This window comes from Psychrobacillus sp. FSL K6-1464, assembly GCF_038003145.1.
In the GTDB taxonomy this organism is placed as follows: Bacteria; Bacillota; Bacilli; order Bacillales_A; family Planococcaceae; genus Psychrobacillus; species Psychrobacillus psychrotolerans.
The window spans coordinates 1,901,750-2,014,668 of record NZ_JBBOOP010000001.1; the positions used below are offsets into that span (position 1 = coordinate 1,901,750).

The 112,919-nt window shown below is 33.7% G+C and carries 147 protein-coding genes, 7 pseudogenes and 1 riboswitch (1 of these 155 cut by a window edge); of the genes and pseudogenes, 25 read left to right on the forward strand and 129 right to left on the reverse strand.

All coding sequences use genetic code 11. From position 1 onward, the window contains the following. Both scpA and MKX39_RS09375 read right to left on the reverse strand, forming a co-directional pair. Positions 1–1,658, reverse strand: partial view of a methylmalonyl-CoA mutase gene (scpA, locus tag MKX39_RS09370; protein ID WP_419958787.1) — the 5' portion only. 496 nt of this gene lie to the left of the window's left edge; 1,658 of the gene's 2,154 nt are visible here — the first part of the coding sequence; it begins with the start codon at positions 1,656–1,658; the stop codon falls past the left edge of the window. Further along, a complete protein-coding gene (locus MKX39_RS09375; protein ID WP_340769314.1) occupies positions 1,651–3,300 on the reverse strand; it encodes a methylmalonyl-CoA mutase family protein in 1,650 nt (549 codons plus the stop codon). Before MKX39_RS09375 ends, scpA begins: the two co-directional genes overlap by 8 nt. Positions 3,301–3,524: 224 nt before the next feature. Between MKX39_RS09375 and MKX39_RS09380 the strand changes: the two genes are divergently transcribed. After that, positions 3,525–5,312: a S9 family peptidase gene (locus MKX39_RS09380; protein ID WP_340769315.1), complete on the forward strand. Its 1,788-nt coding sequence runs from the start codon at positions 3,525–3,527 to the stop codon at positions 5,310–5,312. Between the two features lie 79 nt (positions 5,313–5,391). Here the strand turns inward: MKX39_RS09380 and MKX39_RS09385 are convergent, their stop codons facing one another. Next, positions 5,392–5,871: a DinB family protein gene (locus tag MKX39_RS09385; RefSeq protein ID WP_093534037.1), complete on the reverse strand. Its 480-nt coding sequence runs from the start codon at positions 5,869–5,871 to the stop codon at positions 5,392–5,394. Positions 5,872–6,032: 161 nt separating this feature from the next. Here MKX39_RS09385 and MKX39_RS09390 point away from each other — a divergent pair, with 161 nt between their 5' ends. Further along, positions 6,033–6,629 (forward strand): hypothetical protein, encoded by a 597-nt coding sequence (locus MKX39_RS09390; RefSeq protein WP_340769316.1) that lies wholly within the window; start codon positions 6,033–6,035, stop codon positions 6,627–6,629. Positions 6,630–6,699: 70 nt separating this feature from the next. Here the strand turns inward: MKX39_RS09390 and MKX39_RS09395 are convergent, their stop codons facing one another. After that, positions 6,700–8,700: an ABC1 kinase family protein gene (locus tag MKX39_RS09395; protein WP_340769317.1), complete on the reverse strand. Its 2,001-nt coding sequence runs from the start codon at positions 8,698–8,700 to the stop codon at positions 6,700–6,702. Positions 8,701–8,856: 156 nt separating this feature from the next. Between MKX39_RS09395 and MKX39_RS09400 the strand changes: the two genes are divergently transcribed. Beyond that, positions 8,857–9,714 carry a manganese catalase family protein gene (locus MKX39_RS09400; protein ID WP_340769318.1) on the forward strand — a complete coding sequence of 286 codons (858 nt, stop codon included), beginning with the start codon at positions 8,857–8,859 and terminating at the stop codon, positions 9,712–9,714. Positions 9,715–9,771: 57 nt separating this feature from the next. Here the strand turns inward: MKX39_RS09400 and MKX39_RS09405 are convergent, their stop codons facing one another. The 3 genes from MKX39_RS09405 to MKX39_RS09415 all read right to left on the reverse strand — a co-directional run bounded on the left by MKX39_RS09405 (position 9,772) and on the right by MKX39_RS09415 (position 10,971). Continuing rightward, positions 9,772–10,017, reverse strand: a complete 246-nt coding sequence (locus MKX39_RS09405; RefSeq protein ID WP_340769320.1) for a hypothetical protein — start codon at positions 10,015–10,017, stop codon at positions 9,772–9,774. A 106-nt stretch (positions 10,018–10,123) separates the two neighbouring features. Further along, positions 10,124–10,423 carry a hypothetical protein gene (locus tag MKX39_RS09410; RefSeq protein ID WP_340769321.1) on the reverse strand — a complete coding sequence of 100 codons (300 nt, stop codon included), beginning with the start codon at positions 10,421–10,423 and terminating at the stop codon, positions 10,124–10,126. A gap of 38 nt (positions 10,424–10,461) precedes the next feature. Beyond that, positions 10,462–10,971: a TetR family transcriptional regulator gene (locus MKX39_RS09415; protein WP_340762361.1), complete on the reverse strand. Its 510-nt coding sequence runs from the start codon at positions 10,969–10,971 to the stop codon at positions 10,462–10,464. Between the two features lie 99 nt (positions 10,972–11,070). Here MKX39_RS09415 and MKX39_RS09420 point away from each other — a divergent pair, with 99 nt between their 5' ends. Continuing rightward, positions 11,071–11,898, forward strand: coding sequence for an SDR family oxidoreductase (locus MKX39_RS09420; protein ID WP_340769323.1), 828 nt, complete (start codon positions 11,071–11,073; stop codon positions 11,896–11,898). Positions 11,899–12,046: 148 nt separating this feature from the next. Then, the gene (locus MKX39_RS09425; protein WP_340769324.1) at positions 12,047–12,307 is read left to right on the forward strand and encodes a hypothetical protein; all 261 of its coding nucleotides are present in this window, start codon (positions 12,047–12,049) and stop codon (positions 12,305–12,307) included. Between the two features lie 238 nt (positions 12,308–12,545). Here MKX39_RS09425 and MKX39_RS09430 read toward each other — a convergent pair whose 3' ends face one another. The 6 genes from MKX39_RS09430 to MKX39_RS09455 form a co-directional block, all read right to left on the reverse strand. Beyond that, entirely contained in the window at positions 12,546–12,947 is a 402-nt protein-coding gene (locus MKX39_RS09430; protein WP_340769325.1) for a GNAT family N-acetyltransferase, read from the reverse strand. Continuing rightward, positions 12,926–13,099 carry a hypothetical protein gene (locus MKX39_RS09435; RefSeq protein ID WP_340769326.1) on the reverse strand — a complete coding sequence of 58 codons (174 nt, stop codon included), beginning with the start codon at positions 13,097–13,099 and terminating at the stop codon, positions 12,926–12,928. The genes MKX39_RS09430 and MKX39_RS09435 overlap by 22 nt, the downstream gene beginning before the upstream one ends. 165 nt (positions 13,100–13,264) lie before the next feature. Continuing rightward, positions 13,265–13,549 (reverse strand): 3-isopropylmalate dehydrogenase, encoded by a 285-nt coding sequence (locus MKX39_RS09440; protein ID WP_340769327.1) that lies wholly within the window; start codon positions 13,547–13,549, stop codon positions 13,265–13,267. 150 nt (positions 13,550–13,699) lie between these two features. Further along, entirely contained in the window at positions 13,700–14,440 is a 741-nt protein-coding gene (locus MKX39_RS09445) for a polyphosphate kinase (protein ID WP_340769328.1), read from the reverse strand. Next, positions 14,433–15,023, reverse strand: coding sequence for a sigma-70 family RNA polymerase sigma factor (locus MKX39_RS09450; RefSeq protein ID WP_340769329.1), 591 nt, complete (start codon positions 15,021–15,023; stop codon positions 14,433–14,435). Before MKX39_RS09450 ends, MKX39_RS09445 begins: the two co-directional genes overlap by 8 nt. Positions 15,024–15,306: 283 nt before the next feature. Continuing rightward, positions 15,307–15,561, reverse strand: a complete 255-nt coding sequence (locus tag MKX39_RS09455; RefSeq protein ID WP_340769330.1) for a hypothetical protein — start codon at positions 15,559–15,561, stop codon at positions 15,307–15,309. Positions 15,562–16,186: 625 nt separating this feature from the next. Between MKX39_RS09455 and MKX39_RS09460 the strand changes: the two genes are divergently transcribed. After that, the gene (locus MKX39_RS09460; RefSeq protein ID WP_340769332.1) at positions 16,187–17,410 is read left to right on the forward strand and encodes an IS110 family transposase; all 1,224 of its coding nucleotides are present in this window, start codon (positions 16,187–16,189) and stop codon (positions 17,408–17,410) included. A 117-nt stretch (positions 17,411–17,527) separates the two neighbouring features. Here the strand turns inward: MKX39_RS09460 and MKX39_RS09465 are convergent, their stop codons facing one another. The 5 genes from MKX39_RS09465 to MKX39_RS09485 form a co-directional block, all read right to left on the reverse strand. Beyond that, the gene (locus MKX39_RS09465) at positions 17,528–18,244 is read right to left on the reverse strand and encodes a nucleotidyltransferase domain-containing protein (protein ID WP_340762368.1); all 717 of its coding nucleotides are present in this window, start codon (positions 18,242–18,244) and stop codon (positions 17,528–17,530) included. A 274-nt stretch (positions 18,245–18,518) separates the two neighbouring features. Further along, positions 18,519–19,016, reverse strand: a complete 498-nt coding sequence (locus MKX39_RS09470; protein WP_340769333.1) for a DinB family protein — start codon at positions 19,014–19,016, stop codon at positions 18,519–18,521. A 232-nt stretch (positions 19,017–19,248) separates the two neighbouring features. Continuing rightward, the gene (locus MKX39_RS09475) at positions 19,249–19,725 is read right to left on the reverse strand and encodes a GNAT family N-acetyltransferase (protein WP_340769334.1); all 477 of its coding nucleotides are present in this window, start codon (positions 19,723–19,725) and stop codon (positions 19,249–19,251) included. 69 nt (positions 19,726–19,794) lie between these two features. Next, complete coding sequence (locus MKX39_RS09480) at positions 19,795–20,244, reverse strand: GNAT family N-acetyltransferase (protein WP_340769335.1); 450 nt, start codon at positions 20,242–20,244, stop codon at positions 19,795–19,797. 44 nt (positions 20,245–20,288) lie between these two features. Next, positions 20,289–20,753, reverse strand: a complete 465-nt coding sequence (locus MKX39_RS09485; RefSeq protein ID WP_340771394.1) for an SAM-dependent methyltransferase — start codon at positions 20,751–20,753, stop codon at positions 20,289–20,291. 458 nt (positions 20,754–21,211) lie between these two features. On the opposite strand from MKX39_RS09485, the gene MKX39_RS09490 reads away from it, so the two are divergent. Next, positions 21,212–21,430, forward strand: coding sequence for a hypothetical protein (locus MKX39_RS09490; RefSeq protein ID WP_340769336.1), 219 nt, complete (start codon positions 21,212–21,214; stop codon positions 21,428–21,430). 192 nt (positions 21,431–21,622) lie between these two features. On the opposite strand, the gene MKX39_RS09495 is transcribed toward MKX39_RS09490, so the two are convergent. The 3 genes from MKX39_RS09495 to MKX39_RS09505 form a co-directional block, all read right to left on the reverse strand. After that, positions 21,623–22,198: a hypothetical protein gene (locus MKX39_RS09495; protein ID WP_340769338.1), complete on the reverse strand. Its 576-nt coding sequence runs from the start codon at positions 22,196–22,198 to the stop codon at positions 21,623–21,625. 127 nt (positions 22,199–22,325) lie between these two features. Further along, positions 22,326–22,580 carry a hypothetical protein gene (locus MKX39_RS09500; protein WP_340769339.1) on the reverse strand — a complete coding sequence of 85 codons (255 nt, stop codon included), beginning with the start codon at positions 22,578–22,580 and terminating at the stop codon, positions 22,326–22,328. A gap of 170 nt (positions 22,581–22,750) precedes the next feature. Further along, positions 22,751–23,062 carry a hypothetical protein gene (locus MKX39_RS09505; RefSeq protein ID WP_340769340.1) on the reverse strand — a complete coding sequence of 104 codons (312 nt, stop codon included), beginning with the start codon at positions 23,060–23,062 and terminating at the stop codon, positions 22,751–22,753. 548 nt (positions 23,063–23,610) lie between these two features. Between MKX39_RS09505 and MKX39_RS09510 the strand changes: the two genes are divergently transcribed. After that, positions 23,611–23,868, forward strand: a complete 258-nt coding sequence (locus tag MKX39_RS09510) for a tyrosine-type recombinase/integrase (protein WP_445678044.1) — start codon at positions 23,611–23,613, stop codon at positions 23,866–23,868. 733 nt (positions 23,869–24,601) lie between these two features. Here the strand turns inward: MKX39_RS09510 and MKX39_RS09515 are convergent. The 38 genes from MKX39_RS09515 to MKX39_RS09700 form a co-directional block, all read right to left on the reverse strand. Beyond that, positions 24,602–25,117 (reverse strand): hypothetical protein, encoded by a 516-nt coding sequence (locus MKX39_RS09515; RefSeq protein ID WP_340769343.1) that lies wholly within the window; start codon positions 25,115–25,117, stop codon positions 24,602–24,604. A 237-nt stretch (positions 25,118–25,354) separates the two neighbouring features. Further along, the gene (locus MKX39_RS09520) at positions 25,355–25,549 is read right to left on the reverse strand and encodes a hypothetical protein (RefSeq protein ID WP_340769344.1); all 195 of its coding nucleotides are present in this window, start codon (positions 25,547–25,549) and stop codon (positions 25,355–25,357) included. 157 nt (positions 25,550–25,706) lie between these two features. Beyond that, the gene (locus tag MKX39_RS09525) at positions 25,707–26,063 is read right to left on the reverse strand and encodes a hypothetical protein (RefSeq protein WP_340769345.1); all 357 of its coding nucleotides are present in this window, start codon (positions 26,061–26,063) and stop codon (positions 25,707–25,709) included. 443 nt (positions 26,064–26,506) lie between these two features. Next, complete coding sequence (locus tag MKX39_RS09530) at positions 26,507–26,947, reverse strand: terpene synthase (RefSeq protein WP_340769346.1); 441 nt, start codon at positions 26,945–26,947, stop codon at positions 26,507–26,509. 178 nt (positions 26,948–27,125) lie between these two features. After that, entirely contained in the window at positions 27,126–27,491 is a 366-nt protein-coding gene (locus MKX39_RS09535) for a hypothetical protein (RefSeq protein WP_340769348.1), read from the reverse strand. A gap of 171 nt (positions 27,492–27,662) precedes the next feature. After that, entirely contained in the window at positions 27,663–27,893 is a 231-nt protein-coding gene (locus MKX39_RS09540; protein WP_340769349.1) for an ATP-dependent Lon protease, read from the reverse strand. Between the two features lie 95 nt (positions 27,894–27,988). After that, a complete protein-coding gene (locus MKX39_RS09545) occupies positions 27,989–28,120 on the reverse strand; it encodes a hypothetical protein (protein WP_340769350.1) in 132 nt (43 codons plus the stop codon). 902 nt (positions 28,121–29,022) lie between these two features. Beyond that, positions 29,023–29,430 (reverse strand): DUF4181 domain-containing protein, encoded by a 408-nt coding sequence (locus MKX39_RS09550; protein WP_340769351.1) that lies wholly within the window; start codon positions 29,428–29,430, stop codon positions 29,023–29,025. Positions 29,431–29,550: 120 nt separating this feature from the next. Then, on the reverse strand, positions 29,551–30,120 hold the full coding sequence (locus tag MKX39_RS09555) for a histidine phosphatase family protein (protein ID WP_340769352.1): 570 nt from the start codon (positions 30,118–30,120) through the stop codon (positions 29,551–29,553). Positions 30,121–30,241: 121 nt separating this feature from the next. Further along, positions 30,242–30,796 (reverse strand): hypothetical protein, encoded by a 555-nt coding sequence (locus MKX39_RS09560; protein WP_340769353.1) that lies wholly within the window; start codon positions 30,794–30,796, stop codon positions 30,242–30,244. Between the two features lie 194 nt (positions 30,797–30,990). Continuing rightward, a complete protein-coding gene (locus MKX39_RS09565) occupies positions 30,991–31,185 on the reverse strand; it encodes a hypothetical protein (RefSeq protein ID WP_340769354.1) in 195 nt (64 codons plus the stop codon). 63 nt (positions 31,186–31,248) lie between these two features. After that, entirely contained in the window at positions 31,249–31,416 is a 168-nt protein-coding gene (locus tag MKX39_RS09570; RefSeq protein ID WP_340769355.1) for a hypothetical protein, read from the reverse strand. A gap of 205 nt (positions 31,417–31,621) precedes the next feature. Next, positions 31,622–32,071, reverse strand: coding sequence for a site-2 protease family protein (locus MKX39_RS09575; RefSeq protein WP_340769356.1), 450 nt, complete (start codon positions 32,069–32,071; stop codon positions 31,622–31,624). 294 nt (positions 32,072–32,365) lie between these two features. Continuing rightward, positions 32,366–32,605: a hypothetical protein gene (locus MKX39_RS09580; protein WP_340769357.1), complete on the reverse strand. Its 240-nt coding sequence runs from the start codon at positions 32,603–32,605 to the stop codon at positions 32,366–32,368. A gap of 129 nt (positions 32,606–32,734) precedes the next feature. Then, the gene (locus MKX39_RS09585) at positions 32,735–33,595 is read right to left on the reverse strand and encodes a GNAT family N-acetyltransferase (RefSeq protein WP_340769359.1); all 861 of its coding nucleotides are present in this window, start codon (positions 33,593–33,595) and stop codon (positions 32,735–32,737) included. Between the two features lie 410 nt (positions 33,596–34,005). Continuing rightward, the gene (locus MKX39_RS09590) at positions 34,006–34,785 is read right to left on the reverse strand and encodes a sulfite exporter TauE/SafE family protein (protein WP_340769361.1); all 780 of its coding nucleotides are present in this window, start codon (positions 34,783–34,785) and stop codon (positions 34,006–34,008) included. Between the two features lie 61 nt (positions 34,786–34,846). Further along, positions 34,847–35,074: a sulfurtransferase TusA family protein gene (locus tag MKX39_RS09595; protein WP_340762388.1), complete on the reverse strand. Its 228-nt coding sequence runs from the start codon at positions 35,072–35,074 to the stop codon at positions 34,847–34,849. Between the two features lie 48 nt (positions 35,075–35,122). Further along, positions 35,123–36,250, reverse strand: coding sequence for an MBL fold metallo-hydrolase (locus MKX39_RS09600; protein ID WP_340769362.1), 1,128 nt, complete (start codon positions 36,248–36,250; stop codon positions 35,123–35,125). Positions 36,251–36,358: 108 nt separating this feature from the next. Further along, positions 36,359–36,754 (reverse strand): DsrE/DsrF/DrsH-like family protein, encoded by a 396-nt coding sequence (locus MKX39_RS09605; RefSeq protein WP_093533944.1) that lies wholly within the window; start codon positions 36,752–36,754, stop codon positions 36,359–36,361. 1 nt (position 36,755) lies between these two features. Further along, complete coding sequence (locus tag MKX39_RS09610) at positions 36,756–37,316, reverse strand: sulfurtransferase TusA family protein (RefSeq protein WP_340762391.1); 561 nt, start codon at positions 37,314–37,316, stop codon at positions 36,756–36,758. Positions 37,317–37,372: 56 nt separating this feature from the next. After that, entirely contained in the window at positions 37,373–37,669 is a 297-nt protein-coding gene (locus MKX39_RS09615; RefSeq protein WP_340769363.1) for a rhodanese-like domain-containing protein, read from the reverse strand. 12 nt (positions 37,670–37,681) lie between these two features. Then, complete coding sequence (locus MKX39_RS09620; RefSeq protein WP_340769364.1) at positions 37,682–38,023, reverse strand: rhodanese-like domain-containing protein; 342 nt, start codon at positions 38,021–38,023, stop codon at positions 37,682–37,684. 12 nt (positions 38,024–38,035) lie between these two features. Then, positions 38,036–38,512 (reverse strand): DsrE/DsrF/DrsH-like family protein, encoded by a 477-nt coding sequence (locus tag MKX39_RS09625; protein ID WP_340769366.1) that lies wholly within the window; start codon positions 38,510–38,512, stop codon positions 38,036–38,038. Between the two features lie 49 nt (positions 38,513–38,561). Continuing rightward, a complete protein-coding gene (locus MKX39_RS09630; protein ID WP_093533934.1) occupies positions 38,562–38,822 on the reverse strand; it encodes a metal-sensitive transcriptional regulator in 261 nt (86 codons plus the stop codon). Positions 38,823–39,220: 398 nt separating this feature from the next. Beyond that, positions 39,221–39,646, reverse strand: coding sequence for a GNAT family N-acetyltransferase (locus MKX39_RS09635; RefSeq protein ID WP_340769367.1), 426 nt, complete (start codon positions 39,644–39,646; stop codon positions 39,221–39,223). 612 nt (positions 39,647–40,258) lie between these two features. Next, a complete protein-coding gene (locus MKX39_RS09640; RefSeq protein ID WP_340769369.1) occupies positions 40,259–40,915 on the reverse strand; it encodes a Type 1 glutamine amidotransferase-like domain-containing protein in 657 nt (218 codons plus the stop codon). Positions 40,916–41,044: 129 nt separating this feature from the next. Next, positions 41,045–41,818 (reverse strand): hypothetical protein, encoded by a 774-nt coding sequence (locus MKX39_RS09645; protein WP_340769370.1) that lies wholly within the window; start codon positions 41,816–41,818, stop codon positions 41,045–41,047. A 184-nt stretch (positions 41,819–42,002) separates the two neighbouring features. After that, positions 42,003–42,326, reverse strand: a complete 324-nt coding sequence (locus tag MKX39_RS09650; protein ID WP_340769372.1) for an ABC transporter permease — start codon at positions 42,324–42,326, stop codon at positions 42,003–42,005. A gap of 68 nt (positions 42,327–42,394) precedes the next feature. After that, positions 42,395–43,036: a hypothetical protein gene (locus MKX39_RS09655; protein ID WP_340769373.1), complete on the reverse strand. Its 642-nt coding sequence runs from the start codon at positions 43,034–43,036 to the stop codon at positions 42,395–42,397. A 373-nt stretch (positions 43,037–43,409) separates the two neighbouring features. Continuing rightward, on the reverse strand, positions 43,410–44,039 hold the full coding sequence (locus MKX39_RS09660; RefSeq protein WP_340769374.1) for a LysE family transporter: 630 nt from the start codon (positions 44,037–44,039) through the stop codon (positions 43,410–43,412). A gap of 131 nt (positions 44,040–44,170) precedes the next feature. Continuing rightward, the gene (locus MKX39_RS09665) at positions 44,171–44,398 is read right to left on the reverse strand and encodes a hypothetical protein (protein WP_340769375.1); all 228 of its coding nucleotides are present in this window, start codon (positions 44,396–44,398) and stop codon (positions 44,171–44,173) included. An 845-nt stretch (positions 44,399–45,243) separates the two neighbouring features. Continuing rightward, positions 45,244–45,459 (reverse strand): hypothetical protein, encoded by a 216-nt coding sequence (locus MKX39_RS09670; protein ID WP_340769377.1) that lies wholly within the window; start codon positions 45,457–45,459, stop codon positions 45,244–45,246. Between the two features lie 119 nt (positions 45,460–45,578). Beyond that, on the reverse strand, positions 45,579–45,914 hold the full coding sequence (locus MKX39_RS09675) for a DUF3221 domain-containing protein (RefSeq protein ID WP_340769378.1): 336 nt from the start codon (positions 45,912–45,914) through the stop codon (positions 45,579–45,581). Positions 45,915–46,040: 126 nt separating this feature from the next. Then, positions 46,041–46,325: a hypothetical protein gene (locus tag MKX39_RS09680; RefSeq protein WP_340769381.1), complete on the reverse strand. Its 285-nt coding sequence runs from the start codon at positions 46,323–46,325 to the stop codon at positions 46,041–46,043. A gap of 659 nt (positions 46,326–46,984) precedes the next feature. Next, complete coding sequence (locus tag MKX39_RS09685; RefSeq protein WP_340769383.1) at positions 46,985–48,364, reverse strand: NAD(P)-binding domain-containing protein; 1,380 nt, start codon at positions 48,362–48,364, stop codon at positions 46,985–46,987. Between the two features lie 88 nt (positions 48,365–48,452). After that, entirely contained in the window at positions 48,453–48,899 is a 447-nt protein-coding gene (locus MKX39_RS09690; RefSeq protein ID WP_340769384.1) for a MarR family winged helix-turn-helix transcriptional regulator, read from the reverse strand. Between the two features lie 10 nt (positions 48,900–48,909). Then, positions 48,910–49,200, reverse strand: a complete 291-nt coding sequence (locus MKX39_RS09695; RefSeq protein WP_340769385.1) for a hypothetical protein — start codon at positions 49,198–49,200, stop codon at positions 48,910–48,912. Further along, positions 49,197–49,637 carry an Lrp/AsnC family transcriptional regulator gene (locus tag MKX39_RS09700; RefSeq protein ID WP_340769387.1) on the reverse strand — a complete coding sequence of 147 codons (441 nt, stop codon included), beginning with the start codon at positions 49,635–49,637 and terminating at the stop codon, positions 49,197–49,199. Before MKX39_RS09700 ends, MKX39_RS09695 begins: the two co-directional genes overlap by 4 nt. 121 nt (positions 49,638–49,758) lie before the next feature. Here MKX39_RS09700 and MKX39_RS09705 point away from each other — a divergent pair, with 121 nt between their 5' ends. Both MKX39_RS09705 and MKX39_RS09710 read left to right on the forward strand, forming a co-directional pair. Continuing rightward, complete coding sequence (locus MKX39_RS09705; RefSeq protein WP_340769388.1) at positions 49,759–50,310, forward strand: cysteine hydrolase family protein; 552 nt, start codon at positions 49,759–49,761, stop codon at positions 50,308–50,310. A 647-nt stretch (positions 50,311–50,957) separates the two neighbouring features. Continuing rightward, positions 50,958–51,401, forward strand: coding sequence for a hypothetical protein (locus MKX39_RS09710; RefSeq protein WP_340769389.1), 444 nt, complete (start codon positions 50,958–50,960; stop codon positions 51,399–51,401). Positions 51,402–51,849: 448 nt separating this feature from the next. On the opposite strand, the gene MKX39_RS09715 is transcribed toward MKX39_RS09710, so the two are convergent. Next, a complete protein-coding gene (locus tag MKX39_RS09715) occupies positions 51,850–52,371 on the reverse strand; it encodes a SecY-interacting protein Syd (RefSeq protein ID WP_340771399.1) in 522 nt (173 codons plus the stop codon). A 30-nt stretch (positions 52,372–52,401) separates the two neighbouring features. Beyond that, entirely contained in the window at positions 52,402–52,539 is a 138-nt protein-coding gene (locus MKX39_RS09720; RefSeq protein ID WP_340769390.1) for a hypothetical protein, read from the reverse strand. 72 nt (positions 52,540–52,611) lie between these two features. On the opposite strand from MKX39_RS09720, the pseudogene MKX39_RS09725 reads away from it, so the two are divergent. Then, positions 52,612–52,806, forward strand: a pseudogene (locus MKX39_RS09725) (hypothetical protein); the annotation flags it as partial. Between the two features lie 208 nt (positions 52,807–53,014). On the opposite strand, the gene MKX39_RS09730 reads toward MKX39_RS09725, so the two are convergent. Continuing rightward, entirely contained in the window at positions 53,015–53,593 is a 579-nt protein-coding gene (locus MKX39_RS09730) for a hypothetical protein (RefSeq protein ID WP_340769392.1), read from the reverse strand. Positions 53,594–53,770: 177 nt separating this feature from the next. Next, positions 53,771–53,899 carry a sigma factor-like helix-turn-helix DNA-binding protein gene (locus MKX39_RS09735; RefSeq protein ID WP_445678021.1) on the reverse strand — a complete coding sequence of 43 codons (129 nt, stop codon included), beginning with the start codon at positions 53,897–53,899 and terminating at the stop codon, positions 53,771–53,773. A 123-nt stretch (positions 53,900–54,022) separates the two neighbouring features. Between MKX39_RS09735 and MKX39_RS09740 the strand changes: the two genes are divergently transcribed. The 3 genes from MKX39_RS09740 to MKX39_RS09750 all read left to right on the forward strand — a co-directional run bounded on the left by MKX39_RS09740 (position 54,023) and on the right by MKX39_RS09750 (position 55,672). Beyond that, the gene (locus tag MKX39_RS09740; RefSeq protein ID WP_340769393.1) at positions 54,023–54,385 is read left to right on the forward strand and encodes a VOC family protein; all 363 of its coding nucleotides are present in this window, start codon (positions 54,023–54,025) and stop codon (positions 54,383–54,385) included. Positions 54,386–54,566: 181 nt separating this feature from the next. Continuing rightward, the gene (locus MKX39_RS09745; protein WP_340769394.1) at positions 54,567–55,058 is read left to right on the forward strand and encodes a DinB family protein; all 492 of its coding nucleotides are present in this window, start codon (positions 54,567–54,569) and stop codon (positions 55,056–55,058) included. Positions 55,059–55,522: 464 nt separating this feature from the next. Continuing rightward, positions 55,523–55,672, forward strand: coding sequence for a hypothetical protein (locus MKX39_RS09750; RefSeq protein WP_340769395.1), 150 nt, complete (start codon positions 55,523–55,525; stop codon positions 55,670–55,672). A 461-nt stretch (positions 55,673–56,133) separates the two neighbouring features. Here MKX39_RS09750 and MKX39_RS09755 read toward each other — a convergent pair whose 3' ends face one another. Together MKX39_RS09755 and MKX39_RS09760 are read right to left on the reverse strand one after the other, a co-directional pair. Next, a complete protein-coding gene (locus MKX39_RS09755; RefSeq protein ID WP_340771402.1) occupies positions 56,134–56,643 on the reverse strand; it encodes a GNAT family N-acetyltransferase in 510 nt (169 codons plus the stop codon). Between the two features lie 25 nt (positions 56,644–56,668). Beyond that, the gene (locus MKX39_RS09760; protein ID WP_340769396.1) at positions 56,669–57,121 is read right to left on the reverse strand and encodes a MarR family winged helix-turn-helix transcriptional regulator; all 453 of its coding nucleotides are present in this window, start codon (positions 57,119–57,121) and stop codon (positions 56,669–56,671) included. A 263-nt stretch (positions 57,122–57,384) separates the two neighbouring features. Next, positions 57,385–57,483, forward strand: a riboswitch (guanidine-I (ykkC/yxkD leader). 69 nt (positions 57,484–57,552) lie between these two features. Between MKX39_RS09760 and MKX39_RS09765 the strand changes: the two genes are divergently transcribed. Together MKX39_RS09765 and MKX39_RS09770 are read left to right on the forward strand one after the other, a co-directional pair. After that, positions 57,553–57,894: a DMT family transporter gene (locus tag MKX39_RS09765; RefSeq protein ID WP_340769398.1), complete on the forward strand. Its 342-nt coding sequence runs from the start codon at positions 57,553–57,555 to the stop codon at positions 57,892–57,894. Beyond that, positions 57,894–58,208, forward strand: a complete 315-nt coding sequence (locus MKX39_RS09770; protein WP_340769399.1) for a DMT family transporter — start codon at positions 57,894–57,896, stop codon at positions 58,206–58,208. The genes MKX39_RS09765 and MKX39_RS09770 overlap by 1 nt, the downstream gene beginning before the upstream one ends. A gap of 206 nt (positions 58,209–58,414) precedes the next feature. Here the strand turns inward: MKX39_RS09770 and MKX39_RS09775 are convergent, their stop codons facing one another. The 7 genes from MKX39_RS09775 to MKX39_RS09805 all read right to left on the reverse strand — a co-directional run bounded on the left by MKX39_RS09775 (position 58,415) and on the right by MKX39_RS09805 (position 62,845). Beyond that, positions 58,415–58,870 carry a GNAT family N-acetyltransferase gene (locus MKX39_RS09775; RefSeq protein WP_340769401.1) on the reverse strand — a complete coding sequence of 152 codons (456 nt, stop codon included), beginning with the start codon at positions 58,868–58,870 and terminating at the stop codon, positions 58,415–58,417. Positions 58,871–59,173: 303 nt separating this feature from the next. Continuing rightward, positions 59,174–59,845 (reverse strand): hypothetical protein, encoded by a 672-nt coding sequence (locus MKX39_RS09780; RefSeq protein ID WP_340769402.1) that lies wholly within the window; start codon positions 59,843–59,845, stop codon positions 59,174–59,176. Positions 59,846–60,006: 161 nt separating this feature from the next. After that, complete coding sequence (locus MKX39_RS09785) at positions 60,007–60,309, reverse strand: TIGR04104 family putative zinc finger protein (RefSeq protein ID WP_340769404.1); 303 nt, start codon at positions 60,307–60,309, stop codon at positions 60,007–60,009. A gap of 416 nt (positions 60,310–60,725) precedes the next feature. Beyond that, positions 60,726–61,118: a hypothetical protein gene (locus MKX39_RS09790; RefSeq protein ID WP_340769405.1), complete on the reverse strand. Its 393-nt coding sequence runs from the start codon at positions 61,116–61,118 to the stop codon at positions 60,726–60,728. Positions 61,119–61,177: 59 nt separating this feature from the next. Next, positions 61,178–61,363: a DUF4083 domain-containing protein gene (locus tag MKX39_RS09795; RefSeq protein WP_340769406.1), complete on the reverse strand. Its 186-nt coding sequence runs from the start codon at positions 61,361–61,363 to the stop codon at positions 61,178–61,180. 620 nt (positions 61,364–61,983) lie between these two features. Continuing rightward, complete coding sequence (locus MKX39_RS09800) at positions 61,984–62,169, reverse strand: hypothetical protein (RefSeq protein ID WP_340769407.1); 186 nt, start codon at positions 62,167–62,169, stop codon at positions 61,984–61,986. Positions 62,170–62,407: 238 nt separating this feature from the next. Further along, complete coding sequence (locus MKX39_RS09805) at positions 62,408–62,845, reverse strand: hypothetical protein (protein WP_340769409.1); 438 nt, start codon at positions 62,843–62,845, stop codon at positions 62,408–62,410. Between the two features lie 411 nt (positions 62,846–63,256). Here MKX39_RS09805 and MKX39_RS09810 point away from each other — a divergent pair, with 411 nt between their 5' ends. Beyond that, on the forward strand, positions 63,257–64,480 hold the full coding sequence (locus MKX39_RS09810) for an IS110 family transposase (protein WP_340769332.1): 1,224 nt from the start codon (positions 63,257–63,259) through the stop codon (positions 64,478–64,480). A 168-nt stretch (positions 64,481–64,648) separates the two neighbouring features. Here MKX39_RS09810 and MKX39_RS09815 read toward each other — a convergent pair whose 3' ends face one another. From MKX39_RS09815 to MKX39_RS09835, 5 genes and pseudogenes are all read right to left on the reverse strand, one after another. Then, positions 64,649–64,840: a helix-turn-helix transcriptional regulator gene (locus MKX39_RS09815; protein ID WP_340769410.1), complete on the reverse strand. Its 192-nt coding sequence runs from the start codon at positions 64,838–64,840 to the stop codon at positions 64,649–64,651. After that, the gene (locus MKX39_RS09820; RefSeq protein WP_340769412.1) at positions 64,841–65,131 is read right to left on the reverse strand and encodes a hypothetical protein; all 291 of its coding nucleotides are present in this window, start codon (positions 65,129–65,131) and stop codon (positions 64,841–64,843) included. It abuts the gene before it with no gap. Between the two features lie 199 nt (positions 65,132–65,330). After that, positions 65,331–65,537 (reverse strand): annotated as a pseudogene (locus tag MKX39_RS09825) (cold-shock protein); the annotation flags it as partial. Between the two features lie 162 nt (positions 65,538–65,699). Continuing rightward, entirely contained in the window at positions 65,700–66,122 is a 423-nt protein-coding gene (locus MKX39_RS09830) for a hypothetical protein (protein ID WP_340769414.1), read from the reverse strand. Between the two features lie 109 nt (positions 66,123–66,231). Beyond that, complete coding sequence (locus tag MKX39_RS09835) at positions 66,232–66,387, reverse strand: hypothetical protein (RefSeq protein WP_269925099.1); 156 nt, start codon at positions 66,385–66,387, stop codon at positions 66,232–66,234. Between the two features lie 88 nt (positions 66,388–66,475). Here MKX39_RS09835 and MKX39_RS09840 point away from each other — a divergent pair, with 88 nt between their 5' ends. Further along, positions 66,476–66,616 (forward strand): hypothetical protein, encoded by a 141-nt coding sequence (locus MKX39_RS09840; RefSeq protein ID WP_340769418.1) that lies wholly within the window; start codon positions 66,476–66,478, stop codon positions 66,614–66,616. Between the two features lie 878 nt (positions 66,617–67,494). Here the strand turns inward: MKX39_RS09840 and MKX39_RS09845 are convergent. The 6 genes from MKX39_RS09845 to MKX39_RS09870 all read right to left on the reverse strand — a co-directional run bounded on the left by MKX39_RS09845 (position 67,495) and on the right by MKX39_RS09870 (position 72,097). Continuing rightward, entirely contained in the window at positions 67,495–67,869 is a 375-nt protein-coding gene (locus MKX39_RS09845; protein ID WP_340769419.1) for a topoisomerase, read from the reverse strand. A gap of 275 nt (positions 67,870–68,144) precedes the next feature. Next, positions 68,145–69,116 (reverse strand): anti sigma factor C-terminal domain-containing protein, encoded by a 972-nt coding sequence (locus MKX39_RS09850; protein WP_340769420.1) that lies wholly within the window; start codon positions 69,114–69,116, stop codon positions 68,145–68,147. Then, a complete protein-coding gene (locus MKX39_RS09855) occupies positions 69,100–69,612 on the reverse strand; it encodes an RNA polymerase sigma factor (protein ID WP_340769421.1) in 513 nt (170 codons plus the stop codon). The genes MKX39_RS09850 and MKX39_RS09855 overlap by 17 nt, the downstream gene beginning before the upstream one ends. A 510-nt stretch (positions 69,613–70,122) precedes the next feature. Further along, on the reverse strand, positions 70,123–70,254 hold the full coding sequence (locus tag MKX39_RS09860; RefSeq protein WP_340769422.1) for a hypothetical protein: 132 nt from the start codon (positions 70,252–70,254) through the stop codon (positions 70,123–70,125). A 282-nt stretch (positions 70,255–70,536) separates the two neighbouring features. Beyond that, entirely contained in the window at positions 70,537–71,595 is a 1,059-nt protein-coding gene (locus MKX39_RS09865; protein ID WP_340769424.1) for a DUF4030 domain-containing protein, read from the reverse strand. Continuing rightward, entirely contained in the window at positions 71,576–72,097 is a 522-nt protein-coding gene (locus MKX39_RS09870) for an RNA polymerase sigma factor (RefSeq protein WP_340769425.1), read from the reverse strand. Before MKX39_RS09870 ends, MKX39_RS09865 begins: the two co-directional genes overlap by 20 nt. Positions 72,098–72,399: 302 nt before the next feature. Here MKX39_RS09870 and MKX39_RS09875 point away from each other — a divergent pair. Further along, positions 72,400–73,763, forward strand: a pseudogene (locus tag MKX39_RS09875) (IS3 family transposase). Between the two features lie 122 nt (positions 73,764–73,885). Here MKX39_RS09875 and MKX39_RS09880 read toward each other — a convergent pair. The 11 genes from MKX39_RS09880 to MKX39_RS09930 form a co-directional block, all read right to left on the reverse strand. After that, positions 73,886–74,209, reverse strand: a complete 324-nt coding sequence (locus MKX39_RS09880) for a histidine kinase (protein WP_340769426.1) — start codon at positions 74,207–74,209, stop codon at positions 73,886–73,888. A gap of 113 nt (positions 74,210–74,322) precedes the next feature. Further along, the gene (locus tag MKX39_RS09885; protein WP_340769428.1) at positions 74,323–74,871 is read right to left on the reverse strand and encodes an AAA family ATPase; all 549 of its coding nucleotides are present in this window, start codon (positions 74,869–74,871) and stop codon (positions 74,323–74,325) included. 234 nt (positions 74,872–75,105) lie between these two features. Then, positions 75,106–75,492: a hypothetical protein gene (locus MKX39_RS09890; protein WP_340769429.1), complete on the reverse strand. Its 387-nt coding sequence runs from the start codon at positions 75,490–75,492 to the stop codon at positions 75,106–75,108. A 154-nt stretch (positions 75,493–75,646) separates the two neighbouring features. After that, positions 75,647–75,784, reverse strand: coding sequence for a hypothetical protein (locus MKX39_RS09895; RefSeq protein WP_340769430.1), 138 nt, complete (start codon positions 75,782–75,784; stop codon positions 75,647–75,649). Between the two features lie 193 nt (positions 75,785–75,977). Continuing rightward, positions 75,978–76,379, reverse strand: a complete 402-nt coding sequence (locus tag MKX39_RS09900) for a hypothetical protein (protein WP_340769431.1) — start codon at positions 76,377–76,379, stop codon at positions 75,978–75,980. Positions 76,380–76,556: 177 nt separating this feature from the next. After that, positions 76,557–76,898: a hypothetical protein gene (locus tag MKX39_RS09905; protein ID WP_340769432.1), complete on the reverse strand. Its 342-nt coding sequence runs from the start codon at positions 76,896–76,898 to the stop codon at positions 76,557–76,559. A 664-nt stretch (positions 76,899–77,562) separates the two neighbouring features. Then, entirely contained in the window at positions 77,563–78,462 is a 900-nt protein-coding gene (locus MKX39_RS09910; RefSeq protein ID WP_340769433.1) for a S16 family serine protease, read from the reverse strand. Positions 78,463–78,713: 251 nt separating this feature from the next. Beyond that, positions 78,714–78,923: a hypothetical protein gene (locus tag MKX39_RS09915; RefSeq protein WP_093496779.1), complete on the reverse strand. Its 210-nt coding sequence runs from the start codon at positions 78,921–78,923 to the stop codon at positions 78,714–78,716. A 174-nt stretch (positions 78,924–79,097) separates the two neighbouring features. Next, on the reverse strand, positions 79,098–79,628 hold the full coding sequence (locus tag MKX39_RS09920; RefSeq protein ID WP_340769434.1) for a GNAT family N-acetyltransferase: 531 nt from the start codon (positions 79,626–79,628) through the stop codon (positions 79,098–79,100). A gap of 12 nt (positions 79,629–79,640) precedes the next feature. Continuing rightward, positions 79,641–80,036 (reverse strand): peptidylprolyl isomerase, encoded by a 396-nt coding sequence (locus tag MKX39_RS09925; RefSeq protein WP_340769436.1) that lies wholly within the window; start codon positions 80,034–80,036, stop codon positions 79,641–79,643. 110 nt (positions 80,037–80,146) lie between these two features. Continuing rightward, a complete protein-coding gene (locus MKX39_RS09930) occupies positions 80,147–80,302 on the reverse strand; it encodes a hypothetical protein (RefSeq protein ID WP_269925099.1) in 156 nt (51 codons plus the stop codon). Positions 80,303–80,390: 88 nt separating this feature from the next. On the opposite strand from MKX39_RS09930, the gene MKX39_RS09935 reads away from it, so the two are divergent. After that, on the forward strand, positions 80,391–80,531 hold the full coding sequence (locus MKX39_RS09935) for a hypothetical protein (protein WP_340769437.1): 141 nt from the start codon (positions 80,391–80,393) through the stop codon (positions 80,529–80,531). Positions 80,532–81,026: 495 nt separating this feature from the next. On the opposite strand, the gene MKX39_RS09940 is transcribed toward MKX39_RS09935, so the two are convergent. From MKX39_RS09940 to MKX39_RS10005, 14 genes and pseudogenes are all read right to left on the reverse strand, one after another. Then, positions 81,027–82,049, reverse strand: a complete 1,023-nt coding sequence (locus MKX39_RS09940) for a DUF4179 domain-containing protein (protein ID WP_340769438.1) — start codon at positions 82,047–82,049, stop codon at positions 81,027–81,029. Next, positions 82,046–82,609, reverse strand: a complete 564-nt coding sequence (locus MKX39_RS09945; protein ID WP_340769439.1) for a sigma-70 family RNA polymerase sigma factor — start codon at positions 82,607–82,609, stop codon at positions 82,046–82,048. Before MKX39_RS09945 ends, MKX39_RS09940 begins: the two co-directional genes overlap by 4 nt. Before the next feature lie 373 nt (positions 82,610–82,982). Next, positions 82,983–83,453, reverse strand: coding sequence for a DinB family protein (locus MKX39_RS09950; RefSeq protein ID WP_340769440.1), 471 nt, complete (start codon positions 83,451–83,453; stop codon positions 82,983–82,985). A gap of 123 nt (positions 83,454–83,576) precedes the next feature. Further along, a complete protein-coding gene (locus MKX39_RS09955; RefSeq protein WP_340769442.1) occupies positions 83,577–83,789 on the reverse strand; it encodes a hypothetical protein in 213 nt (70 codons plus the stop codon). Positions 83,790–84,068: 279 nt separating this feature from the next. Then, on the reverse strand, positions 84,069–84,446 hold the full coding sequence (locus tag MKX39_RS09960; RefSeq protein ID WP_340769444.1) for a hypothetical protein: 378 nt from the start codon (positions 84,444–84,446) through the stop codon (positions 84,069–84,071). A gap of 343 nt (positions 84,447–84,789) precedes the next feature. Further along, positions 84,790–85,458 carry a DNA alkylation repair protein gene (locus tag MKX39_RS09965; RefSeq protein WP_340769446.1) on the reverse strand — a complete coding sequence of 223 codons (669 nt, stop codon included), beginning with the start codon at positions 85,456–85,458 and terminating at the stop codon, positions 84,790–84,792. Positions 85,459–85,756: 298 nt separating this feature from the next. Continuing rightward, entirely contained in the window at positions 85,757–85,888 is a 132-nt protein-coding gene (locus MKX39_RS09970) for a hypothetical protein (protein ID WP_281249734.1), read from the reverse strand. A 305-nt stretch (positions 85,889–86,193) separates the two neighbouring features. Continuing rightward, positions 86,194–86,462: pseudogene (locus tag MKX39_RS09975) on the reverse strand (cytidine deaminase); the annotation flags it as partial. Positions 86,463–86,877: 415 nt separating this feature from the next. Then, on the reverse strand, positions 86,878–87,150 hold the full coding sequence (locus MKX39_RS09980; protein WP_340771405.1) for a MepB family protein: 273 nt from the start codon (positions 87,148–87,150) through the stop codon (positions 86,878–86,880). Between the two features lie 517 nt (positions 87,151–87,667). Next, entirely contained in the window at positions 87,668–88,765 is a 1,098-nt protein-coding gene (locus tag MKX39_RS09985) for an L-dopachrome tautomerase-related protein (protein ID WP_340769447.1), read from the reverse strand. A 206-nt stretch (positions 88,766–88,971) separates the two neighbouring features. After that, positions 88,972–90,108 carry a zinc-dependent alcohol dehydrogenase gene (locus MKX39_RS09990; RefSeq protein ID WP_340769448.1) on the reverse strand — a complete coding sequence of 379 codons (1,137 nt, stop codon included), beginning with the start codon at positions 90,106–90,108 and terminating at the stop codon, positions 88,972–88,974. 23 nt (positions 90,109–90,131) lie between these two features. Beyond that, on the reverse strand, positions 90,132–90,494 hold the full coding sequence (locus MKX39_RS09995) for a spore coat protein (protein WP_211894093.1): 363 nt from the start codon (positions 90,492–90,494) through the stop codon (positions 90,132–90,134). A gap of 16 nt (positions 90,495–90,510) precedes the next feature. Beyond that, positions 90,511–90,717 carry a spore coat protein gene (locus MKX39_RS10000; protein WP_340771407.1) on the reverse strand — a complete coding sequence of 69 codons (207 nt, stop codon included), beginning with the start codon at positions 90,715–90,717 and terminating at the stop codon, positions 90,511–90,513. 185 nt (positions 90,718–90,902) lie between these two features. Further along, a complete protein-coding gene (locus tag MKX39_RS10005; RefSeq protein ID WP_340769450.1) occupies positions 90,903–91,103 on the reverse strand; it encodes a hypothetical protein in 201 nt (66 codons plus the stop codon). A 148-nt stretch (positions 91,104–91,251) separates the two neighbouring features. Between MKX39_RS10005 and MKX39_RS10010 the strand changes: the two genes are divergently transcribed. The 3 genes from MKX39_RS10010 (at position 91,252) to MKX39_RS10020 (ending at position 94,943) form a co-directional block, all read left to right on the forward strand. Then, on the forward strand, positions 91,252–92,727 hold the full coding sequence (locus MKX39_RS10010; RefSeq protein WP_340769451.1) for a spore germination protein: 1,476 nt from the start codon (positions 91,252–91,254) through the stop codon (positions 92,725–92,727). A 103-nt stretch (positions 92,728–92,830) separates the two neighbouring features. Beyond that, a complete protein-coding gene (locus tag MKX39_RS10015) occupies positions 92,831–93,874 on the forward strand; it encodes a GerAB/ArcD/ProY family transporter (RefSeq protein ID WP_340771410.1) in 1,044 nt (347 codons plus the stop codon). Further along, positions 93,849–94,943: a Ger(x)C family spore germination protein gene (locus MKX39_RS10020; protein ID WP_340769452.1), complete on the forward strand. Its 1,095-nt coding sequence runs from the start codon at positions 93,849–93,851 to the stop codon at positions 94,941–94,943. Before MKX39_RS10015 ends, MKX39_RS10020 begins: the two co-directional genes overlap by 26 nt. Before the next feature lie 1,376 nt (positions 94,944–96,319). On the opposite strand, the pseudogene MKX39_RS10025 reads toward MKX39_RS10020, so the two are convergent. The 6 genes and pseudogenes from MKX39_RS10025 to MKX39_RS10050 form a co-directional block, all read right to left on the reverse strand. Beyond that, positions 96,320–96,670 (reverse strand): annotated as a pseudogene (locus MKX39_RS10025) (GNAT family N-acetyltransferase); the annotation flags it as partial. A 433-nt stretch (positions 96,671–97,103) separates the two neighbouring features. Beyond that, positions 97,104–97,478 carry a hypothetical protein gene (locus MKX39_RS10030; protein WP_340769453.1) on the reverse strand — a complete coding sequence of 125 codons (375 nt, stop codon included), beginning with the start codon at positions 97,476–97,478 and terminating at the stop codon, positions 97,104–97,106. Next, positions 97,475–97,606 (reverse strand): annotated as a pseudogene (locus tag MKX39_RS10035) (helix-turn-helix transcriptional regulator); the annotation flags it as partial. The pseudogene MKX39_RS10035 and the gene MKX39_RS10030, both read right to left, overlap by 4 nt. 607 nt (positions 97,607–98,213) lie before the next feature. Further along, positions 98,214–98,369, reverse strand: coding sequence for a hypothetical protein (locus MKX39_RS10040; protein WP_340769454.1), 156 nt, complete (start codon positions 98,367–98,369; stop codon positions 98,214–98,216). Between the two features lie 229 nt (positions 98,370–98,598). Next, positions 98,599–99,642 carry a site-2 protease family protein gene (locus tag MKX39_RS10045; RefSeq protein WP_340769455.1) on the reverse strand — a complete coding sequence of 348 codons (1,044 nt, stop codon included), beginning with the start codon at positions 99,640–99,642 and terminating at the stop codon, positions 98,599–98,601. Positions 99,643–101,629: 1,987 nt separating this feature from the next. Then, complete coding sequence (locus tag MKX39_RS10050; RefSeq protein ID WP_340769457.1) at positions 101,630–102,004, reverse strand: immunity 22 family protein; 375 nt, start codon at positions 102,002–102,004, stop codon at positions 101,630–101,632. Positions 102,005–102,391: 387 nt separating this feature from the next. Between MKX39_RS10050 and MKX39_RS22335 the strand changes: the two genes are divergently transcribed. Next, positions 102,392–102,688, forward strand: a complete 297-nt coding sequence (locus MKX39_RS22335) for a tyrosine-type recombinase/integrase (protein ID WP_445678045.1) — start codon at positions 102,392–102,394, stop codon at positions 102,686–102,688. On the opposite strand, the gene MKX39_RS10055 is transcribed toward MKX39_RS22335, so the two are convergent. The 5 genes from MKX39_RS10055 to MKX39_RS10075 form a co-directional block, all read right to left on the reverse strand. Then, positions 102,609–103,169, reverse strand: coding sequence for a GNAT family N-acetyltransferase (locus MKX39_RS10055; RefSeq protein ID WP_340769459.1), 561 nt, complete (start codon positions 103,167–103,169; stop codon positions 102,609–102,611). The genes MKX39_RS22335 and MKX39_RS10055 overlap by 80 nt on opposite strands. A gap of 270 nt (positions 103,170–103,439) precedes the next feature. Beyond that, positions 103,440–104,126 carry a hypothetical protein gene (locus MKX39_RS10060; RefSeq protein WP_340769461.1) on the reverse strand — a complete coding sequence of 229 codons (687 nt, stop codon included), beginning with the start codon at positions 104,124–104,126 and terminating at the stop codon, positions 103,440–103,442. Positions 104,127–104,260: 134 nt separating this feature from the next. After that, a complete protein-coding gene (locus MKX39_RS10065) occupies positions 104,261–104,539 on the reverse strand; it encodes a hypothetical protein (RefSeq protein ID WP_340769463.1) in 279 nt (92 codons plus the stop codon). A 185-nt stretch (positions 104,540–104,724) separates the two neighbouring features. Continuing rightward, positions 104,725–105,126, reverse strand: a complete 402-nt coding sequence (locus MKX39_RS10070; RefSeq protein ID WP_340769464.1) for a hypothetical protein — start codon at positions 105,124–105,126, stop codon at positions 104,725–104,727. Positions 105,127–105,281: 155 nt separating this feature from the next. Next, on the reverse strand, positions 105,282–105,539 hold the full coding sequence (locus MKX39_RS10075) for a hypothetical protein (protein WP_340769465.1): 258 nt from the start codon (positions 105,537–105,539) through the stop codon (positions 105,282–105,284). A 147-nt stretch (positions 105,540–105,686) separates the two neighbouring features. Between MKX39_RS10075 and MKX39_RS10080 the strand changes: the two are divergent. Next, positions 105,687–106,484 (forward strand): annotated as a pseudogene (locus tag MKX39_RS10080) (tyrosine-type recombinase/integrase). 82 nt (positions 106,485–106,566) lie between these two features. On the opposite strand, the gene MKX39_RS10085 reads toward MKX39_RS10080, so the two are convergent. The 10 genes from MKX39_RS10085 to MKX39_RS10130 all read right to left on the reverse strand — a co-directional run bounded on the left by MKX39_RS10085 (position 106,567) and on the right by MKX39_RS10130 (position 112,906). Then, positions 106,567–107,733 carry an MFS transporter gene (locus tag MKX39_RS10085; RefSeq protein ID WP_340769466.1) on the reverse strand — a complete coding sequence of 389 codons (1,167 nt, stop codon included), beginning with the start codon at positions 107,731–107,733 and terminating at the stop codon, positions 106,567–106,569. Positions 107,734–107,897: 164 nt separating this feature from the next. After that, positions 107,898–108,251 (reverse strand): hypothetical protein, encoded by a 354-nt coding sequence (locus tag MKX39_RS10090; RefSeq protein ID WP_340769467.1) that lies wholly within the window; start codon positions 108,249–108,251, stop codon positions 107,898–107,900. Positions 108,252–108,491: 240 nt separating this feature from the next. Beyond that, positions 108,492–108,881, reverse strand: a complete 390-nt coding sequence (locus MKX39_RS10095) for a hypothetical protein (RefSeq protein WP_340769468.1) — start codon at positions 108,879–108,881, stop codon at positions 108,492–108,494. A gap of 168 nt (positions 108,882–109,049) precedes the next feature. Next, positions 109,050–109,226 (reverse strand): hypothetical protein, encoded by a 177-nt coding sequence (locus MKX39_RS10100; RefSeq protein ID WP_340769470.1) that lies wholly within the window; start codon positions 109,224–109,226, stop codon positions 109,050–109,052. A gap of 220 nt (positions 109,227–109,446) precedes the next feature. After that, positions 109,447–109,869, reverse strand: a complete 423-nt coding sequence (locus MKX39_RS10105; protein ID WP_340769471.1) for an SMI1/KNR4 family protein — start codon at positions 109,867–109,869, stop codon at positions 109,447–109,449. A 114-nt stretch (positions 109,870–109,983) separates the two neighbouring features. After that, complete coding sequence (locus MKX39_RS10110) at positions 109,984–110,151, reverse strand: DUF4083 domain-containing protein (RefSeq protein ID WP_340769473.1); 168 nt, start codon at positions 110,149–110,151, stop codon at positions 109,984–109,986. A gap of 264 nt (positions 110,152–110,415) precedes the next feature. After that, complete coding sequence (locus MKX39_RS10115) at positions 110,416–111,009, reverse strand: hypothetical protein (RefSeq protein ID WP_340769474.1); 594 nt, start codon at positions 111,007–111,009, stop codon at positions 110,416–110,418. A gap of 187 nt (positions 111,010–111,196) precedes the next feature. Beyond that, the gene (locus MKX39_RS10120; RefSeq protein WP_340769476.1) at positions 111,197–111,640 is read right to left on the reverse strand and encodes a hypothetical protein; all 444 of its coding nucleotides are present in this window, start codon (positions 111,638–111,640) and stop codon (positions 111,197–111,199) included. Positions 111,641–111,796: 156 nt separating this feature from the next. Continuing rightward, positions 111,797–112,315: a hypothetical protein gene (locus tag MKX39_RS10125; RefSeq protein WP_340769478.1), complete on the reverse strand. Its 519-nt coding sequence runs from the start codon at positions 112,313–112,315 to the stop codon at positions 111,797–111,799. Between the two features lie 249 nt (positions 112,316–112,564). Further along, positions 112,565–112,906, reverse strand: a complete 342-nt coding sequence (locus MKX39_RS10130; RefSeq protein WP_340769480.1) for a hypothetical protein — start codon at positions 112,904–112,906, stop codon at positions 112,565–112,567. Positions 112,907–112,919 lie beyond the last annotated feature (13 nt).

Below are 112,919 nucleotides of genomic sequence, written 5' to 3' on the forward strand. Positions count from 1 at the left end.
ATACCACTCACTGAACGGATCACCGCCTTATGTCTTCCAGCCACTACTTCAATAGCATCGGAGATTTCTCCAATAGTAGCACGTTCTCTAGCCGCTATAACAGCAGCTTCTAACAAATTGGTTTCCCCAGTTTTTGCGGCTTCTGTTAAATCTGCTAATGCTTTTTGAACTGCTTTTTCATTACGGTTTGCTTTGACTTTGTCTAAGCGCTCCATTTGTTTTTGACGAACGACTGTATTATCTATATTTAAAATATCTATTGCATCTTCTTGTTCCAAACGATATTTGTTAACCCCAATGATTATTTCTTTCGAAGAGTCGATTTGCGCTTGTTTTTTTGCAGCTGCTTCTTCTATTTTCATCTTAGGCAAGCCTGTTTCAATCGCTTTTGCCATACCGCCTAACTCTTCAATTTCTTCTATCAAAGTCCAAGCTTTTTCCATTAATTCATTTGTTAATGTTTCAACGTAATAGGACCCGCCCCATGGATCGATTACTTTCGTCATATTCGTTTCTTCCTGGAGGAATAATTGAGTATTTCGAGCAATTCGGGCAGAGAAATCCGTTGGCAATGCTATCGCTTCATCTAAAGCATTTGTATGAAGTGACTGCGTGTGACCCATTGCAGCAGCATTAGCTTCTACTAAAGTTCTTGTCACATTATTGAATGGATCTTGTTCTGTTAAGCTCCAACCAGATGTTTGTGAGTGCGTACGAAGAGCAAGAGATTTAGGGTTTTTTGGATCAAAGCTTTGCATCATTTGTGCCCATATTCTTCGAGCTGCACGCATTTTCGCTATTTCCATGAAATAATTCATGCCGATTGCCCAGAAGAACGAAAGTCTAGGTGCAAAGGCATCAATATCTATTCCAGCTTCTAGACCTGTTCGTACATATTCTAAGCCATCGGCCAACGTATAGGCTAATTCTATATCCGCAGTAGCCCCAGCTTCTTGCATATGGTAGCCAGATATAGAGATAGAGTTAAACTTAGGCATTTTTTTAGCTGTATAAGCAAATATGTCCGCGATAATTTTCATCGACATTTCTGGAGTATATATATACGTATTACGCACCATATATTCTTTTAATATGTCATTTTGTATCGTCCCGGCTAACTGATCCGGAGTTACTCCTTGTTCTTCTGCTGTCACAATATAGAAAGCTAAAATTGGGAGAACTGCTCCGTTCATCGTCATCGACACAGACATTTTATCCAACGGAATCCCATCAAATAAAATCTTCATATCTTCCACCGAATCTATGGCTACTCCTGCTTTCCCAACATCCCCTGTAACACGTTCATGATCGGAGTCATAGCCGCGATGCGTTGCTAAATCGAATGCAACGGACAGGCCTTTTTGACCCATAGCCAAGTTTCTTCTATAGAAAGCGTTACTTTCTTCTGCTGTTGAAAATCCAGCATATTGGCGGACCGTCCAAGGCTTTGCCACATACATCGTCGGATAAGGTCCTCTAGTGTTTGGAGCAATCCCAGGTAAGTCATTTACATGCGGTAAGGTAGATGAATCTTCTCGATTGTATAAGGACTTTAAATGAATTCCTTCATTCGTTAAAAAGGATTCAGTTGCACTAGGTGTTGCGTTACTTTCTTTTTGTAACACCTGTTCAATAGATACTTTATCGTAATTAGGCATGGTCATTTGAATCCTCCTTTTTTGCAAGTGCTAACAGTTCAAAGCCTTTTTCAAAAAGAGATTGCCCTGCAAAAATTCTACCGTTTAATCCAGCTTCCAGCCAATCAGCATACTCTTCAAACTGACCTGCAACATCTAGTGGAATCGATATATTTTCATTTAGGATAGCTGGAACTAATCCAGCTGACTGCTCATCGTTTCCAACAAAGACCCCGTAGTCTATTTCATTTTCGTCAATCCATTTTTGCATCTCAAACGGCTTTAAGTTCTCGGGTGCAACTATTGAATTCAAACCAATAGAAGTTAAATACCCACTTACGAAATCCATACGAGCTTTGTACTCTTTTAAAAGGCCATATGGAAAAATAGCAGTTTTTAAGGGATTGCTCAAAAATGCTTGTCTCAATTGTTCAAATGGTTCTGCTAATCGTTTATAGCCTGTACCATTCAGCTTGAATATTAAAGAATCATCTGGGTTAGCGTACACATTAGTCCCGATTAAAGATTTTTTGCGAGTAGCAAGTGCTTCCAACTGTTCTTCCCATTTGGACTCTGCTCTTTCTTGCAGTTTAACCGTTGCTAATTCGAATGACTTTTCTTTTATCAACTCCAAGAATAATGCCCATGCTTTTTCAACTAATTGTTTCGTCAGTGTCTCAATATAATAAGAGCCACCTGAAGCGTCCATCACTCGTTGAATATGTGTCTCTTCCTTTAATACTAACTGCATATTCCGTGCAATTCTCTTAGATGTTGGATTTGCACTTGTTAATATGTCATGTGGAAAGCTTGTTACACTGTCCGCTCCTCCAAGTACTGCCGCAAGCGTACTATTTGCTGCACGTAAAATATTCACAGTTGCATCAAGTGCTGAGAATGATCTCAAGGAAGTTTCAGCATGGACAGGTATAGCATTAATATTCTCCAGTCCATGTGCTTCTCCAAATGCTTTCCAAAGTACTCTAAATGCACGGATTTTCGCAATTTCCATAAAGAAATTAGTGTCCACAGAAAATTGAGCGAATGCTTTTTCTGCGATTCTCTCTATACAGCTTTTTTGAGTCATGTAATCTGCCTGTAGTAAGACACTCACTAACTCACTAACTGCGTCGCCTCCTGCTTGGTGAATAGCTGTCCCATCCAAGTAAACAGTTCTTGTATGAGGCATATCCGTATCACTAGATCTTTTAACAGCACCTTTGATTGTTTTGAAACTATGTATGAATGTTGGATCATGAGATATATCAAGCAGTACTGGATGTAGCTCAACCAAATCAGATAATTCTTCCAATTGGGATTTAGTCCACTGATGATGAGCTTCTAGCTTGTAATGTATTATGTTATTTCCTTTTGCTAAGGAATCTTGTAAATCTATTAATATATCTTCACTGGTATTCCCCGTCGCCTGCTGTGCAATGAGCCAATCAGCAGTTTGTTTAGCGCTTCGTATAGAATTTGTTTGTTCTATAGACATATTTTCCATATCGGCTAATGAATAAAGCGGTTTCAAAATAATTTCCTCTAAAGTCTTGGTAGAAAGAGATTCTAATGATTTACCCTTAAGTGATTTAACGGCAACTTGCTCCCACTCGGAAAGTGTTGCTTCTTTAAATTCCGTTTGTTTCATATCTTGTATAGTCATAAAATCGCTTTCGCTTCCCCCTCTGGTGTTACTTTAACCTAATGATATTTTACATCAGAAGAGTGTTGGATGAAAGAGCTATTGTATATCAACATTAAATACATTGTTTAAAATGCGCTAATCCTTAAATTTTTTAGAATATATTCATTATTTTGTGAATTTAAATTTAAATCACTATTTTATATGGTAAAATGGAAAAATCTTAATAGAATTGGGGAATGAGAATGGTCACATTTGATAAGCCAGAAGTAGAACAATTTTTTCAGACTTTAACGGTGGAAAACTTCACTGTCAGTCCTGATGAAAAGCAATTAGTAATTAGTTCAAATCTGAACGGTCACTTTAATATTTGGGGAATGGATTTACCAAGCCAATTCCCGTATCCACTAACATTTAATAATCAAAGTGTAGATTTCTTAACATACGCTAAAACTGGTGAATTTATGGTGGCTGGTTTTGATACAGATGGAGATGAGAATACACAAATTTACGCCCTTTCGCCTCAAGGTGGAAAACTTATTTCACTTCGTAGTAATGAAGGCGAACGACATTTCTTCAACTACTTGACAACAGATGGAAAACGTCTTTATTATTCAACAACAACAGGAAATGCTTCCTTCCTTAATAGTCATCTATACGATATAGAAACCGGAGAAGATAAAGTTTTATTGGAAGGAACAATTGCTCCTACTTCAATAGAGGCTGTTTCTCCAGCTGAAAAAACTTTTGTTTCAAGTAAACAATTTGGAAATACATACTCTCTAGCCTATGTTCATATTGGTAATGAGACTTTCCTTATGACGCCTGAGACGAAAGAGCAGCACACAGTATCAGAAGCACTTTACACTTCAGAAACAGAAATCTACTTTTTAACAAATTATAATTCTGATTTAACCTATTTAGCGAAGTTCGACTTAGAAGCGAAGGAATTCAAGAAAGTCTTAGAAATAGAGAAAGAGGATTTTTCTAGTATCCATTTTTCTAAGAAAACAGCGAGTCTCTATCTAGTTGGATCTTATGGAGTAGAAGACCGGCTTTATGAATTCCATTTAACAAGTGAGACACTTAAAGAAGTCAAAGCACCGACTAGTGTCGTAGAAAAAGTAGTCATTATGCCATCAGGTAATCTATATATCCAAGGAAGAACTTCCACAAGACCAAACAATGTCTTTGTATCGAAAGATAACAGCGAATCATGGGAAGAGTTAACTCGTTTTCGAATTCCAGGGGTTCCAGAGGAGATACTAGTAGAACCTACTATTTTAACTTACCCTTCTTTTGATGGTCTAGAAATCGAGGCCCTACTTTTCCAAGCAAAAGAAGAGTATTCCAATGGCCATGTTATTCTGTGGCCACATGGGGGTCCTCAATCCCTGGAGAGAAAATGGTTTCGTTCCATGTTCCAATTCCTTCTAAACAGAGGGTATTCCATTTTCGCACCAAACTTCCGCGGCTCTTCTAACTACGGCTTGAAGTTCATGAAAATGGTAGAAGGTGATTGGGGACATGGACCCCGCCTGGATAATTTGGAAGGATTAGAATGGTTAATAAAAGAAGGATATGTGGATAGAGATAAGATTCTCCTACTTGGTGGAAGTTATGGTGGTTATATGTCTCTTTTACTACACGGACGCCATGCCGAGTATTTCAAGGCAGTTGTAGATATATTCGGTCCTAGTAATCTATTCTCATTTGTAGATTCCGTACCTGAGTTTTGGAAATCATTTATGATTCAATGGGTAGGTGACCCAGTAAAAGACAAGGAGAAGTTCATAGAGGATTCTCCAATTACTTATTTAGATGGGATGACAAAACCTATGCTAGTTATCCAAGGAGCTAATGATCCTCGTGTTGTCCAAAAAGAATCCGACCAGATTGTCGCTGCATTGAAGGAAAAAGGCAGAGATGTGGAATATATTGTTCTACCGGATGAAGGTCATGGTTTCTCCAAAAAACAAAATGAAATATTTGTGTATAGTAAAATGTTGGAATTCTTAGATCGGTTTATTTAATCTAAATCTTCCTAAACTACGTAATACTAAAAAGCAGGATAACCATAATAATGGTTATCCTGCTTTTCTTTTATAGTCATTAACCTCGTTGTTGTTCTTTCGTTGGTCCCATAACACCCGGAACAGGAAGTCCTGCTTGACGTAGAAGGACCGTCATTTGACCACGATGATGTGTTTGATGATCAAGAAGTTTGTGTAGCAAAACTCCTCTAGTTGTTTCTCCTGCAAAGCTTTGAATCTTCTCGATCAATCTGTCGTCTGTAAGATTAGTTTTCGCTTCCGTTTTAACTGCCTCGACGATTTTTTTATATGTTTCGACAATGTCTTTAACCGTTATTGCTTCTTTGTTTTTATCAACGGCTGCTTCCACATTTAATCCTACTAATCCTGCGAAAAATACGGGACTTGTCGCAAGATGCCACCCTAACCAACCAAGAGTACTATGTCCTTCAACAATCGCTTGATCTAATTTTTCATCAGTTAATGACTGGAGCACGCTTAATGTCCCCTCTGCTGCATCAGACCAATCCGTTATAAAATCATTTACCGTTCTATACAATTATATCGACTCCTATTCGTTCATACTTTCTTTTCCATTGTAAGTAGTCTCCAAGGTTAATTCAACTATAGTTATCCGCGACTATAGAAGTTATAGACATAACTTCGTTTCTAGTATGCATATGATACTTGACGGGTTCCTCTAGCGAAAGGAGTTTTACTTTGGCCGATACTACAAAAAAACATTTATACTGGTGGTTTATATTGATAATCTTCCTCTTAGGAATAGTAACTTTTGCAAATATAATAGACTATACAGAAAAGGAACAAACAGTTAAAGAAGATATTTCTGCCTTGCCATTTTACAAAAAAATGGCAAAAGAAGAGCTAAAAGAAAAAATGGTACAAAGTCATAAAACACCAGAAGTAATTGCAGCAGCATTAATTATGCAAGATTTCGGAATAACCCCGCAAGAAAAGGAAGATGCCGTACTTTCTTCTAGATTTGAAAGTGGTGTAGTCGAAACGATTGCATTAGAGCAAAACTTTAAATCTGCTGAATCCTTAAAGTTGTCCATATTAAACCGTACAGTAGACTTTATGAAGGCGATGAACGCACTTGATGATGTTAGCCAAGCCACATTAATAGTACAAGCGCCCCTAACAGATCGTTATGGCAATGTGGAAAATGGAGATGTAATGGTAGTTCTAATGAGCAAAGAAACGTTAAATAAAATTAACTTTGAAAACTTTAATCCAGAGAATCTCTCTTTCGTGGCAGATAGCTACTGGGAACACCCCGCTTTATCATTACACTAATGAAAATGCCAATACTCTGACTCAAAAAACCCCATTTCAAATAGAAATGGGTTTTTTGAGTAATATAGAGTTACCGGTCACTTTTCATCAATCGTATAGCCTGTATCGATAGTCTAACGAGTAATACCGCACATAAGAACAGTCCCACATATGCTGCTGTATTCAAGTAGACTGCAAATTCTGCCTCTATAAACTGACCAATTGCAAGGAGGGCAACGGATATAATACCGAAAGTAATGCCTACCATAAGCAAGATGAAGCGAGAAAATAATTGCGTAACAAACATAGAATTACTTTTATCTGAAAAGATATCATGATGTAACGTAATTTTGCCACTTTCCACTCGCTGAATGAGATGATCTACTCTTCTTGGTATTTTACGTAAGGTAGGTAATAGTAATGCGAATTCCTCTTCCAACCGCTCTATTGTCTGCTTTGGTTGTTTAAATGGCTTTTTCCATAACGAAGCCATATATTCAGTAGAATATTCTTTCGCTTCATTAAAAATGTCAAAGTCCCTTTTTATCATGTGTAATGTTCCGTCAAGTGTGATCAGTGCTCTAAGTGCAATTCCTACCGATGGGTAGAAAGATAATCCGAATTTATGGACTACTTCAAAGAAGGCTTGTATCAATTCCTCTGTTGGAATATGAGAAATATAGGAAATCCGCAACAATAATTGCGCCATTGCATGTTCTAACTTCTCTCGCTCAACATGATCTACATCTTCCACTAGTAGTGACAGTGCATCAAAGAGAATATCCGCATCATTGTGTTGAATGCCTAATAAGAATAACTTCATACCTTCCTGCTGAGGTTGTGCCAATCGACCCACAGCTCCAAAGTCTAAGAAAATAGGAGTTCCGTCTACATCATCTATAAAGATATTGCCTGGATGTGGATCTGCATGAAAGATTCCAGAATACAGTAATTGATCAAAAAATGAATATAAGACAGTCCTTGCAAACTGTTCTCTGTCCGCTCCAAGTGATCGAAATAACGTATCTCCATTTGCTACACTCTGTCCATGAATGTATTCAAAAACAATTAAATGATTATTGCTTAGTTCCGTGTATATATGAGGTATTCTCACTTTATACGAACTATCTTGCAAAGCAGTAGTGACTTGGATAGCATTTCGCATTTCAATCTCAAAATTAACTTCTTCTCTTAAATTATCTGCAAATCCAATTGCAAGCTCGCGAAACCCAAGTTTTTCAGCCCATGTAGATTTGTCAGAGAACCATGAAGCAAAGTCTACTAATATATTTAAATCATCACGCATCATATCTTTTATATCGGGCCGTAAAATTTTCACTACTACTTCTTTATTGTTTTCACGAAGAATAGCTTTATGTACTTGCCCTATAGATGCTGATGCAAGAGGTGTCAAATCGAATTCAACAAACATATCCTCCATATTATATGGTAGATGAGCTGCTAAAATGGAATTGACCTGTTCATTGGTTAAAGGTTTTACATGCTGCTGAAGTAATTCGAGTTCCTTTATGAAAGCAACAGGCAATATATCTCCTCTTGTAGAAAGTACTTGCCCAAACTTTACAAAAATTCCACCAGATTGCTCCAATGTTTGTCTAAAAGCTTTTGCTAGTTCACGTTCGCTTTCTTTAAACTTCGAATATTTTATGGTCCGTGAAATACCATTTTTCATAGCAATTTGGACAACTTGTCTCATTCGCCTCTGACCACGCCACTGTTTTCGTAAACGAATCCATATGGATTTATTACCCGATACTCTTTGCCCTTTCTCTCCAATGGCCATTGGATCAAATAATTCAAAGAAAAGATACAGTAACATAGAGATGAGCAACATACTTCCAATCCATATGATTGTGCTGACATCCATGTATGTATAAACAAAACTCTCAGACATGAAATCTGTTCCGCGCAAATAAGCATACCAATATACAAAGGAAGTAAAGAAAACGCTTATTACTACTGCCAAAATACGTTTGATGAAATTAATCTGTGAGCCCATTAAACGCCCACTAACAAAAAAGATGAAGCTTGAGATTACTAAAACTTGAAATAATATCTTCACATAAATCACAAAAAGCACATCCTTTCATTCACTTATTATCTCTTCCCTTTCTTTCATTCTATTAATCTTCAATCGCTTTCACAAATAAATTCCATATTAAATTTAGTGTATAAAGACATTAATGTTACTAATACTACATGAATAACACTGAAATGAGGATGAGGCATGTATTATTACAAAGAAGAATTGATAAACCAAATTGTTCCAGACCAACCAGATCCAGCTGCCGCAAAGGTTTTACAAGAAATATTAGGCGGTCATTATGGTGAAATGCGAACGATGATGCAGTACTTTTTCCAAAGTTCCAACTTTAGAGGGAAAGATACGCAATTCCGCGATTTATTGCGCGGCGTATTTCTAGAGGAAATTGCACATGTAGAACTTGTACAAAATACGATCAACCAATTATTAAATGATTCCGGTGAATCTGCTGTTCCTGGCAATGCAGGTGTAGATGGGGCACCACTAAATGATGCCGTCAAACACGCCAATCCACACCACTTTATCATTGGTGCTCAAGCTTCATTGCCAGTAGATGCAGCAGGGAATCCTTGGAATGGATCATGGGTTTATAGTCACGGTAATTTAATCGGAGATTTACTAAACAATCTTGTGCTAGAATCTACGGGTGTGCTACAAAAAACGAGGATATATGAAATGAGCTCTAACAAGGCATTCCGAGAAACGCTTGCGTTCCTTATTGTACGGGATAATTCCCATCAGAATGCATTTGCAAAAGCATTAGAAACGTTAGGAGTACAATGGGGCAAACTCTTCCCTGTCCCGAATTATGATATTAACAAATACCCAGAATGCCGTAAGTATATAGATATGGGTTATCACAATTCTGCATTTAACTTCCGACTAGATCCAAATAGATTGGCTGAAATAATTCAGGGAACTACTCCTAGTCGTAATGGGGGTACTATGATGGTTACTGATCCACCCACTGGTTTTCCAGTACCATTGATGCCCGAAATGCCAAATGAACATAGTCCGGGTCTAAGTGATATGCAAAATTAACGACGAAAAACTCAAGTAGAATTTTTACTTGAGTTTTTCGTCGTTTATAAATGACTACTACTCCTCTTGTATGAACTTTACTACATTATACTCACAAGTTGGACATACCATTAAATGTGGACATATTTGATCTTTGGCTGTATTTGAATAGCCATCCCCCATTTTTACGGTCTCCTCGTCATTATAATGACCATACGGATCTAAAAAATCAGATACTTTTCCTGAGTTCTCTAGCGGAGAATTGCATGTAGGGCAATCGATATTTAATACTTTTAATGAGTTACATAGAGGACAAACAGCCATTGTATCTCTCCTTTTTGTTTTCTTACTTAGTATCAATCTGTACAAAGAGTTTATACAGATTCATCAAGTAATAATCGAAAGGCGTAAAAGTTTAGTTCTGCAGTAATTATGGGAAAAGATTTAATACCGGTGGTAATAACAGTAAAAATATTGCACTTAAAATAAGGTATTTTGATAGTTTCTTCGGGAGTTTTTGTCTCCCTTTCCCTTTATACCAACCACTAAATTGCCACTTATTTCTATAAAGAACAAAAAATAAAACAAAAGCGGCAATAAAAACGAAACCAGCATATTTTTCTGCAGTAATTCCTATTTTCAAGTAAATTGAATTTATTACAAAGGTGATTATGCCAACTACAATAAAAAACAGAAAAATAATTCGGATTAACTCCAGTAATGTTCTCATCTTTATCTCCTGTCGTTGCTGATGATTCTTATTACACGTTAAATCTCATATCCTATTTTTTTCGTCCAATTGGTAAAACCAATTTTCAATAACTTCTCAGCCGCTTCAGCTGGACTCATCTGAAAAGAATTTTTTACCCAAATTGTTAAATATCCAATCGTTCCATAACTGGCAAATATGGCATAATCCTGATCTTCGAATACAAGTAGTAAATGAGCCGCCAATCTATTGGACAGTTTTTGAATAGCGTTCGTATCTGAGAATTCTAATTCATAAAACGAACGATATTCAAAAATATGTTCGCATAAGTGAAGAGTCATTGGTTTACCCCATTGGTTGAATTCCATTTCATAAAATGATAGGAAATGTCCATTCAAGGTGCGCCTTACATCCTCCATCAGCTCATATTTATCTGCAAAGTGCAGATAAAATGTAGAGCGAGAAAAACCAGCCTTTTGAATAATTTCTTTTACTGACAACTCTTCAAAGCTTTTTTTGTGTAACAACTGTAAAAATGCTTCAATGATCGTTTCTTTGCCTATTTTCAATTGTGACACCCCTCTGGACATTTTGAGTGAAACTGTCTTGTTACTTCATGGACGAATGCGTTTACAATAATGGTATAACAAGCATAGGAGGAAGTAAACATGACAAAAAACGTTTATGTAATTACAGGTGGTTCAGGTGGAATGGGTAAAGCAACTGCTGAACTAGTCGGTAATAAAGGAACTCTATTATTAGCAGATGTGTCGGAAGAACGATTGATCCTAACGAAAGAAGAACTGGCAGCTAAAGGTATTACTGATGTACACTATCAAACAGTTGATATCACCTCAAAAGAAAATGTTGCTCTCTTAGCCAAAAAAGCTTCTCAGTTAGGTACGTTGAAAGGTCTTGTTCACACTGCTGGTCTATCACCTACAATGGCAGATTCTAAACGCATTACAGAGGTGAATTTAGTAGGTACAGGAATTATATTAGATGCATTTCTTCCACTAGCAACTTTAGGTACTTCAGTTGTTTGTATCTCCTCTATGAGTGGACACATGGCTCCTCGACAAGGACCTTATACAGAAATCTTAAAAAATCCGTTGGCTGATAATGTAATTGAAACAATGGAACAGTTTTCCCAAGGCGACTCAGGTGCATCATATAGTCTTTCTAAATTAGGAGTGCTTCTAATTGTAGAAGACCAAGCCTGGGCTTGGGGGGAGAAAGGTGCTCGAATTACATCCATTTCACCAGGTACGATAAATACGCCTATGGGTCGCCAAGAAGCTTCCCAACAAGAGCAGATGAAAATGATGCTGGAGATTACGCCTTTACGACGTGAAGGTGAAGCATCTGAAATTGCTACAGCTGTTGAGTTCTTACTTAGCGATTCCGCTTCATACATTACAGGTATTGACTTACGCGTTGATGGTGGCACTATCGCTAATTTAAATCGCGTTCAAGGGTTAAAAAACCAAGATTAATCAAAAATTATATTTGAAAGTAGATAGAGACTGATTTATTCTATCTACTTTTTTTTGTTGTTAGAAAACTCATAAGTTTAAATCTAGTAAATAGAGGTACATATAAACTAAGCCTACAAATCTTAAATATATACTGGAGGAAGAAAACATGAAAAGAAAAATGATTGCTTTACCATTAGCTTTATCATCTTTATTAATACTTGGTGCTTGTGGAGATGACGAGGATACGGAAATACAAGATATTGAAGTAAATGACCCAATGTTAGAAGATGATGGAGAAAATGATACAGGCATTGAAAATGAAGCAAATAATGAGGAAGAAAAAATAGAGGACGTAGAAGAAAATGAAGAGCCAGAAACACAGGATGAAGGTTCTGTAAACGATTCGGTTGATGATGCGAACGACTAAACATTAGCTCAAACGCCTGATGTTGGCACCAATGAGAGCACTATTCACTTTTAGTGAATAGTGCTTTTTTTAATGCTTCCAGTACCCGCCATAGACAAAAAAAGAAACGTTTGAGCAACGTTCCCCTTCGTATTTTTTAAATAAAGCTCATTCTACGTAAAATCTCTTAAACTTTTAATGTATTCCCATATGGTTCAAAAATCCATGTTTACATACTTTCTAATTCATTGTTTCTTTTTTAGGAATCCAAATATTCTTCTTTTAAGATAGAATAATGTACACTATCTACTAGTTGCCCTTTGATCATTTGGTTTTTACGAAGGATACCCTCACATTTCATACCTAAACGATCCAATACTTTTCCAGAAGCACTATTCTTAACCTCATGTGCAGAAAATACACGCTCTAGCCCCATTACATTAAAAGCTAAACTTAGTATTAGTTTCCCCGCTTCTGTCATGTAGCCTTTACCCCAGTAATGCCTATTTAATGTAAAGCCTAGGTCTCCACTTTTGTTCCAATCATCCACCCTAAACTCGATAGCGCCTACCAATTTGTTGCTTTCTCTCAGTACAATAGCATATTTACCGATAGGCTCTTTCACAAAATAATTTGCAATTAAATTTTTTGTTTGCTCCAAATCTTTATGTTGTTCATAAATAAAACGTGTAGCTTCTTCATCAGATGTATATTCAACATATCTTCAGCATCATTGAGCGTAATTGGACGTAATAAGAGACGTTCACTTTCCATCTGATTGTGCTTAACTAGTAACAGGTTTAAATTATTCATGTGCTCTCTCCACTTCATTTCTTTGTTTGTCTGCTGTTATTTCTACTGGCATTTTTAATTACTTACTTCCGGTTAGTCCTCATAAAAGTGACTCCCTCGTTTTATAAAGTACAGATATAGTAATCAAAAGTTTCGTTTTTGATAGGGACTTTTCACGTTACCTTTTCAGTTCCTAAATTTCTTTATCGCAGTTACTAAAATGGCAATAAGAAAAACAATAATACTGTTTACTATTAGATATTGTCCTAGTTGGAAACCATAAAATATTGCAAAAGCATCACGAATAATAAATACCGCTAATGCCCCACCGATTGTCCCAAATAAAACTGCTAATAACAATATTATAAAGGCAGCAAAATATAGACTTTTCTTTTTTCTGTAATATATAAACCCAATAACATTTGAAATAATGATAAAAAAATACATAAGTATTATAAGAAAGATATCCATAGAATGCCCCTTTGACAAACATATTTTACCGATAAAAACTAGAAATCTCTAGGAGTAAAGCACTCGAAAGACAAGGAAATTTCAGTTAATTAATCTATTAGATAGTACATCAGTACATTCAAAAATCATAGCAGTTTCTAAGGAAACAATTTACTCTTTAAAATCAATTATGATGCCATTCTCACTTGTTATATGATCTTGAAATGCCTCTGCATTATAATATTCATCTAACTCGTGTAGAATCATATGCAAGTCATCTAAAATTGGATCTCCTTTTTCTACCTCATTGTCAATAGCTTGCTCAGCTAATTGAACAGCCATTTGAAATTCCTCTATTTTTTCTTCGCCAGGAACAATTTCATTTAAATAAAATAGTATACTATCTAAATATCTCTTATAGGTAGAATAATCCATACGACCTGGTAGAAATATAGCATTATCTGTAATAAGTGCAGCTCTTAGGTGAGCGACATAGAGATTATAGTTTGAGTCGGAATAATCATAATCCTCATGCGTATTAAGTTTCTCAGGATACCAAAAATAATCAAAGTATGCACCAACTTCTAATTCTTCTTTTTCCTTCTCGTCATCTTCAGTTGCTATAACCTCCGTTGGTTCTTTTCCATTTTGATTCAAAATTAATTCACTTTCTGTATTAGAATCAGCAGCATTTTCTTTTGTACCTTCTATATTATTAGAGACAAAATTAAATCCGAAGATTAATAATCCAACCGAGAATGCTAATGTAAGACCGTTCGCAAAATAGCTGTTTTTCTTTTTGCGTTTCTTTTCTATTTCATCGATTTTTCCTAATACTCTTTTTTTATTCTCTTCTGTAAATGTAGTGTTTATTTTTTCTTCAAAATTAAATTCTTTTAAATGTTTATCCAAGAATGATACCCCCTTCATTTATTAATTCTCTTAATTTACTTCTTGATCGAGACAAACGTGATTGTAATGTCGGTTCCTTCTCGTTTAATATGAAGCTCATCTCTTTGATAGATAATTCTTTGAAGTAATAAAGAATAACGACTTCTCTATATTTAATAGGCAATTCCATTACTTTCTCAAAGAGTCCTTCCTTGATAGTGCTTTGTAGGTACTCTTCTGGTACTTCATATAATTTTGAGGATATTGAATGCCTAGTAATTCTCTCGATTAATTTACTTTGACGTAAACGATGACCTCTCAAATGATCTTTACACTTATTCGCAGCAATTGAGTAAATCCAGCTTTTAAGTGATGATTTACCTTTATATGTACTTAGTTTCAAATATACAGTCACAAAGACTTCTTGCGTTACATCATCTGTATCCGCTTCATTATGTAAGTAGGTATAAACAAATTTTTTAACATCGTTACCGTATGTATTCATGATAATTTCTACAGCCTTAATCGGATTAGCTTTTAGCACATCTAGGCCATCTAGTCCGTAAGAATTGAAATGAATCGGTAATATCTCCTTACTATCCAACAAAATCTCCCCTTTCCATCTCTCTATATATAAGACGATAGTAATCATGAATATATTGAGTTTTTTCAATAATTAATTAAATCCAGGAAACTAAAATATATATTCGATTAAGCGGAAGGTTGGGGAAACGAATAACCAGAAATACTTTAAAATGTAAGGATACGCTAAAGATAAAGGTTGATTTTAATATAAATAAAAAAATGAGCAGAGTATGTTCAAAAAGCTCATTTATTTTACTAAAGCACCCATTAGTTATATAAAGACTACATCCTGAGTTCTATAATTATAAATCGAAGAAATGATAAGAACCTATTAAACAGACAAAAGCTATTATCCATAAAGTCAAATACGTAGGTTTTTTTAGTTCTCTATCTAATGTTGGTATGGATTGAATAGCTTTGACAACAACCCCTGAAAAAATAGCTACCATAAATGCTCCTAACAACGTAGTAATGTCGATTACATATTCATCAATTATTCTAAACAGAATAACCGCAAACGCTACTGAAGCACCAGAAAGAAAATGCTTTAAATTCATTTGAATCCCCTTTTCTCATTACAATTTACTCTTATTAATCTTCTTAAATAATTCCCCTTACAATAACTGCTTCTACAACCTTCTAAAAATACCTACTTATTCAATTAACCTGCCGCGTTAGTTCAATAAGAAAAAGGCTTTACCCTTTCTTGAAGTAAAGCATCCGGTAGTTGTCTAATAACCCGTTCAGTTCAATGGTACAAACATTCAAAATAACATTAGAATTAGCAGTATATTTATATGTAAATAATCATCGAAATTAACATATCAATTAGCTTTATTTTAGACGCATAAAATGGCTTAGTTCTCCTTGAGTGAGAACTAAGCCATAACTATTTCGATATCTCAATCTTCCATTAATGCACCCGTTAGCCATCCATGTAGCGCAAAATCAGCGCTACACCACAGAGAATGAAAATGTGAAAACCTGGGTATAGGATACTACGGCTGGGAGAGGAAGGTCGATGAACTATGGTGCCATAGAGCCCATCCGTTAGTCTGACTCCAACGACCACGGTGCATCACAGACTGTCGCTCCCTTACGGGAAGCACTCATGGGAGATTAATCCTACTCTGGTTATTGCACCAGCCTCCAATACTATTTGCCGTAGAAAGGATGATTACAATGGAAGTAATCATTGAACGTGCTTGTGGGATGGATGTCCATAAGGATTCCATTACTGCTTGTATTATTACGCCAAAAGGAAAGGAGATTCAAACGTTTTCCACTAAAACTGTATTTCTATTACAGTTAATTGACTGGATTAAGGAGCATGGTTGTACTCACGTAGCAATGGAAAGTACAGGTGTATTTTGGAAGCCTATTGTTAACTTGCTAGAAGCCGAGAGCATTGAGTTTTTAGTAGTGAACGCTCAACATATGAAAGCAGTACCAGGTCGTAAGACCGATGTAAAGGATGCCGAATGGATTGCCAAACTTCTTCGTCATGGTCTACTTAAAGCAAGTTTTATTCCAGACCGAAATCAGCGGGAATTGCGAGAGTTAGTTCGATACCGTCGAAGTATTATTGAAGAGCGTGCGAGACAACATAATCGGATTCAAAAGGTTTTAGAAGGAGCGAATATCAAACTCGGTTCCGTTGTCTCCGACATCATGGGTGTTTCATCGCTTGATATGCTTCGTGCTATCGCCGATGGCGAAAATGATCCTGAGAAATTAGCTAGCTTTGCCCGCCGATCAATGAAGAAGAAAAAGAGTGAACTAGAACTAGCTCTTCGAGGGTATATCAATCCACATCAACGTCTCATGTTAAAAACCATTCTGGTCCATATAGAATTTCTAACTGAGCGGATTGAGCTATTAAACGAAGAGGTGGCTACTAGGTTATCCTCCCATCAAAAAGATATAGAACGATTGGATTCCATTCCTGGCATCGCCACTCGAATGGCTGAACAAATCTTAGCCGAAGTCGGTACAGATGTGGAGAAGCAATTTCCCAGTTCAGCGCACTTATGTTCCTGGGCAGGATTAGTACCTGGACATAATGAAAGTGCGGGCAAGAGGAAATCAACCAACATGAAAAAAGGAAACAAGTACTTGAAATCGGCGTTAATTGAAGCAGCTCATTCTGTTAGAGGATCCAAGACCTACTTGGGAGCCTTGTATAGGCGTACTGCATCAAGAAAGGGTAAAAAGCGTGCAGGGATATCAGTGGCTCATGCCATTTTAAGAATCAGCTATTATCTCCTAACTCGCAAAGAAATGTACGTAGACTTAGGGGAAGATTACTTTGACAAACAAAAAGAACAATCGATTGTACGATATTCTGTTCGAAGACTTGAAAACTTAGGTTACAACGTGACAATCACTGAACCAAATGCCTCCTAGTCCGACCCACAATTTAATTCACATTTAGGCGCCGCACTTTTTTAAAAAATTATTGAGCTGCGTCAGATTTCGTATTGCCTTTTTCTCTAAATCGAAGATTTTAATTTTCATGGGAGTTTAAGATGAAATATTGGCTTCATGTGTAAAGTTCACACTAGCCCACTCACCCTCGATCTTAAACAATTCATATACAGCTTCGCGGTCCGTCGGTGGTTCATCTATCCAATTTAGCAGGGTTCGAATAATAGATTCTTTATCCGGGAAGTGGTGGATAAAGACTTCAGATTGCTCGTGAAGTCGTGTCGACCAAATCTGAGAACGCACCATCACCATTGAATAGTATGTTCGAATGAGTTTGCGAGCGAAACCTTGTGAAAACTTTTTAAAGTCTTCGTCAGAAGCTGTTTCTAACCTTTTTAACGTCCGAGTAAGAGCCTCACAAATATCACCATTGAAGCGAATGGCTATCTCGGATGTAAGTTTATACGGACCAAATCGGTCTCTTAAATCCTCTCCGTAGACACAAACACAGAGTTCTTTAAGAAAGGCATTTTCGTAATAATTTGAGGGGGAAACCGTATAGTCGTAATATGCAACAACTATTCCAACTTCACGAACCAGAGATCGATACTTTTGAGACAGTTCTCCAGCAAGTTTCTTTAAATTCGCTAACTTAACGGAACTCAATTTGCCATCAAACATAGCAATGAGGTCTAAATCTGATTTTAAAACAACCGCTTCACCTCTGGCTACGCTGCCGTACAAATAAACACTGTGCAATTGATCTTGAAATGAATTTCTAAGACTTTCGACAGAATCTCGAATGCAAGGCACGTAATCATTATCAATATTATCTATGCTTACATCGCTTTCAATAAATCCAGTATGGTCTAGACCATACCCAGCTCTTAAAATCGCCGTATTAATCTCCTACCTTTCCTGCATTCCTCTAATTATATAACTATGATAATGTGGACAATCAATATCTTATTGAACTAACCTGCCGCGTTAGTTTAATAAGAAAAGGCTACCATTACAGGCAGCCACTTGTTTAACTAAAGCACCCGTTAGTTGAAGAAGAGCACCCAATTTATGATGTAATTTTCACCTATAATATATACCTTTCCAACTCATCTTTTTGACGCAAGTGATGACGAGAATGCATTCCAACCAAATCATACCATTCCCTAGCATTCAGCCAACCGAACCCTCCATGTTCAACTTTATTATTTGGGTTAATATAATCCACTTTCGATTCCCATTGACTCAATCTTTGAATTAACTGATCCATCCTGCTAATTAGGTCTTCCTTGCTGTCTGAATTATTTGGTGGAGAATTTAGTTCATCTGGTAATCTTATTTTAATAGGTGGAAACCCGCCGTTCCTATATAATTGCTCACCAAACTGGGTTTTCCCAAGGGGTTGTTCCTCATTTAATGAAGCACATGTTTCCATATTATCAAGATACTCTTGGGCAACAACAATTAAATGGTCATACATCTGTCCAATAGACCAAACCCCTTCTTCCGAGATATACCTTAGCTGTTCCAATGAATAATTGTAAAGATCACTTTTGAAAGTAATAAGCATTTTATTGTCACTCATTTAAATACTCCTTTGTAATAAATAAATGAAATCTGAAATTTTCGTTTTTTTATATTTATAAATAATTATAGCATTAATGATGACAAATACTTTCTACTACTAACCTGCTGCTTTAGTTCAATAAGAAAAAAGGCTTTACTCCTTCTTGAAGTAAAGCACCCGTTAGTTTAAGTACACTTATTCACAATCTCACGTTAAAAATTCATTTAATTACTTTTATTATGATGACTTATTATTTTTCAGTTTTATCAATAACATCATTTTTTGATATCCATTCATATTTAATATCTGGTAAAATTTCTTCATTTTCATGTCCTCTACTTATGATTTTAAACCCATGGTTTTCATAAAACCGTTGTGCTTTTTCATTTACTTCAAATGTGTACAATGTTAATTTCCCACTTGATTGTGCTTTTGCTTTATCTAGTAATGTCCGACCTATACCGATTCCTTGATACCCTATATGAATATATAGTTGGCTTATCTCGCTATCGTTATAGGCAATCATTCCAACAACTTCTTCATCAATTAACGCTAAATCTATTTGAAACTGTTCAGGTAATATATGACTTAAAAAATATACGTGACTTTCAAAGTCGTGAATTTCTTTTTGGCAAATAGCCTGTTCCTTACTATCTCGCCACATATCCACTGTTTGTTCTGCGTATTTGGAGCTATACGGAGTAATTCTGATTTTATATTGTTTCATGCTATGCCTCCTCAGAATTTTTTAAAGATATCTTGTTTTACTAAAGCACCCGTTACTTCAAGAAGATAATTATAATTTCTTTTCAAAAAAGGTTAAGGATAGTTGTTCATTTACTATTAACTCTTTAATATTTTGAAATCCATTCTTTTTATAAAAACTAACTGCAGGAGTATTTTTAGAAGCCGTTGCTACTTTTATTGTTTCAACCTCGAACTTAGTTACAATAAAATTTAAAAGCAACTGTGCAATTCCTTTTCTAAAATGGTTTGGATGTACGATTAACCTATGTATATCAACTTCCTCATCATCTACTTTTATAGATATTACTCCGCATAGTATTTCATTTTCATAATAACCAAAAAATGTCTCTCCGCAATGTTGCAAAGTATGAACCGTATCCTTTAATGGTGGTATTTCATATGAACCAATTATTTCTGCCTCTACCTTATATGATGGTATTTGAATGTTTAAAACATCTGCTGCGTTTTTTCTATTACTAATATCAATTATTTCAATCAAGGGAACCCCTCATTTCTATTACAGAGTTTATGAAATAGTTACTTCTAATCCTTCCAATAATTTTTCATCAAAGAGATTGACCATTCGGGTTGGCTTACTTCATCTTTTGGTAGAAATTCTTTCATTACTGGCTTAATGTCGATAATCGGAGTTCCGTCTAATGCATCTAATCCCTTAACTATTAATATTCGCTGTTTTTGTTCAATAAGTTCTACAATAGTTACCCCTAATTTATTTGGTCTATTTTTCCCTCTCTGAGCAAATATTCCAACCTCTGGATAATCTTTATTGTTTCTTGGGTGTCTTGCTTCATACTGAATTTTATCATCTGAGACTTTATTAAATAAAAAAACGATTTCTAAATGTGAGAATTCATTAATCCCTTTTAATGAAGCTTCATTTATATTTTCCTCAAGTTCAATCGTTGATATGACTGAACCCCAATTATCATCCAAGATATCTTTTCTAGTATTATTTACAAAAGCAATTGGTTTGATAGAATATGGCATTTGTTTCATCCCCTCCTATAGATAATGCATCACGATATATGGTTTCGTTTTCATCTTTATCGTACCAAGCATTATCCCCAAAAGAAAATATAGATTAATTATACATATCCATAATTTTATCTTATTGAATATTGAACTCTCCTAGATGTCTCTATTTAGATACAGAAACACCCCCATATTCACATGTTTTTAAGAGTTACCGTTTGTCTTTCACTTTTCCACTTAAAATACGTATAAATTAATTGAACTACTAGAGTAACTATCAAAAGTACCAACAAAAATACGCTTTTATATAAATTTTCCATTTATAATAAGTAAAATCTATATGGCTTATTGAACTAACCTGCTGCGTTAGTTTAAGTGTAACATTTCACAATGGGTATCCCTACTTAAGTTTTTATAATAGTCAGGTAATTTCGGTTTTTATGCTAATATAGTTGTATGGGGAGGTGAATTTCTTGAGCAAGAGGAAAAATACATTGATATTAATTTTTGTAATGGGTGTTCTTGCAACTGCTTTCGCATTACCATTGCTAAGTGCATTAGGTGTCCCTTCATTTGACGTTGGATTAGTTGCTTTGTTTGGGGAAGGAAACATTTGGGCTTTAGTTCTTTCACTACTACTAATTCTTTCAATTGCTCTTGGTGTAGGGAAGCTTATTAATAGTTATACCTAAAACAGTTAGCTTAAAATGCGGCAGTAAAAAACGCCAAGATGAAAATCTCAGCGTTTTTTATGCCTTAATTACTATATCAAAGACTATTTTTTTTTGTTTAACTAAACTGCGTCGTTAGTTAATAAGAAAAAAGGCTTTACCCCTTCTTGAAGTAAAGCACCCGTTAGTTTAATATTCGACGACCGAAATTTATTATTGCCCTTCGATTTTATGCCACTTCAAATCTTCAGTGTTAGATACATTTGTATCTTTTGGGTATCCGTAATAATAAAGCTTTTTTCCGTCTTTATTAAATGCAGTTGGGTAAAGAAAGTCTAATTGTTCACTAAATGGATACAAGAAAGAAATACGTTCTCCATTCTGTATCTCTTTTCTTTCTATATTAGGCTCAATACCAGCATCTATATATGCGACTTCTTCATCGTATGAGATTACACTCAATAAGGTAGCCGCATCATTACCAGTGGTTATGCTAATACCTCCAACTGTTTGAATTTTATCAGAACTATACGGAATGTTAGTTGATGCCCTACTGCGGAAAAGCACACCTGACTTTTCAGATACTACGGTTTGGTATATCTCTGCTTCATCGCTCTTAAATAAAAATATAACAGATGAATCTGTATCATATTGTTCTATCAACTCTGCATCTTTCGAAAGAAAATCATTACTTTTGGCAGCACTTAACGCCGTAAACCTACACCCACTTATAAAAAATATAAATGTGAATACAATTAACAATGGTATTACAAATTTCCATTTTTTCATCTGTAAACTCCCCCTAATAATTTAATCCAATAATTTAACTGAACTGCGGCGTTAGTTTAATAAGAAAAAGCTACCTTTACAAGCTAGCCACTTAACAAAAGCACCCGTTACTTTAAGATGATTTTAGTTACTCAAAGAATTTTTTAGTATTTTGGGTTTTAAACTCTTTTAAAAATAAAACTACGCCAATAATAATAGAAATAAGTCCAAATCCAAATGTAATATTCGTTATACTCCAAATATATGATGGTGTTAAATCAATAATAGCCTGCATTTGATGAACTCCACCTGTAAATGATGTAAAAATAAGCACCTTTTCTAAACCACTTAAACCCATAAGAATAGCACCTAAAAAGATTAAAATTATTCCCAAGTTCTTCATCGTATATCCCCTTTTTAATTTAGTGTAATATCCAACATCTTATTGCACTAAACTGCGACTTTAGCACAGTAAGAACAGACTATGACAAACACAGCCTAATTTTCACTAAAGCACCTCTTAAATTTATGTACAATGCTCTAAATTTCGCATTACTATTACTCCTCTACTTTTCAATAAACTGAAACTACTAAGCTGCTTTTTTCTTTATTTGCCCATTCATAACTTAATTCTTTACCATTATTTAACTTCACAGAAATATTATAGTAGAACGGATAAACTCCCGCATCTTGACGAAAAACCTTTATTTCTTTGACATCTTCTTTAGAAATTGATTCAATTTCAACTAAATCAAATACGACAGCAGCTAGAAGTTCTTCTCTCTCTTCTCTCTCACCTAACCGATAGTTTTGATAATTAAAATATATTATTACTCCTAAAAAAATTATCAAAGCAAAAACATTTATAAGCCATTTTTTCTTCAATAGGATTTACCTCACTTTGTGTTGTATTTTCAAATAAACCAATGTAGGAATCCTAACACCTTATTCAACTAAACTGTTGCGTTAGTCAAAACACGCCCTATGTCTATAATTCTATTAAGTTGCCAATAATCCTTTTAATATTAATATTTTAGGGGGAATGGAATTTAACTATCAAAAGCATGGGCTTCGTTTGAAGCGGATAAGCGAATAGAGGGATTTTCGCCACAAACGTTGAAGGCCTACCGGTTACAGTCTTTGCTACTAATAGGTTATTTTAAGGATGTAGAAATGAAATTGCTAGATACAAATCAACTGAAGGAATATCTCGCTATATCCGGCAAGCATTTAAAAATGGCCAGTCTTGCACATCGTATCCGCTTTTTGAAGTGATTTTTTCGTTGGTCCCATGAGAAGGTTTCTAAGGGAGGAATCCAACTTCCAAGATTAAAGAACCTAGGGAAGTGGATACCAAGTACTTAATCGAAAGGGAGATTGAACACCTTCGTGAATCCTGTCATTCTGCTATGGAAAAAGCGATATTTGAATACATGTTTTCTACAGGTTGTCGAATTGGAGAAATAGTATCGTTAGAAAAGAACCATATTTACTGGTCCAATCAATCTGCGATCGTGAGAGGGAAGGGCAATAAGGAAAGGGAAGTTTATTTTAATACACGTTGTGACATATGCCTTAAACGCTATTTAGAAAGCCGTAATAACCATAATACAGCCATCTTTGTAAGAGCAAGGCATGTTGCTTCTTTCTTTAGTTCAATAGAAAAAATGGGTTTACTCTTTCTGAAGTAAAGCACCCGTTAGTGAAAGTTTACAATTTTTCCTACAACCACTGATATATTATCCATTTTCCTTTCAAGTAACTCTTCACGTAGTTTTAATCGAGGCACTACCATCTTTTCTAAATATATAGAAAAGTAGAGATAAAGTTAAAATAGTACTTATCACTGTCATTAATGAAACAAAAAAGTCATGGACCATTATTTCCGTGAACATATAGGATAAAATTACAGTAATTAGAAGAATTAAGACTTGGTTTAATACAGAGTTAATTTGTAATTTCTGAATAAGAAATTTATATGAAATAAACCAACTAATGCAGAAACAAGCTAAAGGAATTATAGTGAAATAAAGCGAGAAAATTAAAGCATACATAATTGATGAAGAGATATCATCCACTTTATTAAATCTGTAAATGTACTGTAAGTTTAAGAATAATGAAAATATTATGTTGTAAGTAATAATAAAAAAAATTAGCTTTTTGAGTGTTTTCATTTTTCAACCTCCATTTTCGCAAATATTTACATTTCGATATAACATAAACTTTTCCATTACTAACCCACAAATTTAAATACTGAAAACAAGCAATAAGAGAGCTAAACTTCTATTAATTTACATCTCCCTAAATTATAGGTGTATTTCCCCTAGTAATTCATAACTATCCTTATTCAACTAACCCGCACCGTTAGTACAATAAGTAAAAAGCTTTACTCATCTTGAAGTAAACCACCCGTTAGTTGAATAACTATTGGTACCCTCCATTGGACTCTGGCAGTGATTTATATTCACCCTTGCTTTTAATTATATTAAAGACATAATTTCTCAACTCAATTAGTTGTTTTCCATCGTTCGTTGGTTCGCAGTGTTTCCCTGAAATTGAAAGTTTTAACGTTTCACCGTTGATAATAATTTTCCACTCATCTTCTTCGTAAGGTTCTTGCATACAAACCGTTCCGTTTATAGGTTCAGGTGTAAATCCCTTCGTTTCGGCTATATTAATTTCTTGCATTTCCTCATAAATATCTTTCATTTCTTCTTCTGTTAAGATTAACTCTGTGGTTGCAGTACCATCTGCTATTAAATCCTTAGTCACTGTTCCTTCGAAAGTATTAATTTCATTCTTTTTTTGTACACCGAACTGAATAGAAAAATCAAAATCACTTGGCATAACTTTTGGCATATTTTGATTAGTAGAATCGGTTACATTTTTAGTAATTTCGTTGTTGAGTTCCTCCTTTTTACCACTTTGTTGACAGCCCAATAACCCTATTGATAAAAATATTAAAGACAAAATTAGGCTAAGTTTTTTAATATCGTCACCCTTTTATAATTAGACAGAATTTCGTAGTTTTCGTTTCAATAAATCTTGTGGTAATTTGTTCAACTGCCTCCTGCTTTAGTTCAATAAGAAAAAAGACTTTACTCCTTCTTGAAGTAAAGCACCAGTTAATTGAAGTACAACCTAGTGTACATTTTATAAAATGTGAAGGGCCTACTTTTATTGTGCGTGATTATTTCTATTATCTCTACTAAAAAACACGTCTGTCATCAGTAATAATATACAGCCTACTAGAATTACGCTGGCAATGATTGTTCCTCGCGTGTCCTCGCCCCATCTAGTCATGATTGTATAGACTTGAAAGATACTCAAGAGAACGAGTCCGACTTTTAACGGTAATGTTTTTGTTTTCATGTTTATCACCCATTTCTAGTTTTCTATCTCTATTGCAGGCTTTTGATATTCAACTAACCTGCGGCGTTAGTACAATAAGAAAAAATGCTTTACCTCCTTCTTGAAGTAAAGCACCTCGTTAGTTCAACAAGATAATATTATATATCCTCTAAAATATTCAAATAAATTTAACTGTTTCTGGATTTAATGCAACCAGGTGAGGCAACCAACAATCTGATATTTCAATGCCAATCTCATGATTATTTGAACAAATTCGGTTCATACCATTCGAACCATCAGAACCACAACATCCTTGTTGCCTTCTTAAATCAGGATGATAACCTGAATTTTTTATATCTTTAAGGTTAATAATGATAAAATCTTTTGGTTTTATTGTATATTCCCCATCGCCAATCATAAAAAATCCTTCTGGAATATAATCTTGACGGTCATTTTCATTTAATAAACCGATATCTTCCAGCTCTTTTACTTCCTTAGTAATTTCTAATTTACAGGTTTGACAAATCAGTTTCACGCTAAAGTCCACTCCTTTAAACTCGTTAACCCTCATCTTAAACCAAAGCACCCGTTAGTTGAACAAACAAGTTGCAAATCGCAACTGTCATCCAGTATTATTTCTCTTCTTTTTCACCAAAATACTTCCAAAGATGATATGTCGACCAGAATATAGCTACACCTATAAGCATTGTAAATGGTGCAAAGTAAGGTTTTTCAAGGATATAATCCGGGGTAAAAACAGCGAACAGGACGAAGATAATTATAGCTGTAATCAAAAGAATCCAGTAACGCTTGTCTTTAAAAGTGCTAAAACTTTACATACAATCCTCCCTGTACCAACATGTGATTTTCAAACTAAAGATATCCATTTATTATACAACACTGTTGAACTAAACTGCGGCGTTAGTTCAATAGAAAAAAGAGTTGCCTAAGCCAACCCATGCTTCAACTAAATTGACATTATTCTTGAGATAAATTTAACCAATTTTTTTCATCAATTGATTGGATTTTATACTTTGAACCAACTATATCTAACATTCTTTGATAAGTTTTAATATCCCAAGAATCATCCACATGTTCATATAAGTCTTTATGTATAAATTCTTGAGTAATATAGTTTGTAACAGAACTAATGTCAACTAATTCTCCAAAAAACTGTCTTAACATATTCGAATCTTCTTTTTCTAAAGGTTCATCTGAAAGGAGATAAATTCTAAATACATTAACAATTACATTTATATCTTCGTCATCTAAAAAACAGAGTGGCTCTAGCTTTTTATCTTCTTCTGTAAAGGGTCCTCTAGTATCTTCAATAATGACATAAGCCAGCATTTTATTGTCTTTAAAGAAACGAAAAACTTCTAAATCTCGTAATCTTAGTTTTCTATCGATTGAAATCATTTTTTTTCACCTATCCAAATATGAATTTATGACCTGCAGCAATATATCTGTACATATTCTTCAGTTTAAACAAATTGCCCTTCTGAAACTATAAAAAACAAACATTTTCTTATTGAACTAACCTGCTTCTTTAGATCAATAAGGTTTTACTCCTTCTTGAAGTAAAGCAACCCTTAGTTTAGTAAGAAAACAGATAGATATAAGCAATTAGTACGGAAATCCCTATTAATATCATAGCAATACACTTAAAAGTATTTTCCTCTCCTTTTATCAGAACTACTACCCAAATTACAAACCAACCAAATAGTGCTAAAGCGATTCCCAAATCACGTAAGACTTTTATGTCAGATGCTGCAACAGATCCTGTAAGATATACCAGCAAACCAATAAAACTAGGTATAATACCTAAAATAGATAAAGGATTTCTCCACTCTTTTATAAGCTCTATCTGTTTCTCTTTCTCCATTTTTCTGAAGGAATACCAAGAACCCAGACTAGGTATTGTCCATATAAGTACTACATATATAACTTGAATCAGACTCAATCCATCACCTTTCCTGTCGACTCGAATTTCATACACAAAATACAGATTGTTGAACACGTGGTAAATAACACTTTTCAACTAACCTGCTTCGCTAGTTCAATAAGAAAAAAGAGTTGCCTAAGCAACCCATGATTTTCACCAAAGCACCCGTTAGTAGATAAAAGTCGCACATTAATTTTCCATTTCTTTTTCGTCTCTCTCTTTTATATATCTTCCGTACGCCTCTTTCACCCTGTCATTGCTATTGGCTGGTACTACTTGTTTATGAATCTCATTAATTAAAATAAAGGACCTGAAAATGACTCCGACAATAATTATACATATTATATAGATTCCAATATAACCGAAGAGAACCAAGATACCTAAAAGACCAGCTAATAGAATGGATAACAATAATTTCACAAAACTCCCCCTTAATCTGCCTACCTATATTCCACAAAGATCCATCAGCTCAACAATTTTTAACTAAAGCCCGTTACTTAAATAAGAAAACAAATTCAATTGACTCTTTCATTTTCTTTATTTTTAAAACCTTTCATTATTCCTAATATAACTGTGCCAATTAGACCACCTATAGGCAAACCAACAAAACGTCCCCATTCTACTTCTCCGTTTTTCCATAAACTCACAATAAATACAGCTATAAGTACACCAATAAGCCAATACATCAAAGATATTAATAAACTTTTAATAGCTATCCCTCCGAGGAACTAAACTGCTTCTTTACTTGAATACGTTTGAAATGAAATGTGGTTACATTTATTAAAGATTCCGTTTAAACTCATCATAAAAATATTTTGCTTATTAAACTAAACTGCTGCTTTAGTTCAATAAGAAAAAAGGCTTTACTCCTTTTTGAAGTAAAACACCCGTTAGCTTAATAAGAATATTACTTTTTCTTTTTTTGTAATAGCCCAAATAGATAAAACCCATAGTATGATAACGCACACGATTAAAAATAATTTTAGAACAACAAGTTCAAATAAAATCATCAAAAATACAATAATACTGAATAAAATAGCTAGAAATACTGACGTTTTCACCTTATTTTGTCTAGCTAAGAAAAATTGCGATATACAAAGAACAATTCCTATTACAATCAATAAATTAGACACAATCTTCACCTCAATTATTCCATCTTATTAAATTCTTCTATATCATTACTTTCGAGAAAAGTGCTACCCCCAGTAAGAACCTCTCTCATTTACATATATAAACTTATTCAACACAATCGTAAAAAAACCTTCTTATTCAACTAAACTGCCGCGTTAGTAAACTTTTAGAAGTAGGTAAAATTCATAATGCTTTTTCTAAAAATCAACCTTTACCTTTAACATAGCCAAATGTAAAAAGCATGTTTGTAACATACAGATTATCCAACATTTTTAGGAATCTCCCCATTAGAAATAATAAAGACAAAAAAGAAGATAAACAGGATCGATTACCAATACCTCCTATTCTTATCTTCAATTCCTGAAATACATGTACTTTTAAGTTTCAATTTCCTCTCACATTTTATCCAACCCTTAATTTAATAGGGAACGAGTAATTTAAATTCAAAAACAACTATTACTGCTATTAAAATTAGAAACATTTCCGATATAGTCAAAATAGATTCTTTGGGATGTTCTGTATATTTCCATTCAAAAAACGCTATTACTATATAATCCAGTACCATAAAAACAATTAAGGGAATTAATAAAAGGGATATTAAATCTTCATAATAAAACAACAGCACATAAGAGAGAGTGATTAAAGTAACTGCAGAAAAAATTCTTAAACCTTTATCAATTTTTCGATGTGACTTGTTTATGTAATTAAATGAAAAAAACTCCTTTTTCACTTTCTCAATTTGGAGTAGGTTCCTCAGAAATAGCTTAACTATTGAAATAAGGACAAAAACAATTATTAAAATTAAACATAATTTTATCCAGGACACTAAAATCCTCCTATTCTATTTATCTAAGGCTTTTTTGAGGAGAAAAAGTCTTTACTCCTGCTTGAAGAAACGGATCCCATAGAAAAACACGACTCACTTAATATAGCAATGCTCGCCTCTCTAGGTTAACAAGGAATAGGTAGTACAATTCCAATTTTTTACACCGGTTGTTCTTGTGCCTTTCCAACCCATTTTCTGCAATTCCTTTGCGATTAACATATTAAAAAAAACATGACCAACTAATACTATTGATTCATGTTCATTGGCGTAATTTATTAGTTGTTGTGAAGCCATGGTTGCTCTCAATTTCGCCTTACTATAAGATTCGCATTCCTTAGAATAGCCACAAAACCATAATATCCTTAAAATTACCGCCCAGTTATTTGGCTTTAATTTCAGATTAAATAATATTGTCGGATGAGCAGGTAATTCTGTTTCTCGAAATAAAGGATCCGAAATTGTTTTGGATGCTGGATTTAATAAGCATGCTGAGTCAATAGACCTTTTTAAATCACTGGTCACTACAACCTTTGCAACTGCTACTTTTTCAATAGTGATTTGAGGGAATGTTGATTCTTCAGTTACACCGTTAAAGTCATACTTTTCAACCCAATTCTTAAATTCTGCAAAAGTGATTCTATCATTTTCGGTCCATAGTGATTTACCATGCCTAATTAATGAAATCTCCATAGCAAGCTCCTTTAATTAAACTCGTTTTCAAACATAAACTTTTTAAAATTCTGTTCGAATTTCGTATTAAATATATTATGCAATCTCCATATATTCATTTGCTAAAAATTTTTGAATAGAACTAATCCTCTACTATTTCTTCTTCAATCAATTCCACTTCATACGTCCTCAATCTACTATAGAACCTCGATTGCGCTGTTGTATCTAGCAAGAAATTTTCAGCTAAACTCCATTTATCTCCATTTTTCGCGGTAAAATAATAAGTTCCATTAACCCCATATACATATACATACTCTACTTTCTCCATGTCTTCCCACGGATAGATATGTGTCTTGTTAAACTTCTGGAGCACCATTTGATCTTCTTGGATAGCTGTGTAACTGAGCGAAGAAGCATATAAAGAAATAAGAGATGCAGCCAATAAGGACCCGAAAACCGCGTACATAATCTTGTTTCGTTTCCATGCGAGCAACAATAGACCCGTTAGGAGTAGTGCCAATCCAAATGCAGTGACCCAAAAATTTACCGCTGGAATGAATAAGGCAATGTTTTGCTCTTGCTCATACAAAACGGTAGATATCACTAGTGGCAAGAAAAATACCACAAACGGGATGCAAAGTCCCACAAGCATTGCCCAAATAATAAAGATGGTGCGTAGGGATTGTTTTTCTGTCATACTATCGCCTCCTTCCGTCTTTATATCTATATTATTCGGTAGAAGGATGAAAAAACTAAGGGTGTTATTATTTGTCCCACGTCTCCCGACCACCCTATACAAGTAAACAATTAAACATATCAGTCAAAAGATGATTCCTTCATATCAAAGCCTTTTTGACTGCAAGGAAATGCGACATTAAAGGAATGCCCCTTCTATGAAAAAAACAACTTGATTATCCACTTACCCAACAAAACAAATGGATAATATAGTATATCTGTTAAGTCAGCAAAGAAATCAACTCTATCCGCCTTCTTATGTCTCATTTCGTATCGGGTTGCTTCATCCTCATTTGTGAATTTCTTATCCCCTACAATAAATACTTCATTCGCTTTCTGCTCATTTTCCATTTGATTATCCCCTTATGAATGTGTATTGACTAATCTTCAATAAAGTAACTAATCTTGTTTTTGCTACATTAATTTATTCATCCCAAGTACATCCAATGTTTTCTGTTGCTGAATGTCTTTGATCAATACAGATAGCACAAATAGCATCCCAATAATTACCGAAAAAAAGACGCTGTAAACAATGAATAATTTGGTATCGAACGTTTTTTGTGCAATGGATTTTAAATTCATATAAAAGTGGCTTCCTAAATAACTGATGAAACCAATAAATAGAGCTAAACAAAATAATACATAAAGTGTTTCATCCCATGAACTCCTTACACCCGTTACGTTTTATACGAATCAGAAAATTTAAAGTTTCAATTTTCTGATTATTTTTAGTATTCTTTATTGAAGTTAAGTACCAGTTTTGTTGAATTAGAAATTCAACCCTTTATTATTTCGTTTTATAAAGTTCCACTAATTTTTTCCCATCGCTTGTTCCGATGATTGTAGTAAGAGGAACGAGATTAATAACCACGTTAAAATAAGAAACAAAAATAAAACTATCGAGGTAGTTTCGAAAAACCCCAAATTCATATCCCATAAACAAATCTAAAACAAATGCAGATAGAAAATTAAAGATTACCCCACCCAAGAAAAAGAGTGCTTTCTGTGTTTTACTAAATTCCTCCATATTCTTAGCAACAACTCTTCCACCTACGAAATAAGCTTTCTTAATAACAAAGACCTTCTTCTTCCATAATACTTCTCCATTTCCAATCGCAAATTCACTAATTTCTCCACCAAATAACTTAACAAAAAAAGCGTGCCCTGATTCGTGTATTAGTGCAATAAAAGGAAAAATAAACAAAGCAATAATTACGAAATTTATTAAAAAGCCCATCTTTCATCCCCCTTAATAATATCTACGAAAATGGGGGTAGAACGTTTCATATTATAACTAGCTTTCGTGAAATCATAATTTAGACTTACAATTCAGTAGCATTCTTTAAAATCTCAAAGAATTCACTATCATTTTCGATTGTATAGTATTCGTATCCATCAATTAAATTTACTAATTTTTTATCCGTATCCACCCACATTGCATATCCTGTATTAAATGTAATATTTACTCTGTAATCTATATCTAGTGAAGCATCTGTTACTCTTTTTAATTTTGCGTTTTTAAAAGACTCTATTAGTTCCAGTTACGTTTCTTCTGGATTTCAATTGGTGTAAATAGATCCTCTTTTTCTAAATCGTAACTTTGAATATCTACAAATGGTTTTTCTGCATTTAAATCTGCATAATCTCCTAATACGTCTGATGCAGAATAAGTCCTATTAGCGTTAGCAAAGACGGTAACCCACACCATCACGAGCAATAAAACTACAATTCCAATTCCAATGCTTTTGATATTGTGCGATATTAACTCCACATTGCCACCGTCCTATTTTTATTCTTGGACCAAAATTAACTTAGTCATCCAAACCCAAAAATCCTTCTATTTATTTACCTAACCAAAATCCAGAAGATAGGATATTAAGGGGTAACGCTGGTTTACACGCTAAACTTTATTAGAAGGAATTACAACAGCGTTACATGCTTTTTCATAAAACTCTAGCGGACCTGCCTGTCCAATAATTGCATACTCATAACCAATATCACTCATGTCTTTTAAGCAGTGATGTAGTAAAGAATATCCTATCCCCTTAACTCTGTTTGATAATGACACGCCCATCGGACCGAAATAACATTTTTTATTCTTATATATATCATAAGCAGCAAACCCTATAATATCTCCGTTATCATCGAAAGCAACATATACCGGTGGCTTATTTAACGAGAATGCTTCTCTTATAGTTTGAGACCACTCATTCGAAAAATTTTTTCCAATAAAATGAACAAGTTCGTTAATTTCCTTTTTATTCACTTTACGGATAAGATGTGTGTTAATGATTGGGACTGTATAATTTCCAATATGAGTAATCATATCTCTTGAGGTAGTACCGAGGGATAAAATTGTTTTTCGGTTATCATCTGATAAAAAATAGTCTACTACATTAGTTTTTATTAACGCTTTAAGCAAATGACCTTCATTTACATAGATTTGGTTATACTTCTTCATATAAATAATAGCAACTTCCAATACATTTTTTACTTCTTCCGTAACTTGGACGTTGAGAAAAACACTAAATGTCTGATGCTGAATAGAAGTATCCTCCATCACATCTTTCAATAAGCTCTTGTCTAAAGTGATTTTTAGAGATATCTCTCCAAGTACTCCTGTTTTCTCATCTAAACAAGCAGTAAGGAGATGAACAGGTTGTAACACCTTTACTCTTGATGATTGAGCATGGTTTTCTGCTTTCTTCCATATCCTTAGCATTCTATTCGTAAAATTTATATTAGAATTGCTCAGAAACACCCCTCCTATAAAAATTTTTGATAATAAAACCCTTAATGATAAGTACTTCTACCCCTTTGTAAAAAAACCTGCTGCATTACAACAAATCGAAAAATAAAATAAAATCTATTCTATTACAACTCTACTTTCACATGTATTCAAAGAAACTGGAACAAGTAAGCAGCAACTTGCTAGTGTGAACTATAGAAATGTAAATTCCAATCCTAAAGTTCTGTTTCTGATAGTTGTGATTCAGCAAATTTATCTATTTCCTTATTGCTTCTGCTAAAATAGTAACTTTTCCATCAGATCTTAAGCTATTCTATATTCTAAAACAGGAGATACAGCAAATACATAAGCTGGATCCCCTGTTTCTTTTTATATTTTCAACACCAAAGTTTTCACAACGGTAAGGTTAATCCCTAAAATTGTTATTGTATTATATCCACCCAAATTTTAATCGCAGTCCCAGCAATCAGTAATGCTAATAACCATTGTAATATCTTAACATTCATCTTTTGACCAATTTTTGCGCCAAGTGGTGCAGCTATGATACTAGCAATAATCATAATAAATGCTGGCCAATAATCAATTTGACCCGTGATGATTTTGCCGACACTACCACCAATCGCCGAGATAAAAGTGATTGCTAAACTAGTTGCGATTGTCATTCGAGTTGGTATTTTTAAAACGGTTAACATAATCGGTACAAGTAAAAATCCACCGGCTGCACCAACAATACCTGAGCCAATACCGACAATAAGCGCCAGACTACTAGCCACTACCTTGTTAAACGAAATGACCGTTGTATCTTCAACTGTTTTACGCGGGATAAACATCATCACTGCTGCAATCACAGCAAGTATGCCATAAACGACATTGACGGCTTCTTCTGATAAAAATCCTGATCCATAACTACCAATAAAACTTCCGAGTAAAATTGCTCCACCCATGTAAATTATTATTTCTTTATGGAGCAACCCACTTTTTCGGTATGCCCAAACACCGGCAAGTGAAGCAAATAATACTTGAATAGCACTAATACCTGATACCTCATGTGCGGTGAATGCGGCAAGTCCAAATAGTGGGGGGATGTAAAGTAGCATGGGGTATTTAATAATCGATCCCCCAACCCCTAACATTCCTGATATAAATGAACCTACAAATCCGAGTGCAAAAATAACGACGATAAATGTAATGGATAAATCCATAATGACCCTCCTTTTGGAAAATGAAAACGAGTAGAAATAGCTCTACTCGTTCTATATACTCTTATGCTTTTTGAATGTAGAAGAAAAATACCCCATTTTCTTCTTTTTGTTCAACAATTTTATGTCCACCCGCTGCAGCCCATGCTGTAAAGTCATTTAAAGCGCCTTTATCTGTTACAAGTACTTCTAGCACTTCACCTGAGTTAATCGTATCTATTGTTTTTTTAGTTCGAACAATTGGCATTGGACAAGCTAAGCCTTTTGCATCTAAAGTTTTTGTAATATTCATGAGTATTTCCTCTTCTCGTAGTTTGTATTTTATAAGAATTTTTTTAACTTAGCGTACTGCACAACGGTTAGGGCCAATTTCCATTTCTGTTTGTTCTTCGTTACTTGGCGTAACTTTCCCCATATTAACGTGGCGAATTTCTTCGTACGAATTTGGCTGAGGCGGTAAGTTATCTGTCACCATTGAGCGGAATACTTCCTCATCTTCTACATTTAAGCCATGATTTTCTACGAATAGATCTCCTAAACGCTTGCCCACTGTCCCGTCTTCATTTAGCTCTTCAATAATCATGAAGTGAGCAGGTAGTACGATTAAATCCTCTGCTAATGAGCGGTAACGACTATATAACGTCTGACGTAAATCTCTTACCCAGTCATCTGCAAGACCAGCTAAGTCAGGACGTCCGATGGAATCAATGAATAAAATATCGCCTGTTAATAGGTACTTTTTGTCGATTACAAAAGAAGTGGATCCAATGGTATGACCTGGAGAGTAAAGCGCACCTACTTCAATTTCCGAATTGCCAAGTTTTACTGTTAAGCCATCAGTTAAAGGTGTGAAATCGAATACCACCTCTTCTGCATCCTTTGACGGTAAGTAATACGCGGCACCCGTTTGACTAGCAATATGACGACCTCCTGAAATGTGGTCAGCGTGTAAATGGGTGTCAAATACGTGCTTAATTTGGACACCCTTTTCTTCTGCGAATTTTATAAAAACATCTGTAAAACGTACAGCATCAATAATTGCTGCTTCACCTTCGTTAACTGCCATGTAGGAAAGACAGCCTTTTCCTAAACGGACGAATTGATAAAGCTCACCGCCACCGGAAAGTTCGCCTACTTTAACTGGCTCTATATACATCGACCAAGACTTCATCCCGCCTTCTAAATAGGCCACTTCAAGACCAGCTTCTTCTAGCAGTTCTGCTACCATGATAGATGAGCCTTCCTTTGCACAAACAACCAATATCTCTTTGTCTGTTGGAATTTGTGGTAAGATTTCTTCTACCCCATCTAAAAGTTCGAAATATGGAATGTTTAAGTAATTAAATTTGTGGCCTTCAATTTTCCAATCAGCAAATGCATCTGCATTTCGCACATCTAAAATAAATAATTCTTTCTTATCAATGACTTTGCGTGCTACATCAGCCGCTGTCCAAATGTTTACTGTCATTATTTTACCCCCATAGGTATGTTTTTGTTATTTTTTTTGGTTCTGGAAGCGAAGAGCTACCGGAACCAATAGTTAAGAATTAGATATATGGATAGCAGCAGCAACCCGTTAAAATGTTAATGTTGGTGCTGCATCTTTCGCAAATTCCAAGAAAGTAACTGCGCCACCCACTTCGATATCTTCTACAAAATCTGCTTTTGTTAAGCCCATCACGTCCATCGTCATTTGACAAGCGATGAATTTCACGCCTAACTCCTGTGCCATTTCTACTAATTGTGGGATTGCGGGAACTCCAGAATTAGCGAATCCTTCTGCAAAGTGCTCCTTGCCTGCTGGCATTTCAAGTCCGTGCATACCTTGCTTATGAATAAGGTTTAACCCTTCAAATGTGAAGAAGATCGCTACCTCTTTTTCAGAAGCTGCTGCCGCTGTTGCAATATTAAATACTTTATAGGCATCAAATAATCCACCATTTGATGCAATAATTGCTACTTTATTGGACATATTATTCTACCTCTTTCTGTAATTCGCCTTCGTACCCTGTCATCCCAGGTAAGACGTTATAAATATTGTTAAAACCTTCTTCAGCTAATTGCTTCGCTGCTAAATCGGAGCGAGTACCTGTCCGGCAAATCACATAGATTGTTTCATCTTTGTTCAATTCAGTTAAGCGTTCAGCTAATTCGCCCATTGGGATTGACTTTGCACCTGGAATATGACCAAATGTATATTCCGCAGCCTCGCGAACATCTAAGATTAAACCTTTACCATTTAAAGCCTCTTCATTTGAAATTGTATGTTCAAATGTTTTTTCAACTGCTTCGCTTACTTCAGGATTGCATTTACGAATATAGTGATAGAACACTCCATTCTCTTCATGTGAACCAATATATTGATGACCAACTGTTTTTGACCAAGCCGCTAAGTCAGCCACTGAGCCTTTATCTGTCGCTTGAATTTCTAATACTTGGCCTTCAGCTACTTCGTTCATTGCCTTTTTAGTTTTTACTATTGGCATTGGACAAGCTAAGCCTTTTGCATCTAACTGTACATCCGATTTAACCATATGAACTCTCCATCCATACCTACTAGGGTATTAATATTTTGAAAAAAAATTTACCTTTACTTTACTTCGCCATTCCAAGCGAGCATTCCGCCATCCATGTTCGTTACATCAAAACCATGCGATTGTAAAAGAGCTGTTGCCTTACCACTACGACCACCCGAACGACATACCATAATATAACTTTCTGATTTATCAAGCTCGTTCATTTTAAACTCCAACAATCCTAGCGGAATATGAATGATACCTGGAATATGTCCTGTTTCTACTTCATCCACTCCACGCACATCTATTAACTTCACCGCTTCTCCAGCCTCTATTTTCGCTTGTACTTCTTCTGGTTGAATTGTTTTCATATTTTTCTCCTCCTAATATGCACTCATGCCACCACGTATTTTCGTTACTTTTGTATAGCCTAATTTTTTTAACTGTTTACAAGCCTGATTTGAACGCATACCACTTTGACAAATGACAAGAATTTCTTTATCTATTGGTAGTTTCGAAAAATCTGATCCAAGGGGTATATTTTTAAATTGGCGAATGTTGCGTGCTTTATATTCACCGGGTGTTCGTACATCAACAAATACTTTATCTTTATCATTAATAATTGTTTTAAGCTCTGCAGTCGATATAGAGTTTACCCCTTTTGTTGGCATTATACGCCAAACAAAAAATGCGACCACAATTGCAATTAAAATAGCTATCTTCATATATGTCACCTCTTATATAAATAAATTCACGGTACCATCTTCTGCATCTGCTAAATATGCTGCAACACCTGCGTACTGAATACCATCTAATAACTCTTCTTTTTGAAGACCCAGTAAATCCATCGTCATTGTGCAAGTCACAAGTTTAATATCTTGTTCTTGTGCCAATTCAACAAGCTGTGTAAGCGTTAGAGCATTATGTTTTTTCATTACATGCTTAATCACTTTTGGTCCCATGCCTAGCATCTGCATGTTTGATAAGCCTAACTTTTCCGCACCTCTTGGCATCATTTTTGCAAACATTTTTTCTAAAAATCCTTTTTTCAGCGCTACTTGTTCTTGTTTACGTAGTGCATTGATACCCCAGAATGTATGGAAGATTGTCACTTCATGATCATACGCAGCTGCTCCATTTGCAATAATGTACGCTGCCATTGCCTTGTCATAATCTCCACTAAATAAAACGATAGTTGTTCTTTTCTTTTCCATATTATCCCCTTACCTGTATAGGTATTTTTTATTTGAAAAATAAAAAGTCTTATCGACTTTTTACTAGTAGATCCACTGCTTGCTTAACTATTGCATTTTTGTCTAAAGTATCTGCATTCTCTTTTGATAAACATTCCACTAAATTATCCGTGACAATAACACCTATTGTACGATCCACTGCAGAACGGACTGCACTTAGTTGTGTAATCACATCTTTACAATCTTTCTCTTCTTCCATCATACGTAATATCCCTCTAAGCTGACCTTCCATCTTTTTCATTCTTGCTGTAACCTTTGCATCGTATTCCAATATCTCACCTCATTTTAATTTATTTCTTCATCTATCTCGCATTTTACTACCCCTTAGGGTATTTGTAAATATTTTAACTTAAGTGCTTTCAAACAATACTTTTAGTTACGAGCGAAATAGATGATTGAAGCAACTGAACTCAATACTACTACCCCTATGGGTATATGTCAACGCATAAATTTTTTCAAATATTCTCTTTCAACTTCATCTTCCCTTACCATTTTATTTCTCAGGCAATAAATGGAGTTCCGGAAACTGCTACCAAATTTCATAAGAAATGCTACCCATAAAGGTAGCCAATTGTTTCACTAAAGAACCCGCGTTACCAAGTTATTCTGAGTATAACTTATAGGAGATAGGGACCGTTTTTTAATTTTTTTAAAGGTGAACAAGATACCTCAATAAGTAAGTTTCTTTGACAGATAATACTGTTGATTATCTTTATTAGGATGTTCTTCTATTACGCCAACTACTTCATAACCATATCTTTGATAGAAATTTGGGGCCTGAAAGCTAAATGTATCTAGTTGAATGAGGTTGCATCTGTTCTCTCTAGCGATTTCCTCTATATTATGTAATAACTGACTACCATATCCTTTACCTCTAAGAGATTCATCTACCCATAAAAAATCAATATGTAAGTGATACCAAAAAATCGTTCCTGTAATGCCTCCCCAAATTTTCTCTCTTTCATCTCTAAGGATAAAGCTAATGTTTTTAACTGGGTGTTTTACTTCATCTGGCAGCTTAGAAAGATTGTGTTCAATTACCTTTTTACGAATATAATCACTGTCTTCCTGTTTCCACTGCTGAGTTATTTTCATAATTTTTCCTCCATATAAGTTTGTGAATCATTATTTTACAAAAACAAATATTTTGTTTGTATCATTTCATATAAACTAGAGCGTTATTCAAGATTTATATGTCTATAATTCTTTTTGAATTGTTTTAAACGTTGACGGACTAACGTTTATTGTTTATTTGCCTACAAAGTAAATAATAAAAATAAACCCATTTATTACTAATGCTGATAAAGGAATTATGACAAAAATTACAGAGATAACTAATTCTCTTCTGATTCTATTTGAATTAGCTTTAACAATACTAAATAACGAAAATAGTATTAAAACGAATATAGTTAAAGTGCTAACTAACAAGATGCTTTGATTCATTTCCCCAGTTAGCTTTGCTATATCCTCCACCAAAAAAACTGCCAATAACGCAACAATCCCCAATATAAAGGATGCCATGAACCATTTAAGGAATGTATTTATATTGCCCACCTCTTCAATAATTTACATAGATTATCTTATTCAACACAATTGCAAAAATCTGCTGCATAAGTTGAATTAATATAAAGGCACATCAATAGTCATACTCGATTACAATAGGCGTTGAAGAAGTGAATTCAGTTAAAACCTAATCATTCAGTACAACTAGAGTGTCTCATCCAATTTCTGAATCTTTGAATCTGAAATTAAATAAACATTGCCTAAAACGTCTATTTTGTCTTCCTTTACACGAACTGCGCAATCTTTGTTCGACGCATAAATGTTAAGTTCTTCCGAAAGGAGAGATAGTTCTTTTTGAACCAGTGCAATGTTATTTTCAAGATCAAAATGAGACAGTATGGAGAAATTGTCAAGACCGATCCCATCGTAAACAGAGCTTGCTTCCACTTTATATCCAAAGTTTTTCGAGCATAACCATTTAGCGGACATGTTTATTGCACCAGCGCTTGCCCCCATCACAACGGCGCTGCTTTTTTTAATCGAATCCGATAAATCATATTCCATCAAAAAACCATTCTGTTTAAGAGTATCCCCACCTAACAAAAAGATGACCGATGCATTTTGAATTATCGTTTTGGCCTCTTCCTTCTGTACCCGATAATTAATTAAATGATATTCATCAAACATAATGCCAGCCTGCTCAAGCCACGAGCGTTCCGTAGAACCATCATCTTCATAAATAGATGGATTCGAGCTAATCATAGCCAATGATTTTCTATCAGTTATATCCTCCAGTAGCACCCTACTCAGATTCTCTGGAAAGAAATTGTTAAACCACCCTAAATAATAGTGAGTTTTCATAAGTACCTCCGTAGCAAGTGTAAATAATGCATATTCATTGTGTCACTTACTGTATTTTCTTATTGATTCAAATCCCCTGATTATAAGAAGAAAAATTACTGGTAATTAGGTATGTCGTATCCCATAACCTTAATAAGTTTCACTTATACTCCATTTTACTTTAAAGTTGCCTTTTACATCATCGCCTGTTACAACCATTCTATAAACTCCAGCTTTTTGAACCTCCAATTTCAACACTTCCTCACTAATTTCAGTCAATCCTACTAACTTATTTTTTCCGTTTAGCATATAAAACCCATGCCCTCCATCGTTAGTTGGGTTGAAATCATAGGACAAGGTAATAGTTTGATCTGTCTTTGCTAGAATAGGTATTTCATGTTTCCCATTAAAGTGGTCAAAAGTTGCTGTATATGAAGTTTCACTTTTCACTTCAATCCATTGTTCCTTTTCCGTAAAGTCCACATCCATTAGAATGATAATAATTAATGGCACAACGATAGAAAACACATATTTAAAGGACTGGAAACGGAAAGATAATAATGTTCCAACATAAAATATTAAAGAACATAACGCTCCGATTGTCCCAGCAAATAACATAAAAGAAACATCCATCGTTATGATAAAAAAACCATAACCTGCTAGAATATATAGTAGGATTTTCACTGTTAAACTGGAGTTTGGAACTTTAAGTACCCACAAGTCAATCAATAGCGAACACAAAATGCCATAACCAAAAACGATTATCCAAAGGAACCCGCTAGAAATTCCATCTACAAATTCGTACATATCTTTTCCAAACGAAAGTAACAGATAAATAGATATAACAAACAATAAGAACCCTGCACCAGCTAATTTTGTAATTAAATAAGAAATTGCTTTAATTAAGTTTATTTTTAGCGTCATCCCAAAATACTCCTCTAAAAACACAAGTTAAAATGACCATGAGTCCTTTAAATTAACCTGCCACGTTCATTTAAGTGTAACTTCCCAAATTATCATAAAATAGATCACGTTACCTTCCCATAAATGCGGACTGAATTGCCCCTATCCATTTTCTATTTTAACAACGTAGCAATTACGTTAGATGTTAACTTTTTTTAGTTTTGAAAAATCTAACTATTATTAAGACTATCCCAGTTATGAAGAAAACTAAAGCATTAGCCAAAAGGACCATTGCGATAAATGCAGCTGCGAATGCAGAACCTTCGTGTGTATCAGTGGGATCAACCACTCTGGAAATTTTTAAAAATATTGACCCTACTGTAAACCCAATAATTGGAACAAGTAAGACCATAATGATCCCAGAAATCCATAAAGACAATTTATTGTTCTTGTGTAAATGGATAGCTGTTCCATCAAAAAGTAATATCAATAACAAAAGAATTAACCAAACTAAACCATCTCCACTCAACTTACCCCACCACTCTCCATACTACTTCAATAAAAGACTAAATTTACACCCCTTTTTGTTTTATGAATCTACCGGACTTGTTCTCCTAAACCACCATCGTCTCGTATTTCAAACTTCCCAATTTTTCCTGGTTCAGCTAGAATTGCGGTACCTTTTACTTCGTGTTGGGAAACTGCTCCAGTATTATTCGTATATTCTACCTGAGCGGTAAAGTCATAAAACTTAGGAGTGTTAATGTTCTCACTTTTTGTTACTTGTATATTTCTAACCTTCATCTTGTATCTAAGATTTTCGTCAAAGCCTAAATATCCATAATGATATTTAAAAGCTATTACATTCGAAATAAGGGAATCATAAGCATTATCCGTAAAGTAAGGTCTATAAGTTTTTTTCACTAAGTCCTCGTATGCACGCCATTCGTCTGATACCCCCGACTCTTCGACTCCATTTACTTCATTTGCTTCAGGTGTGTTGCTACCTATTTCGGTCATTTTTTTATCGATATTTTTGACAATAACCAAATATTCTTCGTTCGGAACTGTAAATTCCGATTCAAGAACAGCTTGGACTGCTATTATATTTTTGTCTTCTGAGGAAACAACCGCTTCTACTTGGGGTTCAGTATTTTCTTCCAGACAGCCCGTAAACAGAAAACACATGCTTATCAAGAATAAGTTGCCTCCAATTTTTTTTATTTGTTTAATAGACATATAACTCCCACCACGATTCTTCCAAAGTTAAATTTATATTCTGATGTTAAATGAAATACGTTATAGAATTAGAAAAGTTCCATTTTTCTGTCTTATTACATTTGGATAATCCAGAGGCTTTTCTTTTTTAAAACTAGCATTGTTACCTCAACCAATGATTTGAAATATAAAAACACCTCTTATTTCAAATCTATGCCAGATTATAAATAAAGAGGTGCTTAAGTTGTACATTTAATTAGTATTTCCCATTTTTATACTTCATTACAGATCCCATTATCAATTAATTTCCTTTTGAGTGTAGTTAAACACTATAAAAAAACAAGAAAAAATGCTCACTCCTTCTCGAAGTAAAGCACTCATCAATGAAAATGTATTATAAAAATAACTTCACATTTTGAATAAACTCATAAATAAAATATGCTGCAAAACCAATTAATAAAGTCCCTGATACTATTGTTAACCATTTAATCATGTTTCGATTTAGTGCTTTTCGAGTGACGGATATAATGCTGAGTAATCCAATATCATGTAGCAAAATTCCACTTAAAATACCTAACGCAACAATGAAAAAGTGACTTTCATCGGTTGCATAATTTTTTGCAAGTACTACTCCAAATACATTCACCCAAAAAACTAGATTACCTGGGGATATTGCCACAAGAAGACCATTCTTGTATGAGCTAAAAAAAGATTTTGTTACTCTCTCACCCGATAAAGTGATATCTTTATCTGCGTTTTTTATTGAATCATAACCCAAGTATAACAAAAACACAGCTCCAATAAGCCACATGGGAATTTGAATGATAGGTAGCGCCAAGATAGAAGCAAGACCTGTTGATAGGAAAATGATTAGTGTAATATCAATTGTCATACCACCTAATCCTACTGCCCATCCGTGTATAAATCCATTTTTCAACCCTTGTTTAGTCATTTCGACAGTGATTGCACCTACAGGCATTGCGATGGCAAGCCCTACCATTACATAAGCAAAATACAAACTCAAATAACCACAACTCTCATAAGTAAATATAGCCTCTTCTGTCCGTTTATAAGAATTATTATACAGATGAATATATATCTAATTCAAGCCCTCATTCAACCAAACTGTAACGTTAGATAAAAATTCTAAGTAAGCTATTCATATACATTTAAAATTATACTTTGAGAGATAATGCTTACAATTTCAGATATCGATAAAGTCCCGTCAACAATAATATCGGAATTCGGTTTTATGGTATTAAGCATCTCAAGATAACCCTGTCTGCCTTGTGAAATATAGCTATTCATATCCAGTAAAATTGTTTTTCCACCACCAGAAACCGCAGCAACAGCAATGACAAGTGGATGCTTTGCTTTCTTCATAAACTCCACCATTTTCTAAATTTTACTATTAAACTACCTTGCCGCTTTGTTTAAGAAGAAAAAATGCTTTACTCCTGTTGGAAATAAAGCACCAGTTTGAGCAACAAGAAATCCTACTAATCTAAACATCCGCAACCCCATGTAGTCCACAACTCTCTAGTTTTGTTATCCGTTAGAATGGACATATAATCCTTTTGAATTTAAAATAACTTCTGTAATGAAAAAGCAATGCTGCGGTTGTTATAATGGTGTAGGTCACAGACGTAAGGAAAACAATATTCGGAGAAAACTCAAACTTTTTCTCTTCCATTCTTATACCTGTGGAACCTTGTATACTCATATCCAAACGTCTAGTACTAAAACCATCGCCTTTAGAAGTAAAAAACCAAATTACAGCGGTAGCGGCTAAACCAATAAAACATGAATAGTCAATGAATTTTGTATGCGTAAAATATGTAATACCAAAACTCAAACCTATTAAAAATAGAATAGTAATAACACTAGTTAGTAGTTTTCGGATCAAAACGAATTATCACCTCTCATAAAATTTTATATATCTAAATATTCTTTTAATATATACGATTAAATAACTACTTGGTTTCATAAATTTTTAGACCATCTATACTCCTTCGTGAAGTTAAGTACCCATTAGTAAAGGATCATTTATATATTAACGAAAAATCTTCGCTATTTCCGTTCCATTCTACTTTTATTACTAACTCATCGTCTACACTTATAGATGGGCTATTCGATATCGGTAAATCTTTTTGATATATTCCTTCTTTACTTAGAGAAGTATTAATCTCACTAAAATCAAATACACTGTTATCTTTTGTTTTAACAGATTAACTAAAAGCTTCTATATTCTGCATGCCATGCCCTTTATAGTTTATTTGAATATGATATGTTTCGTCACTAGCAGTCTGATTAACAGTTACTTTGGAGGACCAATTCTCACCTTCTCCAACAAACATTATGTTATTCTTATTTGATTGGCACGCAAACAATAATAAGGTTACTAAAAATATAGCTACTAAAGTTAATTTTTTGACAAAAATCATCCCCCTCAATCACTAAGTTTTTAGCACAGTTCCCCTATTCCCCTTCCTAAATCTGCTCCTTTAAAAAGAAAGAAGGCTTAAAGTTCGTAATTCAATGATCTCACTTTTTCATTTCCTTATTATTTGTTTATTAATTCGATTTTTGTTCCATGACCAGACCCGGGTAAACTTGCATCCATGGCGTCATACCAAACTTTTACTTTGTCTCCTACTTCAATACCAGAAATTTCTGTATCAAAGCCAAAGTATGATGCTTGTAACGATTTTGAAATGACCTCTTCTTCAGATAGAATCATTGCATCTCCCTGTAGTTCTTCATAAATAAAGACTTCACGATCGTCTACCTTAGCCACAATGCCTTCCATGACCATTTCATTATCCTTGCTCTCTTCTTCACAACCAAAAATAGTAACAACTCCGAAAACTATCAAAAGGAATAGATATAGTCTTTTCACATTTAGCCCCTCCCACTTTAGTTTGTAAGAAAAAAGGCTTTACTCCTTCTTGAAGTAAAGCCTCCCTTAGGTTATACAGAAATAACAACACAATAATTGGCATATAAATGAAGTGACAATAAGTAATTATTTCTTACCTATTCCTTCTAAAAGTATAGGTGCTATATTTAGTAAGTTAGAAACAATTGTCAAAAACCATAATGCCCTTTCCATACTAGGTACTACATCCAATAAAGCTGCCCAATCTTCCGTATTTACCCATTGGGATACAAGACTGTATTCTGAACAAAGTGTTAAGGCTGTAAATGATAAGCCTATCGCCATAGCAAGCTTATAATCCTTTCCTACTGTATACATATAAAGATTTATAAGAGTTGCTACTACTGCAATAGCCCCAAATATTATCCACATAGCTTTGCTTCCCCCTTTAATTCTCTTATTTTCTACGATAAGTATTCCTTCTTAACTAAACTGCTTCGTTGGTTCAATAAGAAAAAGCTCTCCAACAGACCGCCACTCGTTCAACTAATATACTTTTTAGTTGAACAAATGCTTACTTCTTAGAAATGCTTACTTTTCACGATTCATCACTACGCCAGTTTATGAATTTACAGGTTTAAAGTTAGACACAACTTCATGTTCTTCTCGATACATCCACCTTTACCAATAACACCTTTCTTTTGGTTAGGAATATTTAAAATAAAAGCTATAATTCTATCTCCCATTTTTACCGTCTACATCAATAGACGGTAAAATTTTCTATTGGTTTCAGAACATTCCATTATTTCTTGAAAATATTCCTACATAGCCATGCGGTATTCACTTGCTTATTCAACTAATCTGCCACTTTGATTCAATAAGAAGTTACGTAAAATACTATATAAATAACACCGTTCTATTATGAACGGTGTTATTTTTTACACTATTGATTTAATTAGCTGAGAACTCTATTACTTGATACTTCTATACCTTTAAAACATTAGTACCCGCTTCCCTGACCATTTTTGGTAGCAATTAAAATAATCTTTAGCTAAATTAGCACCGTTATTTACAGTCACTTAAATTCACCTCTAACAATTGGATACATCAGTTCCACAACATGATTGTGCAGAATTTTGTGTTACCAAACTAACACTACATACACCAGTTTCCGGTAAATCTAGTTCTACCTTTTTAGCCGATTCAAAATCTCCAGTCAAATGGGCCACAATAGATCTAACTTGTTCATAACCAGTTGCCATCAAGAATGTTGGAGCTCGACCATAACTTTTCATTCCTACTATATAGAAGTCTTTTTCGGGTTGTCTTAATATCTCTTCCCCATGAGGTCGAACAGTACCGCAACTGTGAAGGTTTGGATCAATTAATGGAGCAAGTGCTTCGACGCTTTCTGTAGCAGTATCTATGTTTAGTCTGATTTCTCTTTCAAATGAGAAGTCTGGGCGGCTACCTGTGTTTGCAATGATTTCATCAAAGGTAGAAAGTGTTTGTTCAACACCTTCTGATTCTCCAGTGATTGCGATTCCATCTTTTGTTTTATTTAAATGATGAATAAAAAATGAGGTATAGATCTTTACTTGACCAGCATCAACTAATTGGTGAATACGACTTCCCAACTCCCCTCTTGCTTCCAGAGCATCTTTATCTTCTCCACCATAAGCATCTTCTACTGTTTTCTTTCGCATAATCCACGAAATTTCTACATCATCATCTAACTGTGATAATTCTAAAATCGTGTTTATGGCTGAATGACCTCCACCAACAACAGCAACTCTTTTACCTTTATATTTTTCCTTTTGCTCTCCTTTAATATCTGGAATACCATAATATATATGTTGTTTTAATTCTTTCTCTTCTTTAGTCCAAACATTATCAGCATTTATCGGATTTGGATGTGACCAAGTTCCCGTAGCATCTATAACTGCCCTTGCTTCCATTCTTTTTGATACTCCATTTTGTTCCAGGTATAAAACAAAGGACGATTTTTCACGATTAGCAGATTTCATTTTATCTAACCCTTTTTTACTGATGAAATCAACTTTTGTATTTAGTAATAGAAAAGGTTTTATTTCAGGTAAATTTGCTAAAGGTATCAAATAATTGTTAACTAATTCACTTCCCAATGGAAGGTCATCTAAAACAGGTGCTTTCCAAGCATGATCTTCTAGAACTTTTTTAGCTATCTTATCAATATTGTATTGCCATGGTGAGAATAACCGTACATGTCCCCAGTTCAGGATATTACTCCCAACACTATCACCTGACTCGATTAATATAAAACGTTCACCGATGTTAGCTAAATGAGCAGCCGCTGCTAAACCTACAGGACCAGCACCTATAATCGCTATTGGTAATTCCTTGTTTAAAGTTGATGCTATATCTAAATATTTTTTTGCAGCAGGTCCGCAGCATCCACCAGAGGTTACTTGTTTCAGTTCAATGTTTTTCATTCTCCATACCTCCATTATTTTATTTACATGTTCTCATTAATTGTATTTTGCAAGTAATATATATTTTTTAAAGCAATACTTAAATTGCTTATATTAAAGGTGTACAACAAACACTTGATTTAGACATGGCTTGATTAAGTAATTTAATAGAACGAATAACTGTTTCTTTCTCAAATTCATTCATATGCGAGAATACTTCCTCTAAGTATTCATTCATTGATACATCAATGGTTGTAGCGACAAATTTACCTTGTACTGTAAGGGATAAAAGATATACCCTTTTGTCTGAAGCAGATGGTGTTTTCTTTACTAAATCCATTTTAATTAGTGTCTGAATTTGCCGACTAAAAGTAGTTATATCCATTGCTATCGTTTCTGCAATTTGTTGCATCGATGGTGTAGTTTGCTTATCTATTTCATAAAGAATGTGACTTTGTACCAGTGATATATCCACGGTTCCAACTGAACAACAATTTTTATTAAGAAGTCCAAATCTGCGAGTAAGTACTTGAAATAGTTCACGTTTGTTTTCCATGTTTTCACCTCTATATAATATATACACCGTTTACTTGCAAAGTGCAAGAATTGACTTTAAGATTTATTAAATACTCAGCTGCTTCATCTTCTCTTGCATGGTTGGCTAGAATCCACCTAGCCAAAAAGAAAAAATGATTCCCATCATCAGTATGATCGGAACCATTTTTATTCGGATTATTTCTACTGTCTATTAGTAAATTCCGTTCCCTCAACGAAGCAGCATGACAAGAAGGAACACTTTTGCTTCCCGATTTAGCTGGTAAGAAATAGTATATTTCACTCGCGTATTCTTTTATCATGTGGCAATCACCGGATTCTGTTGTTTGATCTCTTTTATGGATAAATGTACAGTATAATTCCCATACTCGAGAATTGTATCCAGAAAAAGATTTAATTGCTCTTGTGAGTTAACTTTTATCTTTACATGATAACAGGCTTCTCCAGATACGCGGTGAACTTCAACTACCTCATTGCGATCATTCATTAATTGTATAAACGAATCATGGTTTGCTGTTTTCATATAAATAATGACAAACGCAGTATAAGTAAGTCCTAATTTCATCTCATCAACTATTAAAGAGTAAGCCTTAATTACACCACTTTCCTCTAGTTTTTTTATACGGTTCCCTACTGCTTGGCCCGTCATATGAATTTGTTCACCTAGGTCTTTCCATTGAATACGTGAATTTTCGGATAATACCCGAAGAATCTGATAATCAGTATTATCTAGTTCCATATTAAATTCCTTTCACCATGAAAATTTTTAAGATAAAAGCATTTCGTCAACATATCGATAAAAATCAATATACGTTCTATGATTATAGTGTAACAAAATACTTTAAATGAGGTGTAGAATTATGAGCATAGCTCTAATTATTGTAGATATTCAAAATGACTATTTTCCAAATGGGAATATGGAATTAAGCAACCCTGAAAAAGCAGCCACTAATGCGGCGAAAGTGCTTGAATGGTTTAGAAAGAATCACAAAGATAACATTTTCCATGTTCAACATATCGCAGGTGATCCAGCATTAGGATTCTTCCTCCCGGGTACTGTGGGAGCTGAAATACATGAAACTGTTCAACCATTAGAAACTGAAAGCATCATCACCAAACATTTCCCTAATAGCTTTTTAAAGACCGAATTAGAAAGTAAATTAAGTGAAAGTGGCGTAACCAAGGTAGTAGTATTAGGCATGATGACTCATATGTGTATTGATGCAACTGTCCGAGCGGCTGTGGATCTAGGCTTTGAGACGACACTTATTGAAGATGCGTGTGCAACACTAGAATTGTCTTATAATGGCAAGGTTGTTCCCGCTGAACAAGTTCATCATGCGTTTGTCGGTGCGCTTAACGGAATGTATTGCGCTGTAGAATCGACCGAAGATTTCCTGCAAAAAAACTAACAAATCATAAAGAACATTTAAATGTAAAACTCTTGTCCAGATGCTATTTTTTTCTGGACAGTTTTTAAACTTGAAAGATAAAATAGATGGATAGTAAGGAATGGATATGAATTTATATATGAAAGGCAAAAGGAAATGATGCTCAAGTAGGTTCCATATCTAAGTTTCTAGCTCTCTGAGAAATAGCATAGTAATAGTTTCAGGTTTTTTTCTTTACCGATATAAAAAATAGTATATGAAGGATTAGAGGCGGTTATCTCGTAACTAGCTCGCCAATTCTCCCTTCTCCTTGAGAGGTCAACACTTTCCCCTTCTCACTAAACGCTACTCAAGATATCAGCCCAAGTGAAATTAAAATTTTATTTATTACTTTCCTTAATGATATTGAACCAAATGTTTGTTCAACTAAATTGCATCATAAGTTAACAAGAAAAAAACTTTACCCATTCTTGAAGTAAAGCACCCGAGATTTCTAGACGGATAAAAAATCATTTATACACTTTCCATTCTTGATAACACTCAGCATAATAATTAATAATAAGAATGATAGAACATCTATGCAGCTTTTATATCTCTTTAACTAAAGCACTCCGTTTTCCTAATATGTGTTGTATAATAGTGGTAAATATACACCCGGAGGTTTTTATTTGAAAAAGTTATTAGTGTTATTATTATTTTTCGCAACAGTATTTATACTAGCTGGATGTGGTGACGTAAATCATGAACCTACCGCTATTGAATCTACTATTGGGTCAATTATCAAAGATGAATATAAGGTATATGAAGATAAAGGTATCTTCTTAGTTAAAATATACGACAAAGATATTAATGAGGGTTCAAAAAATGCTTTGTTAAAAAATACTAAGGAAATGTTAGCAGGCTTATCGAAATTAGATCAAGTGAAAACTGTGGAAATTAAATGGTATTCACCACCATTTACTGACCAATCCGATAAGGAACCTTTTGAAGAAATATTAGCAGTAAGGTTTGAGGCTGATACGTTTGCAAAGGTGAATTGGGGAAATTATAAGAAGTTAGATTTAGAATCAATTGCAAACAAATATAAACAGAATGATACATTAAAAGATTAATAAAAAGGCATTGGTAAAGATAAAGGTTGGTTTAAAAATGTTCATAAAAAATGAGCTGGGAATTGTCTTACAACCATAAATGAGAACCAAGATTTAAACTCTCCAACAATTACTAATTGGTGAAGTTCGACTGTTTCCCCTTCATTTAAAGTTGCAAGCTTTTTACCATTATCTAGCGCCTTTGATTTTCCGTCGTTTTTGCGTTAATCCTTCTTTGGATCAATGCCTCGATAGATATAAAGAATTCTTTCATCTAAAACCAATAGCCTTTCTTCCCAGGTAAGTTGAAGAGAAAAAGCACAGTAGACAAGCATTTAAAAGCATATCTACTGTTCATTCTAATTAATCAAACTAAATTGTTATTCCTAACTAACTTCCCAGCCATTTATTTAATATCTATAATTGTACAACCACTCTTAATCAAAGAAATTGACGACGATAATTAATGCTACCTTTTCAAACTTAAATTTCTAATTAAGTCTTGAATATTCTCAGCAATATACTCAAAAGTACCTCTTTCAAAATCTTCTAATTGAACTATTCCACTATCGTTCTCGACAACGACTAGTAACCCATTTCCCTCAATTCCAATAGGTATCTTCACTAAACTATCCCCGTGATTATTTTTATATCCTCTCAAAGACTCTCTAAAAGAACTTATTTCTTCATTCGGAAGGACCGGTTCTAATTTTATATAGTGCTCTTTAAAAAAACCATCTAAGTCAGCAAACCAATATGAGTTAAAATAATCAATTATTGATTTATTCAAATTTACTTCAAATTCATCTTCTAATCTTTTATAATCTTGTGAAACATTCATTTCTATAGGTTTCCATGAGATATATTCTTCCTCATCAACTTCACCTTCATAAATTATTAGATTTCCATCATCATTATTTACTGGTGTTTTAAATAAAAAATCTAAACCTTCAGATGCTAACTCTTTCCTCTTCTGAAAATATATATTCATTGCTTCTTTTGTTGACAAATTTATCATCCTTTACTTATTTATAAATTTTTCAAGTAAATCAGCGTATTCACTATCATTCCCCCATACACCAGCAGTTTTTTCAACATTATGAATTCCACCTGTTCCTGGGTTAGGGTCAGGAATATATTTCTCTTCTAATTTTGTCAAATCTGCATTTCTATATGGTTACGTGATAAAGACTATTATTGGAAGAAATAATCAGCAAACATCCAGAAAGCCTTTATTTTTGTTGCCAATAAAAAAGTATTTGAACAAAAAATAGAAAATGATGAATCCTACGAACGTGACATTAAGGGTATCAAAGATGCTCATAGGACGGACTACAAGCCACAAGTTCAACTTTTGCAAACTACAGATGATACTGAAGAAGGAGATATATTAGTCTTTAAACAAGTTAGATATACAGTTGAATAAGATAAGTTTTCATGTTAGGCATTTGGTCAGAAGAATTGAAAATATAGATCTTCTTGACGCTTTCTCGTTAATTGATAAAACATAACTTGCTGATTATAAGTCCTCTTAAAAATTGAAGGCTTTTTAACTTCGCAATATGTGTCAAATGCGACATAAAAACTCCTATTTTCTTCTTAAAGGGACACCCTACTAATAACTATTTCTCTGTTTACTCTGTGTACTTCTTATGTTCTTCCCTAACAAAGTTAATAGCCTTTTCAACAGTTAATATATTTTCCTTATGCCAATTTTCACCCATTTCTCTTACCAACGGGTGAACCATCCCAATGCTACTAAAAATTGCAACATAATCAAGTAATATATTTATTACGCCATCTTTTAATCCAAATAACTGCAAATCCTTAACAAGCTTTATATCATCCTCTGTAACAGTACCGTAGCGTTCATTAATAATATCAAAAGGGGTTGTAGTTTTAACCTGTTTTACATACCACTCATCTGGTGTCATTCCTGTTTTGTCTTTAAATTTCACCTCAAGTTTTGCATTCCATTCCTCTATTGTTATTCCGTGTATTTCTTTAAATCGTTCTTCTGGTGTCGTCCCATGTATTACTTTACCTTGTACTTTTCCCATTCGTTTTTTATCTTTCATCTTCCCCGTTTTAGCCTTATTTTTTTCTTCCAGTTTCGCATTCCATTCCTCTGTTGTCATTTCCTTTACTTCTTTATATCGTTCTTCGTCTGCTATTCGATGTATTTTTTTATCTCTTTTTTTATCTTTTTTCATTCCTTTACTCCTCAATGCAGTAGTTTTAAGTTGTATTTTTGCACGTATTTCCTTTCCCGATCTAATCTTCTTACTTTAGTTCAATAAGAAAAAAAGCTTTATTCCTAGTATCTTTAAGTGACACATTACTCATTTCTAGTCCTCCCTAAAACAAATCTTGAATTTTTTACGTTTGGCTCAGTGGAATATGACTCTCGCCCAACTTTCTGTTCTCTCACAGAGTTCACTTATTTGTTTAAAGGAAAGTTCTCCAAATACTCTTAACGTAAAAACTTTCTTATAAGGCTCTTCTAAGCGAAGTAACAATTAGGAAAATGGAAAGTCTCGCCCGTTAGAATGAGAAAATCTAATGAAAATTTATTTCCAAAAAAGGAAGTTTGTTAAGGAGTATAGAATATATATAATAATACCAAAAATGGGGGAACTAATTTGAAAAGTGAAGTTTGTGTTATAAGCATTTATGTGCCCAATTTAAACAAAGCAATCGACTTTTATACCAATATTTTAGGTTTTGAATTAAGCAAACAATATAACCCTAAGCTTGCGTCACTTATACACGGAGAGTTACCACTTATTTTAGAAGAGAACGATAATGCAACCTATACTCAAGATATATCAGGAGTTGTATTAGGATTGCTAACTGAAGATATTTATGAAAAAGTTAAATTCTTAAAAGAGAGAGAAGTGAATTTTGTTATAGACGAACCAACTAATTGTCCTCCAGGAAAATATATTAGTTTTAGAGACCCTTTCGGAAATGTTTTAGAATATCTCCAATTTGAAAATTTGTAACAAGTATGAAAGTGTTACGGTTGTCGGGGATTTTGTGAAATTATTTTCCCCGTTACTAATTTGTGCATTATAAGAGAATTCTATAGTTTATAGAAAATAACTCTTCTAAAAAACCTTTATATTTTTAATTGGAGTAACTAATATACCAAGTTTAGATAGTTACAAAAAGGAGGCTATCCTAATGAGTAAAAAAGAAATCTTGCAAAATGGAGTCAACCAAGTTTTTTACGAAGAAGAATGGTACCCACCAATATCAGAAGCGTTAAAGAATCTTACCGCTGCACAAGCATGTTGGAAACCTGATGGAATGGCCACTAATACGATTTGGGAAAATGTAAACCATTTACTAATCTTTAAAGAGCGTTTACTTTCCCGCTTACTTCAAGATGACACATTTGTTGTTCCACAAAATAATGATGACACATTTGTCCAAGGTGGACCTAATGAGGAAGAGGCTTGGCAAGAAACAGTAAGTCGAACGTTTCACGTCCATGATGCCTTACAATCTTCATTAACATCCCTTCAGGAAGCACAATTAGATCAACAATGTCCTTCTCTGCCAGTTTGGCAACAATATCTAAATATCCTTTTGCATGATGCCTATCATACAGGACAAATTGTACAACTTCGTAAACTACAAGGTTCATGGCCAGCTAGGCGCTCATATTTATAAAAGATACTGCTAGAATTGCTTGATTTCGTACGTAACAAAATGATTTAAAAGCAAAACTAACTGTACATCAAATAAAAGCCTGATTTCTCAGTATTAAATTGAGAAATTGGGCTTTTTATTAATCCATAATACCATCCTTTTATTCATTTCAGTCATTGCTTCCATCGTTCCTTAATAGATTATTTATGTTTTATAGATATCAATAGTTTCGATCGTCAGTATTATTGACTAACCAGCGACTTTCATTCAATAAGAAAAGATATCTTATTCCCTTACGATAACGTTCGTTAAACAAGATGATACAACCTCTCTAAATTCTCAAGTTCCCAATCTTTTTACATAACTCTTTAGCTCTTTCAGACAAAAAAAACTTCTGATACAAGTATTTGGCTAATTTTGACCTAAGAAATTCATCACTACAGTAGAACAGAAAAGAAGATAAAAGAGAAATAATGAAGTAAAAGTTGAATATTTCGCTACCAGAAAGTAAAGCTGGAGTTACAACAAACAAAGCAGCTAGGAATAAGTGCATAATTAATGCCAAAATTACTCTAGGAAAAGATTTTAGTTTTTTTGTAACAAAATCAGAGAAAACAGATGCTGGTACTCCATAAATTAAAAGAATTGGAAATAGATAAATACCAACTATGATTGCAAGACCTGTCTGTCCTGAGAATGAAAAACTTACCATAACCAAGACACAAGCCATTACCGCGGAGATAAGCTTTCGAATAATTATGTTACTCACCCCAATCAAAATAATTACCTTTTGAATATACTGATTAGTTATTTCACCAATCGTCCTCAGAATTCCTTCTTAAACTAAACTGATTACGTTAGCCCATTAAAAAACGGCTTTACCTCTTCTTGAAGTAAAGCCTGTTCGTTTAATAAGAAATATTTGATTCAAGTGTAAAGTTTACACTTGCCCACTCCCCCTCACTTTTATACAAGTCATATACAGCTTTACGGTCCGAAAGCGGTTCATCTATCCAATTTAGCAGGGTTCGAATAATAGATTCTTTATCTGGAAAGTTCGGGATATACACTACGTTCTCCCTTTCACAAAATAATATTAGAGTATTTTGGTCATGATCAAGTCCACTTGCTCATCATCGCCCATATAAAAAGAGTGAGCACCCGTTTGCAAAAACCCTTTTTTCTTATAGAACGCAATGGCATTTTCATTTTCTTCCCATACGCCAAGCCAGATTTTCTCTTTCTTCTGTACTTTCGCGATTTCCACTGCTTTATTGAGTAGATGCTTCCCTAACCCATGTTTTTGGAATTTCTTCTTCACATAGATACGCTCAACTTCAAGTGAGTCATCACCCATTGCTTCCGATTGGGCATCACCAGTATTAGTTTTGAGGTATCCAGCGACTTCCTGATTATAATAAACAAAAAAGAATTGTGAAGACTGATTGGCCAATTCTTGTTTTAGTTGGTTCACGTTGTATGCCCTTTCCAAATAGGCATTTAGGTGTTCAGGGGAATTATGGTCCTTAAAAGTCTCGGTAAAGGTTTCCACACTGATGGCCTGGAGGTCTAGTGAATCTTCAAGAGTACATTTCTTTATCGTCATCAAATGAGGCAACTCCTTTAGTATATTAATAGTGTCTTTTGTTCCCCTTTTTAACTAATTCCCAGTCTTTTTCGATATTTTTTCTGATTCGGTGCAAAAAATCGAAAGTGGTTTCTGCATCTTTTTCAGAAAATCCTTCTAATGCAACATGGTTGGAGTATTCATTTTCTCTTTTAATGAATGGGTAGACCGTATTCCCTTTCTCCGTTGAATATAGTTTTTTGATCTTTTTATTGTTCGCGGCACCTTTTTTCTCAATAAAGCCGTTCAACTCTAGTTTTTGGATAGCACGAGTTGCCGTTGACCGGTCCACTTTAATCATCTCTACTAACTGTTCCTGGATAATTCCCGGGTTCTCACATATCCTCACCAGGTACAAGTACTGGCCTTTTGTTAGTTCAAACTCTTTGAATTCTATGTTGCTGATGGAATCCAATGCCCTAGCAATCATGCCAATTTCACGCAAAATTTCTTTCATAAATAGCTCCTCCGTAAATATCTTTGTTGTAAATGCAATAATTAGATCTACATTCATCTTAAACTAATATTGTTGCATTTGCAATAAAAATAATGATGTAGAGCTTGATTAATGTGAAGTATATTTATTATATAATAGGAATTTTAATGTTAACTTCCAATATCATTAACGATACTCTAAATACGGGACTTATATCTACCCCTTAGTGTAAGAAGATAGATTTTCATTCTAATATTGTGTATAATACAAGTTAATTGCATACATTAAATGTTTTCTAGGGTTCCGCAACTATCTATGTTGGTCTGGTCCGAGAGAAAACTCACAGCTATGCTGTGTCACGGAAGGATAAAAGCCTGGGAGAAACTGTTTTCATACAGTTATCTCTTGGGCTTTTTTTGTTTTTATAGAATATAAAAGGAGTGGTTATTTAAATGAATACAAACTGGTTTAAAGTAGTACTCGCTGCTTTCTTCGAAGTTTTTTGGGTTATTGGATTAAAACATGCAGATGACTTTTGGACTTGGACTGGAACTGTTATTGCTATTATCGTTAGTTTTTATTTAATGATTATGGCTGGCAAAAAACTGCCTGTTGGGACTGTCTATGCGGTTTTTGTAGGACTAGGTACAGCCGGAACAGTTTTTTCGGACATCGTATTTTTTGGTGAACCATTTAAAATAGGAAAAGTTATTTTAATTTTAGTTTTATTGGGAGGGGTAATTGGTTTGAAATTAGTTACTAAAGACATCGATAAAGAAGGAGTTGAATCTTAATGACGTGGGTTTCTTTGGTTGTTGCAGGCTTATTTGAAATGTTTGGTGTTGGTATGATAAATAAATTGCACAATGACCGTAATTGGCAATCATTAGTTCTATTAATTTTCGCGTTTGGGGCTAGTTTTATGTTTCTTGCTTATTCAATGAAAACACTTCCTATGGGAACAGCTTATGCAATTTGGACAGGAATTGGTGCTTCTGGTGGGGCAATTTTAGGTATGCTATTATATGGGGAATCAAAAGATTGGAGAAGACTAGTTTTTATAGGGATGGTCTTAGGTGCTGCAATTGGTCTAAAAATCGTCTCATAAATGAGCTTATAGATTGTTATATGAAGAAGATAATTTGTTTTAAAACAAATTATCTTCTTTATTTTTATTTTTATTGAACTAAACTACTGCTTTAGAATTGCTTTTTTCAACAATTCTGCTTCTCCTTCTTGAAGTAAATCACACGTTAGCACAATAAAAAAAGACCAAAGAATGGTCCTTTCTTATGAAAATATTCTATCGACCTATCACTCGCTTACATTTTTTATAACTGCCATTTCCTTACCGAACCTATCACCATTATCAATAAATCCCAAACTCGAGTATAAATTATGTGCTCCTAAGTTTTCAGGGTGATAGCCTACAACAATTTTTTGGGGATTCGGTAATTTAGCCATTTCTGAAATCATTAATTTGGTTGCAGCTTTACCGATACCCTTGCCTTGGTATTCCCCATCCACCATTATTCTATAAACCCAATAGCCACCAAGTTCTTCTTGAACTGAATTGTACATCAAAAAACCAACTATTTTATCTTCAACATAAATAGCATATGGCTTTAATGTAGGCTCAAACTTTGACTGAGCTATTGATATAGCATTGGGCTCCATGTATTCTTTTTGTTCTGTTGATCCCTCTAATTCGCAACATTCGTACCAGTTTTCTGCATTTAATTCTACGATTTTCACATTTTCAATACTCATAATTTTCCCCTTTCAAAATTTGGGGAAACGCTAAACAACTTTGTTAAGAAGTCGTTATCCCCTTGTAATCATTAATAATATAAATTCTTTTATTCGTCATAATGAACGCCTCCTCTAAAATAATTTAACTTTCTTATTCAACTAACCTGCGGCTTTAGTTTAAATGTAACATTTCACAATGCATATCTGAGATCAATTTAATATTTTGTACATAGAAATAGACCATCGAAAGGATGGCCATATTTTGCTAAAGCACACGTTAGTTGAAGAAGGGATGCCAATATTGTTTAGCCAATAAATTGACTAATTTACTACTTTCCCTTTGGCATTCAATATTTTAATTTCATAAGAGTCAATATTAGATACAGAATTTAGTTCCTTAGAATGAAGGATTTCATTCACTGCCTCTTCAATTTCCATTGCTAACTTATGTGCATCTTTACCTGAACCTTTTATTGAAGTTTGAATGCTAATGGATTTTTGATCCTCATTTTGATACTCAGTATTTAAATTTTCGTATACATCGTAATCTTTAAGACCTTCCATTAAAGTCAATGCTATATCTGAAAGTTCTTTGTTAATATTTTCAGTATCTACGGTAACGAAAGATAAATCCATTCTTTCTACAACAACTGTATAGTCCTTTAATGCGGAAGATTTAATTACATTTTTTGCAATGGACTCAATATCCTTTTTGACTGAATTAAAATATTCTTCATTCTCTTTAACTTGTATCTTGAATTCTTTCTTTGAAGTCGTTTTTACACCAAATTCCAACTTATCATATTTCTCATGGACATTTTCAGTTACCTCGTTCAATGTAGAAAAATGTAGTTCATTTTCTTTAGTAGAGAAAGGTACTGGTTCCTCCTTATTGGCAATAGCAGTATCAACTTCTGAAGGTTTATTTAACAGGCTAAATGAACCTATTCCCACTATGAGTATTCCAGTATTAATCAATAACCTTTTTAACATATAATCCCTCCTTTTAAGAAGGTATGTCATAAACACAGCAAAAAGTCTCAAAGAAAAACACAATGTCCTTCTTGAAGTAAAGCACCCATTAGTTGAAGAAGAAAAGTGAAGCTTATACAACAATTGCTCCCTATTCTTGAATACTCCTTCACTATTTATCCTTAGAAATTTATATACTCTTCTCTGCTACTTAATTTGATTAAAAACGGATATAAAAGAATAAAAATAACGGTTAAAATGGGAAATAAGCTCAATAAGAAAGCTCCTGACATATCAAAAAAAATTTGAAAAAGAAGTGGCAATAAGACAATGGTAGTAAGAAAACCAATTTTTGTTTTGGACTTTTGCGTTTGATATTGTTTTTCCCCACAATATGGGCAAGTCATTACAGGATTTAATGTCGTCGTTTTTTTAATCGTCTGCTTCCAGTTCCACTTGTTATGGCAATTATCGCAAGTTGGCATTTTAATCCCCTCCTTGTTCTGCTAAAGCACCCGTTAGTGAAAAACATTAAAAGTATTGATGAAAACAAAAAGGACTAAAGCAGATACAAAAAAAATATTACTGCATTTGTCTTTCGTTTCTCTTTTAGTTCAAAAATCCCTGCAACCAGTGCCAGTGCACCAAAGAAAAACATTATATAGGACATGACCTGATTTTTACCAGTTATGAATGAGTACACTGATAAACTGAATACAATCCCCCCACAAATAGCCATCAGTACCACCACATCTGGTTGTTACTTCTCCATGTATATTCGAAGTTCCTTCTTTCACTAACCTGCCGCGTAAGTTTAAGTGTAACATTTCACATTGTACATAAAAATAGACCATCATTTTTTGATGGTCCTGTTTAACTAAAGCACTCGTTAGTTGAATTATTACAAACTAATTTCTTCACCTATACTTATAGCATGAAAAGGATTTCTTTCCTTTGATTTTAACGATTCAATAAAGTCTGAAGTTAAGTCCTCTTTGTTAATAATTATTCTTGTAGAACCAGATACTCCACCGTTTAAAAAAATGGGTTCAATAGATTCTGGATTCTTAAGTCGTTGATAAAAAAAACTGTCTAAAACAATAGTTGCATAACTAAAATTTCCTGTATTGTTAGTGAATTGAAAGTTAGCTTCAAAAATAAGTTCGTCATTGTTTTCCTCTATCTCATAGGTGAAACTTTTTACTTCTGCACTTTTATTAGGAAATAAAATCCACACTAAGCACAATAAAAAAATCACAGATATAATGAAAATTATTACTTTGTTTCTTTTCAAAAATTCACCCCCATTTTATTTTATTAAACTGCTGCGTTAGTTCAATAAGAAAAAAGGCTTTACTGCTTTTTGAAGTCCATTAACTCTATTATTTTATCCATTTTCTTTTCTATTTCATTAAGTTGATGGTTTTTTGCCTGTTGATTCAAGAGTATGCTCCTTATAAATAAGGTGAACGATACTACAAATAAAACGATAAGCCCCAATACTATAACCTGATAAATCATGTCTCCCACATTAAACATTAAAAAATCCCCTTGTATAGAAATGGTCAAGCACAACTTTACATTACCTCTCACATTCCATATTTTCTTCATTTTACCATTTTTCATTGATAATTAAACTCTTTATTAGTCAATCCTTATTGAAGTAAAGCACGCGTTACTTGAACAAGCAAGTTACAAATCGCAACTGTCATCCGTATTATTCCTCTTCTTTTTATCACCAAAATACTTCCAAAGATGGTATGTCGACCAGAATAAAACTATAAATATAAGCATTGAAAATGGTACAAAGTAAGTTTTTTCAAGAATATAATCAGGGGTAAAAACAGCGAACAAGACCAAGATAATTATAGCTGTAATCAAAAGTATCCAGTAACGTTTGTCTTTATAAGTGCTAAAACTCCACATACAATCCTCCCTGTACAAAGATATCCATTTATTATACAACACACTTAAACTAACCTGCCGCTTTAGTTCAATAAGAAAAAGGCTTTACTCCTTCTTGAACTAAAGCACCCGTTAGTGTTCTTACCTCAAATTTACGACCATCGAGAGAATACTTCGATTTCATAGTGTTCTAAGTCATTTTTAGACAATTTGGCTTTTAGATATGCTTCAACTTCGGGTATATCATTTTTATCCTAAACATCTATCGATATTATCGGGTCAGTAATCCCAATTTGACTACTTTGTGCTTCATATTTATCAAACAAAGTATTTACAACCAACTCTGTACTATATGGCTCCTGTTGCGAGTACCAAAACACTCCAGATATTACAATAATACTCGTTAAAATTAGTGTTCCAAGTTTTCTTTTAACACCCATTTTTTTCTCCTCCCTCATTTGCTTATTTGCAAATTCAATAAAAAATAAAAACTTCAATTAGAGATAAATAGTTTATAAATCAATCATATATTATAGCCCTTGAAATGTTATCGTAATATTCAAAGAATATTGATTGCTTCGAAAATCGAATATTCAACTAAACTGCCGCTTTAGCTCAATAAGAAAAAGGCTGTACTCCTTCTTGAAGTAAAGCAAATATTAGTTGAAGAGTCCAAATTTAGTTTTGAACCAATTTCCTATTTTTAGTAGTTTTCCCGCCAAAGAAAAATAAGAAACATAGGAACACGCAAATAGGTATTCCGATAAAAACAATCTCATCAGTGGATAGGTAGTCAGATACCCCATACAGAGGACTTATTAGAAATACTAATACCAACGGTATCAATTCTTTGGTAACTTCTAATGTATTTGTTATTGGGAAAAATACAAGTGCAAGCATGCCCCAATAGATAAGAATAATTAAATTAAATCCTCTTTTTAATTTGTATCCCATCATCATACTCACAGCTAACCAAACAATTAAAAAAGCAATTGTATTTAGCAACCCAACGATTCCAGGAGGTCCCCCTGTTACAAACCCGAAATTAGAACTAATAATAATAAACGGAAGTGATATTGCTATTACAAGCAATAAGTACAGAAATAAACTTTTCACCAAATTTATACCCCCTCCTTATTCTATGTACATAAATACTCCTCATATTATCTCAACTTCGACAACTTTTTATATACTCCTTCTTATTCAACTAACCTGCGGCTTTAGTTCAATAAGAAAAAAGGCTTTACTCCTTCTTGAAGTAAAGCACCCGTTAGCCATCCATGTAGCGCAAAATCAGCGCTACACCACAGAGAATGAAAATGTGAAAACCTGGGTATAGGATACTACGGCTGGGAGAGGAAGGTCGATGAACTATGGTGCCATAGAGCCCATCCGTTAGTCTGACTCCAACGACCACGGTGCATCACAGACTGTCGCTCCCTTACGGGAAGCACTCATGGGAGATTAATCCTACTCTGGTTATTGCACCAGCCTCCAATACTATTTGCCGTAGAAAGGATGATTACAATGGAAGTAATCATTGAACGTGCTTGTGGGATGGATGTCCATAAGGATTCCATTACTGCTTGTATTATTACGCCAAAAGGAAAGGAGATTCAAACGTTTTCCACTAAAACTGTATTTCTATTACAGTTAATTGACTGGATTAAGGAGCATGGTTGTACTCACGTAGCAATGGAAAGTACAGGTGTATTTTGGAAGCCTATTGTTAACTTGCTAGAAGCCGAGAGCATTGAGTTTTTAGTAGTGAACGCTCAACATATGAAAGCAGTACCAGGTCGTAAGACCGATGTAAAGGATGCCGAATGGATTGCCAAACTTCTTCGTCATGGTCTACTTAAAGCAAGTTTTATTCCAGACCGAAATCAGCGGGAATTGCGAGAGTTAGTTCGATACCGTCGAAGTATTATTGAAGAGCGTGCGAGACAACATAATCGGATTCAAAAGGTTTTAGAAGGAGCGAATATCAAACTCGGTTCCGTTGTCTCCGACATCATGGGTGTTTCATCGCTTGATATGCTTCGTGCTATCGCCGATGGCGAAAATGATCCTGAGAAATTAGCTAGCTTTGCCCGCCGATCAATGAAGAAGAAAAAGAGTGAACTAGAACTAGCTCTTCGAGGGTATATCAATCCACATCAACGTCTCATGTTAAAAACCATTCTGGTCCATATAGAATTTCTAACTGAGCGGATTGAGCTATTAAACGAAGAGGTGGCTACTAGGTTATCCTCCCATCAAAAAGATATAGAACGATTGGATTCCATTCCTGGCATCGCCACTCGAATGGCTGAACAAATCTTAGCCGAAGTCGGTACAGATGTGGAGAAGCAATTTCCCAGTTCAGCGCACTTATGTTCCTGGGCAGGATTAGTACCTGGACATAATGAAAGTGCGGGCAAGAGGAAATCAACCAACATGAAAAAAGGAAACAAGTACTTGAAATCGGCGTTAATTGAAGCAGCTCATTCTGTTAGAGGATCCAAGACCTACTTGGGAGCCTTGTATAGGCGTACTGCATCAAGAAAGGGTAAAAAGCGTGCAGGGATATCAGTGGCTCATGCCATTTTAAGAATCAGCTATTATCTCCTAACTCGCAAAGAAATGTACGTAGACTTAGGGGAAGATTACTTTGACAAACAAAAAGAACAATCGATTGTACGATATTCTGTTCGAAGACTTGAAAACTTAGGTTACAACGTGACAATCACTGAACCAAATGCCTCCTAGTCCGACCCACAATTTAATTCACATTTAGGCGCCGCACTTTTTTAAAAAATTATTGAGCTGCGTCAGATTTCGTATTGCCTTTTTCTCTAAATCGAAGATTTTAATTTTCATGGGAGTTGAAGAAGGAAAGTGAAGCTAGTTCCACAATCTCGTCCGATTGTTGATTTTTCATTTATTGACAAACAGCTCATCTATTGTGGTGTCCAATACAGAGGCTATATTAAAAGCTAATTGTAAAGTAGGATCATATTTATCATTTTCAATTGCATTTATCGTTTGTCTAGATACCTTACAAAGTTTAGCCAGTTCTTCTTGGGATAATTTAGCTGATTTTCTTAATTCTTTAATGTGATTTTTCATTTAACTACCGTATTTTTTCCTGAAAAATAGTAATGAAATTAAATATATAATGGAAATCGTTATGAGAAAGGTAAAAGGATTTATACCCTCATTTGAACCATTATATATGTTTTTAAAAAGTTGAATTAACACGTATCCCATTGCAACTGCAAAGGTGTAGGACTGGGCTTTCATTTTGATAAGGTTTTTTCTTTCGTCACCCACTTGTGGTAAAGATACAAGAGTACCTATTATCAAAATAGCACTCAACCCTAAGATAAAAAAAAGAACAGTTATAACAATCCAGTCCATAATTTATTTCCTCCTCATAAATGTATAAAGTATTTGACATTTATTATATCACTACTCGGGAAAATGTCTAATACTCTTTACATTATTGAACACAAGTGTTAAACAACACTATTCAATTATTCTGCCACTTTAGTTCAATAAGAAAAAACGCTTTACTCCTTCTTGGAGTAAAGCACCTCGTTAGTTGAACAAGAATTTTTTAGTCAGAGATAATGATTACATTTTCTGCAACTTGCTTTTGGTCAGTAGTATTTGGTTTTTCAACTAAATCAAAGGATACTTTTTGACCTTGTTTAAGGAATCTGAATCCATTCGGAAGTCTTTCTTTATCAGGTAAAATCGAACTAAAATGAAAAAAAATATGATTTCCATCCTCACCGTCAAGCATAATCCGACCATACCCCTTTTCTTCTTTAAACTATTTAACAATTCCCTCTCGTTTCATATCTGTTCGACCTCCAATTCATTTTTTTACTCAACTAACCTGCTGCATTAGTTCAATTAGAAAAAAGGCTTTACTCCTTCTTGAAGTAAAGCACCCGTTAGTTGAAGAAGATATAAGTATGAGTTATTTGCGAGTTTCGTCTATTAGTTGAAATAAGGATGATGATTCTTCAGATGTCATATATCGCTTCTTGCCTTGATATACGATGGAATCTTTATAAACAGAAATTGGTGGATTAGAATGACGGCCAGTATTGACAATATAAATATGATAAACAGGTTTTTCATCATCCGCGTTCACATCATTATTGATTTTATTGGAATTTATTCCTCTAAAGTAAGAAGAAAATATTTCGATATTTTTTAACTCATCAATCACTTTGTTATCATTAGATGTAATATTTAGAACTTGTATTTGCTCAATATTTGTATGAATAATTTCCACTTCTGGAAATAAAGTCCTTTCCTCTGGGTGTTCTTGAAATTTGTAAAACATTGCTAACAGCAAAATGAAAAAAATAATTCCAAAAAAATAATTATTTCTCACTTAATCCCCCTTATCTTTATTAATTCTTTGTACTAACAAGCTAACCCGACGCATCAGATAGTCTTGCTTAACTAAAGCACCCGTTAGTTCAACAAGAAAAGTAGCTACTTTAATTATTTTTAGTGAAATTCGCCCATTGCTCAGTAGGTCCTGTGTTATCTATTATGAATAAACTACCGTCTTTCTTATAAAGAAAAATTTCATTCCCAGATTCAGCACCATCTCCTAGTGCTGTTAAGGTGTTTGTTGAGACAATTTGACTCATATCCACTTCATCTTTTGGAATAATCCTGTTAAAAACATACTTCTCACCACCATAATTTATCCATTGCGGTGGAAGAGGTTCACCGATTATGGGCTCTTCAGTGGTTTCTTTCGCTAATGAATTGTTACTAACAGCTGATGAATCGTTGGTGCAACCCGATACAGCAATAGCTATTAATGAAAAGAAAAAGTATTTTATTCTAATACGCTTTTCCCCCTTTTCAGAATAAGTCGTTAATTTCCAATTAAAGTTTCATTTATGGTTATTAAACTAAACTGCTGCGTTAGTTCAATAAGAAAAAGAACTGCTAATCATCCTGATGATCTCCACTCAGATTTCGTCCAGAGTTCCGATTTGGAGCACTCTTCCTTGAGAAATCCATTACCATGCTCTGTATGAAAGGTTCCATCCAATTTCCTCAGGAAATCTTCGAACGGAGGAAGTTTTTTCTTTATTTGCCGACCATGGTAAATGCGTAGAAGATTTTAAGAAGACCTACATCCCAAAACCGCATCATCCCTGTCATTAAAACATTTTCGGATTCCATGAGCCGGCCATTCAGCCGGTATAGCGAAGCTGGATATAGGCATTTACTGCTTCCTTATCTGACAGGCCGAGTTCGAGTGCTCGACCGTAAAAAGGGATCGCTTCCTCTTCTTATGCCAAAACATCGTAGCTGCACGCGCACTCATAATGTAGTATCGCATGATCCGGGTGCTGTAAAACAAGTTCAATGAGAAGCTTGTTTTACCCAAATAAATCTCCGTCCCGGCGCATCTCCAAAGCAGCTTTCAGCGATTCTTCCATTTCACTCAATCCCTTCATTGTAGTTGAAAAGTTCTGTATATACTCCGCAATTCCACTGTAATCTGAGAGCAGTTGAGATCTTCATCATATTTATTCATTCTAAAAATTTACATATATTAACTAATTCCACATTAACCCTAAAAAACCCTTCTAATTCTACTGATTCGTTGCTTTTATGGAAATAGAAAAAAGCTTTTCTTCTTATGAAGTAAAGCACCCGTCAGTTTAAGCACATTTATTCACATACTTATAAATCTACTTTATTTTTAAGGCCGTTTGTATCCTTTAAGAAATTCACTGTTAGTATTTCTCGATCTTTATTTTCATATTTATTTTTTCTTCGCTATCTGTTACTGTTTCTGCTTCAGAAACATTCTTAATAGAATCTTCAACTATTTGTTGAATCAACGTATTATCAATTTTTGCATCCTTCGGGAAACCTACTGAAACTGTAAATTCATCAGCACCACCATCTATCATTATTGCTAGAGAATCACTTTCAAGTTCCGTTTGCTCTGTAATAGATAAGACTATTTCATTTTGTAATTCAGAAAATAAGTTTTTTCTCTGAGAAACTACTACTTCCTGCTCGCTTTCTAATACCTCGGTTGTATTACATCCAACTAACAAGATTGAATAAAATACAATTCCTGAAATCATAGCTTGTTTCATCATTTCTAATTCCCCTTTCAAAAATAAATTGCACATTCCACAACAATTCTCCATACGGAAGTTTGACCCAGATACTTAAAGATACTTTAACTGTTCCCTAAAGCAATATAAGAATGTAAATTATCTCTATTGCAATTGTTATAAATTAATACAATATTAGATTTGTAATAATTCACTTATAATATATAACATACTAACCAAATTGAAATATTTATAGGTAAGATTGAAGCAATATATCAATGTACTTGATTAAAACCAACTAAGGCAACCCACACAGTTTAATATAGGTCTGTTGTTGCTCCTAATGTAGCACCGCGAATCATAGATTCATCACTAAACTTTATTAAATCACTTGGTTTTCCTGTAACCACCACACCAATAATTTTAAGGTTCTGAGGTTCTAGTTTCATTTTGCCCTGATTAGTTATGTTATTAAAAATTACTTCTGCTTCATTTTGATAATTACCACCATCCTCCTTTACCATTTCTAAAATCGATATAAAGTTAGAGGCGGAATAGGTTTCTGCATTTCGGTTATATGAAAAGCCATATGCATCAAAGCCATGGATTGTAGCGTCTCGAAAATCCTCATATTCGTTAAACTTATTATCATTTTCTATTTCATCTTTACTAAACGTATCTACCCAATACCATGCTAATTGCTCTTTAAATATTTGGTTTACTTCCTCAATTGAGTATCCATCATTAAATGAAAAAGCCATTTCTATAACAGTGTTATCGTCAATGATATTCAGTAAAGCCCTGTCATCAAAGATTTGCGTATAGTTAACTTGTGGATGAAAAAATTGAACTACTCTTTCTCCTTGATAATATAAAGGAATTCTCTCATCCTTTATGCTACCTGATCCGTAAGCACCATTATTATTAATAAAACTAGATGTTCCAAAAATAGTAAAGACTTTTTCCTGTTCACCCCATGGAATTGGTATTCCTCCTACATTTTTTACTATCTTCATTTTTGCTGTTGCTGAAGTTGGAGAATAATTGTATATTGTACCTTGCTGTTCGATGTTTGCGCCCATAATATCGTTCCAAGTCGAATCTAAGTCGGTCTCCTTTTCCATTTTCATTATCATCACTCTATCTCCAATAATATATAGACCAGTTAAAACAATAAGACTAATAACTAATGAAATAAGCACCATTCTTATCATTGAACGTTTCTTTGCTTTTTTTACTAATTTCTCAAAGTCAAGATCTTTAGGTAAAAACTCATTTTCCTTGTTCATTTTCATACCTCCTATAATGTTCTATAAATTCTTTTCTTGCCCTATGGAGAATAGTCTTAACTGACCCTTCTTTCATGCCATACAGTTCTGCTATCTCTTTTATTTTTAATCCTGTACTATATTTCAGAAGAAGCAACTGCCTGTATTTTGGTTTTAATTCGGTTAGTATTTCATGAATATCCCCTTCTAATTCACTTTGCATGAGGGCTTTTTCAGGTGTTTCTTCCTCAAATATTTCTTGTAAGTTGAATTTCAATAATATATCTCTTCGCCTAGTTTTCTTACGAGACATATCATAATATTGATTTACTGCTACTCTAAAAAGCCAAGCTTGGGTATTATTAAACTGGACTGAGTCTATGTATTGTAAAAATTTATACGCAGTATCTTGAATAATATCTTCTGCATCTTCCTTTGATGCACCCATTTTTATTAGGTAAGAGTAAACAAATTTTAGTATCTCATTTAGTTTTTTTCCCAACATGGAATCGTTCATTTCAAACCTCCCACCTTTAAAACGTTTCAAGAACAATAAGGTTAACAAAAAAATTACAAATTTAGATTGCTTATTTCTCTTTAACGTATATTTCTATAGTTGAGAAATAAAAAAGAACTTGGCAAGAAATTTTCGTTTCTTGCCAAATTCATTAGAAGATATTAATTAGAAAATATATTGATTATTTAATTAATCTTCGACAGCCACTGGCTATTTATAGTTAGTTCTGCCCTTTGTTCGTTTTACCACTATTTGTGTGTTCACTCCAATTAATCTTATACAACCTTTATATGAATTACTAACAAATCTCTTGAACTCTTCCTCCAGAATCTAGCCCAATTGCGAACAACAGTTAAACAACACTCTTCAACTAAACTGCTGCTTTATTTTAAGTGTAACATTTCACAATGTATATCTAAGAACAACTTAATATTTTGGATATTAAAATAGACCATCGAATGATGGCCGTATTTTGCTAAAGCATCCGTTAGTTAAGAATGGAATATTACATTATTCTGCCAATCTACTAATATTCTGTATCTCTAGATTTATCTTCCGTATTTGCTTGTCAATTTCATCAATTTGAAGGTCATTGGTAACTTGTTTTCTTTTTTCCACTAGCTCAACTCGTAATCTTCGCAAAAAAACCACTCTCCCTAACAAGCCCATCTCTTACCCACCTTGACATAGAATTTGTCCATATCTATGTATTCTAGAAGTCGAGATGATACTCCTTCTTGAAGTAAAGCACCCGTTAGTTTAAGTATAATCCTTCACAAACTCTTTCATATACTTATTTATCTGATGTGATCAGAGCCAAAGTATAATATGGAATCGTTTCTTTTCAAATTCGAAATAGAGATAACTCTTAAAATACTATATTGCCTAACAGCTCTTAATACTAAAGTGTATGGCTGCTTATATCTAGTTTGTTATTTTAACAAATGATTTATCATTCTTTAACAATATTTGAATCGTATATTTATCACTTTGAATTTGCTCTTTCGTATCTGGTAAAGCTAAATATTCTTGTATTGCCAATTCAATTTGTTGAATAGATTCTTCAGAAGGTGATTTAGCCAAATCTGTTTTAATATAAACATAGGAATGCCTAGCCTTCACTTTATAAGATACCCCTGTCAGCTGATAAGTCGATTTTCCTGCCATCGCATCATATATATCAGATGCTATATATGCCCAACGATTATCTTGTCGACGATGTTCAAAGTTGAAGGTGTTCACTTCAATATCTTTTATATCTAAATCTTGTGATTCTATTTCTTTTTCGATATCTGCAATAATTTGTTTTGACTGTTGAATATGATCAGGCATATCAATTAAAACAATATTGGAAAACCATGTTTCTTTAAGTCCTGCTAATTCATAATCCGCTTCTTTAGCATATCCATATGATGAGAAAACCTCCTTCACAATCTCACGTACCTTGTCATAAAGACTGCTTGTATCATCGGCTTTATCATTTGTAGATGCTTCAGTTACTTCTAAAAATTTTAATTCATATTCATCATAACCATTTTCATATAGATAATTATTTATCTTTGGTTCAAGTTCATCTGTTGCCTGTTTCAATTTCAATATAGAACCCTTCAAAATGAGTGAAATTTCAATTGTATATGGGGATGGTGTTATCCCGACTGAACTCACCGTATATCCTTCCCCTTCCACTAATTTAACTAGTTGAGATGTTAGATTGGAGTTTTCCTGATTACTTGAAAAACTAGGAGTAATCGATATAGGTATTATTTTAGAAACAAGACTAGCCATCGTTGTTGAATAGAATGGCGACATGATTAAAATAAGGAAACATACCGTTGTGGCAACCAATGTATACATTTTCAAATTTCGTTTTTTACTTATATACGTATTCTGCAAAATTTTATTTCTTAATAATCTTTTAGATTTGTCTGTCATCTTTAGCTCTTGTTCTAAATCACTAAATTGTTCATCTAAGAAAGTTTTCATAGGTAAACCCTCCTTCTATCAATTCATTTCTAAGCTCCGCTAAGGCTCTTTTTAAAGTCATTTTCACTTTACTTTCAGACCAGTTTAGAACTAGGGCTGATTCTGCTGTAGAAAATTCTTTTAACTTCCGCAAAATAATCACATGCCTATAAGAAGGTTTTAATTGTTGAAGGGACCTATATAATTGTTCAGTTTGATCATTCATAGCTACGATTTGTTCAGGTATTGGCTTATAGTCTTTCTCTGCCATTGTTAAACCCAAATAATGTTGTAACGGATGTTTTTTTCGAAAATAGTCTTTTGTCACATTAAAAGCGATAGAGAATAACCATGTTTTCACTGTCGATTTCTGCTCAAATTTCTGTTGGTTTTTATAAGCTTTTATAAAAGTCTCCTGTGTTAAATCCTCTGCTGATTGATAGTCTCTAACTATTAAGAGTATGTAGATTAAAATGGATTCACCATATTCATCAAACCATTTAGTTAATTCATCTTGTTCCAAAACTGTTCACCTCTTTCTATATACTTAGACGTAAATTAAAATGAAAGCGTCACGTTTTATTAATATTTTGAAAATAATTTTCATCCTCTAATCTGATATTTGAATATACAAACAAAAAGAGCATTAATCCATTATTGGATTAATACCTCTGGCCCACTAAGATATGCAAACTCAAACACCACTTATTGAACTGCGTCGTTAGTTTAAGTGTAACATTTCACATTCTACATAAAAATAGACCATCATTTTTTTGAACTGACCCGTAAATGTTAGACACCAACTAACATTTACGAGGTGTTTTTATGTCTAAATATACATTAGAAGTTAAATTACAAGCGATAAAACGCTATTTAACTGGAAACGAAAGCTATCAAACTATTGCAGAAAGCATTGGCGTAGCTAAATCTTAAGTCATTACTTGGGTGAAATTATTTGAAGTACAGGGTGAAAAAGGGTTTAAGAAATGCTATACAAGCTACTCATCTGAGTTTAAACTAGAAGTACTTAATTTTATGAACGAACCAGGTACGTCTTTTCTAGAAACGGCAAGCACATTTAATATTTCTTCTCCGAGTATCATTTATCGGTGGGATCAATTGCTTAAGACAAAAGGATTGGACGCGCTAGAACCAAAGAAAAAGGAGCGTCCATCTATGAAAAAAGAAACGAAAAAAGTTGAACCAGAAAAATCCATCCCTGCCGAAGACTCTATGGAAGCCCTACAAGCAATAATCAAACATTTAGAAATGGAAAATGCTTATTTAAAAAAGTTAAACGCTTTAGTTCAGATGCAGGAAAAATTACAAACAAAATCAAAGCGCAAGTAGTTTTTGAACTAAAGTAACAATATGAGGTCATGGATTTAGTTGAAGTCGCTGACATTCCACGCAGTACTTATTACTACTGGGAAAAACGATTGAATCAAGCCGATAAATATGAAGCGGTAAAAGAAGCAATCAAGATTATTTATCACGAACATAAGGGACATTATGGTTACCGTCGCATCGCGAAAGAACTGCAAAAATACGGCTTTATACATGACCCGAAAACCATCAACCGCTTGATGAATGAAATGGGTTTAAAATGTGAGGTCCGTATGAAGAAGTATCGCCCTTATAAAGGAAACCTCGGGAAAATCGCACCTAATGTATTACAACGTAATTTTAAGGCAGAGAAAATGAATCAAAAATGGGTAACTGACGTTACTGAATTCCATCTATTTGGAGAAAAGCGATATCTATCTCCTGTTATTGATTTGTGTAATGGGTAAATAATCGCATATAAAGTCATGAATCGACCGGTCTACCAACTTGTAGGAGATATGTTAGACGAAGCTGTTCAGCGCCTCCAGCCAGGAGACGAAGTCATCCTTCACTCCGATCAAGGCTGGCATTATCAAATGAAAAAATATCAACAGACATTACAAGCACATCAAATTACGCAGAGTATGTCTCGTAAAGGGAACTGTTTAGATAACGCAGTCATTGAAAATTTCTTTGGCCTCTTAAAGTCTGAACTGTTTTATTTACAAGAGTTTGAGAGTATGGTGCATTTTAAAAAGGAATTAGAAGAATATATGGAGTATTATAATCACAAGCGAATGAAAGCAAAATTAAAAGACCTGAGCCCGGTTGAATACCGAACGCAGATCTTAGAAGCTGCTTAAATTATTTGTCTAACTTTATTGGGTCAGTTCATTTTGATGGTCTTGTTTAACTAAAGCACCCGGTAGTTCAATAAGAATAGGCACTGTTTAACTAAAGCACCCATTAGTTGAAGAAGTTTATTTTATTGAACGCCTTCATTCTTTCTATGAACATAGGTTAGGTCCTTAAAGTAGTACAATGAATAATCTTTTCTAATGTCTACTTCAAACGAGAAAATTTCCTTTGTTGATACATTCTCAAGAAGAATTTCAAATAAACCCATCCCCATACGATAATAAATTTCCACGGCTTGTATGTTCTCTCTACTTATTTCGTAATTTGTTTCAACATAGCTTGCTGCATAATTATAAGCAACAGCACTTCTCGAATTAGAGTCAAAATAAGTGTAATAAATAAAAATAACAAGTAGACAAAATATTATATTGAATATTATTACTTTCTTCACTTTACACCCCTTTTCGCTTGTTCAACTAAACTGCTGCTTTAGTTCAATAAGTTTTTACTCCATCTTGAAGTAATGCACCCATTAGTGGAAGAAGTGCATTTTATCTCTTTCACTTAAACTAATTTAATGATTTTTTCAATAACTGTTTGAACATCAGTTTCATTACTAATAGTGAATAGATGGTCCACTTCATCTTTATTAGGAGAAATAAATTCCTCATTTTCTGTTTGCTTCAGCTGAATTTCTAATACTTCGTTATAGTTTGAAACATTTCTAAGGGGTGTTATATCACGATGACTATTTATAATACGGTCTTTTAATATATCTATCGGTAAATCGAAATTTACAAGAAGGGTTTGAAAACCTTCTTTTTTAAATTTTTCTATCAAATTTAATCGAGGTTGTTTTTGTCGGTTAGAATTACATAAAATAATATGGTTATCGGTTTTGTGAAGAGCAAATTCTACAATTGTTTGCGAAAGAGCAAATTTTAAAATTTTCGGTCCTTTTTCTGGTAATAAGGACGGATAATGTTTCTCTAAAAATTCTCCTTGTACATCTTGGTCAATAACAATTGAATTAATTAATCTTTTTTCTAAAAACTTAGCGAAAGTAGTTTTTCCACTATGTGTTGTCCCTACTGTCATTATTAGAAATCTCACCCCATGAACCCCTTTGAAGTTTATTTTTTAGTTTAGGTAAACAAACACTTACACCTTCAATGTATTTGAACAATTATGTAATTCTTGACTCTTCTGTAAAAACCCTTCTTCAACTAAACTGCAGCGTTAGTTCAGTAAGAAAAATGCTTTACCCCTTCTTGAAGTAAAGCACCCGTTAGTTCAATAGAGTTACTTACTATTATGCAGCTTAAACGTCTCTTCTAAGTCATCCCATTAAACATTTACCAGTATAACTTCATCTTCACCTACTTTTGCCCCGCCTTTTGAACCACCGGAAGACGAAAATGTGACTGTTGATGGAGGGTCCGTGAACTCTTCAACGGTTTTCCCACTACTACTAAAAGTTTCATAAGAGTATTCAATTTTTTGTAATGAAGACAACTCTTCCAAGGAACCTTTGTATTTCAATACAAACCGATGTCTATCTTGGTTCGTATAAGTTTTTATTCCATTTTTCTCTTTCCATATTTCTGTTCCATTATAGGTAAATTCAGCTTCCCAGCTTTCACTTTCTCCACTAAATATATAATAATTGTTCGTAGTTTCTGAACAACCTGCTAAAAGCATTATGGTAAATAATAAAGTAATTATTTTCTTCAACTTAGCTCCCCCCAAAATCTGGATTGAATTATTAATTATTATTCGACACATTTCTAAAAATGCCTCGTTCTTCAACTAACCTGCTGCGTTAGTTCAATAAGAAAAAGGCTTTACTCCTTCTTGAAGTAAAGCAACTCATTAATGGAATATCAATTTATTTTTTATCTCTTATTTCTTCCAGTATTTCTATTACACGATTGTTTTGTTCTTCAATAGATTTTAACCTTTTTTCAATAGTGCTTGAAGAGAAAAGCACGATTAGTAAAATAGCTATTCCAATTATTAAATCCATTTCTATTCCCCCCATCTAAATCATTTTTATCTATGTATTTTTACTTAATACTACATACGTTCCAAAATGCTTAAAGTTACATGCTTGTTAAACTAACATGTCTGCTTTACTTTAATAAGAAAAAGGCTTTACCCCTTCTGGAAGTAAAGCACCCGTTAGCTTAATTAAGCTTTTCAAACTACATATGATTTCATTATTTATTTTCTAAAATAATCTCCTCTTCATTATCATTCCAACTAATTGTAAAAACTGGTTTATCCTTTTCTGTTAAATTTCCTTTTAATATTGTAGAACCAGAACTAGTATAAAGTCCACTTTCGTCTAATTCAATTACACTTTGACCCCATTTGCCAAGTTTCGTTTGTACTGAAAATTGGAATTCTCCAATACTACTTATATCTGAACCCTGGTATTTCAAGTCAATAAAACGTTGTATTTCTTCTTTACCTACATTATTTACCGTATATTCAACTTTCCAATTTTCATTTTCCCCTTTATAAGTGAGATTTTCATCAGTCCCACTTTGTCCAATTAAGAAATAAATCCCGATTCCTAAAATTCCAACTATAATTATCCCTACTAAAATTTTTTTCATTTATTCAATCTCCTCCCCCTGACTAAATTAGATACTACCGGATTAATCCAAATACTTATTGAACTAACCTGCCGCTTTAGTTCAATTAGAAAAAATGCTTTACTCCTTCTTGAAGTAAAGCACCCGTTAGTTGAATAAGAAAAGGTGTTTTAAAAACAAATTTCTAACTGTTCAAAACTACTTCCCGCAAAAATCATCAATGTTTGAGTGAACATAATATCCAGAAACAAGGGCTTTCCCACCACTAAAAAAATGGAAAGATTCTGTCTCACCATCACTGTTTTCAAGTGTACATTGATGTTCAATTGAGAACTCCATTTCTTCTGTACCTTCTCTTCTTGATTGGTTGATTTCCTTAAGTACTTTATTGATGGTTTTTTGTTCCTCAATCTCAATCGTCTCACCACTTAAACATTCAATTGTGAGTTTAACCATTTCACCCTCTATTAAGGGTTCACTGTAATGGCTACAAGCACCCAAAAAAATAATACAAAATAAATATATTAAACTTCTTTTCATTAATTCAACTCCTAAGATTTGTTGTTCTGAATTTAGCAGCTTATTGAACTAAACTGCACCTTGGGCTTTACTCCTTCTTGATGTAAAGCACCCGTTAGTTGAAGAACATCTCCCCTTTTATTTCAAACCAAATTCTCTACTATTACTAATCATATGATTGCTAAAATAAAGGCTGTTATAGAGAGTAAGACCTTGTTTCGTAACCTTGTATTGAAACGTATGTATAACTTACCTATCAGGCTGATAAGCAGTATAAAGATAGGAGCTGTTATACATATTGCTATTAAATCAACAAGAGAAAATGGTTTGCTGATGTATGGGTCAGAGTAAATATTGAGAAGAAGAAGTGCGATAAATAAGATGAATTGATAAATAAAAAATCTTACAGGACTCATAAATGATGGGCTCCCTTCTATGTAGTGTTATGTAAAGTTAAAATCCTCAAAGAAAAAATAAATATACTTTGAAGTCAACTTGTCTTATTGAACTATCCTGCCGCTTTAGTTCAATAAGAAAAAGGCTTTACTCCTTCTTGAAGTAAAGCACCCGTTAGTTTAAGTACAACTCTTCACAAACTAACCTTCAAGAAGTACATAAAGCACAAATATTCCCCTTCAAATTCTACTATCAACATTCTGTTCAATAAGCAAAGCTTTACTACTTTTTATTTATATTTTTCGTTCAGGTAATTAATTTGTTCAACTGCTTCATCTACAAGGTTTACATCGAAAATACGGATATTTGTATTTAATTCTTTTTGAAAAGTCTCTGCTTCTTTGCTATTTTCACTTGGGATGAACATGAATTGAAAACCGGATTTTTCCGCGATTTGTATTTTTTCTTTGATGCCTCCAACAGCTGAAACTTCTCCTTTTCCATTTATGGCTCCAGTAACAGCTATTGGTAAGTGATTTTGAAAGGTTCCATTTATCATCAATTCAGTTAGTAATATGGCAAGCCCTGCACTATTTCCTATTGCTTGATCGTTCTTAAAGTAATCGGTAAGTCTTTGCTCTTCTTTTCCGAAGTATTCTCTTAAATCCTCTCTCATTTTTTCCTTTGGAGATTTTTGTCCAAACCAACTTAGCAGAGTTCTATTTTTGTTTTTATAACTCATTGGATTGGGAAGTTCGCTAATGGTTAGGACATCTTTGCCCTCTTTGGTTAATAGCTCCTGAACCGCCTGTTTACTTTCCATATTATTTAAAGTTTTAGTTCCAATTGTGATTATAAAAATTCCTGAGCGTTCTACTGTCTCCCTTGGTTCAAAGTATATGTCTGCTATATGTGATTGTGAAGCGAACCCTATAAGGGGCAGCTCATAGCAAAATAACAACAAGAGGATGGCTAGCGAGATAGTTATTTTTCGTTTTATCCTACGTTTCTTTCGGAATACCACGATAGAGAATGACAATATCAGTAAGCTAATCAGCAAGAAAGCTAAATATGAAATTTCGCTAATAACATTTTGAAGATATAAGAAAAGAAATAGAAGATAAAAAAGAAGTGTTAAAGAAATATGTAATATAGTAGATAAACGGTCTGCCTTTTGAATGTTAATCAACCCTCTCTTTTTTTATAACTCAAAAGTCTACAATATCTATGAATACTTTATGTAGTTCTACGTCTAAAATAAAAAGAGGTTTCAAGTTATTTACATTTCACAATTTCTATCTATACCTCAATATTAATCAGTAACAATAAAAGGCTCTGTGAAATTGAGGTTTTAGGCAGTAAAAAGGCTCAGTCCATCTGAACTAAGCCTTATCTTTTATTATCCTTCTTAAACTAAAGCACCCGTTAGTTTAATAACTTCTAGTCTTTACTGGAAATAACATTTAAAATAATCAAAAATACTTTTTCATTATTAAATTCACCAACGTTTACTAATTGGTGGAGTTCGACCGATTCCCCTTCATTTAAACTTGCGTGCTTTATGGCATTATCTAGTGCCTTTGAAAAAGAAAAATCCTCGTAAACTCTCGCAATGGTCCATTCAATAACTAATTGATTACCTATCCTCAATTAAATTCACCTCATTTAATATATTTTGTATAAGTAAGCGAAACATCATTAGGTAACTTATTCTACGATTCCCACTTAAATCACTTCTTCAAGTAACCTGCTTACTTTAGTTCAATAATAAAAGGCTTTACTCCTTCTTGAAGTAAAGCACCCGTTAGTTGAAGAAGAAATATTTCATTTATGATACTCAATCAACCAACAATCTTGATATTCTCCCTCGTGAAGCTCACGACTTGGAAGTATTTTCACTTTTTTAAAACCACATTTCTCATAACATTTTATAGCCCTCGTATTTCTTGTTTGAGGATCCATAACTATTCGGTCTGCTTTTTTGTGTTCAATTAAATATCTAATCATTGATGTAACAAGTAATGTTCCAATGCCTTTGTTCCAATACTCTATTTCTCCAATAAATTGGTCTGTCCCATAAACATTTTCTTTTAGATACCCATATTCTTTTTTAGTTTCATCATCTAATTGATAGAATTGGATATACCCAATTCCGTTACCATCATACTCAACAATACATTTAACTTCTTCATCTTCAGTAGCATAAAAAACTTCATTCACTTTGTCTAAATCAAATGGATTATCCCTACCTTCATAGAACTCAAGAACCGATGGGTCTGAGAGCCATTTTGCTAACAGAACATTATCTTCATCTTCTAATATTCGAACTTTTAAATCCCCATTATTAAACAACATAATATTTCCCCTTTATAAATCAATGATGTTATCAAAAGATGTAAATTCTCCGTTAATTAAAACCTTAACTTTTACATTTCCAGGATTCATTTTAAATACATACTGTTTTAATTCAGTATTTTCTTGATTTTCACTATTAAATTTTATATTTAGTATATTATCAATTACTTCAAATTCAGTAAGTGTAAGCGTTTCTGTCGATTGAAAAATAATATAAGCATTCATGCCCTTTTTAATGAGTTGTAATTGATGATCCGTATTAATCACGTTTTGAACTTTTTCAGGAATATCGAAAGTTTGATCAATACTTACACTTGATGAATTACACGCTGATAGTATTAATGTGAAGAATAGTATTAGATAAAATAATTTTTTTATAGTTATCACTCTCCATAAGAATTCTTGCATTTTTTTAGTTCTCTTCTTAAACTCCCCTGCTTCTTTAGTTCAATAAGAAAAAGGCTTTACTCCTTCTTGAAGTAACGCACCCGTTAGTTCAACAAGAAAAGTATCTACTTTTAATTATTTTTAGTGAAATTCGCCCATTGCTCAGTAGGTCCTGTGTTATCTATTATGAATAAACTACCGTCTTTCTTATAAAGAAAAATTTCATTCCCAGATTCAGCACCATCTCCTAATGCTGTTAATGTGTTTGTTGAGACAATTTGACTCATATCCACTTCATCTTTTGGAATAATCCTGTTAAAAACATACTTCTCACCACTATAATTTATCCATTGCAGTGGAAGAGGTTCACCGATTATGGGCTCTTCAGTGGTTTCTTTCGCTGATGAATTGTTACTAACAGCTGATGAATCGTTGGTGCAACCCGATAAGAAAGCAATAGCTATTAATGAAAAGAAAAAGTATTTTATTCTAATACGCTTTTCCCCCTTTTCATAATAAGTAGTTAATTTCCAATTAAAGTTTCATTTATGGTTATTAAACTAACCTGCCGCGTTAGTTTAAGTGAAATTCTTCACAAATTTATATTAGTTTTAACATAAATATCCAAGTAGCCTAAAAAAACACTCTAAAATTCTATTTATTTGAAGCTTACCTCAACAATTCTATTTATTTGACCACTCTTTCATAGGTTAATTTTTGGGCAAATAAAAAAGCATATAATAGAAAGTAGATCTTCAAAAAGAGTAAGTGATCAAAGCAGAGGATTACACCTCCTTTTTTTCTACACTCTTACTTTTTATGTAAAACAAAACATATACGAGTAAATAGACAAAACCAAGCATATTAGCCCTCACAAATGTTGATTGTGAGGGCTTATCGTTTTATCTTTAAAACGATGTTATATTAGCAAATGTTAAAAGCTCGTTTAGGTTAATTAAATTTCCAATTATATTAGATACTCATTTATTTCAATTTTCATTTGCTCACACATTATCTATTGAGTTCGACTGTAATTGGCTCTAATAATTCTCGCATATCTGATGTTATTTCACCTGATTGTGAAACATAATAAATTTCAGCCGTTAATGTAATTGTAGTTACATCCTCTGATAAATTATATAACGCAAAGCTCCAATCAAAGCCATGTCCATCCTCAGAAATAGCACCACCATTGTCATGAATTTCATACTCATTGCCATGATTATCGATCGCTTTTACGAAATGAATTGATGATAGTGGTTGCTTTTTCATAATAGCTGGGTCGATGTTATATTCATAATGTATAACTGTTGATAAATCAGTATAGTTAACTTTATTAATTTGAATTTTCGCTTTATCATTAGTTGAAGTTATTTTTAAATGTTCTAATTTTCCAGGAAGTGTATCCATTGTAAAGGCAAATGACCAATCTCCTTCAAAAGTTTCATTTGTATCGGGATTTGTAATTTTTTCAGGCTGCCATTTAATTTTCAATACGTCCAAGTGTTTATTAAATGTAGGTGTCATTTTTATTATACCTGTGTAAAGACCGTCAGCAGATTTCTCTAATGATGAAGCCCCTGTTGCAGCAGTAGCCCCCTTTATATCGAACATTGTATCAGTTAAAGGCTGTTCCCCTAAATCTTTGTCAGAATGGATGGCATACGCCACCATTAAAGTAGTACCATCGTAAACAGCATTTTCAATCATGATATCGATACCATTACTCGATTCGACTTGGTTAATAATCGTCGCCAACGCCACATAGTTTTTTGGCATAAAATTAGGGTCGATTTTTTCTAAAATATTTTCAACAAAAGGTAACTGACTCGCAATTGTTGGCAATGCATACAAGCTTCCTGAAATCGCTACTAAACTAACAACTGCAGCTGCAACAAATTTTTTCCACTTACGATTGGGGGATTTTTTTGCACGTGCATTTTTACGTATTTTTTGCTTTTGTATGTCTGTTAGTGGCTTTTCCTCAATTGTATCAAAATCTATTTCCACGAATCTTTTCATCTCTTCATTCATATGAATTGCTCCTTTAATTTTATTTTTTGAGCAAGCTTTTTTCGACCACGTGATAAACGATTATCGATAGCAGTTACAGACAAATGTAAAGTTTTTGCTATTTCGCTACTTGGTAAATTTAAAAAATATTTCATTATGAAAATGTCACGGTCTATTTCTGGCAATCTACTAATGACCGCTAGTAGCTCATCTCTTTGTTCCTTTTGTATATATGTCCTTTGCATATCAGGTGTTGATTGCTCCAAAAGTACTTGCTCGTCTGTTTGTTCACGTGTCTTTTGCTTTACTAACGCGCGATAATAGTCAATAGCCTTATATTTCGTTATCATGCCAACCCACTTTTTAAAAGCTATTGCGTCGCCATCAAATTGATGCGCACGCTGCCAAATGAGTAAAAAGGTATCATTTACGCATTCATCGACGGCTTGATGGCTAACATGTCCCAAAATATGATGGGATATACCGTGGACTAAGCCTCCGTAATGTTCCATTATATATTCGAGTGCATCTTCTTTTTGTTTTTTTAGTCGACTAATATAATTTCTCTCTGTACATTTCATATGCTCGCTCCTTCACTTCATTCGAAAAGCTTTTCACTAACTATAACGAAGCCACCAACAATCTTCTCGCATAAAAAAATCGATGTAAACGAAAATTTACATCGATGAGGTAGTATATAATTTGCTTTTGATTTTGATTTCTCCTCAACCTTAAAAAACAGACTTTTCTTATTGTCAATTCTATAGGGTACTTACTACGTTTAATCTGAGCAGGCTCTTTATGTTGTCCAATTATAACAGTGTTTTATTATGATACTAGGTACTAAAACTTATTTAAGTTTTAATGTTATTTGGCTATTTTTGAAAAAACCAAATTGATTATTTCGGAAAGCGAATATTTTACTAACTCACTCGTTAGTTGAATAGTAAAGTTCTATTCAAACAATGGAGTTTTTGGGTCTATCCCATAACAATGAACAAGCATAGAGTGTAATTGCCCTCTGTGATGATAAATATGAGCTACAATCTCTAACAACCATTCATATCGTGAATATGTAACGCCCCAATAAGAACTAATTTCCTCTTGAAGTTCGAATTCTGTAAAATTCATAAATTTATCTTCTAAAAATTGATGATTGTTTATCAATGCTTCTTTTATCTCATTTAGACTTTTATAAGAAATACTTAAATAAAATTTATTCATCTTTTCTTGGGATGCGCCGTCCGATATAAGTGAATCAGCTACACAAATAATAGCTATGTGTTCTAACAGTTCTCCTATGGAATGCTTACTGGGTGTAGGTCTTTTTTGCAAGTCATTTTCTTCTAACTTTTCTATCATCTCAACAATTGTAGTTACAGCGACTTTAATTTGATGTAATGCACTCTTACAATATTTATTCATCTAATCCTCCTCTACATCCTTCTATTAAAATAACCTGTGGCTTTAATTCAATAAGAATAAATCATTACTCCTTCTTGAGGTAAAGCAACCACTTGAAAAAAAATGTAGAAACTGGTTAGCTATTTAATTTACCGATCTATTAAGTGCTTCTTTATTTCTAAATTTCCTAATAAAGAAAAGTGTAAAAGTAAGAATTACACCCACAACTATTCCGATTACGCTTAAATTTATTCCTGTACCAGTTGTAATACCATCTGCACGAAAAGAACCATTAGCATATATAGAAACGATAATGATGACAAATCCAATCCATTCAAAAATCTTATTTTTCCCCATTTCAAATCTCCTTTTATATTCAAATTGTAAAATCATTCAAATTTTTCAAATAGTTATATTTATTAAACCCTTATTCAACTAACCAGCCACGTTGTTCAATAAGAAAAGTGCTTTTCCTTTATGAAGTACAGCCCCGTTAGTTGAATAAGCACCGTCTCTTTTATTACACATTATGGTCGAATAAAAATTTGGAAAATTATTAGTTTGGAATACGTAAATATGATAATTTATCTGAAAGTTGGTGTTTTGAGTGTTTAAATCAGAAGTAGTACGCTTTCTTCAAGTAATCGAATTTGATACTTTTACTTTTTTACTTTGTTCGTATATCTCATAAATACTAATAAGAATAACAATCCATAAGACTGGATTATTTAAAGATATTCCTACTTGTGAAATACCCCCGAGAACTGTAAATGCAACAACTAACAAAAACAAATACAACATTGAAACCAATTGCCAAAGTAGAATTAATCTTGAGTTATCTTTTTGAAACCTGTTAGATAAAATACTGAAAATAACTATGATTATCAACAGTGCAACAACAAGTGATTTTGGCAAGTAAATGAAGTCAATTAAATCAGGAAAGAAATCATAAGCTAACAAACTGGTCATTGAAAGTAGCATAAGTACAATAATAAATACATTAACTTTCTTCATTTGGTAACACTTCCTTTAGTCTATATACGTATGAATAGCGTTAGTAGTTTCGCATTATTCTGTTTTTTTATTAAACTAACCTGCGGCGATACTTCAATAAGAAAAGTGCTTTACCTCTTCTTGAAGTAAAGCACCTTTTAGCCATCCATGTAGCGCTAAAACAGCACTACACCACAGAGAATTAAAATGAGAAAAACGAGTATAGGATACTACGGCTGGCGAAGAAGTTCGATCAACTATGGTGTCATTGAACCCATCCGTTAGTCTGACTCCGACGCCCACGGTGCATCATAGACTGACGCACTCTATATGAGTAGGCACCCAATAAATTTTTTAGAGGTAACTAATTATTATTTCGTTTGTTAAATTCAATCGTAATGAACTCGGGCAAATAGCTGGGAGTACATCCTTTTGCTACTATTTCATCTTTGTAAAGACCCGTTCTCTCACCAAGTGTAATACAACGTGCACGATTCTTTTCATCATAAACGCCTATCCAGCCTGCGGTGAAATTCATAGCCCATTGAACTTCCGGTTCTTCCTGCGTAATATTAGCTTCTAAAGCAGATAGCAAGTCTGCGGTGTTATCAGGAGGTGTTTGTCCAGTCCATCTTAATCTCCCTTGATAATACCAGAAAGCTCGCCTTTGAAGAGCAGAAGGACTATTTTCCCATGACTCCATCAACACAATATTTTTCTTGTCTTTGGTGAGCTGATTAGCCATTAACCAATCCATTAAGTTATTTCGCTCAACAAAACTGTGAGTCTGCATATCCTTATCAAGCTTATTTAGCACATCTTGTGAAAGAAGTTTTTTGTCCATAATTAAGATTGCTAATAGTCTAGGCAAAAACTCTTCGGTTGACCAAAGTTCCATAGCTAGTTCGTGATCTTTTTTAATGTCCTTCGCAATTTTTCGTAAGTCTCCTAGCTTTGTTTTACTATTGATCTGAGGTAGAATGTTTTCTGCTTTTGAAGAGCGTTTTATTTCTGTATCTTTTTTTTCATCCATTTTATATAACTCCTTTATTTAAACACTGTATCCTAATATGATATCAAGAACTTAATTTCGTTAGTTGAACAATGCTTATTTGACTGTCATAGCAATATACATAATATGTTCTGCTAAACTCAGCATATCTAAATATCAATTGCCACTATCAAAATTAATAGTATTACCTTTTCAAAAATGAATGTCTTTTTATGTTTATTCATATACGCCCCTATAACCTGCTTCGTTAATTCAATAAGAAAAAAAGCTTTACTCCTTCTTGAAGTAAAGTACCCGTTATTAAGAAGGGAACTGTACTTTATTCTGCCAATCTACTAATATTCTGTATCTCTAGATTTATCTTCCGTATTTGCTTGTCAATTTCATCAATTTGAAGGTCATTGGTAACTTGTTTTCTTTTTTCCACTAGCTCAACTCGTAATCTTTGCAAAAAAACCACTCTCCCTAACAACCCCATCTCTTACCCACCTTGACATAGAATTTGTCCATATCTATGTATTCTAGAAGTCGAGATGATACTCCTTCTTGAAGAAAGCATCCGTTAGTTGATGAAGAGTTAATTCACTTCTAAATGAAGGCATAGAATCATCACCATAATCTCTGTTGCTAGCCTTATCGTGGAATTTTGACTGTAATTTGAGCTTCTTGATTTAGCGTTATTTTTGGAATATTAATTGTTTTAATAAGGCTTTACTCCTTCTTGAAGTAAAACACTTCGTTAATTGGAAGAAGTTACTATAGAATATTCCACTTTTCTTTGTATTCATCATAAGCCCCTGTCCAATGGTAAGGTTTAACTTCTGATAATGATTTAAAAGTTAGTTCTTGACCAGGCAGTGTAACTGCAACACTTACATTTGGCCCCAATAAAACAACCTTTCTTGACATATCCCGCAGGGAGAAAGGACTTTGAATTTAGATTTCTAGTCGTCGCGGACTACACAAAGTGAGTGTGTCACCTTTTTATTCAATTTATGAGCTTATAAGATAGCACCAGTTTCCATAATCGCTTGTACACCATACTCTTCTATAAGAAGAAAAAACCGGTAGGGCATCCCGAGTTGCTATATCATATCGATGTGTGAGGTGCCAAGGTCTCTGACTCCAGAGAGGTTTTATCCTTCTTGCCTTTAAAGATGGATAAAATGTAGCTTTCTGCCGTGCTTAAAGCATCAGCCCTCTCGATTTACTAACATTATGGAACTCAATCCCTTCAACCAGTTGGTTTTCGGCCCGCCAACTAACTGTCTACACTTAGAGGCTACTGTTTACCATTAGCCCTCCAAGACTCGCTACGAGTGAATGGCTAGTTCTTTCTCGACGGGAATCTCACCCGCTATATGATACGACCGCACAAGCACCTGTTAGTTGAATAAGAATAGTGTCATTTATTAAACTATAACGCCCGTTTGCATAATATTAAAGCGAATATAGTTCTATTATTTTGTCTATGGGTAATTTACTCGGATCACTCATATCTACAAAATAAGACAACTGCCATTTTTGAGTTTTTTTCGCTTGCTCACTAGTCGATTTATCCCAACTAGAATAAACTCTTATTGTCATTTCCCCCTTTGTTGAACTATGACGATATGTATCTCTTGATAAATCATCTTGATACTTACCTCTCCAAAATTCACTATAATGAAAATCTAAAGAGCATGGATGTCTCCAATTTTTCAGTTGTTCCATATTCACGAAGCTTATTTCTCCGGGAAATGGCTCATTGTAAAACTTAATAATAACTCCGCTAACTTTCTTTTAGTGCCTACCGATATTGTTTTATTCGTTATTAACAAAACAGCAATATCACTACTTTTCGAATTAAATCCTCCCATCGCCAAAGAACAGAACCGTGTAAATAAAAAACCATAAAATCCTATTTAAAATTTCTTTAATTTTATATAAGAGATTATTAACAAAATCTTTTATTTCTAATGAACTTGTTTCCCAACTGCTGTCCACATATATAAATCCTCCATTATTTTTTTGATTTCCTTCTTGAGCTAATCTGTCGCTTTAGTTCAAGAAGAAAAATGGCTTTACTCCTTCTTGAAGTAAAGCACCCGTTAGCCATCCATGCAACACAAAAAATAGCTGCTCCACAGAGAATGATTACACATTACGGTGGCACAGATACCTGTTTCTTATTTTAACTGACAAAAAAGGCAGCTTCCTGATGATGGATAGCTACCCTCGTTTAAGATTATTATGAAAAGGTAGGTGCAGGTAATTCATCAATTCTCATACGAAGTAAACTGTATGGTTTTTCCCGCAAGTCTCTTCCATAATGAAATCTCGCCTGCCGATGTAATTGATTTACTATGACATATAAGTATTGATCGGGGCCAATCGAAAAAGTATCTGGCCATAAAATTCTCGGGTCATGTGCGATGGTTTCCATTACGCCATTCGGGAATATCTTCCGGATACTATTGTTTTCATAGTCTCCCGCATAAATGGTTCCTTTTGAACCGGTGATCATTCCATCAGAAGCGCCTTTTTCCCCCCAATACTGAACATATTGGGATAAATTAATGTCCTGTATTCTTCTGTCTCTTAGGGTTTCTGTTGAGATCGAGAACAGCTGACGACTGGTTAGGGGAGCATAAAATAAAACCTTTCCATCAGGAGAAATTGCTAAACTATCGGAAGCCAATCTAAATGGGAAAGTCGAGCCGTCCTCGTTGCGATTCATCAAAATTTTACCTTCTACTTTTGGTAAAAAATAGAGGTCAGGTGAAGTTGATATTGCCCCATTTAATCGTCTAAACGCGTTCCCATTTTCTAAATCTACGACGATAATCGCCCCTGGCCCTCTGGAAGAAGAATCCGTTATATATGCATAACCTGCTCTTCCTACCCGAAAGTCCACACGGACATCATTCAAATAAGTTGTTGGCAAGACAACATCATCTGTAAAGGTATATACTCTCCTTATTGTATTCGTGCTTAAATCAACAGCAACTAGTTTTGCTCCCCCTTGAATAGGTTCAGAAAAATTTGGTGCCCCTGTGTCTAGTACCCAAAGTGTTCCTCTTCCATCAGCAACGATACTTTGAACACTGACGAAAGACATTTTAATATTTTTAGGATTGACCAAATTAGCTTCTAAACTGGGATAAGGCTGCAATTCACCCTCAACAATTTCCGCCACAGTAAATTGAACGCTATCTCCCCATTTCGGAAAGCAAACAAAAATACGACCAGTTTCGGAGACGCTGACTCCTGTAGGCATAGCCCCATAAAAAGCGTGCACCATTTCAAACTGCCCAAAATACTTTTCTTTAGGTAATTTAGGTTGCATTATATCCTCCTCATCAAAATCGAACCCAATATCCCCTATATATGTTGAAAGCATTTTTTAATGCCTGGTACTTGATAAATATTCCTACCGTGATTGGATGGGACAATCCATGTATGTGCATTTTTCCATATAAAGAATACAATTATTAATCTCTCCAAAATTTAAAAAAGCACCTCATAAGAGATGCTCGAAAACTAACTCGGTATTTAAGGTTTTAGTACAACTTTTATACAGTCTTCCATTTTGGTGTCAAATATTTCATAGCCATGCTTAGCTTGATCTAAAGGAAGTACATGAGTGACAATATCACTTGGATCAATCTTACCTTCCGCGATTAAATTATATATATGCGGCATATAGTGAATAACTGGAGCTTGACCTGTCCTAATATTCACATTTCGTTGAAAGATGTCACCTAATGGGAATGCATTATAACGTGCCCCGTATACTCCTGTAATTTGAATTGTTCCACCTTTACGAACTGCTTGACTTGCAATTACTAGAGCTCCCATTGCTCCTCCTTGTAATTTCAGGCCAGATGCAAGAAATTCCAGTGGAGTCATTTTTCCACTCATTCCTACGCAGTCAATGACTACATCTGCTCCACCCTTTGTTATTTCTTTTAAATATTCACCACAATTTTCGTGATCTTCAAAGTTAACAATCTCCACTTTATTCGTACGTTTTGCATGTTTTAAACGATAACCAACGTAATCCACTGCAATAACTCTTTTTGCACCTTTTAACCACGCAAATTTTTGTGCTAACAGACCAACCGGACCGCATCCTAAAATTACGACCGTATCCCCTGCTTTCACTCCCGCATTGTCTACACTCCAAAATGCTGTTGATGCAGCATCTGCAAGTAACACTAAACTTTCATCCGCAACTTCACTGTTTTCTGGAATCTTAAAAGGCGTAAAATTAGCATATGGAACTCGCATAAATTCCGCTTGACCACCTGGGAACCCTCCCGTCGTGTCTGAGTAGCCAAAATATGCGCCCATTTCTCCATTTTCATTGGCATTGTCGCATTGACTTTCTAATTCATGATTACAGTACCAACATTGTCCACATGCTATATTAAATGGGATGATAACGCGATCCCCTTTTTTTACTTTCGTTACATCCTTACCGACTTCTTCCACAATTCCCATAGGTTCATGCCCAATAACATAATCCTCTCCAAGATTTGGGATCATCCCATGAATTAAGTGTAAGTCTGATCCGCAAATGGCAGTGGTAGTCAGTTTAACTATGATATCATCCGCTTTTTGAATGCTTGGGTCTTTCACATTTTTTACTTGAACATTCTTAACACCTTGAAAAGTCACAGCTTTCATTAGTTAAGTCTCCTCTATATTCATTATTTCTTCGGTGGGCTTGGAAACATTCCTTTCCGATTTGTAACGCCCGGAAAGAGATTTAAATTAGCTATATCTACTGCATTTTGAGCAGATTTTATATCCAATTGTTTTTGAAGTTCCAAATCATATGGGTTTAACCATTGTTTTTTCATCATGAGATCTGCTATTTCGAAATATAAGGCAATGGTTACATCAAGTTGTTCCTGTAATAATTTTCTAATTGTAGGTGTTGCTGTTTCTGTCAATGCAATTGAAAGATTTCTAACCCCAGTTTTTGTTGATAACAAAAATTCAAGGGCAATACCTGAATCAGTAAGTTCAGGCATTCCAACAGAATTTATAGGATCTAAATAATCATTCATATAAACCGACCTCCGATTATTTTAACTCAACATTTGAATATAGTTTTATCATTGCAGTTAAAGCTGGTATAGATTGTTTTACATCCTTCTCCATTAGAGCTTTTAAATCTTGGTCAAAAACGATACCTTGCATCATTTTAGATTTAAGTAAACATACTGTCTTAAAATTAATTACTTCATGAAATTCCAAAGTTTCATGTAGTGCTAATTTCTTTTCAAACATTCCTGCACCTCCGCATCTTTTCATCCAATGAAGATTACCCCAAAAACGAAGTTTATATTCAGAATAACTGAGGCCATTTAGTGGTGTTTATGGGTATTAATCTTCATGAGAAATCTCCCATTTGGCTCCCATTTGATTTTATAATCGTCGACTAATCTTTTTCCAATTTGTTTAAAAAGGTTCTATCATAAACAAAATGGGTTGAAAAAGAAAGGTATTTGAGCTATGTTTTCATTTTTAATACGAAAGAGTTCTTTAGTAGATAAAGGTTCTGGTTCATCCTTATTCGCAACGGCAGTATCAACTTCCGAATGCTTATTTAACAGGCTAAATGATGCTATTCCCACTAGAAGTATTCCACTAATGATCAATATCCTTTTTAACATATAATCCCTCCTGGTAAGAAGGTAAGGGTGTGCCTCTGCATTTATATTTAGTTTCGTATATTTTAAACTTAAAAAGCTAACAATGAAATTAATACGTAATTTTACCGTTCTTCCAAAAATGCTTTTTTTATAGAGGTGAGGGATGTACATGTTTTGGAAAATACAATCAAATGAAAATAAGCCTGTTTCTCAATCAAACACAGACTCAGAAATATCAATAGAGACTCTAAAAAAAGCCCTCGTTCAAATGGATGATGCGGAATTTGTTGAGATCAACATTTCTGAAAATCAAAATGTTGATCTTATCTACATAAGAACCCTGATTGACCAAGAAAGATTAAATGAAAGCATTGTAAAACCTTTATCTAACTGTTCCAAACAATCCATTCAGGAATGTAATGTTCAGTCAACAATAAACTCCATTTCCACTTTTAATGAGGCAAAAAAGCAGCTGTTTAATGGGTCCGTCTTGTTATTTGACTCTTCGTCAGACCTTTGGTTCGCTATCCCTTTAAAAAATCCACTTGGACGTGCAATTGAACCATCCGATACTGAAACCATTCTTTTAGGAGCAAAAGATAGCTTCAGTGAACAGCTAGAACAAAATATTACGCTCATTCGTAGACGTCTTCCAACACATGATCTAAAAACAGAGAAGTTCACCGTTGGTTCTTTAAGTAAGACAAATGTGGTCTTATTGTACATAGAAGGGCTGACCAATCCAGAATTTGTTTCAACCGCCAAAAAGAAAATTACGGAAATTAATTATGATCTCTTCTTTGAATCTTCTCAATTAGCTGCATTCATGGAGGAAAATCAAGACAGTATTTTTCCACAGTTTCAGCAAACTGACCGACCTGATGTTGTTGCTTATTCTCTGGGATTAGGAAAAATTACGATTCTGGTAGATAATACACCTTTTGCTCTAGTTGCCCCAATTACTATTTTTCATTTGTTCCAATCACCAGAGGATTATATTAATCGATGGGTAGTTGCCAGTTTTTTGCGCATCATCCGATATGTAAGTTTTATTCTATCTATCACATTGATCCCATTCTACGTGGCACTAACAACTCATCACTATCAAATGATTCCTTTACAAACACTTTTCGTCTTGGTGGAGTCAAGGAGCAAGCTTCCGTTCACACCTTTTTGGGAAGCGTTTATCATGTTGATTTTTATTGAAATTATAAAAGAAGCAAGTTTAAGGATGCCAACAAAGACTGGTCAAACGCTTGGGGTTATTGGGGGCATTATAATTGGTCAAGCAGCAGTTGAGGCTGGTTTGGCAAGTAAGGTGTTAATTGTCATGGTAGGGATTTCAACTATCGGATCCTTTCTTGTTCCTAATTACCTTGTGACAAAGGCGAATTCATTGATTCAATTCATTCTTCTTGTATTTTCTTCGTTTCTTGGGATTGTAGGGATTGTTCTGGCAATGATTATCATTTTAGCCCACCTTAATGGCTTGTCTTCACTCAAGCAGCCATACTTATCCCCTGTTACCCCTTTCTATGGAAAAGATTGGCTCGACCTATTCATTCGAGGTCCTTTAGTCAAAATGAAGGAGCGTCCAGAACATCTTAAACCACTGAAGAAGAAGAGATATCAAACTAGGAGATGAACTGATGGTAGCCCTTCAATTATTTAATAAGAATGAAACCTATAACGGGTTCTATGTCATGTTGATGGTAAATCGCCTCCAAATGCTTTACTTTTTTTTGATTATGCCAAGATTTTTAATCCATTCATATATGATTTGGGTGATTATAGTGGTCGGCATATTGTCTCAACTAAACATTCTTCTTTTATCCAAATGGTTTTTAACCCGGTTTTCTAGCGAGGGTTACAATGGATTTGTCCAATTATTCGGAAAAAAACTTGTACGTCTCTTCTCATTCATCGGTTTATTCTTTATCCTGCTTAAACTTTTCGTGATTATGTTAGGATTCTCGGAAATGATACAAATATTTATGTTTCCAGCTACAGATTCAAATTGGCTTATCCTTTTTATACTGTTGTCTTGTTTGTATGTAGCATGGAAGGGTGTTGAAAAAACTATACGTTTTGTTGTAATTTCATTTTTGTGTACATTTTGGATGTTCTTATTCTTTGCCTATTTCTTCTTTCCTCCAATTGCTCAACTCAGTGATTTGTATCCGATTATTCCAATGGAATTAAGTGGGGATTCCTGGAAAGGAATATTATTAATTTTGTCTTCATTTTCAGGGCCTGAATTTCTGGTATTTTTGGGACCGTGGTTTAAAACAAATAATAAGACATATCGTTATTTGTCTTATGGGAATGCTCTAACCGTTATAGAGTATGTATCCTTATATATGGCGTCCTTATTCTATTTCGGATCCAATTATTTAAGCAAAAGTCCATTTCCAATTGTCACTATGGCCCGTTATTTTCAAAATCCAGTAATTGAACGTATTGATATGGTCATGCTTTCTTTGGAATTATTTAACATCGTCTTTGCGGGTTCAATTTTTCTTCTGTTGTTTTATGGAGCATCTAAAATAGCTAATGGGAAAGTGGATAAACCACCCAGTCGAGTAGGCTTATTATTCAGTGTATTCATTATTTTAATTGGAATGATTCTTGTGAATGAATGGATTTGGAAGTCAGAAGAAAAGCAGGTTATTTTACTTAATCTTCAAATTTTAGCAGGAAGCTTAAGTTATTTAGTGGTTCCAATTATTATTATCGTAGCGATGAAGATAAAGGGGGTTAATAAACATGCGAATACGAAAGAAAATGGCTAAAAATTTTTCAATTATATTTATTGCATTGTGGTTAACTGGATGTGCCCCTTTTACTGAAAATAACATTATTGAAGAGCTTGCTCCAGTCACATTTTTATCACTTAGTAAAGGGGATGAAGGTGAAATAAAAATCAGTACGATATTGCCTCCTCTAAGCAAAGAAAAAAAAAGTGTAATGACGCAAGAAGTAAGCTTAATGAAGGAGGGATTAATGGATTTTAATTTAAACTTCTACCAGGAAATGAAATCTGGGCAAATGCGAATGCTGATAATTAATGAAGACCTCGGAAAAGAGGGGATTATGTCCGTTATTAATGTGTTATTAACTGATCCGGATATTTCTTTGAGAATTTATTTAGTTATCGTAAAAGGGAATTTTGAAGAATACTTAGAAAATCAATTGGATAAACAAGAAAATCTTGATTACTCCTTTTATCGAATGCTGAAGCATTATGAGGAAAAAAATCAGGGCGAAATTAGTATTGTTAATCTACATGAATTTAAAAATTTGTTATATACTCCTTATTCAGATCCTTTCTTACCTGTATTCAAAATAGAAAATGACGCTATCAGCTATGAAGGTACAGCCCTGTTTCAAAATGATAAACTAGTTGAAATAATAACAACTTTTGATGATCGCATCTTCCAGCTGTTAAACAACAATCACTACTTATCAGTTTTACCTATACCAGAATTAGAAGTTGTTCTAGGTCATGTTAGGTCTAAAACGAAAGTGGATATCAATAAAAGCTTGTCTACAATGACCTATACCGTGAATATAGACTCAAGAATTGAAGAATACCGGGGAGAAAAGCAAATATTTGAACCAAAGGATTTTGAAGACTTGAAAAAAGAAATCCAATTCAATCTTGAAAAACAAACACAAGAACTAGTAAAAAAGATGCAAGAATTGAATGTGGATCCATTACAGCTAGGCATTCATACATTAAAACCATTTTCAAAACCAATGGATGAAAAAAAATGGATTGAACTATTCAAGAAGATGGACATTAAGATTGATTATCAGTTTAATATTGAGCCCTTGACGGATTCAAACACAAAAAGTTAATTATAATAAAAGAAAAGAACGTACTCACTTGAATGGTAAAGTCTTTTTAAAAAACTACAGATTGCTTATTAGAGAATAAAAAAAGGCAATTTAAATCCCACAGTAAAATCCAATGAAAATACTATAAGTGAAAAATCAGTCTAGGTAAAGATTTGAGAAGGACTTCAACAATAAGATTCCCTTTTACTGCACGTATTTTAAATTCGGCGGAGTTATAAGAAATAACGATCAAATAAGTCGCGTCAAATACCTATGTATACACTGTCGAGCAAGCTAAGCGCAGTAGGAAAGAAGAACAATATGTAATCTAGGAAAGAAGAACAATATGTAATCTAGGAAAGAGCAATATCCGACAACTATCTTGAGGCGTCTTTATTGTTTAAAATATATTTCCCTGAACATCATCCACAGAATTTGCCATAACCATTGTCTGAAATTCATAACCTTTTTTCACTAATTAATCATCTACTTGTTTAATTATTCCACTTAGATGAAATTTTCAATCTCAGCCGTTTTTTCTGCTTGTTCCTCGGGACTTAACGTAGGTGGCACTTCAGATGTATCTCCTTTTGACGAGGAATTATTGATAAATAGAAAGGTTATAACAAATAAAAATACAAGAGTCCCAATTAAAGTGATTTTACTCTTTTTCAGTTAGACACTTCCTTTTTAATTTAAGTATATGCCTTGTATAAGTGGTCGAAAACCACTTAATACGAGTTATTGAGTAAAGCACCCACCAAGAATAAATATTCATTTTTTCCAAATGCTTAATTACATTGTCGATACTTCACAAGTGTTAGATGTTCCCACTCCTTATAAAGTTGCTCTTTCGAAAGTATCTTCCAAGGGTTAAACATCGTTTGTCCATTTTTATTGAAATATAATTCTTCCCCTGGTGTAGTCCTTCATCTAGAAACTCCTCATAGTGATACTGTTTCAATTTTTCAAGAAATGTTTTTTGATGTATCCATTCATAAATTAACCAGTTTTGTTTCCCTTTTGAAATGACAAACAAAACTACTGCTATGCAATTTGCACCTTGGAGATGACCAAAAGTATTTGCAAATGGTTTTAGATAACTAGGTAAGGACTTTGGTGATTCCTCACATTCTCCCTTATCCCACCATTCATAAACCATTGTTGTAAGTAACTTTCTTTTAATGATTCGTTAAGCTTTTCCCACATGGAACGCTGAATGACGACTTGCCCATTTTTCAAAAATTCAATCTAAATGGTTAACTCATACTTTTTTTAAAACTATAAAAAATGGCTCTCCTATTAATCCCGTTACTTGAATAAAGAACAGCAAATTTTTATTGATTATCTAACCTTTTTTCAAGCAACTCTACACGTTTTTCCAAAGACTCTATTTTTCCTTTTTGCTCGGTAACAGTGTTAATCCAATAACCTATATGACTTTTTGGGATGTCCCAGTTTAAACCTTCGAAACTTGTTACTCCTATAAAATCATTAGTGTCTTTATGGAAAATCAGGAAACGTAAACTATCTCTTTTGAAAAAGTTAATATATGCTTCTCTCAAATTCACTTCTGTTTCCTCCACAGTAGGGAGTGTCCGTGCAAAAGGCAACCAAGCCTTTAATTCATTAAAAGAATCTTTAATTGCATCATTAACAATAGTACCGTCCCCTGATTGCCTAGGTGCTCGTAATAATAACCTTTCTGTCTCTATTTGTAATGGTATATCTAATAATAATGGATTCACCAAAACTCCCCCTTGACACAGCTTATTTATTTTTTCCTGTTAAACTCTACTGCTATACTTTAGTTGAATAACAATAAAAGCTATTTACTACATCCCTGTTCTGCTAAAGCACCCGTTAGCCATCCATGCAGCAAAAAACGCTGAACCACAGAGGATGAAAATTGGATCAAAACGGGTATAGATTAGTATAGCTGGTGAAGAAGGTCGATGAACTATGTTGCCTTAGAGCCCTTCCGTTAGTCTGACTCCAACGACCACGGCGCATCACAGACTGTCGCACTCTATACGAGTAGCACTCATGGGAGATTAATCCTACTCTGGTTATTGCACCAGCCTGCCTTTATTCTTACAAGAATGGAGTTGATTCTTGATTTACCTTTTAACTTAATATAAGCATTCTGAAGGCTCAGCCTTTTTTTAAAAAAGAATGTTTTTAATATTTTTTTGCATAATAAACCATATTTAAAAAGACAGTAGAAATATATAATGCCATGAATAGTGATAATACTTGAAAGGCCGCAAGGTTAAGCGACGATGTAGGGTTGAAAATAATCATTAAAATAACGGCAAAACTAATACCCCAAAAATAACTAATATATACTGCACGTTCACGAATTTTTTGAGCCCGCTCATCTTTTGCAGAAAAGTGGGGTGCTAAATAAGCTAAACAGAACGCCATAATCGTTAAAGCAATTGCCATTAATGCTTCTGGAAACTTACCTGAAAAAATATAAGCACCATTAATTAGAAGTGCATTTATTAGCATAATGAAACCTAAAATTACAAAAATTGCTCTATTGTGTTTCATTGATGGTCCTCCTCATAAATAAAAATATCTTCAATATGACAATTAAATAAACGAGCTAACTTAAATGCTAATGTGATTGAAGGATTATTACGTCCTTTTTCCAAAGATATTATGGTTTGCCTAGAGACATTACGGCTTTAGTTGAACAAAAAAAGAGCTGTATTATCCAACTCTATATTTCACTAAAGCACCCGTTAGTCGAAGAAGAAAGCATACTAGCTTATTAGAATAGAAGTTATAAAATTATTTTCACTATTAACTGTTATCATCATTTCATTACAGACACTTGCAAAATTCTGAACAGCTACCCTATCTATAAAGGATTCATCAAAAGACCATCCACTTGGAATTATAGCCATCCCCCCATTTCCCTGTACAAAAGTATGTTCGAAAAAATCCCACATGGATAAAATATCATGATTAGCTGTTTTTCTTACAAGGTCGAGATTAACTTTAAATTCTTTTGGTGTGAATGTTTCTCCCCAGCTTGAAGTCCCTTCTGAATATATATCATTTACAATGGCATTAGCTTTACGATTTTCTTTTAGATTGATAAATGTATTTTTGAACTTTCTCTAACATTTTGCAACCTAATAACTACTTGTTTTTCATTGGTTGTAATTCTTTCAACTTTGTTGAAGTGAGGGGCTATTTCTTTAATAGAAATATCGAGAATTTTGTCGTCCACTATTGGAATATCCAACATTCCATTCGAACTAACTAATATAAAGGGAGCTAAAAAAACTGAGCTATTGATGAAATTTTCTTTCCAAAAGGTGCTTCAATGTCTAACCTCTCATATTCCACCTTTGGATGATCATTAATTCCCCTAATTTCAATTATTGGATTTTGTTCAATGCCTTTTATAACAATCTCTTCAAATAAATACAAAACAATTAGCTCCTTTTAAAATACTTCAGGAAGAACTTCTACTTCTATACACTCTACTTTTCCTGATTTTAACTCGATGAACAAAAAAATCTCCCCCTAAAAGGCATCCTATTGTTAACTAAGCACCGGTTAGTTAAGAATCAAACAAAAAGTCCATTATCATACTAGACCAACGCACCAGCACAGTTATTTATGTAAAACTTCTTTATTTTTATAGGCTACATATTTACTACAATAATTTTGTTTCTAATATTTGTGTTAATTGTTCCTCTGCATAAAAAAATCCAAATAGTTTTTTGCCCTTATGAATTTCTTTCATTATTTCTGATAATTTTTGTATCGCTTGTTTTTCATCCCCTTTTAATTTTGCCAGAATGGCTTGACTTCTTTTAAAACTGATAGGCTCTATTGGATTCAAAAATTGATGCAGTTCGTTTATTCGCACCTCATCAAAGTTTCCTACAATAATCAAATCTATCTGCTGAATGTGATTGATAAATTGCAACGTAATTTGATTTTGCTTAGTTACAGGTAATTTCTTAAATGGTTCAAGTAGTGCAGAAGCATTTTTGTATCCTTCATTTATTAGTGTGTAGTAAAAAAGAATATATCCAACCATAACATTGTCAACAGACGGTTGTAATGTTTTTGCTTTTTCAATTAATTCTATAGACCAGTCCGTTGGATGTATTGGGGAATTCATTTCTTTCATCAATAATAAAGATATTAAAAATTCTTCAGTCTGTTTACCTTGTTTTGATAGCTCAAGTAAGACCCTTCCATCTGATTTTATAGCTCCTCGGTATGGCAATATCGTAGTGAAAAAAATGATTATATTAAATATTCCAAAGTATGTAAAGAAGTGTATGCCCATTGATGTGCCTACTATTAAACTGATAATCGCTGTAATGATAGAAAAAATTGGTCCACCAGAAACAAATCGTTTATGTTGTTTAGCGATACTTGTTAAATCACTTGATAAAGGTGAACAACTTGCTACACCCCCAACTAATAACCAATTGTCATTCACCTTAATATTTAAATGTTCAGTATTTTCAACTGTTAAAGGACCAACAGTTAAATAGTTAAATCTGTAACCTGACCATATGCCAAACAACACATGCCCTAACTCATGAATTAACAAGGTAATAAATAATAGGACGAAAGTTAAGCCCATAAAATTCGCCATTGTTGAGTAATTTGTAAAGTTAAATAAAAAAATCAGTATCGCTATAATAATAGTTATTCCCAAAGGTTTTGTAATAGTATTCATTTTTTTCCCCTCCTTCATTTAATACGGATAAAGTAATCGAAAGTTTCGATATTCAACTAACCTGCGGCGTTAGTTCAACAAGAAAAAGCTACCCTGACAGGTAGCCGCTTGTTTAATTAAAGCACTCGTTAGTTGAATAAGAACAGAGACCGCATATTAAACAATCCCGTCCGTTTGCTGAACTCTATAAATTAGCTTTTACAATAACTGTATAAGAGTAGAAATCACAAAATAAGTTAAGAGACCTGCTACAAAGTATAAAATATTCTTCTTCATAAGTTAGTTTCTCCTTTCTCAACTAAATGGTCCAATTGTTGAACACAAATTAAACAAATTCTTAAACTAAAGCACCCGTTAGTTAAGTTATTACAAACTAATTTCTTCACCTATACTTATAGCACGAAAAGGATTTTTTCCCTTTGATTTTAACGATTCAATAAAGTCTGAAGTTAAGTCCTCTTTGTTAATAATTATTCTTGTAGAAACAGATACTACACCGTTTTAAAAAATGGGTTCAATAGATTCTGGATTCTTAAGTCGTTCATAAAAAAACTGTCTAAAACAATAGTTGCATAACTAAAATTTCCTGTATTGTTAGTGAATTGATAGTTAACTTCAATAATAAGTTCGTCATTGTTTTCCTCTATCTCATAGGTGAAAATTTTTACCTCTGCACTTTTATTAGGAAATAAAATCCACACTAAGCACAATAAAAAATCACAGATATAATGAAAATTATTACTTTGTTTCTTTTCAAAAATTCACCCCCATTTTATTTTATTAAACTACCGCGTTAGTTTAAGTGAAATGTTTCACAATCTCCTCTAACGAATGTTTTTGATTACCTATTTATAGGTCTTACTAAAATCAATTTCATTGTATTTTGATCCATTAGTTTAATAAGTTCAACAAAAAGAACGTTAATCCCTTTAATCCAGAATCAACGCTCCTGTTTATTGTCCATTCTCTCTAAACTCTTTTTAGTTCCATTCGTTCAAAAACAGCTTTCTCTTCCTTTATCCCTTCTTTTTGCTCGATTCCCCTAGGTTTTTGCGTTAATCCTTCATGTAGTAACTCCACCGTAGTTTAAAAACCTCACTATTCTACATAAATAAAATTGCACTGACCTAAATGGAACAGAGCAACAATATCAATCACGTAATCAATGATTCAAATGAAACCAAAGAGCCAATCACTGGTTCAATACCGTAAAATGGCTAAATATAGGGGTTTTTATTCCTGTCTCAAAAAGGGTAATCAGTGCCGGTGCCTAAATGATGCCATTCTAACTAAAACCACCACTACAAGGTGGGGGCACTACTTCGACACTAGTCGGGACCATCAAAAGAATAGTTAACAAATAAAAATCCCTGTCATATCAACTACTAAAGATGATACCGACAAGGATTTCCCTATTTTTAATAGTTGAGGTTTAGTGAGATTTAGACTTCAGCTGGTGGTGATGAAACACAAAACATGCTTCATATCCACCTTTAAGTACATTAATTCAGAAGTCTATTATGTGCACTTAATACTAATTCATAAAAAAATCAATCACCTCATTCTCACTACCAGTTTCTTTAATTATATAGTGACCTCCACGTTCTTTTGTTTTATAAACTTTCCACATACCTTAATCAAATGCACATCCAATTTACAAGGGGAGCATTTGACATCTTATCAAGTATCATAATGTATTCACCTAATTTTAGTTTTTCAGATTTAAATTTATTTAAAACTCTTGCTTGGTCTAGGCAATTTAATAGAACAACTTATACGATTCAACCTTGAAACCTACAGTTTTTTGATCAAATAAAAATCTTATCATTTTTATGGCAATTCCGCAAATCAATGCTTCCTATGTAGTACACAAAAAAAGAAACCTTAAAAGGTTGTATCCAATCAAGGTTGTAATATTATTTTAAGTATTCAAATATTAAATTTACACTATCTAAGATATTATTCTCCATACTTTTAAAATGTTACCTTACTCATAATTTGTAGAAGTAATATAGACAAAAGCAGCAGTTGAAGTAATTTCATTATTATGCTCAAAGTTATATATCAGAATTACTGCATTATATGATTTTTTTAAATCTATACTTCCCTTAATTTTTGGGATGATAATTTCTTCATACGAACATCCATCTAATAATGTAGAAATATCACTACTACTATTCTTATAGACCACTTTTTCTATTGTATCTTCATCTGTTTCATCCATATCAATATTAAAATCAATAAAAAATTTGGAAGGTACAGACTCGCCCTTCTCATCATATGTTGAATCTACATACTCTTCTATAGAGTCCTCTTCTTTAATATTTCCTACCCAAATGGAAACCCATCCTTGTTTTTCCATTATATTGTCCTCCTACTTTAATCTAATATTTTCTGGTAAAGATGAAACCCCACCCGCTAGTCTATAATTAGCCCAAGTATTGTATCGATCACGAACTAAACGGTAATGAAAAGGACTGTGTACGTCAATATATCTATTACATGACATTTAAGAAGGTAAAATGGGATGACAACGCGACAAACGTTTCAACTTACTATAGAAGTGTCTGCAAGGTCCGCAAATAACGCAATAAGATTTATACGAGTCTTTTATAACTAGGCCCTTATCAAAAAGTATATTAATCATAATCCAGCAAATGATGTTGGATTACAAAAGGAAGATAAAGAGACCTTTGAAATATTTACAGATTATGAGATAAAATCTCTACTAAATGCACCTAAAATAAGGATATATACGGGTCGTAGAGATTACATAATCATGGTATTAATGATTGATACAGGGCTTCGTGTAAGTGAGATGACGTCGCTAATCCGGGGGGACTTCGACTTACATTACAGACAAATAAACATACGTGCTGAAATATCCAAAAGTAAAAGAGCACGCATTGTCCCTATTAGTCGTACTACAGCGAATTTATTGCAAGATTTATTTGATTATATAGACGTCACAGAGGATGAACCAGAAGAGTTTGTGTTCTTAACTCAGTACGCAGAAAGATATTTATTTTCCCATCTAGTTTTTTGATCGCCAACATCGAATTATCCTGAATGATGCCTGTATCTACAAAACCAAATGAATCGTATAATCTTTTAGCTATGACATTATCTGTATGATAAAAGAGGTTTACATAATCTGCTTCCCCATATGGCATAGTTTCAATATCCATCAACATTTTTTCAAAAGCAAGCTTGCCATATCCTTTTCCTTGGTAACTTTTATCAATCATATTATGCCATATAAAATAACTCTTCTTACCATAAAAAACTTCATTTTCAAATGATTCATGATCCATCGTATCGTAAATATACATCAAGAATCCAACTATATTTTCATCAGCATAAATGGCTAATGGAGTCGCTGGTATACCGTCTGCGTTCAACATATGAGCGTCTGCAAAGCATCTGAGGTTAGTAGTTTCTAATACAAATTCTTTCTGTTTTTCTCCAACTTCAAGTGCTATCACATCATCTATGTTATCCCCAGTTATCTTTCGTAATTCAATCATTTTTTTATCACCTCTCCTAAGACAAGCCACTTCCACAATTCTTTTAGCTTTCCGCGTTTAAGACCTCTTTCTCTTCAAAATTACTCATTTAATTAATCATTCGGCATCCTACTTAGGAATACCTGCTAGTTAAACTAATCTGCCCCTTTAATTCAATCAGAAAAAAGGCTTTACTCCTTCTTGAAATAAAGCACCCGTTAGTTGAAGAAGAAAGAGCAGTTTATTCCCTCATCGTGCCCGATTGGTGAACAATGACTATGACTTTAATTCTTATTTGAACACATCAAAAACTTTGTTTTCGCTATCTTCATACTGGCAAATAACGATTTGTAGGTTTTTCATATTCCAGTCTTTAGAGCGTAGATAGATAAACGTATTATCCAATTCTACAATTTTGTCAGCCGTAAGATAATTTAAATCGAAATATTTATCGTACTCCTCGTTGTAACCAGGTGTCTCGATAGTTATAGGACTAAATAAGCTTGAAGGCTGTTGTATTGTTTTTTTGATTACTCTCGTACTAATATTGTATTGATAAGTATAAATAAATTCATTGTACATATCATCATTCCCAATAAAGATGGTTGTACCATCATGTGATACAGATGCCAACATCATTGGAAGGTCATATGACTTAATTTGTTCATATGAAATTCGATTTGTAACTATAGAGTCTTGCATATTATATACGACTACTCCAAATGTACCTTGCATAACCGCAATGTTGTTATCGGCATATAAAAGTTTGGGCATTTCGGAACCTATATTCATTTGTTCAATGTCAGACGTGTCTACAGCTAATTCTTCACCCTCGGGTAAGGTGAGATTTTCATTATCAGAACCGAGTATAGGATGTTCGTTGTCTTGACCCACCAGTGTAATTGCATCGGAATCATTTGCTTGACAAGCCGCTAATAATAGGAACAGTGATATAAAAGTGAAAAGTAATTTCTTCAAAAAGTCGCCTCCTTAAATTGTTAAACGTGAAGATAATGGATATGTTTCAAATCATTTCTTGTTCAACTAAACTGCCGCGTTAGTTCAATAAGAAAAAAGGCTTTACTCCTTCTTGAAGTAAAGCACCTCGTTAGCTAGCTTAAAAAACTTTTTGACTTTAAGTCTATAATATCTACTAACTCATCTATGGTTCCAAAGCACTTTTCGATTTCAGGTAAATGATAAAATGTACTGGTTGTTTCAATGTTATCTATTTCTTTGTTCAGTGAGTAAAGATAAATCTTTTTGTCATTTCCAATAGCAATACCTAGTTCAATATGGCTTCCTTTTCCCGCTGGTAATAAAACTACAACAAAATCAGCTTCTATTACAGCATTTTTCTCCTTTTGACCTATTGCCTTTAGTTCTTCCAATGTTGTTACGTTCTCATTTATATGTATGGATAAATCCTTTATTTTTTAACCTTTTACTAACATATCTAACCTGTTAAATAGTTTTTAAGCTAGATGCAATATAAAACTTCATAATCTCTCTCCTTTTTATTACAATTTTATCATATATCTTACTATTTCTTATTCAACTAGCCTGCCGCGTTAGTTCAATATTGTTTCTTCACATCGTTATATATTTCTATTGCTTGTTCATAAATATCATTATTGGACTCGATTTGATAATTTTCAGCACTATCACTTAGATGAAAAATCCCCTTATCATCTATCACTAAAGCACCTGAAATTTGGTCATTATAGATAAATGTTATTGTTATCGCCTTATCATAATTAATTTCTTCATTTGTTTGTCCACTATATTCTATTTGATTGTAAGCCTTCACAAGTGACTGAACAGTTTCTTTATCTACTTTGTTATACCCCTCGTACAAACTCTGCCCAAATTCAATATCAAAGTAATCTGCTTTAATTTGTTTTACAGAGTTATTATTACATCCGCTTACAATAAAAAATACAATTAGCATAATAGACATAAATAATAATTTCCTCAAAATTTCACTCCCTCAATCTATAATGATGAAAATCTTGTTCAACTAAACTGCACCTTTAGTTTACAAGAAAAAGGTTTTATTCCTTCTTGAAGTAAAAAATTCTTTACGTCCTTCTTAAAGAAAAGCACCCTTGAGTTCAAGAAGAGTAACTTATATTATTTCTTTTTATTAGGATAAATTAAGTTATTTTCAACAAATATCCTACAGTTAATTTTAAAAAACCCACCCAAAGCTACTTTAATACTTTTTCTATCGTCATTACTTTTTAGTTCACCATTTAATACAGCTCTTACAGCAAGTCCAAGATTTTCATCCTGTAATTGTCCGTTTACATATAGTTTTTCACCTGTAAACCAGCTGTTCACCAATTTAATATGATGACCATCGTGCATAACTTCAAATGTTTTTTTCATATTGAACTTAACCTCCTAAAAGTATCTTCAAGTAAAAATACTAAATTTCCTTGTCAAACTTTCCTGCTGCATTAGTAAAAACACACCCTTTGTCTATAATTCTATTAAGTTGGCAATAATCCTTTTAATATTACTATTTTAGGGGGAATGGAATTATTACTTGAAGCGGATAAGCGAATAGAGGGTTTTTCACCACAAACTTTAAAGGCCTACCAGGTACAGTCCTTGCTACTAATTGGTTATTTTAAAGATATAGAGATGAAATTGCTAGGTACAAATCAACTGAAAGAATATCTCGCTATATCTGGCAAGCATTTAAAACCGGCCAGTCTTGCACATCGTATCCGCTTTTTAAAGTCATTTTTTCGTTAGTCCCATGAAGAAGGTTTCCTAAGTAGGAATCCAACTTCCAAGATTAAAGAACCAAAAGTAGGTAAGCGGATACCTAAGTATTTAACTGAGCGGGAGATTGAACACCTTCGTGAATCCTGTCATTCTGCTATGGAAAAAGCGATATTTGAATTCATGTTTTCTACAGGTTGTCGAATTGGAGGAATAGTTTCGTTAGAAAAGAACCATATTAATTGGTCCAATCAATCTTCAATCGTGAGAGAAAAGGGCGATAAGGAAAGTGAAGTTTATTTTAATACATTTAGAAAGCCGTAATGACCAAAATCCAGCCATCTTTGTGATAACAAGATAGCCACATAGAATGAGCGTCGCCCAAATGCGTTATATCATCAAGCGGATCTCCAATCGTGCGGAAATTAATAATGGATTCACCCACACCAACTTAGGCACAGCTACGCAACTCATTTGATGAATAATGGAGCTCCTATTGAAGTCATACAAAGTCTTATGGGACATGAGAAAAGTGAAACAACTAGGATCTACGCTCAATTAAGCGGAAGACTAAGGAAGGAGTATTATCAGAAATACTTTTAAATATAAAGGAGCAACGTCATAATGACCTTGCTCTATTTGACTAACGCACCCGTTAGTTCAACAAAAAGACTTCATTCTGATGTCATGTATCTGAACAAGCTGATTCCTTTTTTGTTTCTTGGACTTTTTGGGTACTAAGGACAAAACTAAGAACTGCTGCAATGCTACAAACATACGGAAGGAAAGAGTATCCCCATTTAGAAATGACAAAACCACCAATCATTGAGCCAAGGGTAATACCAATATACAAAGCGGTATTATTCCACGCCATGACAATTCCTCGTTCGTTTGAATATTCAACCGCTAATCTTGCTTGGTATGAACTAAATCCTGCATACCCAACTAAAGCCCATAAGAACAAGAAGAAATAGATCCAATCACCTGATGTGAAGAATATACCTAAACAAACAAATATTAGAGTCAAGAACATGAGGGTAACTTTCGATATATTCCTTTCTCCAAATCTATCTGTTAATTGTCCACTTATAAGACTTCCTAAAACAGCTCCGATACCATAAAAAGTTATAGCTAATGCGATTTCTGTTGATGAGAATCTATTTTCAGAATATAGAGAAGCTCCTAAGTAAACATAAAGAGCATACATTGAAATCGCCCAAAAGGTTGTAACACTTACCGAACCAAGTATTCTTAGCAAATTTCCTTCTAATAGATTCCTTGTTAAATAGATTTTAGGAACATATTTCCAGGTGTTGAAATTTACTACTGCCAATATAGCTCCTATAACGGCCATTATAACAAATACTGAACGCCAACCGAGAAAATGCTCTAATAACATACCGAATGGAGCTCCTGCCCAAAGAGCTGTTAAGTGTCCTGAAACAACAATCGAAAGCCATGTCCCTGTCCGATTTGGTGGTGCAGTATCTACAATGATTGCGTAAATCAAAGGAGTAATTGAAGCAACGGATAAACCAGCTAAAATACGACTAACAATTAACCAAAAAAATGAAGGAGCAAAAGCAGTTAGTATGTTAGAAATGACGAACAACAATAAGCCAAATGTAATTAATAGTCTCCGTCCATTTTTATCTGAAAGCCATCCAAAGAAAGGAGCGAAAAAAGCATATGTGACTGCAAAAACTGTTACCATCCATCCAGTCATCGCTGAACTAACATTATAAGCTTCCGAAATGAACGGTAGTAAAGGAGATACTACAAATAAGTCAATACCCATTAAAAACAATGTTATCCAACCAACACTTAAACCTACCTTCCCACTAAACTCCATTGCATCCCCCATTTATAATTATTGTTACATGTATATTCTTTAAAGCTATAAAAAGGACCTCTTGTTCAACTAAACTGCGGCGTTAGTTCAATAAGAAAAAAAGGCTTTACTCCTTCTTGAAGTAAAGCACCCATTAGCACAACAAGAAGCAACAGGACATCCTGTTAATTTAATGGACCAGTCACTTCAAGGCATTTTCCATTATACGCATTAATTTTAACGGTTGATTCTTCTCCATTTTTTGTTTTCAGTGTTATATTCAAATCGCGTTTATTAGTGTGTTGATTAAAAAAACCATTCTTTGTATCAATAGACAATTGCTTCAGTGTAATTTCATCAAAGTTAACATCAAGAGCTTTTATTCCCAATTCTTTTGGCGGAACGTTCAAACACAAAACTGCATAATTTGTAGCTTCCACAGTTGTCAATATAGGTTTTTGGTATTCAAATGCAAAACAAATGATAAAGAAAACTAAAATTATGAATACAGTTTTCTTCAAGTTTGTAGCCTTTAACACGTTTCCATCACCCTATCCAATGTTTGAATTTTTTCAACCATTTAAATTCCCTATTCAGCTAACTTCCCATGTACTTTAATACGTTAAAAACAGATGAAAGTTCCAATTTATAGTAAATTTTCCACTGGAAATTAACGATAATACATCTCTGCTTCTTCAACTAAACTGCCGCTTTAGTTCAATAAGAAAAAGGCTTTACTCCTTCTTGAAGTAAAGCACCCTTTAGTTGAAGAAGCTTTCTCAAACTATAATCCTGGCTCTTCGTATCAAAACTTTATAAGTTTCTACTGGAAGATAATAAATCATGATTGCAGTCATGTGGAGTTCAAAGCTAAGGAGAAGTATCCCTTTAAATAAGTTAAATTCAAGCTCACTGAAATTCATATAGAACAAAGTAAACAATAGAGAAGTAATTAATCCTGAAAACAAATAAGTGATTATTCGTTTCTTAAAAATTTTCTTGTAGGAAATGAAAAGCAGGGGTAATTCCTTCATAAAGTAAAGAATAACGACGCTTATTGTACCGATTATAAAGAAAAACTCCGATTCTATTTGAAATACCTTTAGAATAACTAAACGAAATAATAAATATGCCATAGAAATTATTAATGTATAAGCAATCCTTTTCACTTTTCTCCTCCTTTCCTAATTTAAGTTGAGGGGTGCCTAATTCTACTAAAGCACCCGTTAGTGAAAAAGTAGGAACTCTATTCTTGATTAAAGTGCCACAGTTTTTCTAAAGGAATATCGGAGTCTTTGAAACCGTATTTAGTTAACATAATTCGGTCTATCGCTTTTTCAGGGTTTTCTTGATACATCTTTTATAATAACTTCACAATGTGCCAATGCTAAATGATCTGTAAGCATTCGTGCAAATTCACCGAGTTTTTCTCTATGTTCATCTTTAACAGGTTCATCAGAAATAAAAATAACAAGTAGACAAAATATTATATTGAATATTATTACATTCTTCACTTTACACCCCTTTTCGCTTGTTCAATTAAACTGCCGCGTTAGTTCAATAAGAAAAAATGCTTTACTCCTTCTTGAAGTAAAGCACCCGTTAGTTGAATAAGCACATACTTTATTCAGATTAGGTAACAACACATCTAATTAGATAAAGTCGTAAAGAGGTGTATTGAAGGAAATAAACGCTTTACCCTTCTTGAAGTAAAGGACAAAAAAGAGTCGATTCTTATTCGTCCCAAAATTCATTATCTATTGCATTTTCTATCTCACCTAAGAAAAACTCATAAAAATTAGGCTTAGAAAGATAGATGGCAGATTCAAATGGACTCCAGTTCATAATAGGACATTCTCCACCTTTTAGCTTACTTGTATCCAAACAATAGCCATATTCATCACACCAATAAATCATCACAAAACCAACCGGCATTGAGGAAAAACGTTGTTTGTAAGAGAGCATCATTTCACAGTCACTAAATTCAAAACCATTTCCTCCACCACCGTATTCAGCTAAAAACCATATATAACTTTCTGGAAATGTAACCCCTAATAATTTTTCCGTTTTCTCTATTTCATCATAATTTATGCTTCCAAAAAAGTTCTTCCTTTGGTCATATTGATTAATAAGTTTATCTATTTTTAATTTATACAATATTATTCAACCTTTCACGATTCCTTAATACTAATACATTCTTAAGATTCTTTAATTTATTTGTATTTCCTTCTTAAACTAAACTGCTTCTTTAGCTCAATAAGAAAAAAGGCTTTACTGCTTCTTGAAGTCCATTAACTCTATTATTTTATCCAATTTCTTTCCAAGTTCATTAAGTTGATGCTTTTTTGCCTGTTGATTCAAGAGTAATCTTCTTATAAATAACGTGAACGATACTACAAATAAAACGATAAGCCCCAATACTATAACCTGATAAATCATGTCTCCCACATTAAACCATTAAAACATCCCCTTGTATAGAAATGGTCAAGCACAACTTTACATTACCTCTCACATTCCATATTTCCTTCATTTCACCATTTTCCATTGGTAATTAGACTCTTTATAAGTCATTCCTTTTTGAACTAACCTGCCTCGTTAGTTCAATAAGAAAAAATGCTTTACCCTTCTTTAAGTAAAGCACCCGTTAGCTTTATAGATTTAACAAAAAAGCTGTAATCCTTCTTGAAGTGATATCAAAAATAGTTAATCTATATAGATGAACGTTTCTATTTCCTTAACTTTTTTCCCGTCTAATTGGTGCGTGAACCCGAATGTTTCGCCCTTTCCATCGTGATTTATTACAATTTCGATATCGTGAACTAGTTCTGTGAAATACCTAAAAGCTTTTTTTAATTCGTCATAGGTTTCCGCCGTTTCAATTCCTTGCTCTTCTGCTACCGAAATAGAATAATCAAGATTACCCATCAAAGTTTGAAGCACCTCCAAATTTTCAAAGTCTTTTTGAAGGTCGTCACCTTGGATCCGAAAATATCTCATTTCATTTCTGATGCGTTCTGCCTTCGGGTAATATTCTTTTACGTCGGTAGTTTTGGCAATGTCTTCAGCGTGAAAGGCAATCCAAGCTTCCAACGTTGTTTCTATTCCATAACTGTTGAAGCCTTCAGGCGTTGAAACGTCCCTCCAGTTCTTCGGGTCATTGACTTCGGCTTCTGTTTTTACTTGTTCTACTTTCGTTTCATCTGTTTTAGGTTGTTCAACTTTCGTTTCTTCTTTCGTACACCCTGTTAATAATCCACTTACCAATAATCCTGTAAATGCTAATTTTGTTAGTTTCATTATTCTGCCCCCTTGTGATTGAAAATCCTGATACTTGAAATCATCTATTAATTATCATATTTTACCATAAAAAACTAATTCTTTTCTTCAACTAAACTGCTGCTTTAGTTGAATAAGAAAAAAGGCTTTACTCCTTCTTGAAGTAAAGCACCCGTTAGTTGAATTAGAATACTAATCCAGAATTCATTTATTCTCTTACTAATTCCTCTAAAATACTAAAAAAACCTTTATCATCTTCAAATAAATATTCTTCGTATGAACCACCACTATTATCTCTAATTGCTATACTTTTACCGGTAATATCCATAAACATATAATAACCTCTGTTCAAAGTGATTTTCATCGAGTAATCGTTATCGGAAGATAATGATTCGTCTTTTTTAAATTTCGATTTTTCAAAAGCCTTTATCAATTTTTTCTGAGTTGTATCTGTTAACTCAATCGGAACGAGTTTTCCATCATCCACTTCAATAACAATCTTTGTCAACTCTACAGATTGTTCTTCTACACTAAAATCAACATCTTCTAAAACATCTGCCGCAGTATAAAACTTTTCAGAATTAAAAAAGTACAAACCTATTCCGAGAATAATAACTATAATAATACCAATAACAGTTTTCTTATTTTTCATTTCCTCACCCCAATACCAATATCCAATTCTATAATTCTATACCTATCCTCAACAAACCTGCCGCGTTAGTTTAATAAGAAAAAAGGCCTTACTCCTTCTTGAAGTAAAGCACCCGTTAGTTGAACAGCATGCATGTTAAAATTGATTCGTAGACAATTAGTTACTATCACTTAAAACAAGCGTAGCGAATGCAAAATTACTGTTATTAATTTTAGTTCTAATTAACAAACAATGTATAAGTTTTCCGTCTACTGCATAATCCATATATGTACCAAAATTATGATTTTGCTGGGATGGTAATTCAACGATTCCATTTTCTCCAACACTTAGGATGACTGGGTCGATATCATACTCGGAAATAATGTAACCTTTCTCATTTAAAATGTAATCATAAACCTCAAATTCATCTGCTTCAAAGTTTAGCGATTCAATTTGTATGATTTCGCTATTATTAATGGAAGGTAACTCACTAAACTTTTTACCTACCATATAATTCCTGATTCTCTCTTCAATTTCTTCTTTTTCTTCGTTATGCAAATCTCCATAAGAAATAGGGGTTAAATGGTCAGAAGCACTGGATATTCTAATTTCAGGTTCTTCTGTTCCTTTTTGACATGCAGTAAGAAGTATTATACTAAATATAAAAATAACCCATATTTTTGCTCGATTTTTCAATTTTTCACTCTCCTTTCTCATTGAATTAATTCATAATTTGATTTTAAAAAATCGGATGAAAAACTTGTAGAATTTTTCGTCCTATAACTACTTCTACGCAATTCCAATAAAACTTCTTATTGAACTAAACTGCTAAGTTAGTTCAATAAGAAAAAAGACTTACTCCTTCTTGAAGTAAAGCACCCGTTAGTTGAAGAAGGGGTTAGCCATTGCAGAAACAACCTCTCCCCATAATACTAAACGAATATATTACTCGTGATTTAAAGGATAAAACAATTTCTTCCTCTGACGGATAGCAAATTTAGCACCTAAATAGGCAATTATTAAAAACAGCATATTTTTTATACCATAGTCCCCTGTAATACCCCCCAGTATCAACCATGAAGAAATTAAACCGAAAAGAAACAAAAAGATTGATTTCAATATATTTCCCCTTCTTTCTTCTGTTTCCTGCGGTAAAAAAACCGCTATATATAAAAGATAGTCCATGTTATTACTAACACTGACAAAGGAATATACGGATAGTTTTGTCCACCATAAAATATAAGAATGCTTCCTATAATAAACGCCGGTACCGCCAAATAAAACCACATTCTTACTTCCT

What these genes read in the sequence shown, in the direction of transcription:
- MKX39_RS09985 (WP_340769447.1), bottom strand. Translation starts at nt 88,765, where the DNA reads ATGCAACCTAAATTACCTAAAGAAAAGTATTTTGGGCAGTTTGAAATG.
- MKX39_RS09930 (WP_269925099.1), bottom strand. Translation starts at nt 80,302, where the DNA reads ATGAGTCAAATTGTCTCAACAAACACATTAACAGCATTAGGAGATGGT.
- MKX39_RS09610 (WP_340762391.1), bottom strand. Translation starts at nt 37,316, where the DNA reads ATGGTTAAATCGGATGTACAGTTAGATGCAAAAGGCTTAGCTTGTCCA.
- MKX39_RS09615 (WP_340769363.1), bottom strand. Translation starts at nt 37,669, where the DNA reads ATGAAAACAATTCAACCAGAAGAAGTACAAGCGAAAATAGAGGCTGGA.
- MKX39_RS09795 (WP_340769406.1), bottom strand. Translation starts at nt 61,363, where the DNA reads ATGTTTAATGTGGGAGACATGATTTATCAGGTTATAGTATTGGGGCTT.
- MKX39_RS09745 (WP_340769394.1), top strand. Translation starts at nt 54,567, where the DNA reads ATGAGTAAAAAAGAAATCTTGCAAAATGGAGTCAACCAAGTTTTTTAC.
- MKX39_RS09820 (WP_340769412.1), bottom strand. Translation starts at nt 65,131, where the DNA reads ATGGACTGGATTGTTATAACTGTTCTTTTTTTTATCTTAGGGTTGAGT.
- MKX39_RS09570 (WP_340769355.1), bottom strand. Translation starts at nt 31,416, where the DNA reads ATGAATTTAAAATCCATTGCACAAAAAACGTTCGATACCAAATTATTC.
- MKX39_RS09475 (WP_340769334.1), bottom strand. Translation starts at nt 19,725, where the DNA reads ATGAAACAATATAAAATCAGAATTACTCCGTATAGCTCCAAATACGCA.
- MKX39_RS10120 (WP_340769476.1), bottom strand. Translation starts at nt 111,640, where the DNA reads ATGAAAAATAAGAAAACTGTTATTGGTATTATTATAGTTATTATTCTC.
- MKX39_RS09925 (WP_340769436.1), bottom strand. Translation starts at nt 80,036, where the DNA reads ATGCAAGAATTCTTATGGAGAGTGATAACTATAAAAAAATTATTTTAT.
- MKX39_RS09965 (WP_340769446.1), bottom strand. Translation starts at nt 85,458, where the DNA reads ATGGATGAAAAAAAAGATACAGAAATAAAACGCTCTTCAAAAGCAGAA.
- MKX39_RS10005 (WP_340769450.1), bottom strand. Translation starts at nt 91,103, where the DNA reads ATGTTAAAAAGGATATTGATCATTAGTGGAATACTTCTAGTGGGAATA.
- MKX39_RS09905 (WP_340769432.1), bottom strand. Translation starts at nt 76,898, where the DNA reads ATGAAAAGAAGTTTAATATATTTATTTTGTATTATTTTTTTGGGTGCT.
- MKX39_RS10110 (WP_340769473.1), bottom strand. Translation starts at nt 110,151, where the DNA reads ATGATTTATCAGGTTATAGTATTGGGGCTTATCGTTTTATTTGTAGTA.
- MKX39_RS09555 (WP_340769352.1), bottom strand. Translation starts at nt 30,120, where the DNA reads ATGGAGATTTCATTAATTAGGCATGGTAAATCACTATGGACCGAAAAT.
- MKX39_RS09600 (WP_340769362.1), bottom strand. Translation starts at nt 36,250, where the DNA reads ATGACAGTAAACATTTGGACAGCGGCTGATGTAGCACGCAAAGTCATT.
- MKX39_RS09785 (WP_340769404.1), bottom strand. Translation starts at nt 60,309, where the DNA reads ATGCCAACTTGCGATAATTGCCATAACAAGTGGAACTGGAAGCAGACG.
- MKX39_RS09705 (WP_340769388.1), top strand. Translation starts at nt 49,759, where the DNA reads ATGAGCATAGCTCTAATTATTGTAGATATTCAAAATGACTATTTTCCA.
- MKX39_RS09950 (WP_340769440.1), bottom strand. Translation starts at nt 83,453, where the DNA reads ATGAATAAATATTGTAAGAGTGCATTACATCAAATTAAAGTCGCTGTA.
- MKX39_RS09435 (WP_340769326.1), bottom strand. Translation starts at nt 13,099, where the DNA reads ATGAATAATTTAAACCTGTTACTAGTTAAGCACAATCAGATGGAAAGT.
- MKX39_RS09640 (WP_340769369.1), bottom strand. Translation starts at nt 40,915, where the DNA reads ATGAAAACTCACTATTATTTAGGGTGGTTTAACAATTTCTTTCCAGAG.
- MKX39_RS09850 (WP_340769420.1), bottom strand. Translation starts at nt 69,116, where the DNA reads ATGAACAAGGAAAATGAGTTTTTACCTAAAGATCTTGACTTTGAGAAA.
- MKX39_RS09800 (WP_340769407.1), bottom strand. Translation starts at nt 62,169, where the DNA reads ATGGGTGTTAAAAGAAAACTTGGAACACTAATTTTAACGAGTATTATT.
- MKX39_RS10115 (WP_340769474.1), bottom strand. Translation starts at nt 111,009, where the DNA reads ATGAAACTAACAAAATTAGCATTTACAGGATTATTGGTAAGTGGATTA.
- MKX39_RS09945 (WP_340769439.1), bottom strand. Translation starts at nt 82,609, where the DNA reads ATGAAATGTACAGAGAGAAATTATATTAGTCGACTAAAAAAACAAAAA.
- MKX39_RS09375 (WP_340769314.1), bottom strand. Translation starts at nt 3,300, where the DNA reads ATGACTATACAAGATATGAAACAAACGGAATTTAAAGAAGCAACACTT.
- MKX39_RS09955 (WP_340769442.1), bottom strand. Translation starts at nt 83,789, where the DNA reads ATGGGGAAAAATAAGATTTTTGAATGGATTGGATTTGTCATCATTATC.
- MKX39_RS09680 (WP_340769381.1), bottom strand. Translation starts at nt 46,325, where the DNA reads ATGTGGATAATATTTGGGGCTATTGCAGTAGTAGCAACTCTTATAAAT.
- MKX39_RS10045 (WP_340769455.1), bottom strand. Translation starts at nt 99,642, where the DNA reads ATGAATACTATTACAAAACCTTTGGGAATAACTATTATTATAGCGATA.
- MKX39_RS09840 (WP_340769418.1), top strand. Translation starts at nt 66,476, where the DNA reads ATGGGCTCTTCAGTGGTTTCTTTCGCTAATGAATTGTTACTAACAGCT.
- MKX39_RS09770 (WP_340769399.1), top strand. Translation starts at nt 57,894, where the DNA reads ATGACGTGGGTTTCTTTGGTTGTTGCAGGCTTATTTGAAATGTTTGGT.
- MKX39_RS10010 (WP_340769451.1), top strand. Translation starts at nt 91,252, where the DNA reads ATGTTTTGGAAAATACAATCAAATGAAAATAAGCCTGTTTCTCAATCA.
- MKX39_RS09690 (WP_340769384.1), bottom strand. Translation starts at nt 48,899, where the DNA reads ATGGAAAACAAACGTGAACTATTTCAAGTACTTACTCGCAGATTTGGA.
- MKX39_RS09895 (WP_340769430.1), bottom strand. Translation starts at nt 75,784, where the DNA reads ATGGATTTAATAATTGGAATAGCTATTTTACTAATCGTGCTTTTCTCT.
- MKX39_RS09855 (WP_340769421.1), bottom strand. Translation starts at nt 69,612, where the DNA reads ATGAACGATTCCATGTTGGGAAAAAAACTAAATGAGATACTAAAATTT.
- MKX39_RS09810 (WP_340769332.1), top strand. Translation starts at nt 63,257, where the DNA reads ATGGAAGTAATCATTGAACGTGCTTGTGGGATGGATGTCCATAAGGAT.
- MKX39_RS09380 (WP_340769315.1), top strand. Translation starts at nt 3,525, where the DNA reads ATGGTCACATTTGATAAGCCAGAAGTAGAACAATTTTTTCAGACTTTA.
- MKX39_RS09520 (WP_340769344.1), bottom strand. Translation starts at nt 25,549, where the DNA reads ATGAAAACAAAAACATTACCGTTAAAAGTCGGACTCGTTCTCTTGAGT.
- MKX39_RS09775 (WP_340769401.1), bottom strand. Translation starts at nt 58,870, where the DNA reads ATGAGTATTGAAAATGTGAAAATCGTAGAATTAAATGCAGAAAACTGG.
- MKX39_RS09920 (WP_340769434.1), bottom strand. Translation starts at nt 79,628, where the DNA reads ATGTTGTTTAATAATGGGGATTTAAAAGTTCGAATATTAGAAGATGAA.
- MKX39_RS09455 (WP_340769330.1), bottom strand. Translation starts at nt 15,561, where the DNA reads ATGAATTTAAAGCATTTTCTTTCTGGTGCTTCAGTAGCGTTTGCGGTT.
- MKX39_RS09590 (WP_340769361.1), bottom strand. Translation starts at nt 34,785, where the DNA reads ATGGATTTATCCATTACATTTATCGTCGTTATTTTTGCACTCGGATTT.
- MKX39_RS09935 (WP_340769437.1), top strand. Translation starts at nt 80,391, where the DNA reads ATGGGCTCTTCAGTGGTTTCTTTCGCTGATGAATTGTTACTAACAGCT.
- MKX39_RS09510 (WP_445678044.1), top strand. Translation starts at nt 23,611, where the DNA reads ATGTTTTCTACAGGTTGTCGAATTGGAGAAATAGTATCGTTAGAAAAG.
- MKX39_RS10020 (WP_340769452.1), top strand. Translation starts at nt 93,849, where the DNA reads ATGCGAATACGAAAGAAAATGGCTAAAAATTTTTCAATTATATTTATT.
- MKX39_RS09685 (WP_340769383.1), bottom strand. Translation starts at nt 48,364, where the DNA reads ATGAAAAACATTGAACTGAAACAAGTAACCTCTGGTGGATGCTGCGGA.
- MKX39_RS09700 (WP_340769387.1), bottom strand. Translation starts at nt 49,637, where the DNA reads ATGGAACTAGATAATACTGATTATCAGATTCTTCGGGTATTATCCGAA.
- MKX39_RS10055 (WP_340769459.1), bottom strand. Translation starts at nt 103,169, where the DNA reads ATGATTGAATTACGAAAGATAACTGGGGATAACATAGATGATGTGATA.
- MKX39_RS09620 (WP_340769364.1), bottom strand. Translation starts at nt 38,023, where the DNA reads ATGAAGATAGCTATTTTAATTGCAATTGTGGTCGCATTTTTTGTTTGG.
- MKX39_RS09565 (WP_340769354.1), bottom strand. Translation starts at nt 31,185, where the DNA reads ATGGAAAATGAGCAGAAAGCGAATGAAGTATTTATTGTAGGGGATAAG.
- MKX39_RS09695 (WP_340769385.1), bottom strand. Translation starts at nt 49,200, where the DNA reads ATGATAAAAGAATACGCGAGTGAAATATACTATTTCTTACCAGCTAAA.
- MKX39_RS09595 (WP_340762388.1), bottom strand. Translation starts at nt 35,074, where the DNA reads ATGAATATTACAAAAACTTTAGATGCAAAAGGCTTAGCTTGTCCAATG.
- MKX39_RS09865 (WP_340769424.1), bottom strand. Translation starts at nt 71,595, where the DNA reads ATGAAAACTTTCTTAGATGAACAATTTAGTGATTTAGAACAAGAGCTA.
- MKX39_RS09835 (WP_269925099.1), bottom strand. Translation starts at nt 66,387, where the DNA reads ATGAGTCAAATTGTCTCAACAAACACCTTAACAGCACTAGGAGATGGT.
- MKX39_RS09460 (WP_340769332.1), top strand. Translation starts at nt 16,187, where the DNA reads ATGGAAGTAATCATTGAACGTGCTTGTGGGATGGATGTCCATAAGGAT.
- MKX39_RS09470 (WP_340769333.1), bottom strand. Translation starts at nt 19,016, where the DNA reads ATGAGTGACAATAAAATGCTTATTACTTTCAAAAGTGATCTTTACAAT.
- MKX39_RS09845 (WP_340769419.1), bottom strand. Translation starts at nt 67,869, where the DNA reads ATGATGAAACAAGCTATGATTTCAGGAATTGTATTTTATTCAATCTTG.
- MKX39_RS09730 (WP_340769392.1), bottom strand. Translation starts at nt 53,593, where the DNA reads ATGAAAAAAGATAAAAAAAGAGATAAAAAAATACATCGAATAGCAGAC.
- MKX39_RS09755 (WP_340771402.1), bottom strand. Translation starts at nt 56,643, where the DNA reads ATGACGATAAAGAAATGTACTCTTGAAGATTCACTAGACCTCCAGGCC.
- MKX39_RS09560 (WP_340769353.1), bottom strand. Translation starts at nt 30,796, where the DNA reads ATGACAGAAAAACAATCCCTACGCACCATCTTTATTATTTGGGCAATG.
- MKX39_RS09760 (WP_340769396.1), bottom strand. Translation starts at nt 57,121, where the DNA reads ATGAAAGAAATTTTGCGTGAAATTGGCATGATTGCTAGGGCATTGGAT.
- MKX39_RS10050 (WP_340769457.1), bottom strand. Translation starts at nt 102,004, where the DNA reads ATGGAAAAACAAGGATGGGTTTCCATTTGGGTAGGAAATATTAAAGAA.
- MKX39_RS09815 (WP_340769410.1), bottom strand. Translation starts at nt 64,840, where the DNA reads ATGAAAAATCACATTAAAGAATTAAGAAAATCAGCTAAATTATCCCAA.
- MKX39_RS09425 (WP_340769324.1), top strand. Translation starts at nt 12,047, where the DNA reads ATGAAAAGAAAAATGATTGCTTTACCATTAGCTTTATCATCTTTATTA.
- MKX39_RS09485 (WP_340771394.1), bottom strand. Translation starts at nt 20,753, where the DNA reads ATGCCATATTCTATCAAACCAATTGCTTTTGTAAATAATACTAGAAAA.
- MKX39_RS09410 (WP_340769321.1), bottom strand. Translation starts at nt 10,423, where the DNA reads ATGAGAACATTACTGGAGTTAATCCGAATTATTTTTCTGTTTTTTATT.
- MKX39_RS09765 (WP_340769398.1), top strand. Translation starts at nt 57,553, where the DNA reads ATGAATACAAACTGGTTTAAAGTAGTACTCGCTGCTTTCTTCGAAGTT.
- MKX39_RS09495 (WP_340769338.1), bottom strand. Translation starts at nt 22,198, where the DNA reads ATGAAAAAATGGAAATTTGTAATACCATTGTTAATTGTATTCACATTT.
- MKX39_RS10000 (WP_340771407.1), bottom strand. Translation starts at nt 90,717, where the DNA reads ATGTTTGAAAAGAAATTAGCACTACATGAAACTTTGGAATTTCATGAA.
- MKX39_RS09500 (WP_340769339.1), bottom strand. Translation starts at nt 22,580, where the DNA reads ATGAAGAACTTGGGAATAATTTTAATCTTTTTAGGTGCTATTCTTATG.
- MKX39_RS09575 (WP_340769356.1), bottom strand. Translation starts at nt 32,071, where the DNA reads ATGGGCTTTTTAATAAATTTCGTAATTATTGCTTTGTTTATTTTTCCT.
- MKX39_RS09960 (WP_340769444.1), bottom strand. Translation starts at nt 84,446, where the DNA reads ATGAAGAAAGTTAATGTATTTATTATTGTACTTATGCTACTTTCAATG.
- MKX39_RS09980 (WP_340771405.1), bottom strand. Translation starts at nt 87,150, where the DNA reads ATGGAACAACTGAAAAATTGGAGACATCCATGCTCTTTAGATTTTCAT.
- MKX39_RS09635 (WP_340769367.1), bottom strand. Translation starts at nt 39,646, where the DNA reads ATGAAAATAACTCAGCAGTGGAAACAGGAAGACAGTGATTATATTCGT.
- MKX39_RS09715 (WP_340771399.1), bottom strand. Translation starts at nt 52,371, where the DNA reads ATGAATATATATTTTCAGAAGAGGAAAGAGTTAGCATCTGAAGGTTTA.
- MKX39_RS09670 (WP_340769377.1), bottom strand. Translation starts at nt 45,459, where the DNA reads ATGATTTTTGTCAAAAAATTAACTTTAGTAGCTATATTTTTAGTAACC.
- MKX39_RS09530 (WP_340769346.1), bottom strand. Translation starts at nt 26,947, where the DNA reads ATGATTTCAATCGATAGAAAACTAAGATTACGAGATTTAGAAGTTTTT.
- MKX39_RS09400 (WP_340769318.1), top strand. Translation starts at nt 8,857, where the DNA reads ATGTATTATTACAAAGAAGAATTGATAAACCAAATTGTTCCAGACCAA.
- MKX39_RS09655 (WP_340769373.1), bottom strand. Translation starts at nt 43,036, where the DNA reads ATGTCTATTAAACAAATAAAAAAAATTGGAGGCAACTTATTCTTGATA.
- MKX39_RS09780 (WP_340769402.1), bottom strand. Translation starts at nt 59,845, where the DNA reads ATGTTAAAAAGGTTATTGATTAATACTGGAATACTCATAGTGGGAATA.
- MKX39_RS09605 (WP_093533944.1), bottom strand. Translation starts at nt 36,754, where the DNA reads ATGTCCAATAAAGTAGCAATTATTGCATCAAATGGTGGATTATTTGAT.
- MKX39_RS09405 (WP_340769320.1), bottom strand. Translation starts at nt 10,017, where the DNA reads ATGGCTGTTTGTCCTCTATGTAACTCATTAAAAGTATTAAATATCGAT.
- MKX39_RS10085 (WP_340769466.1), bottom strand. Translation starts at nt 107,733, where the DNA reads ATGGAGTTTAGTGGGAAGGTAGGTTTAAGTGTTGGTTGGATAACATTG.
- MKX39_RS09645 (WP_340769370.1), bottom strand. Translation starts at nt 41,818, where the DNA reads ATGACGCTAAAAATAAACTTAATTAAAGCAATTTCTTATTTAATTACA.
- MKX39_RS09900 (WP_340769431.1), bottom strand. Translation starts at nt 76,379, where the DNA reads ATGAAAAAAATTTTAGTAGGGATAATTATAGTTGGAATTTTAGGAATC.
- MKX39_RS09995 (WP_211894093.1), bottom strand. Translation starts at nt 90,494, where the DNA reads ATGAATGATTATTTAGATCCTATAAATTCTGTTGGAATGCCTGAACTT.
- MKX39_RS10030 (WP_340769453.1), bottom strand. Translation starts at nt 97,478, where the DNA reads ATGAAACACAATAGAGCAATTTTTGTAATTTTAGGTTTCATTATGCTA.
- MKX39_RS09440 (WP_340769327.1), bottom strand. Translation starts at nt 13,549, where the DNA reads ATGGATATCTTTCTTATAATACTTATGTATTTTTTTATCATTATTTCA.
- MKX39_RS09940 (WP_340769438.1), bottom strand. Translation starts at nt 82,049, where the DNA reads ATGAATGAAGAGATGAAAAGATTCGTGGAAATAGATTTTGATACAATT.
- MKX39_RS09665 (WP_340769375.1), bottom strand. Translation starts at nt 44,398, where the DNA reads ATGAAGAAAGCAAAGCATCCACTTGTCATTGCTGTTGCTGCGGTTTCT.
- MKX39_RS09625 (WP_340769366.1), bottom strand. Translation starts at nt 38,512, where the DNA reads ATGGAAAAGAAAAGAACAACTATCGTTTTATTTAGTGGAGATTATGAC.
- MKX39_RS09420 (WP_340769323.1), top strand. Translation starts at nt 11,071, where the DNA reads ATGACAAAAAACGTTTATGTAATTACAGGTGGTTCAGGTGGAATGGGT.
- MKX39_RS09990 (WP_340769448.1), bottom strand. Translation starts at nt 90,108, where the DNA reads ATGAAAGCTGTGACTTTTCAAGGTGTTAAGAATGTTCAAGTAAAAAAT.
- MKX39_RS10075 (WP_340769465.1), bottom strand. Translation starts at nt 105,539, where the DNA reads ATGAAAAAAACATTTGAAGTTATGCACGATGGTCATCATATTAAATTG.
- MKX39_RS10015 (WP_340771410.1), top strand. Translation starts at nt 92,831, where the DNA reads ATGCCAAGATTTTTAATCCATTCATATATGATTTGGGTGATTATAGTG.